The organism is Haliea sp. E17, from assembly GCF_048323675.1.
GTDB lineage: Bacteria > Pseudomonadota > Gammaproteobacteria > Pseudomonadales > Halieaceae > Mangrovimicrobium.
In genome coordinates, this window is the sequence record NZ_JBLWFK010000002.1 from 226,236 (window position 1) to 339,864 (window position 113,629).

General features: G+C 63.2%; 101 protein-coding genes and 1 tRNA gene (2 of these 102 only partly in view). 60 read left to right on the top strand and 42 right to left on the bottom strand.

Annotated elements, in window-relative coordinates:
* On the top strand, positions 1–619 hold the 3' portion of the coding sequence (locus tag ACNKU3_RS04165; RefSeq protein ID WP_418258155.1) for a PQQ-dependent sugar dehydrogenase. It extends 566 nt beyond the left edge of the window; the window shows 619 of its 1,185 coding nt (coding positions 567–1,185); its start codon lies beyond the left edge, outside the window; its stop codon occupies positions 617–619.
* Positions 620–625: 6 nt separating this feature from the next.
* Here the strand turns inward: ACNKU3_RS04165 and ACNKU3_RS04170 are convergent, their stop codons facing one another.
* The 5 genes from ACNKU3_RS04170 to glgB form a co-directional block, all read right to left on the bottom strand.
* The gene (locus tag ACNKU3_RS04170; RefSeq protein ID WP_418258156.1) at positions 626–1,039 is read right to left on the bottom strand and encodes an EthD domain-containing protein; all 414 of its coding nucleotides are present in this window, start codon (positions 1,037–1,039) and stop codon (positions 626–628) included.
* Between the two features lie 123 nt (positions 1,040–1,162).
* On the bottom strand, positions 1,163–1,633 hold the full coding sequence (locus tag ACNKU3_RS04175; RefSeq protein WP_418258157.1) for a PaaI family thioesterase: 471 nt from the start codon (positions 1,631–1,633) through the stop codon (positions 1,163–1,165).
* A 124-nt stretch (positions 1,634–1,757) separates the two neighbouring features.
* Positions 1,758–4,304 (bottom strand): alpha-glucan family phosphorylase, encoded by a 2,547-nt coding sequence (glgP, locus tag ACNKU3_RS04180; RefSeq protein WP_418258158.1) that lies wholly within the window; start codon positions 4,302–4,304, stop codon positions 1,758–1,760.
* A gap of 4 nt (positions 4,305–4,308) precedes the next feature.
* Positions 4,309–5,763 carry a glycogen synthase GlgA gene (glgA, locus tag ACNKU3_RS04185; protein WP_418258159.1) on the bottom strand — a complete coding sequence of 485 codons (1,455 nt, stop codon included), beginning with the start codon at positions 5,761–5,763 and terminating at the stop codon, positions 4,309–4,311.
* Positions 5,756–7,945 (bottom strand): 1,4-alpha-glucan branching protein GlgB, encoded by a 2,190-nt coding sequence (glgB, locus tag ACNKU3_RS04190; protein ID WP_418258160.1) that lies wholly within the window; start codon positions 7,943–7,945, stop codon positions 5,756–5,758. The genes glgA and glgB overlap by 8 nt, the downstream gene beginning before the upstream one ends.
* 126 nt (positions 7,946–8,071) lie before the next feature.
* Here glgB and glgC point away from each other — a divergent pair, with 126 nt between their 5' ends.
* From glgC to ACNKU3_RS04215, 5 genes are all read left to right on the top strand, one after another.
* Positions 8,072–9,340 (top strand): glucose-1-phosphate adenylyltransferase, encoded by a 1,269-nt coding sequence (glgC, locus tag ACNKU3_RS04195; protein WP_418258161.1) that lies wholly within the window; start codon positions 8,072–8,074, stop codon positions 9,338–9,340.
* Entirely contained in the window at positions 9,330–11,042 is a 1,713-nt protein-coding gene (locus ACNKU3_RS04200; protein WP_418258162.1) for a glycoside hydrolase, read from the top strand. Before glgC ends, ACNKU3_RS04200 begins: the two co-directional genes overlap by 11 nt.
* A 5-nt stretch (positions 11,043–11,047) precedes the next feature.
* On the top strand, positions 11,048–12,526 hold the full coding sequence (gene malQ, locus ACNKU3_RS04205; protein WP_418258163.1) for a 4-alpha-glucanotransferase: 1,479 nt from the start codon (positions 11,048–11,050) through the stop codon (positions 12,524–12,526).
* Between the two features lie 210 nt (positions 12,527–12,736).
* Positions 12,737–13,864, top strand: coding sequence for a porin (locus tag ACNKU3_RS04210; protein WP_418258164.1), 1,128 nt, complete (start codon positions 12,737–12,739; stop codon positions 13,862–13,864).
* A gap of 153 nt (positions 13,865–14,017) precedes the next feature.
* On the top strand, positions 14,018–14,434 hold the full coding sequence (locus tag ACNKU3_RS04215) for a CBS domain-containing protein (protein ID WP_418258165.1): 417 nt from the start codon (positions 14,018–14,020) through the stop codon (positions 14,432–14,434).
* A 36-nt stretch (positions 14,435–14,470) separates the two neighbouring features.
* Here ACNKU3_RS04215 and ACNKU3_RS04220 read toward each other — a convergent pair whose 3' ends face one another.
* Complete coding sequence (locus ACNKU3_RS04220; RefSeq protein WP_418258166.1) at positions 14,471–15,388, bottom strand: hypothetical protein; 918 nt, start codon at positions 15,386–15,388, stop codon at positions 14,471–14,473.
* Positions 15,389–15,953: 565 nt separating this feature from the next.
* On the opposite strand from ACNKU3_RS04220, the gene ACNKU3_RS04225 reads away from it, so the two are divergent.
* Both ACNKU3_RS04225 and ACNKU3_RS04230 read left to right on the top strand, forming a co-directional pair.
* A complete protein-coding gene (locus tag ACNKU3_RS04225; RefSeq protein ID WP_418258167.1) occupies positions 15,954–17,360 on the top strand; it encodes a hypothetical protein in 1,407 nt (468 codons plus the stop codon).
* Positions 17,361–17,624: 264 nt separating this feature from the next.
* Positions 17,625–17,867: a hypothetical protein gene (locus ACNKU3_RS04230; RefSeq protein ID WP_418258168.1), complete on the top strand. Its 243-nt coding sequence runs from the start codon at positions 17,625–17,627 to the stop codon at positions 17,865–17,867.
* Between the two features lie 144 nt (positions 17,868–18,011).
* Here ACNKU3_RS04230 and ACNKU3_RS04235 read toward each other — a convergent pair whose 3' ends face one another.
* Positions 18,012–18,557: a hypothetical protein gene (locus ACNKU3_RS04235; protein WP_418258169.1), complete on the bottom strand. Its 546-nt coding sequence runs from the start codon at positions 18,555–18,557 to the stop codon at positions 18,012–18,014.
* Between the two features lie 612 nt (positions 18,558–19,169).
* Here ACNKU3_RS04235 and ACNKU3_RS04240 point away from each other — a divergent pair.
* Positions 19,170–20,321, top strand: coding sequence for a hypothetical protein (locus tag ACNKU3_RS04240; protein ID WP_418258170.1), 1,152 nt, complete (start codon positions 19,170–19,172; stop codon positions 20,319–20,321).
* Positions 20,322–20,530: 209 nt separating this feature from the next.
* Here the strand turns inward: ACNKU3_RS04240 and ACNKU3_RS04245 are convergent, their stop codons facing one another.
* Together ACNKU3_RS04245 and ACNKU3_RS04250 are read right to left on the bottom strand one after the other, a co-directional pair.
* Positions 20,531–21,544, bottom strand: coding sequence for a DUF1214 domain-containing protein (locus ACNKU3_RS04245; RefSeq protein WP_418258171.1), 1,014 nt, complete (start codon positions 21,542–21,544; stop codon positions 20,531–20,533).
* Between the two features lie 1,522 nt (positions 21,545–23,066).
* Positions 23,067–23,152, bottom strand: a tRNA-Leu gene (locus ACNKU3_RS04250).
* 250 nt (positions 23,153–23,402) lie between these two features.
* On the opposite strand from ACNKU3_RS04250, the gene ACNKU3_RS04255 reads away from it, so the two are divergent.
* The 7 genes from ACNKU3_RS04255 to ACNKU3_RS04285 all read left to right on the top strand — a co-directional run bounded on the left by ACNKU3_RS04255 (position 23,403) and on the right by ACNKU3_RS04285 (position 27,613).
* Entirely contained in the window at positions 23,403–23,654 is a 252-nt protein-coding gene (locus ACNKU3_RS04255) for a hypothetical protein (RefSeq protein WP_418258172.1), read from the top strand.
* A gap of 113 nt (positions 23,655–23,767) precedes the next feature.
* Entirely contained in the window at positions 23,768–24,826 is a 1,059-nt protein-coding gene (gene queA, locus ACNKU3_RS04260) for a tRNA preQ1(34) S-adenosylmethionine ribosyltransferase-isomerase QueA (RefSeq protein ID WP_418258173.1), read from the top strand.
* The gene (gene tgt / locus ACNKU3_RS04265; protein WP_418258174.1) at positions 24,823–25,944 is read left to right on the top strand and encodes a tRNA guanosine(34) transglycosylase Tgt; all 1,122 of its coding nucleotides are present in this window, start codon (positions 24,823–24,825) and stop codon (positions 25,942–25,944) included. The genes queA and tgt overlap by 4 nt, the downstream gene beginning before the upstream one ends.
* Positions 25,937–26,293, top strand: a complete 357-nt coding sequence (locus tag ACNKU3_RS04270) for an NGG1p interacting factor NIF3 (protein WP_418258175.1) — start codon at positions 25,937–25,939, stop codon at positions 26,291–26,293. The genes tgt and ACNKU3_RS04270 overlap by 8 nt, the downstream gene beginning before the upstream one ends.
* Positions 26,290–26,886, top strand: a complete 597-nt coding sequence (locus ACNKU3_RS04275; RefSeq protein ID WP_418258176.1) for an NUDIX hydrolase — start codon at positions 26,290–26,292, stop codon at positions 26,884–26,886. Before ACNKU3_RS04270 ends, ACNKU3_RS04275 begins: the two co-directional genes overlap by 4 nt.
* Positions 26,883–27,407, top strand: coding sequence for a gamma carbonic anhydrase family protein (locus ACNKU3_RS04280; protein WP_418258177.1), 525 nt, complete (start codon positions 26,883–26,885; stop codon positions 27,405–27,407). The genes ACNKU3_RS04275 and ACNKU3_RS04280 overlap by 4 nt, the downstream gene beginning before the upstream one ends.
* A gap of 14 nt (positions 27,408–27,421) precedes the next feature.
* Positions 27,422–27,613, top strand: a complete 192-nt coding sequence (locus ACNKU3_RS04285) for a DUF1289 domain-containing protein (protein ID WP_418258178.1) — start codon at positions 27,422–27,424, stop codon at positions 27,611–27,613.
* A gap of 96 nt (positions 27,614–27,709) precedes the next feature.
* Here the strand turns inward: ACNKU3_RS04285 and ACNKU3_RS04290 are convergent, their stop codons facing one another.
* Positions 27,710–28,972 carry an HlyC/CorC family transporter gene (locus ACNKU3_RS04290; RefSeq protein WP_418258179.1) on the bottom strand — a complete coding sequence of 421 codons (1,263 nt, stop codon included), beginning with the start codon at positions 28,970–28,972 and terminating at the stop codon, positions 27,710–27,712.
* 320 nt (positions 28,973–29,292) lie between these two features.
* Complete coding sequence (locus ACNKU3_RS04295) at positions 29,293–30,096, bottom strand: cytochrome C assembly family protein (RefSeq protein ID WP_418258180.1); 804 nt, start codon at positions 30,094–30,096, stop codon at positions 29,293–29,295.
* A 97-nt stretch (positions 30,097–30,193) separates the two neighbouring features.
* Between ACNKU3_RS04295 and ffh the strand changes: the two genes are divergently transcribed.
* The 11 genes from ffh to recJ all read left to right on the top strand — a co-directional run bounded on the left by ffh (position 30,194) and on the right by recJ (position 42,366).
* Complete coding sequence (gene ffh, locus ACNKU3_RS04300) at positions 30,194–31,579, top strand: signal recognition particle protein (protein WP_418258181.1); 1,386 nt, start codon at positions 30,194–30,196, stop codon at positions 31,577–31,579.
* A gap of 459 nt (positions 31,580–32,038) precedes the next feature.
* Positions 32,039–32,287: a 30S ribosomal protein S16 gene (gene rpsP, locus ACNKU3_RS04305; protein WP_418258182.1), complete on the top strand. Its 249-nt coding sequence runs from the start codon at positions 32,039–32,041 to the stop codon at positions 32,285–32,287.
* 41 nt (positions 32,288–32,328) lie between these two features.
* On the top strand, positions 32,329–32,856 hold the full coding sequence (gene rimM, locus ACNKU3_RS04310; RefSeq protein WP_418258183.1) for a ribosome maturation factor RimM: 528 nt from the start codon (positions 32,329–32,331) through the stop codon (positions 32,854–32,856).
* Positions 32,857–32,910: 54 nt separating this feature from the next.
* A complete protein-coding gene (gene trmD / locus ACNKU3_RS04315; protein ID WP_418258184.1) occupies positions 32,911–33,663 on the top strand; it encodes a tRNA (guanosine(37)-N1)-methyltransferase TrmD in 753 nt (250 codons plus the stop codon).
* A 40-nt stretch (positions 33,664–33,703) separates the two neighbouring features.
* Positions 33,704–34,057, top strand: coding sequence for a 50S ribosomal protein L19 (rplS, locus tag ACNKU3_RS04320; RefSeq protein WP_418258185.1), 354 nt, complete (start codon positions 33,704–33,706; stop codon positions 34,055–34,057).
* Positions 34,058–34,731: 674 nt separating this feature from the next.
* Positions 34,732–35,637: a site-specific tyrosine recombinase XerD gene (xerD, locus tag ACNKU3_RS04325; protein ID WP_418258186.1), complete on the top strand. Its 906-nt coding sequence runs from the start codon at positions 34,732–34,734 to the stop codon at positions 35,635–35,637.
* Positions 35,638–35,792: 155 nt separating this feature from the next.
* Complete coding sequence (locus ACNKU3_RS04330) at positions 35,793–36,530, top strand: thioredoxin fold domain-containing protein (RefSeq protein ID WP_418258187.1); 738 nt, start codon at positions 35,793–35,795, stop codon at positions 36,528–36,530.
* Positions 36,531–36,633: 103 nt separating this feature from the next.
* A complete protein-coding gene (gene alaC / locus ACNKU3_RS04335; protein WP_418258188.1) occupies positions 36,634–37,824 on the top strand; it encodes an alanine transaminase in 1,191 nt (396 codons plus the stop codon).
* A gap of 41 nt (positions 37,825–37,865) precedes the next feature.
* On the top strand, positions 37,866–39,179 hold the full coding sequence (locus ACNKU3_RS04340) for a homoserine dehydrogenase (RefSeq protein ID WP_418258189.1): 1,314 nt from the start codon (positions 37,866–37,868) through the stop codon (positions 39,177–39,179).
* 41 nt (positions 39,180–39,220) lie between these two features.
* Positions 39,221–40,618, top strand: a complete 1,398-nt coding sequence (thrC, locus tag ACNKU3_RS04345) for a threonine synthase (protein WP_418258190.1) — start codon at positions 39,221–39,223, stop codon at positions 40,616–40,618.
* Positions 40,619–40,632: 14 nt separating this feature from the next.
* Positions 40,633–42,366 carry a single-stranded-DNA-specific exonuclease RecJ gene (gene recJ / locus ACNKU3_RS04350; RefSeq protein ID WP_418258191.1) on the top strand — a complete coding sequence of 578 codons (1,734 nt, stop codon included), beginning with the start codon at positions 40,633–40,635 and terminating at the stop codon, positions 42,364–42,366.
* A 53-nt stretch (positions 42,367–42,419) separates the two neighbouring features.
* On the opposite strand, the gene ACNKU3_RS04355 is transcribed toward recJ, so the two are convergent.
* Positions 42,420–43,769, bottom strand: a complete 1,350-nt coding sequence (locus tag ACNKU3_RS04355) for a sigma 54-interacting transcriptional regulator (protein WP_418258192.1) — start codon at positions 43,767–43,769, stop codon at positions 42,420–42,422.
* A gap of 401 nt (positions 43,770–44,170) precedes the next feature.
* Here ACNKU3_RS04355 and ACNKU3_RS04360 point away from each other — a divergent pair, with 401 nt between their 5' ends.
* Positions 44,171–44,701, top strand: coding sequence for a glycine zipper 2TM domain-containing protein (locus ACNKU3_RS04360; RefSeq protein ID WP_418258193.1), 531 nt, complete (start codon positions 44,171–44,173; stop codon positions 44,699–44,701).
* A gap of 100 nt (positions 44,702–44,801) precedes the next feature.
* On the opposite strand, the gene ACNKU3_RS04365 is transcribed toward ACNKU3_RS04360, so the two are convergent.
* The 3 genes from ACNKU3_RS04365 to ACNKU3_RS04375 all read right to left on the bottom strand — a co-directional run bounded on the left by ACNKU3_RS04365 (position 44,802) and on the right by ACNKU3_RS04375 (position 48,186).
* Positions 44,802–45,671 carry an SDR family NAD(P)-dependent oxidoreductase gene (locus ACNKU3_RS04365; RefSeq protein ID WP_418258194.1) on the bottom strand — a complete coding sequence of 290 codons (870 nt, stop codon included), beginning with the start codon at positions 45,669–45,671 and terminating at the stop codon, positions 44,802–44,804.
* 19 nt (positions 45,672–45,690) lie between these two features.
* Positions 45,691–46,950, bottom strand: coding sequence for a cytochrome P450 (locus tag ACNKU3_RS04370; RefSeq protein ID WP_418258195.1), 1,260 nt, complete (start codon positions 46,948–46,950; stop codon positions 45,691–45,693).
* Positions 46,951–47,145: 195 nt separating this feature from the next.
* Positions 47,146–48,186, bottom strand: a complete 1,041-nt coding sequence (locus ACNKU3_RS04375; protein ID WP_418258196.1) for an AraC family transcriptional regulator ligand-binding domain-containing protein — start codon at positions 48,184–48,186, stop codon at positions 47,146–47,148.
* 241 nt (positions 48,187–48,427) lie between these two features.
* Between ACNKU3_RS04375 and ACNKU3_RS04380 the strand changes: the two genes are divergently transcribed.
* The 11 genes from ACNKU3_RS04380 (at position 48,428) to ACNKU3_RS04430 (ending at position 60,399) form a co-directional block, all read left to right on the top strand.
* Positions 48,428–49,306 (top strand): SDR family NAD(P)-dependent oxidoreductase, encoded by an 879-nt coding sequence (locus ACNKU3_RS04380; RefSeq protein ID WP_418258197.1) that lies wholly within the window; start codon positions 48,428–48,430, stop codon positions 49,304–49,306.
* Entirely contained in the window at positions 49,299–49,844 is a 546-nt protein-coding gene (locus ACNKU3_RS04385; protein WP_418258198.1) for a nuclear transport factor 2 family protein, read from the top strand. The genes ACNKU3_RS04380 and ACNKU3_RS04385 overlap by 8 nt, the downstream gene beginning before the upstream one ends.
* A gap of 16 nt (positions 49,845–49,860) precedes the next feature.
* Entirely contained in the window at positions 49,861–50,715 is an 855-nt protein-coding gene (locus ACNKU3_RS04390; RefSeq protein ID WP_418258199.1) for an SDR family NAD(P)-dependent oxidoreductase, read from the top strand.
* A gap of 101 nt (positions 50,716–50,816) precedes the next feature.
* Entirely contained in the window at positions 50,817–51,887 is a 1,071-nt protein-coding gene (locus ACNKU3_RS04395; protein ID WP_418258200.1) for a phosphotransferase family protein, read from the top strand.
* Between the two features lie 242 nt (positions 51,888–52,129).
* Positions 52,130–53,428: an acyl-CoA dehydrogenase family protein gene (locus ACNKU3_RS04400; protein WP_418258201.1), complete on the top strand. Its 1,299-nt coding sequence runs from the start codon at positions 52,130–52,132 to the stop codon at positions 53,426–53,428.
* A 2-nt stretch (positions 53,429–53,430) separates the two neighbouring features.
* Positions 53,431–54,174, top strand: a complete 744-nt coding sequence (locus tag ACNKU3_RS04405) for an SDR family NAD(P)-dependent oxidoreductase (protein WP_418258202.1) — start codon at positions 53,431–53,433, stop codon at positions 54,172–54,174.
* A 55-nt stretch (positions 54,175–54,229) separates the two neighbouring features.
* Positions 54,230–55,144 (top strand): 5'-methylthioadenosine/S-adenosylhomocysteine nucleosidase, encoded by a 915-nt coding sequence (locus tag ACNKU3_RS04410; protein WP_418258203.1) that lies wholly within the window; start codon positions 54,230–54,232, stop codon positions 55,142–55,144.
* 17 nt (positions 55,145–55,161) lie between these two features.
* Entirely contained in the window at positions 55,162–56,724 is a 1,563-nt protein-coding gene (locus tag ACNKU3_RS04415) for an AMP-binding protein (RefSeq protein ID WP_418258204.1), read from the top strand.
* A 61-nt stretch (positions 56,725–56,785) separates the two neighbouring features.
* Entirely contained in the window at positions 56,786–57,778 is a 993-nt protein-coding gene (gene surE, locus ACNKU3_RS04420) for a 5'/3'-nucleotidase SurE (protein ID WP_418258205.1), read from the top strand.
* 119 nt (positions 57,779–57,897) lie between these two features.
* Positions 57,898–58,227, top strand: a complete 330-nt coding sequence (locus ACNKU3_RS04425; protein ID WP_418258206.1) for an EF-hand domain-containing protein — start codon at positions 57,898–57,900, stop codon at positions 58,225–58,227.
* Positions 58,228–58,473: 246 nt separating this feature from the next.
* On the top strand, positions 58,474–60,399 hold the full coding sequence (locus ACNKU3_RS04430) for a DUF3604 domain-containing protein (RefSeq protein WP_418258207.1): 1,926 nt from the start codon (positions 58,474–58,476) through the stop codon (positions 60,397–60,399).
* A gap of 40 nt (positions 60,400–60,439) precedes the next feature.
* On the opposite strand, the gene ACNKU3_RS04435 is transcribed toward ACNKU3_RS04430, so the two are convergent.
* From ACNKU3_RS04435 to ACNKU3_RS04465, 7 genes are all read right to left on the bottom strand, one after another.
* Positions 60,440–61,576, bottom strand: a complete 1,137-nt coding sequence (locus ACNKU3_RS04435) for a sulfotransferase family protein (RefSeq protein WP_418258208.1) — start codon at positions 61,574–61,576, stop codon at positions 60,440–60,442.
* A gap of 70 nt (positions 61,577–61,646) precedes the next feature.
* Positions 61,647–62,216: a TetR/AcrR family transcriptional regulator gene (locus ACNKU3_RS04440; protein ID WP_418258209.1), complete on the bottom strand. Its 570-nt coding sequence runs from the start codon at positions 62,214–62,216 to the stop codon at positions 61,647–61,649.
* Between the two features lie 19 nt (positions 62,217–62,235).
* Positions 62,236–62,790 carry an SDR family NAD(P)-dependent oxidoreductase gene (locus ACNKU3_RS04445; RefSeq protein WP_418258210.1) on the bottom strand — a complete coding sequence of 185 codons (555 nt, stop codon included), beginning with the start codon at positions 62,788–62,790 and terminating at the stop codon, positions 62,236–62,238.
* Positions 62,780–63,169: a hypothetical protein gene (locus tag ACNKU3_RS04450; RefSeq protein WP_418258211.1), complete on the bottom strand. Its 390-nt coding sequence runs from the start codon at positions 63,167–63,169 to the stop codon at positions 62,780–62,782. The genes ACNKU3_RS04445 and ACNKU3_RS04450 overlap by 11 nt, the downstream gene beginning before the upstream one ends.
* Entirely contained in the window at positions 63,166–64,374 is a 1,209-nt protein-coding gene (locus ACNKU3_RS04455; RefSeq protein WP_418258212.1) for an aromatic ring-hydroxylating oxygenase subunit alpha, read from the bottom strand. Before ACNKU3_RS04455 ends, ACNKU3_RS04450 begins: the two co-directional genes overlap by 4 nt.
* Before the next feature lie 114 nt (positions 64,375–64,488).
* Positions 64,489–65,421: a TIGR03619 family F420-dependent LLM class oxidoreductase gene (locus ACNKU3_RS04460; RefSeq protein WP_418258213.1), complete on the bottom strand. Its 933-nt coding sequence runs from the start codon at positions 65,419–65,421 to the stop codon at positions 64,489–64,491.
* A gap of 77 nt (positions 65,422–65,498) precedes the next feature.
* The gene (locus ACNKU3_RS04465) at positions 65,499–66,314 is read right to left on the bottom strand and encodes an SDR family NAD(P)-dependent oxidoreductase (RefSeq protein WP_418258214.1); all 816 of its coding nucleotides are present in this window, start codon (positions 66,312–66,314) and stop codon (positions 65,499–65,501) included.
* Positions 66,315–66,675: 361 nt separating this feature from the next.
* Between ACNKU3_RS04465 and ACNKU3_RS04470 the strand changes: the two genes are divergently transcribed.
* Positions 66,676–67,515 carry a TauD/TfdA dioxygenase family protein gene (locus ACNKU3_RS04470; protein ID WP_418258215.1) on the top strand — a complete coding sequence of 280 codons (840 nt, stop codon included), beginning with the start codon at positions 66,676–66,678 and terminating at the stop codon, positions 67,513–67,515.
* A gap of 291 nt (positions 67,516–67,806) precedes the next feature.
* On the opposite strand, the gene ACNKU3_RS04475 is transcribed toward ACNKU3_RS04470, so the two are convergent.
* Both ACNKU3_RS04475 and ACNKU3_RS04480 read right to left on the bottom strand, forming a co-directional pair.
* Positions 67,807–69,732 carry an autotransporter assembly complex protein TamA gene (locus ACNKU3_RS04475; RefSeq protein ID WP_418258216.1) on the bottom strand — a complete coding sequence of 642 codons (1,926 nt, stop codon included), beginning with the start codon at positions 69,730–69,732 and terminating at the stop codon, positions 67,807–67,809.
* Entirely contained in the window at positions 69,722–73,645 is a 3,924-nt protein-coding gene (locus ACNKU3_RS04480; protein WP_418258217.1) for a translocation/assembly module TamB domain-containing protein, read from the bottom strand. The genes ACNKU3_RS04475 and ACNKU3_RS04480 overlap by 11 nt, the downstream gene beginning before the upstream one ends.
* A gap of 109 nt (positions 73,646–73,754) precedes the next feature.
* On the opposite strand from ACNKU3_RS04480, the gene ACNKU3_RS04485 reads away from it, so the two are divergent.
* The gene (locus ACNKU3_RS04485) at positions 73,755–74,267 is read left to right on the top strand and encodes a ricin-type beta-trefoil lectin domain protein (RefSeq protein ID WP_418258218.1); all 513 of its coding nucleotides are present in this window, start codon (positions 73,755–73,757) and stop codon (positions 74,265–74,267) included.
* A 42-nt stretch (positions 74,268–74,309) separates the two neighbouring features.
* Here ACNKU3_RS04485 and ACNKU3_RS04490 read toward each other — a convergent pair whose 3' ends face one another.
* Positions 74,310–75,209 carry an oxidoreductase gene (locus tag ACNKU3_RS04490; RefSeq protein WP_418258219.1) on the bottom strand — a complete coding sequence of 300 codons (900 nt, stop codon included), beginning with the start codon at positions 75,207–75,209 and terminating at the stop codon, positions 74,310–74,312.
* A gap of 177 nt (positions 75,210–75,386) precedes the next feature.
* On the opposite strand from ACNKU3_RS04490, the gene ACNKU3_RS04495 reads away from it, so the two are divergent.
* Positions 75,387–76,136: an SDR family NAD(P)-dependent oxidoreductase gene (locus tag ACNKU3_RS04495; RefSeq protein WP_418258220.1), complete on the top strand. Its 750-nt coding sequence runs from the start codon at positions 75,387–75,389 to the stop codon at positions 76,134–76,136.
* 18 nt (positions 76,137–76,154) lie between these two features.
* Here the strand turns inward: ACNKU3_RS04495 and ACNKU3_RS04500 are convergent, their stop codons facing one another.
* The 4 genes from ACNKU3_RS04500 to ACNKU3_RS04515 form a co-directional block, all read right to left on the bottom strand.
* Positions 76,155–76,907, bottom strand: a complete 753-nt coding sequence (locus tag ACNKU3_RS04500) for an SDR family oxidoreductase (protein WP_418258221.1) — start codon at positions 76,905–76,907, stop codon at positions 76,155–76,157.
* Entirely contained in the window at positions 76,904–79,165 is a 2,262-nt protein-coding gene (locus ACNKU3_RS04505; RefSeq protein WP_418258222.1) for a hypothetical protein, read from the bottom strand. Before ACNKU3_RS04505 ends, ACNKU3_RS04500 begins: the two co-directional genes overlap by 4 nt.
* Positions 79,166–79,245: 80 nt before the next feature.
* On the bottom strand, positions 79,246–80,478 hold the full coding sequence (locus ACNKU3_RS04510) for a cytochrome P450 (protein ID WP_418258223.1): 1,233 nt from the start codon (positions 80,476–80,478) through the stop codon (positions 79,246–79,248).
* Between the two features lie 8 nt (positions 80,479–80,486).
* Positions 80,487–80,810 carry a 2Fe-2S iron-sulfur cluster-binding protein gene (locus ACNKU3_RS04515; protein ID WP_418258224.1) on the bottom strand — a complete coding sequence of 108 codons (324 nt, stop codon included), beginning with the start codon at positions 80,808–80,810 and terminating at the stop codon, positions 80,487–80,489.
* A gap of 299 nt (positions 80,811–81,109) precedes the next feature.
* Here ACNKU3_RS04515 and ACNKU3_RS04520 point away from each other — a divergent pair, with 299 nt between their 5' ends.
* Genes ACNKU3_RS04520 through ACNKU3_RS04530 form a run of 3 tightly spaced genes read left to right on the top strand, consistent with a single transcriptional unit; the run spans position 81,110 to position 83,787 of the window.
* A complete protein-coding gene (locus tag ACNKU3_RS04520; RefSeq protein WP_418258225.1) occupies positions 81,110–81,862 on the top strand; it encodes an SDR family NAD(P)-dependent oxidoreductase in 753 nt (250 codons plus the stop codon).
* Between the two features lie 46 nt (positions 81,863–81,908).
* Positions 81,909–82,649, top strand: a complete 741-nt coding sequence (locus tag ACNKU3_RS04525) for an SDR family oxidoreductase (RefSeq protein WP_418259020.1) — start codon at positions 81,909–81,911, stop codon at positions 82,647–82,649.
* A gap of 55 nt (positions 82,650–82,704) precedes the next feature.
* Entirely contained in the window at positions 82,705–83,787 is a 1,083-nt protein-coding gene (locus ACNKU3_RS04530; protein WP_418258226.1) for a hypothetical protein, read from the top strand.
* A gap of 81 nt (positions 83,788–83,868) precedes the next feature.
* Here ACNKU3_RS04530 and ACNKU3_RS04535 read toward each other — a convergent pair whose 3' ends face one another.
* From ACNKU3_RS04535 to ACNKU3_RS04545, 3 genes are read right to left on the bottom strand one after another with little or no spacing between them, the layout of a single operon-like run.
* On the bottom strand, positions 83,869–84,714 hold the full coding sequence (locus ACNKU3_RS04535) for a TauD/TfdA dioxygenase family protein (protein ID WP_418258227.1): 846 nt from the start codon (positions 84,712–84,714) through the stop codon (positions 83,869–83,871).
* A gap of 12 nt (positions 84,715–84,726) precedes the next feature.
* On the bottom strand, positions 84,727–85,875 hold the full coding sequence (locus tag ACNKU3_RS04540; RefSeq protein WP_418258228.1) for a hypothetical protein: 1,149 nt from the start codon (positions 85,873–85,875) through the stop codon (positions 84,727–84,729).
* Positions 85,872–86,438 carry a hypothetical protein gene (locus tag ACNKU3_RS04545; RefSeq protein WP_418258229.1) on the bottom strand — a complete coding sequence of 189 codons (567 nt, stop codon included), beginning with the start codon at positions 86,436–86,438 and terminating at the stop codon, positions 85,872–85,874. The genes ACNKU3_RS04540 and ACNKU3_RS04545 overlap by 4 nt, the downstream gene beginning before the upstream one ends.
* A gap of 127 nt (positions 86,439–86,565) precedes the next feature.
* Between ACNKU3_RS04545 and ACNKU3_RS04550 the strand changes: the two genes are divergently transcribed.
* Positions 86,566–87,306, top strand: a complete 741-nt coding sequence (locus tag ACNKU3_RS04550) for an IclR family transcriptional regulator (protein WP_418258230.1) — start codon at positions 86,566–86,568, stop codon at positions 87,304–87,306.
* A 102-nt stretch (positions 87,307–87,408) separates the two neighbouring features.
* On the opposite strand, the gene ACNKU3_RS04555 is transcribed toward ACNKU3_RS04550, so the two are convergent.
* Positions 87,409–88,152, bottom strand: a complete 744-nt coding sequence (locus ACNKU3_RS04555; RefSeq protein ID WP_418258231.1) for an SDR family NAD(P)-dependent oxidoreductase — start codon at positions 88,150–88,152, stop codon at positions 87,409–87,411.
* 317 nt (positions 88,153–88,469) lie between these two features.
* Here ACNKU3_RS04555 and ACNKU3_RS04560 point away from each other — a divergent pair, with 317 nt between their 5' ends.
* Both ACNKU3_RS04560 and ACNKU3_RS04565 read left to right on the top strand, forming a co-directional pair.
* Positions 88,470–89,045 (top strand): TetR/AcrR family transcriptional regulator, encoded by a 576-nt coding sequence (locus tag ACNKU3_RS04560; protein ID WP_418258232.1) that lies wholly within the window; start codon positions 88,470–88,472, stop codon positions 89,043–89,045.
* Between the two features lie 111 nt (positions 89,046–89,156).
* Positions 89,157–90,029, top strand: coding sequence for a TauD/TfdA dioxygenase family protein (locus tag ACNKU3_RS04565; RefSeq protein ID WP_418258233.1), 873 nt, complete (start codon positions 89,157–89,159; stop codon positions 90,027–90,029).
* A 74-nt stretch (positions 90,030–90,103) separates the two neighbouring features.
* On the opposite strand, the gene ACNKU3_RS04570 is transcribed toward ACNKU3_RS04565, so the two are convergent.
* Positions 90,104–91,480 carry an MFS transporter gene (locus tag ACNKU3_RS04570; protein ID WP_418258234.1) on the bottom strand — a complete coding sequence of 459 codons (1,377 nt, stop codon included), beginning with the start codon at positions 91,478–91,480 and terminating at the stop codon, positions 90,104–90,106.
* 342 nt (positions 91,481–91,822) lie between these two features.
* Here ACNKU3_RS04570 and ACNKU3_RS04575 point away from each other — a divergent pair, with 342 nt between their 5' ends.
* Genes ACNKU3_RS04575 through ACNKU3_RS04585 form a run of 3 tightly spaced genes read left to right on the top strand, consistent with a single transcriptional unit; the run spans position 91,823 to position 93,675 of the window.
* Positions 91,823–92,203, top strand: coding sequence for a VOC family protein (locus ACNKU3_RS04575; protein ID WP_418258235.1), 381 nt, complete (start codon positions 91,823–91,825; stop codon positions 92,201–92,203).
* A 43-nt stretch (positions 92,204–92,246) separates the two neighbouring features.
* The gene (locus tag ACNKU3_RS04580) at positions 92,247–93,110 is read left to right on the top strand and encodes an SDR family NAD(P)-dependent oxidoreductase (protein WP_418258236.1); all 864 of its coding nucleotides are present in this window, start codon (positions 92,247–92,249) and stop codon (positions 93,108–93,110) included.
* A 10-nt stretch (positions 93,111–93,120) separates the two neighbouring features.
* The gene (locus tag ACNKU3_RS04585; RefSeq protein ID WP_418258237.1) at positions 93,121–93,675 is read left to right on the top strand and encodes a nuclear transport factor 2 family protein; all 555 of its coding nucleotides are present in this window, start codon (positions 93,121–93,123) and stop codon (positions 93,673–93,675) included.
* Between the two features lie 44 nt (positions 93,676–93,719).
* On the opposite strand, the gene ACNKU3_RS04590 is transcribed toward ACNKU3_RS04585, so the two are convergent.
* The gene (locus tag ACNKU3_RS04590) at positions 93,720–95,060 is read right to left on the bottom strand and encodes an amidohydrolase family protein (RefSeq protein ID WP_418258238.1); all 1,341 of its coding nucleotides are present in this window, start codon (positions 95,058–95,060) and stop codon (positions 93,720–93,722) included.
* A gap of 183 nt (positions 95,061–95,243) precedes the next feature.
* Between ACNKU3_RS04590 and ACNKU3_RS04595 the strand changes: the two genes are divergently transcribed.
* Together ACNKU3_RS04595 and ACNKU3_RS04600 are read left to right on the top strand one after the other, a co-directional pair.
* Complete coding sequence (locus tag ACNKU3_RS04595; protein WP_418258239.1) at positions 95,244–96,080, top strand: helix-turn-helix domain-containing protein; 837 nt, start codon at positions 95,244–95,246, stop codon at positions 96,078–96,080.
* A gap of 178 nt (positions 96,081–96,258) precedes the next feature.
* The gene (locus tag ACNKU3_RS04600; protein WP_418258240.1) at positions 96,259–97,395 is read left to right on the top strand and encodes an alpha/beta hydrolase; all 1,137 of its coding nucleotides are present in this window, start codon (positions 96,259–96,261) and stop codon (positions 97,393–97,395) included.
* On the opposite strand, the gene ACNKU3_RS04605 is transcribed toward ACNKU3_RS04600, so the two are convergent.
* On the bottom strand, positions 97,396–99,069 hold the full coding sequence (locus ACNKU3_RS04605; protein WP_418258241.1) for a mechanosensitive ion channel family protein: 1,674 nt from the start codon (positions 99,067–99,069) through the stop codon (positions 97,396–97,398).
* Between the two features lie 308 nt (positions 99,070–99,377).
* Between ACNKU3_RS04605 and ACNKU3_RS04610 the strand changes: the two genes are divergently transcribed.
* Complete coding sequence (locus tag ACNKU3_RS04610) at positions 99,378–100,457, top strand: LLM class flavin-dependent oxidoreductase (protein WP_418258242.1); 1,080 nt, start codon at positions 99,378–99,380, stop codon at positions 100,455–100,457.
* A 479-nt stretch (positions 100,458–100,936) separates the two neighbouring features.
* Entirely contained in the window at positions 100,937–101,548 is a 612-nt protein-coding gene (locus ACNKU3_RS04615) for a VPLPA-CTERM sorting domain-containing protein (RefSeq protein WP_418258243.1), read from the top strand.
* A gap of 120 nt (positions 101,549–101,668) precedes the next feature.
* Here ACNKU3_RS04615 and ACNKU3_RS04620 read toward each other — a convergent pair whose 3' ends face one another.
* The 3 genes from ACNKU3_RS04620 to ACNKU3_RS04630 form a co-directional block, all read right to left on the bottom strand.
* Positions 101,669–103,222: an acyl-CoA synthetase gene (locus tag ACNKU3_RS04620; protein ID WP_418258244.1), complete on the bottom strand. Its 1,554-nt coding sequence runs from the start codon at positions 103,220–103,222 to the stop codon at positions 101,669–101,671.
* 198 nt (positions 103,223–103,420) lie between these two features.
* Positions 103,421–104,176, bottom strand: coding sequence for a slipin family protein (locus ACNKU3_RS04625; RefSeq protein ID WP_418258245.1), 756 nt, complete (start codon positions 104,174–104,176; stop codon positions 103,421–103,423).
* Between the two features lie 4 nt (positions 104,177–104,180).
* Positions 104,181–105,521 (bottom strand): NfeD family protein, encoded by a 1,341-nt coding sequence (locus ACNKU3_RS04630; protein WP_418258246.1) that lies wholly within the window; start codon positions 105,519–105,521, stop codon positions 104,181–104,183.
* Positions 105,522–105,693: 172 nt separating this feature from the next.
* Here ACNKU3_RS04630 and ACNKU3_RS04635 point away from each other — a divergent pair, with 172 nt between their 5' ends.
* From ACNKU3_RS04635 to ACNKU3_RS04650, 4 genes are all read left to right on the top strand, one after another.
* A complete protein-coding gene (locus ACNKU3_RS04635; RefSeq protein ID WP_418258247.1) occupies positions 105,694–106,548 on the top strand; it encodes an SDR family NAD(P)-dependent oxidoreductase in 855 nt (284 codons plus the stop codon).
* Between the two features lie 4 nt (positions 106,549–106,552).
* Positions 106,553–107,035, top strand: coding sequence for a GFA family protein (locus ACNKU3_RS04640; protein WP_418258248.1), 483 nt, complete (start codon positions 106,553–106,555; stop codon positions 107,033–107,035).
* Between the two features lie 68 nt (positions 107,036–107,103).
* Positions 107,104–107,631 (top strand): glutathione peroxidase, encoded by a 528-nt coding sequence (locus ACNKU3_RS04645; RefSeq protein WP_418258249.1) that lies wholly within the window; start codon positions 107,104–107,106, stop codon positions 107,629–107,631.
* Between the two features lie 115 nt (positions 107,632–107,746).
* Positions 107,747–108,013, top strand: coding sequence for a hypothetical protein (locus ACNKU3_RS04650; protein WP_418258250.1), 267 nt, complete (start codon positions 107,747–107,749; stop codon positions 108,011–108,013).
* A gap of 13 nt (positions 108,014–108,026) precedes the next feature.
* Here the strand turns inward: ACNKU3_RS04650 and ACNKU3_RS04655 are convergent, their stop codons facing one another.
* Positions 108,027–108,905 carry a LysR family transcriptional regulator gene (locus tag ACNKU3_RS04655; RefSeq protein WP_418258251.1) on the bottom strand — a complete coding sequence of 293 codons (879 nt, stop codon included), beginning with the start codon at positions 108,903–108,905 and terminating at the stop codon, positions 108,027–108,029.
* Positions 108,906–109,002: 97 nt separating this feature from the next.
* On the opposite strand from ACNKU3_RS04655, the gene ACNKU3_RS04660 reads away from it, so the two are divergent.
* A complete protein-coding gene (locus ACNKU3_RS04660) occupies positions 109,003–109,851 on the top strand; it encodes a sterol desaturase family protein (RefSeq protein WP_418258252.1) in 849 nt (282 codons plus the stop codon).
* Positions 109,852–109,853: 2 nt separating this feature from the next.
* Here the strand turns inward: ACNKU3_RS04660 and ACNKU3_RS04665 are convergent, their stop codons facing one another.
* Positions 109,854–113,042, bottom strand: a complete 3,189-nt coding sequence (locus ACNKU3_RS04665; protein WP_418258253.1) for an efflux RND transporter permease subunit — start codon at positions 113,040–113,042, stop codon at positions 109,854–109,856.
* Between the two features lie 5 nt (positions 113,043–113,047).
* Positions 113,048–113,629, bottom strand: partial view of an efflux RND transporter periplasmic adaptor subunit gene (locus ACNKU3_RS04670; protein WP_418258254.1) — the 3' portion only. The gene runs 513 nt beyond the window's last position; the window shows 582 of its 1,095 coding nt (coding positions 514–1,095); the start codon falls outside the window, past its right edge; the stop codon is at positions 113,048–113,050.

The window sequence follows — 113,629 nt, forward strand, 5'->3', positions numbered from 1 at the left end:
GCAGAAATTCGATCCAGCCCAGGATATGGGCGCAAACCTCGGCAAGATTATCCGACTCAACGACGACGGCAGCCTGCCCGGGGACAATCCCTTCGCCAACCGGGGTGGAGTCGCCGCCCAGGTCTGGACGCTGGGTCACCGCAATCCCCTTGGCCTCGCCTTCGATGGCAGCGGCCAGCTCTGGGAAGTGGAGATGGGACCGTCCGGCGGCGACGAGCTGAACCGTATCGTCCGCGGGGAAAACTACGGTTACCCCATCGTGTCCGAGGGGCGGCACTATTCTGGCATCGACATTCCCGACCACGACACGCGTCCGGAATTCGCGGCACCGATAATCGCCTGGTCACCGGTGATTTCACCTTCCAGCCTGATCTTCTATGACGGCGAGGAATTTCCCCAATGGCGCGGAAACGCCTTCATCGGCGGGCTTTCGTCGAAATCCCTGGTGCGTATCCAGTTTGCGGGTGACAGCGCCAGGGAAGCGGAGCGCTTCGCTATGGGCGCGCGCATCCGCGAGGTGGAGCAGGCGCCCGACGGCAGCCTCTGGCTGCTGGAAGACGGGTCCAAGGGTTCTGAAGGGCGTTTGTTGCGCCTCGCCAAGCCCGCGCAAGGCGACTGATCGCACTCAGTCCCGGTAACTCAACTCGACATGGGTGGCCTCGCCATTGGGGCCCATCGGCGAGTCGTATTCGACGACACTGCATACCGGGTTGGCGTGGGATGCGAACAGCCTGGCTTCGTCGTCCTTGACCGCCTGCAGGCGATCCGGGCTGCCGATGATCTTCTGCGAGTTCTCGAAATCCTCGCGGCTGTTCCACCAGATTTCCATGATGCAGTCGTAGCCCGGGTCGTGGACCTCGCCGGTCACCGGGTTCTTTTCCGCGTGCAGGTACCGGCGCACGTAGCGCACGGCGTTGGGGATGGAAGGGGAGCGCCCCATACGTTTGGACAGCTGCGAGTGCTGGTTCTCGTAGTAGTCCATGAATTCCTCGGCAGTCATGTCCGGGCGCTTTTTGAAAAAACAGATTTGCTTGAACATCGCTGGGCCTTGCTGGTTATTTATTAGTCTTTCACTGCATCTTCGATGAATCGATTGCGTTTGTACAGTCGCTCGTCCGGGCATCCATCGCCCCCGGTGGATTGGCGCGCAGTATCCCGGGGCTTACTCGAACCAGGCGCCGCCAACCCTGACCGCGATGACCAGGCCCTGGGCGCAGAGTACGCCCCCGGAACTGAGCTGGCAGTCGAGGCTTATCTTGTTTTCCCGCGCCTCGGTGACCGTCGCCTTCAGCGATGCCCCGGCGGCGATTTCCACCGGCGCGCGGTAGGAAACGTCCAGTTTGCCGGTGACAAACCAGATAGTCTCGCCCGCGCCGATTTCCCGGCCCTCCATCTGGTAGGCCTTGGCGATGGCGGTGCCCACGCAGTGGCAGTCAATCACGGTGGCGATAATGCCGCCGTTCAGGTAACGCTCCGGTCCGGCCGAGTGAAAGCTGGCGGGGCTGAAGTGGCAGACCGATTCGTCTTCTCCGGACCAGTAACTCTTGATCCTCAGGCCGTTGTGGTTATCGGGTCCGCAGCCGAAACAGTGGTTGTTGGGAATCAGGTCCTGGAAAGCGGGGTTGCCTTGCATCGTGGTCTCCGGCGACTGGTACCGAGGGTACAAGTGTAGCCGGAAATTACCGACGCGGAGCAAGCGCTACAGCAACACCGCTGGAGTGCCCGGTGCCCCGGCACACCAGCCGGTGCCGGCCGGATCAGATCCAGATCATCGCGCCCAGTTCGAAGGGGTGGCTCTGCGCGGGATTGTAGGGATACATGCGAAGCTGGTAGTACTGCAGGCCCGCCAGCTGGGGATCCATATCCAGCCCGAATATCTGGTAGTCGCCCTCCTTTTCCAGGGGAGAGAGCTCACTGGTGAGCTCGACGGAGAATGCACCGGATTCGTCCTGGCGGCCCAGCAGGCACTCCAGCCGCACGTCATCGGCGGCAAGCCCGTCGAGCAGGGCGCGCACCCGCAGCATGATCTGGCCGTCGGTGTGGACGACCAGCGGCGGCTGGACCAGCAGTTCCATACTCACCTGGGGCCAGGCGGCGCGCACCTTGAGCTTCCACGCGGCCAGTTCCTTCGCAAGGGCGGCGTCATTGGCTTCGAGTTTCTGCCGCTGGTCGCGGGCAGCGGTGTAGAACTGGGTCACGTAGTCGCGCAGCATGCGCTGGGCGTTGAAGCGCGGAATGGTCGATTTCATCGAGGATTTCGACAGGGCAACCCACTCGGAGGAATAGCCGCCGCTGTTGCCGTCGTAGTAGGTGGGAAACACCTCGTGTTCCATGATGTCGAGCAGGTCCCGGGCTTCCTCGAGGAAGCGATGGTGTTCGTCAAACTGGCCGCCGCGGGGCGTAATGCCCCAGCCATTGGTGCCGTCGTAACCCTCGCCCCACCAGCCGTCCAGTACGCTGAGATTGACCGCGCCGTTGAGGCCGGCTTTCTGGCCGGAGGTGCCGCTGGCTTCCAGGGGGTATTCCGGGGTGTTCAGCCACACGTCCACACCGGCGACCATCTGCCGGGCGAGCGCCAGGTCGTAGCCTTCGAGGAGGAATATCTTGCCGATGAATTCCGGCCGCATGGAGAATTCGTGGATCTGCCTGATCAGCGCCTGGCCCGGCTGGTCCTTGGGATGGGCCTTGCCGGCGAAGATGATGATGGCCGGTCGCTCGGGGTTGCCCAGCAACTGCGCCAGGCGCCCGGGGTCCGCGAACAGCATGCCGGCGCGCTTGTAGGTGGCGAAGCGGCGGGCGAAGCCCATCACCAGGAGGTCCGATTCCGGCTCCACCAGGTAGCGCAGCATGTGCTTGATGACCGCGTCGGAAGTGCCATTGCGGCGCTGCTGCTTTTCCACGCTGGCGGCAACCCGTTCCAGCAGTTCGGATTTCAGCGCCTTGTGGATGCTCCAGTAATGGTGGTTGGGAACGTCGTCGAGGCGCTGCCAGTAATCCTCGTTGAGCAGTTCGTTGCGCCAGTCGTCCAGGCGCAGGTCGAACAGGCTGATCCAGTCGGGGGCGAGGAAGGTCTGCAGGTGAACACCGTTGGTCACGTAGCCGATGGGGTTCTCCTCCGGGGGAATCTGCGGCCAGATCTGGCGCTCCATGTCCGAGGCGACGCCGCCGTGTATCCGGCTGACGCCGTTGTGGAAGCGGGTACAGCGCAGTGCCAGGGTGGTCATGTTGAAGCCGTCCCCGCTGGTGACGCCGAGCGCGAACAGCTGCTCGAGCGTCATGCCCAGGGCGTGGGCCATCGGCGTCAGGTAGCGGGCGACGAGTTCGTGATCGAAGATGTCGTGGCCGGCCGGCACCGGGGTGTGGGTAGTAAATACCGTGCCGGCGGCGACCAGTTCCATCGCACTGAGGAAGTCCAGCCCCTCGCGCATGCGGAAAGCGCAGCGTTCAAGCAGCTGGAAGGCTGCGTGGCCCTCGTTGATGTGCCAGGCCGTCGGCCGCAGCCCCAGTGCGCGCAGTGCGCGCACCCCGCACACGCCGAGCACCAGTTCCTGCTGGATGCGCATCTCCCGATCCCCGCCGTACAACTGGTGGGTGATGTGCCGGTCGGCCTCGCTGTTGCCCGGCAGGTTGGTGTCCAGCAGGTAGAGGTTGATATGGCCCACCCGCGCGGTCCACACCGCGACTTTCAGCATGCGACCGGGAAACTCGATGTCCAGGGTCAGCTGCTGGCCGGATTCGGTGAGAGTCGGTACCACGGGGAGATCGTGGGGATGCGAGGGGGTATTGATGACCTGCTGCTGGCCCTGGCCGTCGATGATCTGGGTGAAGTAACCCGCCTGGTAGAGCAGGCCCACCGCGACGAAGGGCAGGCCGAGGTCGCTGGCGGCCTTGCAGTGGTCGCCGGCGAGAATGCCGAGGCCCCCGGAATAGATCGGGAAACTCTCGTGGAGGCCGAACTCCAGGCAGAAGTAGGCGATCAGGTCCTTCTTCGGGTCGAACGCCCTGGTCAACTCGGGATGGCCGCGGTGTTCGCGGTAGGAATCGTAGGCCGCCATCACCCGGCGGTAGTCCTCGAGGTAGGAGCGATCCTGGGCCGCCTCGTCGAGGTTCTGCTGGGACACGCGGCGCAGGAAAACCTTGGGATTGTGGCCGCATTCCTCCCACAGTACCTTGTCCAGCCGTTCGTAGAGCTGGCGGATGGAGCGCTCCCAGCTGTAAACGAGGTCGTTGGCGAGGTCGGCCAGGCGTTCGAGCGCCTCGGGGATGATGGGTTGTACTTCAAGGGGAAACCGGGTGCCTGCCATGGTGTTAACTCTCCGGAGAGAAACCGTACAAATCCAGGTACTGGTGCGCACTGCGCTCCCAGGAAAAATCGCCGCTCATGGCCCGCTGTTGCAGGGCCATCCAGTGTGCGGGCTGACGCCACAGGAGCAGGGCTCGATCCAGCGCTGTGCGCAGGGCGCTGGAATCCGCTTCCGTAAATGCAAAACCGTTGGCCGTACCCGCGGCGATAGTCGCCTCGCTGGCATCGGTGACGGTATCCGCCAGCCCGCCCACCGCGCGCACCAGGGGCAGTGTGCCGTAGCGCAGGCTGTACATCTGGTTCAGGCCGCAGGGCTCGAACAGTGAGGGCATCAGGAAGACATCGGCCCCGGCTTCGATGCGATGGGCCAGACGCTCATTATAGGCCAGCCGCAAGGCCACCGCGTCGGGATGCTGCGCCGCGAATTCGCCCAGCGCCTGTTCCAGGCGTGCCTCGCCGGTGCCCAGGATCGCCAACTGCGCCCGCGCCGCCACTAACTCATCCAGTACCGGCAACAGCAGGTCGATGCCTTTCTGTTCCGCGAGCCGGCCGACGAAGCCGAACAGCGGCAGGTCGTCGCGTGGGGGGAGCCCCAGTTCATCCTGCAAGGCCCGCTTGTTCAGCGCTTTGCGTTCCAGTTGGGTGGCGTCGTAGTTGGCCGCGAGCAGGGGGTCGGTCGCCGGGTTCCAGATGTCCGTGTCAATCCCGTTGAGGATGCCCACTAGGTGCTGCCGGCGGTGGCTCAGCAGGCCCTCCAGGCCCATCCCGCCGGGGGCGCTGCAGATTTCCCGGGCGTAGGTGGGGCTGACCGTGGTAATCCAGTCGGCGAAGGCCAGGCCGCCCTTCATGAAGCAGAACTGCCCGTGAAATTCCATAGCCTCGGGGGACCACCATGCCCAGGGCAGTGACAGGCGCTCGAAGGTAGCGCGGTCGAACAGCCCCAGGTGGGCGAGGTTGTGGATGGTGAAGACGGTTTTCGGCCGCTCCTCGCGTTCGGCCAGCAGGGCGATGGCAGGTGCCGTGTGCCAGTCGTGGCAGTGCAGGGCATCCGCGCGCCAGTCCAGTGCGGTCTCGCCCAGGGCGAGTGCAGCCGCGGCCTGTGACAGCAACATGAAGCGCTCCGCGTTGTCGCTCCAGGGCTGGCCGCTCGCGTCCTGGTAGGGGTTGCCGTCGCGCCCAGAGAACGCGGGGTGCTCCAGCAGCCATACCGGGACACCCGAATCCGGCATGTGGGTTTCCAGCAGAGCAACGTTCCCTCCCGGCAACTGCAGCCGCGCGACTTCTTTGGACGTTTCAAGTTTTGCAAGGAGCGTGCCGTAAGCCGGCAGGAGAATCCGCACATCCACGCCGAGCCGGTGCAGGACCGCCGGCAGGCTGCCGGCGACGTCGGCCAGGCCGCCGGTTTTTACCAGAGGAAAAGCTTCACTGACCGCGAACAGCAGCCGCTGTGGTTCAGCCATGGTGATCCCCGAGTTGCAGCACGATGCCTGCCAGCGGGGGCAGGACCAGGGACAGGGAATAAGGATGGCCCATCCAGGGCTGTGCCTCGGCGGTAATCAGGCTGCCGTTACTGACGTCGCTGCCGCCGTAGTGGTGCGAGTCGGAGTTGTGCACTTCCCGGTAACGACCCGCGGCGGGTACGCCGACGCGGTAGCCTTCGCGCACCACCGGGGTGAAATTGAGCACCACCACGACGAAGTCCGCACCGTCCCGGCGCAGGTAGGCGAGTACCGACTGGGTGATGTCGCTGCAGTCGATCCAGTCGAATCCGGCTGGCTCGAAACTGTGCCGGAACAGCGCCGGGGTGCCGCGGTAAAGGCGGTTGAGGTCTCCGACCAGTTGCTGGACGCCGGCGTGGGCGGGCTGCTGCAGCAGTTCCCAGCTCAATTGGCCGAGGTGCGACCACTCCCCGGGCTCGGCGAGTTCGGCGCCCATGAACAGCAGCTTGCTGCCGGGGTAGGTGTACATATAGGTGTACAGCAGGCGCAGGTTGGCGAAGCGCTGCCAGGCATCGCCAGGCATGCGCCCGAGCAGGGAGCGCTTTTCATGGACCACTTCGTCGTGGGAAAAGGGCAGGACGAAGTTCTCGCTGAAGGCGTACATCAGGCCGAAGGTCAGCTGGTCGTGATGGTAGTGGCGGAAAATTGGCTCCAGCCCCATATAGCTGAGGGTGTCGTGCATCCAGCCCATGTTCCACTTCATGCTGAAGCCCAGTCCGCCCACCCAGGTCGGCCGGGTGACCTGGGGCCAGGCGGTGGATTCCTCGGCGATGGTCACGACCCCGGGGTGGCGGCCGAGAACCCGCGCGTTGAGATCACGCAGGAAGTCGATCGCCTCGAGATTCTCGTTGCCCCCGTAGGCGTTGGGCTCCCATTCGCCCTCACCGCGCGAATAGTCGAGGTAGAGCATGGATGCCACTGCATCCACCCGCAGGCCGTCCAGGTGAAATTCCTCGATCCAGTAATTGGCGCTGGCGAGGAGGAAGTTGCGTACCTCGGGGCGGCCGTAATTGAAAATCAGCGTGCCCCAGTCGCGGTGTTCGCCGCGCCGGGGGTTCTCATGCTCGTAGAGCGCGCTGCCATCGAAACGCGCCAGCCCGTGGGCATCGCGGGGAAAGTGGGCGGGCACCCAGTCGAGGATCACGCCGATACCGCGCTGGTGCAGGTAGTCGATGAAGTAGCGGAAATCGTCCGGCGTGCCGAAGCGCGAGGTGGGCGCGAAATAGCCGGTCGCCTGGTAGCCCCAGGAGTCCTCAAAGGGGAACTCGGTGACCGGCAGCAACTCGATATGGGTGAAGCCCAGCCCTTCTACGTAATCGGCGAGGCGTCGGGCGAGTTCGCGGTAGCCGAGGAATTCCCCGTTTGCATCCTGTTGCCAGGAGCCCAGGTGTACTTCGTAGATCGAGAGCGCGGCGTGCTGCCAGTCCCAGCCAGCGCGGCGCTGTAGCCAGTCGGCGTCCCCCCAGCGGTAATCGCCGGGTGTATCCACGATAGATGCCGTGGCCGGGCGCACTTCGAAGCGGTTGCCGAAGGGGTCCGATTTCAGGTGCAGGCCGCCCTGGGCGTCGACCAACTCGAACTTGTAATGACAGGGGGTGACAATGCCTGGAATGAACAGTTCCCAGACTCCACTCTGGCCCCGCACCCGCATGGGGTGGGCGAGGCCGTGCCAGCCGTTGAAATCGCCGACCACGCTGACCCGCTGGGCGTTGGGAGCCCAGGTGGCGAAGCGCACCCCGCTGACCCCCTGGTGTTCACAGCAGTGGGCGCCGAGGACCCGGTAGAGGTGTTCGTGGCGGCCCTCCCCAAAAAGGTGCAAGTCGAGGTCGCCGAGCACCGGAGTGAAGCAGTAGGGATCGTCGAACTCGAATTCCTGCCCCTGGCCATCCCGGCCCCGCAGTCGATAGCGCGGCAGGGTGTCGCCGGGCAACGAGGCGCTGAACAGGTCAGTGCCCGGCAGGCGCTGCATGGAAATCGCCTCGGCGCCGCTCAGCACCTGCATTTCCGCCGCGCCCGGGAGCAGTGCCTTGATATGCCAGAGGCGCCCGCGGCGGTGGCAGCCGAGGATTTCAAAGGGGTCGTGGTGGCGCCCCGCAAGTATTCGCCGCACGCCATCGCTGGTAGGCCTGGAAATTGCTGCCATATTACATTCTCGTTGTGCGTGAAGGCGGCCAGGTCGGCAGGAAAAATTCCCGGCTATCGACCACAATGAAAACAGATGGTAAGAAATTTAGTGTCGCCAGCCAATTAGATAAATGGTGAACCCTGCATGTTCGTGACAGATTCTCCCCGCTATGTCAGTTTGATGACCCGCGACACGCTTGCCCTGGTGCTCGCAGGTGGCCGCGGCTCGCGCCTCAAGCAGCTGACCATGTGGCGGGCCAAACCCGCGGTTCCCTTCGGCGGCAAGTTCCGGATTATCGATTTCCCGCTGTCGAACTGTGTCAATTCCGGTATCCGCCGGGTGGGCATTCTCACCCAGTACAAGTCGCACAGCCTCAACCAGCACGTCCAGCGCGGTTGGGGGTTCATGCGCGGCGAACTGGATGAATTCGTCGAGTTGCTGCCCGCCCAGCAGCGCCTGGAGACCTCCTGGTACGAGGGCACTGCCGACGCCATCTACCAGAACATCGATATCATCCGTATGCACCGGCCGGAGTACGTGCTGATCCTCGCCGGCGACCACGTCTACAAGATGGATTACGGCACCATGCTGGCGGCGCACGTGGAGTCGGGCTCGGACATTACCGTCGGCTGCATCGAGGTGCCCCTCGCCCAGGCATCCTCCTTCGGCGTGATGGCGGTGGACGGGGAGCAGCGAATCACCGATTTTACGGAAAAGCCGCCGCAACCCACCCCGATGAATGATGCGCCGGACAAGGCGCTGGCCTCCATGGGCATCTATGTGTTCAAGGCCGATGTGCTGATCGAGGAACTGATCCGCGACGCCAATACCCCGGGTTCGGCCCGGGACTTCGGCCAGAACATCATCCCGGACAACATTCACCGGCGCAAGGTGACCGCGTTTCCCTTCCGCAGCGGGGCGGCGGGAGGCGCCGCCTACTGGCGCGACGTGGGCACCGTGGACGCCTTCTGGGAGGCCAACCTGGAACTCATCGGTATCAGTCCAGAGCTCAATCTCTATGATCGTGACTGGCCTATCTGGACCTACCAGGAGCAGGCCCCGCCGGCCAAGTTCGTGTTCGACGACGACGAGCGCCGCGGCATGGCGGTCGATTCGATGATCGCCGGGGGCTGTATTGTCTCCGGCTCGGAGGTCCGCCACTCCCTGTTGTTCTCGCACGTTCACGTGCATTCCTACAGCCAGATCGAGGATGCGGTGGTGTTCCCCAGCGTCGACATCGGCCGCCACTGCGTGATTCGCAAGGCGGTCATCGACAAGGGCTGCAAGATTCCGCCCGGTACGCGTATCGGCGTCGACCGGGAGGAGGACGAAAAGCGCTTTTACGTTTCCGAGAACGGGGTCGTGCTGGTGACGCCGGAGATGCTCGGCCAGAGGTTGCACTATGCCCTCTGAAAAACCAGAAACCGACCAGCCGATGCGCGTCATGCTGTGCTGGCACATGCACCAGCCGGAATACCGCAACCTGCGTACCGGCACCATCAGCCTGCCCTGGACCTACCTCCACGCGATCAAGGACTATGTCGACATGGCCGCGCACATCGAGGCGGTGCCGAACGCCCGCGCGGTGGTCAATTTCGCGCCGATCCTGCTCGAGCAGATCCAGTTTTACGTCGATCAGTTGCAGGACTTCCTCGAGGGTCGCGGCGCGCTGGGCGACCCGCTGCTGGCTGCGCTGGGTGAGGCCGTATTGCCGGTGGAACCCCACGCCCAGCTGGAGCTGGTCAAGGCCTGCCTGCGGGCAAACCGGGAGCGCATGATAGACCGCTTCCCCGCGTTCGCGCGGCTGGCGGCGCTGGCGGACCACTACGTGGAGCATCCGGAGGGGCTGATCTACGCCTCCAGCCAGTTCCTCGTCGACCTGCTGGTCTGGTACAACCTCAGCTGGCTGGGCGAGTCGGTCCGCCGCAGCGACCCGCGGGTCGCGGAACTGGAAAACAAGGCCAGCAACTTCAGCGTGCACGACCGGCGCGTCCTGCTGCAACTGATGCTGGAGTTGATGGCGTCGATCGTTCCCCGCTACCGGGCGCTGGCGGAGGAGGGCAAGGTCGAACTCACCATGAGCCCCTATGCCCACCCGATCGTACCCCTGCTGCTGGACATGGAGAGCGCGCGCGAAGCCATGCCCGACGCGCCCCTGCCGCTGCACACGGAATATCCCGGCGGCCCCGAACGCACCCGCTGGCACCTGGCGAAAGGGCTGGAGGTTTTCGACAAATATTTCGGCAGGCGGCCGATCGGCCTGTGGCCCTCGGAGGGCGGGGTCAGCCAGGATTCCCTGGGCTATTTCGCGGAGGCCGGATTCCGCTGGATCGCCAGCGGTGAAGGGGTGTTGAACAACAGCCACGAAAACAAGGACCTCGGTTGCCGGCATCGCCTCTACCGCTTCGGCGATGCGGATATCCTCTGCGCCTTTCGCGATGATGGCTTGTCCGACCTTATCGGCTTCAACTATTCCGATTGGCACGGCGAGGATGCGGTGGCCAACCTGGTGGGCCACATGGAAAATATCGCCGAGCTGTGCCGGGACCACAAGGACTGCATGATCAGCATCATTCTCGACGGCGAAAACGCCTGGGAGTACTACCCGGAGAACGGTTACTACTTCCTCGGCCATCTCTACGAAGCGCTGGCTGAGCATCCCCGATTGTCACTGACGACGATGCAGGACTTCCTCGACGAATGTGAACCGCAACCCACACACGAGGCGCACCTTACCGCGGGCAGCTGGGTCTACGGCAGTTTCTCGACCTGGATCGGTTCCGCGGAAAAGAACCACGGCTGGGACCTGCTGGTGGAGGCCAAGCGCTGCTTTGACCAGCAGGTCGCGAGCGGCGCCCTGGGGCCGGAGGAGGTGGCCGTTGCGGAACAGCAACTGGCGATCTGCGAGGGTTCGGACTGGTTCTGGTGGTTCGGCGATTACAACCCGGCGGATTCGGTCAGCCTCTTCGACCAGCTCTACCGCCTGCAACTGGCCAACCTCTACCACGCGCTGCGTGTCGAACCGCCGGGGAACCTGGCGGAAATCATTTCCCGCGGCGGCGGCAAGCCCAGCCGCGGTGGCGTCATGCGCCATCACGATGAGCATCACCATTGAAGTCCATGAAAGCAGCGCGCACTGCGGGGGTATTGCTGCACCCCACCAGTTTGCCGACCGCCGGCTACACCGGCGACTTTGGCGCGGCGGCCTACCATTTCATCGATGTCATGGCCGAGGCAGGCCTGTCCATCTGGCAGGTGCTGCCGCTCGGGCCGACCCATCTCGATGGCTGCCCCTACCTGTCATCGTCGGTACATGCGGGCAACCCGGACCTGATCGACCTCGACTGGCTGGTCCAGCACGGCCTGCTGGACCTGGTGCAGGCGGCCGACGGCCGCGAGGACCGGGTGGCGAAGCGCCGGGCCCTGGATATCGCCGCCGATAACTTTTTCGACAATACCTACCCCGCCGGATACTCGCCGCTGGTGGCAGAGTACAGCCGCTTCCTTGAAAGCTCGCCCTGGCTTGAATCCTATGTGCGCTTCCAGGCCTTTCGCGATGCCGAACAGTACCGTCCCTGGAGCACCTGGCCGGAGGGCCTGCGCAATCTCGATCCCGTTGCCTGTGACCGCCGCGCCGGTGAACTCGCGCTGAAGATCTCCCACCTGCGCTTTCGCCAGTTCGTCTTCCACCTGCAGTGGCAGGCGCTGAAACGCTATGCCAACCAGCATGGCGTCCTGTTGTTCGGCGACATGCCCATTTACGTCGACCTGGAAAGCGCCGATGTGTGGGCCAACCAGGCGCAGTTCGACCTCGACGCCGAAGGCCGGCCGCGCACGGTGACCGGGGTGCCACCGGACTATTTTTCCGCGGAGGGACAGTTGTGGGGCAATCCGCAGTACGACTGGCAGCAGATGCGCGGGCAGGGCTTTGGCTGGTGGCTGCAGCGTTTCGCCACCGCGGCGAAGATGTACGACATCATCCGGATCGACCACTTTCGCGCCCTGCAGGCCTACTGGGAAATCCAGGCCGGCGCGACAACGGCGATAGAGGGGCGCTGGGTGGAAACCCCTGGCCGCGAACTGCTGGCCCTGGTGCGCGAGCGCTTCCCGGGCCTGCACCTGGTGGCGGAAAACCTCGGCATCATCGGGGAGGATGTCGAGCAGTTGCGGCGGGATTTTGATCTCCCCGGCATGCTGATCCTGCAGTTTGCCTTCGACGGCAGCCCGGACAATCCGTACCTGCTGGAGAACCACTTGCCGAATGAAGTGGTGTACACCGGCACCCACGACAACAATACCTCGCTGGGCTGGTTCCAGAGCCTGGATGAGTCGCTCCAGCAGAGCGTTTGCGCGTATTTCAAATGTGCCGGGAAAGACATGCCCTGGGCGATGATCAGTGCCGCGATGCAGTCGCCTGCCGAGACGGCGGTCATTCCCTGGCAGGATTTCCTCGGCCTGGATGGGCGCCATCGGATGAATACCCCCGGCACGGTCGAAGGCAACTGGCGCTGGCGTTTCCGCTGGGACCAGGTGGAACTGGACCTGCCGGGGCGCATCCGGGCCTTGCTGGAACAGGCGGGGCGTTTGCAGCCGGACTGAGTCCCGGGGGGGCGGCTAAGCGGGTCGCCCCGGATGCCGGTTCCAACAGGGACCTGCAAGATAACGTCCGTGCCCTTGCGCCAAAAACCGGCCTGGGAACGTGACGTTCACGTGGCCATGCCGCCAGATGCAGCCTGTCCGGCGGATCGGATACACTTCCCTTTCTGTGAGAGCTGTCCTCGTGAGATCGCGGTGTCCGGGAGGGTTAATATGCGTACCGTGCCCCTGTGCCAGAGCCTGTCTCGTCCAACCCGCGTTGTCCTGCTCGCCGCATTGGCCAGCCAGCCCGGGAAGGCAGATGAACCGGCCTTCCAACAGGTCTGGTCGCATGCCAGTCTTTACCAGTCCGATGAGGGCTGGCTACGCAGTGTTGATCTCAGTGGCAGGCTCCAGTTCGAATACGCCTGGTTTGATGCGGACCAGGGGGACTACGACGACTACGTCTGGCGTCGCTTTCGCTTCGGATTCAAATCCGGGCTGGCCCGCAACCTCGTGGTGCACATCGAAGGTGACTTTGACCTCAATGAACCGGTTGGCGACTGGTATACGCGCCTGACGGAAGCCTACGTCGGCTGGAAGCCAAATGGGGCATTCGATCTGAAGGTGCTGAAGCACTCTGCCGGTTTCACGCTTGACGGCGCAACCTCGTCAAAACGTTTACTGACACTGCAGCGCAACAACCTCACCAATAATCTCTGGTTTACCGAGGAGTACTTCACCGGCGTGAGTGCCGCCGGCCAGGTCAACGGGAAACTGCAGTATCGCGCCGGTGTGTTTTCCGGCGATGGGGAACCGGAGGTCGGGGTCAGTGAGGGTGGAATTTTCTACCTGGCGTCAATCGGGTTCGACTGGGCTGGAACGCTTGCTGTCGATGAGGCGCTGGTCCGGTTCGACTATGTCAGCAACCAGGCACACCGGGACAGCAATACCCGTGAATTTTCCGACGCACTGAGCCTGTCGAGCCAGTGGCAGGCCAACCGGCTTGGCCTGCGTACCGACTTGGGCTGGGGCAAGGGTTACTTCGAACAAAGCGATATCTGGGGTTTCGTTGTAATGCCTTTCTACGACCTGGACGAGCGCTGGCAAATCCTGGCCCGCTATACCTGCCTGTCGAGTGCAGACGACAACGGGTTGCGCCTCGGCCGCTATGAAAATGCCATCGTCAGTGGTCGTGGGGACGAATACACCGAGTACTACCTGGGGTTGAACCTGTTTTTTTACGGCCAGAAATTCAAGTGGCAAACAGGGCTTCAATACACGGAAATGGAAGACGCTGCCGACGATGGCGGCGATTACCGGGGCTGGGGCCTGACCAGCGGTATCAGGATTTACTGGTAGCGTCCGGCCGATCCAGTCCCGATGGCCAGCACTTTTCTTCCCTGGCCACACCGGGCGCAATGGAACCACCATAGTTGGCACGTTTCACGCTTGTTGTTTGACAAACGATAAGCGGTATTCCGACAACTTTCTGAATCATCGAGAGGTGACGCCATGGACTCCCTTTCCATCCAGGACCTGATGAGCAAGGATTTTGCGACTATCCGGCCGGATATGCCGGTGGTGGAGGCGTCCAGTTACCTGGTCCGGCAGGGTTTGCTGGGGAGCCCGGTCACTGATGAGTCCGGCATCATGCTCGGCTGGATCAGTGAACACGAGTGCCTCCAGGCGGCCCTGCAGGTGGTCTATTACAATCAGCGGGTGGCGTCGGTTGCGGACCTGATGCGCACCGATGTGCTGGCGGTTTCGCTGCAGGACGATGTACTGACCCTGGCGCGCCAGATGCTCGAGGCAAAGCCCAAGATCTACCCGGTGGTGGACGCGAACAACAAGGTGCTCGGTGTCATCAGCCGTTGCCATATGCTCAAAATGCTCGATGAGCGGCTTCAGCAGCTGGCGAAAAAGCCCTGACGTCGCGCCACTTTCCGGCGGGTGTTCGGCCCGGTATCAGAACTCGAATTTCACCACGGCCTTGAGAACGCCGTCGATGACGAAGGGGAAATAGATACAACCCGTCCCGCCAAGGGTTGCCGAAGACTCGGCAACCGGGCGGCCGTTGAGCCAGACCCGGCCGATCGTCGATTCATTCCTCGCGTAACCGATACCGCGATATTCTGCTTTCAGGTCCGTGCCGTCGGCGCAGTAACCGTCACTGAACAGGAGGTAGCGGCGTGCTTCATCGGGACACCACACTTCAAAGCGCCGGACGACCGGGGTGGCATCGGTCGACAGCAGGGCGACAACCTGGACATCCCTGTTGGTGTAGAAGAATGGAATGGCGAGGCCCGTGGTGATGCCGTATTCGGCGGCATTGCGCGCCCGTAAAAAACTCGACGAGTTGGCGAGGTCGTCCATGATCACCGGGCTTTCCCGCAGCCAGGCGGTGCCGGGCAGCCCGCGTCCGTGCATGATGCTGAGCCGGTGGGAGACAAATTCCAGCTTTTCGAGTTCGCCGTAGTAACCGTCCATAAGCCGCAGTTCCTGGTCGTAATAGTCGCGGTTGTGCCAGACTTCGACGGCACCGGAGACCTGGTCGCTGGCGGCGAAGTAGATGACCATGACGGACAACAGGAATTCGCCGGCAAACACCGGTATGGACAAGGCACATTCCAGGCCGGTATCCGGGAGCAGTTCCTTGCGCTTGAAATGCATGATACTCAGGTCGGTCCAGATCAGCGGCCGCCGCGCGGCCCAGGTAATGCCGGGCAGACCCTCGTTGATCGCAAACTGCATGGATTCACTGGCGCTTCGGAACTCCTCCAGGCTCGTCGCGTATTCGCTGCCGAAATAGGCAGAACTCAATACCAGTGCCCGGCCGGACAAATCCGGGACCCAGACTTCGGCTGCCTTTGCGAGATATGCCATCGGTTGATCCTTTGCCAGCATGACGGGCTGGAAAAATGACTGGATAGTCTTGTCACAAATTCCATGCAAAAGATCAGCCATCATCAGGGGCGCCCGGATCGCCGGGGACTCCCGCAGTGACGGCCTGCGGGCAAGGTGGCTGTTGCAAGCAGTCGCGTCTGGCATGGGTATATTTGGCGCCCGGCACCAGAATGGCGCGTCAGGTGCACAACAATGAGCAGCGGAACACGGGAAAATATCCCGGTAGTTGGTCTGCCGTTTCTACTGCAACAGACGCGATGCCCTGAACAGGCAGCAGAGTTGCTGGCCTGGCCGCTACCAATGCCGTCCTCGACAAGTTTTTATGTATGCATAAAAAGCATCGAACAAGGTATAAACGAGCATTATTCTGCATTTATAGAGTGTGTTAGCGTGTGTGACCCCTGTCCGCCCTGCGGGGGTCGGGCGAGAAATAATCAGTTCAAAACCTCGAGGGTCCCACTTTATGTTTCCACGTCTCTTGCCTGTGTTAATGCTCACGGTTGCATTTTCTGGAGAAAGCTTCGCCAGCCCCGAAGAGGACGTCATGGCCTCGACAGCGGGCAAGCCGCGGGAAGCGCCATCTACCACGGTGCAACAACGCATCATTGCGGATTACGAGGATGCGGTGGTCGCGGCAAAGCCCTTGCCGCCGCTGCCCATGCCCGCCCATCCCTACCAGAACAATGACGGCTATGCGGGCGCCCATGGCGATAGTTACAACAGCGGCACCATTCCCGCGGCGGGCCCGCTGAGGAGTGATATGCAGGTGCATGCATATCGTTCCAAGCAGAAACCCGCCTATTGCTCTACACAGCATTTCGACCCCAGGGGCCGCGTGATAAGTGTCTGTGTCGGTCGCCAGACACCGTCTTCGCTGGTACTGCTCGATGCCGCCAGCATGGATGTCCTGGCCCAGTATGAATTGCCGCCCATGGCCGGCTTCTACTTTCGCATGGACCAGCAGGGGCGGGTGGTAGTGCCGGCCGGTGATATGTCCATCCAGACCTTCGAGATCGTCGATGGGGAGGGCGGCCCCGCCTGGCGCCGGGTTGAGCGGCGTGACGTGAGTTCAGCCGTTCCCGAGGACAAGCGCGGACCCATGACCATACCCCTGGACCTGGTCGCTGACTGGCAGGGCAACTGGTGGTTTTCGATCCTGAAACCGGCCTCTGTGGGTTACATCACCACCGACGGCCAGGTTCGCAGCCATCTTTTCGAAGGCGAGTCCATCGTCAATGGCCTGGCGTCGGATCCGGGCGGTGTTTCCTTCGTGACCGACCAAAACCTCTACACCATGCGTACCAGCGACAATGGCCCGGAAGTCACGCTGCGCTTCCCCTACGAGGTGGGCGACGAAGCGGCGAAGCAATCCTTCGGTTCCGGCTCGGGAACGACGCCGGTACTGTTTGGTAACAACCTCATCGCGTTCGGTGATAACGCGGACCCGCGCCCCAACGTACTGGTGTATCGCCTTGACGATATCCCCGACGACGAGCGGCTGGTATGCAAGGTTCCCGTGTTCAAGCCCGGTCGCAGCGTGCTGGAGAATTCGTTTATCGGCTATGGCAATTCGCTGGTGATCGAGAACAACAAGGGCTTCAAGATGGCCGGCAGTTCAGCTGGCGCCGAGCCGGGATTTGTCCGCATCGATGTGCGCGACGACCTCTCCGGCTGTGACATCGTCTGGGAAAACTATGAAGTTCGCGCAGGAACCGGCGCCAAGCTTTCCCTGGGCAGTGGCCTGGTTTACGTTCACGAGCTCCTGATGGGGACCGATGACGCCTGGTATATCACTGCGATCGACTTCGAGACGGGGAAAACCGTGCTGCGCCATTTCCTCGGCTACGGCGAGGATTGGGACAATGCCCTACTGACCATTTCGATCAGTCCCGACGGGTTACTCACATCCGGCATGTACGCCGGGATACTGGGTGCGAAAGATCCCGAATAGGGCAGGGTATCGGGGTCAATTCCCGCCGGGAGAGAAGTGAACCCGGCAGCAGGCCCGCAGCCGCTATTGCCCATCGGCGCTGGATTTCGATCCAGATTGCGGGCCATGCAGGCGGCGGGCCGGCTTTTCCCGGTCAAGGTGCACCGGATGGCTGTGCCTGCGGCAACCCAGGGGCGGCATGCGACTGGCCTGGTTGCCCAGATCAGCTAGAATTATCAGGAATTTCGGCCGTAACGTGTTTCCTCACGACGCGAGGTGGCTGTTATGCACCCAGCTGATTTTTTCTCCCTGGTCATCGAAACCAGCATCACCATAGCGGGTTTCTCGGGCATCGTCATTGTGCTCGGGCGCCGGGTGGATGGCGTCTGGTCTGCGCGGGACCGCATCCAACTCCGGGCGCTGCTGCTGTCCAGCATGACGCCAATCGCCATATCCGGGTTGGGGCTTCTGCTGTTGACGACTGATATCCAGTTGCTCTGGCGAGCGAGCGTTGAGGGTCTTGCCTGAACGGGGGCGTGAATCTGGTTGTTGCAGCTTCAGTAATGCGCGAGAGCGCCCCGCTGGAGGGTTCTGCCTGCTGCAGTGAGACCGCCTGGTCATCTACCGGTGAGGACGATGCGTGTTCTCTGCTCGGATGTCCGTCAGCCGGCCTCACGGGGCCAGCCCCAGCCTCTGGTTTTCACGCTGGAACATTTCCCGGATCCTGGTGCCGTCAGAAGGCTCCTCTGCAAGTGTTTCCGGGTTCCACTGGCTGCGTGCCGTATTAAAAAAATCGCCACCGTAGATGTGAATGCCCCCAGTGAACCGTTGTAATGGATTGGTGACCGAGTGCAATGCCTCTTCAGGCAACATGGCCGTGTCCTTTTCGAACAGCGCATCCGCCCCATAGGCCCTGATTCCATCCGGAGTCCTCTGCCAGAACAGGTTGTCCTCGCGACCCGTGTAAATGCCGATGTTGGCCCACATCAGGTGATTATGGGGCATCAGGTTCATCTGCGGGGTCCAGGTCGCGGAAAAAATGGTCAGTGTAGGGGATTCCAGCAATATGGTTAGTCCCGCTTTTTCGGGCGCGCCAAGCGCCGCAAGTACCGCCCCGGGTGTCGACACCGCGCGGGCCAGCACCTCGTTGACTGCGGCCTGGGCGTTAGCCTCTGCATTTGCGGCGACGCAGTCAGCAACAAAACGCTCTATATCCATGATGTTTCTCCCCATTGAAGTTGGTTGCTTGGTGGCGGCAACCGTCGCCGGTGGAGAAAGTAGCAGGGCTGATGCCGCGGCCGCTCGGGCCAGGAATGAGCGACGCCGAAAGCAGCCTGGCGACCCGTAAAGTTTCGACATCAGTCGCTCCTCGAAAGTGGTTGAGAACATCACCGTCAGCCGGCGATAGGGGAAGTGCCCGAACGCATGCGGTGAGGGCAGGTGTTGGGAATCCGCCATGAGCCAGGGCGGGGGACCCTTCTCCAGTCTAGACCAAATACCGCGCTCCAGACGCAGCAGAATCCCGAATGGTATCCGTGGGTAGGGTGATCGGGGCGGACGCTTCCCCATTGAAGCATGCGCCGAAACGTCGATAGCGCCAGGCCTGGATTCAGCCGCCGAATTCCCGGCCTGCAAAAACCTGCCTTGCAATAGCGCTTGCTGCACCGGTTTGGTGCGCGCGATTGCGTTAATGTCACAGGCTGCAGGTTCGAAATCCAATCAATTCAGAGAGTTACCTGATGGCTCGTTAATTGCTGCTCTAAGCGGTCGGTTATTTTTATCCTCCGGTGCGGTCCACGTTCTAAATTAAAAACTATGAGAGGCACAACCATGTCATACAAAGCAGTATTCGATTTTTTGAAGGCAACATCCGAGGACAGCTCCCTGCAGGGCGAACTTGCAGAAGTCATCGGAGTGGGTGACGGCAATATCAGCTCGGTTGAAGAACTGGATGATGAGGAGGCGCAGGCTCTCCTGGGCAAGCGGGGGGTTCTGGTAACCGCTCTCGCAGAAAAACGCGATTATGTTTTCACCCTGGCGGAGCTGAGTGCAGTGATCAGCGCCTATCGCCAGTATCAAACCGGTGTGATCTCCGAGGCGGATTTCTTCAAGGTTATGGGGTTGGACGAACCGGCCGGGCAAGAGGCCGAGCCTGTAGGCGTGCTCGGTAAAACTGTCAGCATGGTGTTCAAGGGCATCAAGTACAACTCCAAAATGAACGATACCCGTGTGCACGACGTGCTCGAATTCATGAAGAAAACCTCGGAGAACGCGGAATTCAAGGACGCCCTCAAGAGCATCCTGCATGTGGGCGACGGGGATATCAGTGATTTTTCCCACCTGGACGAGGAAGAGAAGCTGGCTCTGGCAAGCGAGCGGGGCGCACTGGTTGCCGAATTTGCCGCTAAAAACGGTTTCAACTTTACGCTGTCGGACCTGCTTGCCGTCACCGACGCGTTTGGCCGGGTAAAGGCAGGCGAGTTGACCGATGAGGAATTCGACCGCTTCCTCAACCTGCAGGTGAAATCGAGAGATTTTTTCCCGTTTATCGAAAACGTCATTTCGATGTCATTCAAGGGAACCCACTACTCCCTGCCTGTGATATCCAAATCCGGCGATAACACCTTGTCGGTGGTCCGCTTCATGGAACGCTCGGGTACTGACGCGGAATTGAGTGGGCTGCTGGCGGCCATTGTCGGCGGTGATGGGAATATCAGCAGCCCCGACGAAGTCGATGCAGACGAGGCGTCGGCCCTGGCCAGTGAAAAGGGCAACCAGGTTATCTCTCTGGGAGCAGACTTCGGTTACCGATTTACGGTTTCCGATCTCGCCGCAGTTCTCGGCGCGTTCAAGCTGGTCAACGACGGGGAACTATCCCTGGAGAGCTGCAACCGTATCCTGGGGTTGGGAAAACCGAACGAGGGCGCGCTTACCAACGTCAAAAAGACAGCGGGCTTGATATACCGCGGCGTCAGGTATTAGGCGCTGAGATCCTTGAGCGTATTGCCAGGTGCTGTAATCGGCTTGTTCGCGAAAGGCAACCGACCAGGATTCGCTCGCCGGTAAGGGGGCAGGAGAACTGTGATGGCCAAAGGTGGTAGCGGCCCGATCCGCTTCCACCTGCCTGGCGGTCACAGTTTGGGAGGTTCGCCAGTTTGCGACGGGCCAACCAGTTCCGGTGGTACCCAGGGTCACTTCGCTGGTTTGGCGGCCGGAGGGTTCCAGTTACCCTCCAGAATCTGCCAGCCGGGAAGGTAAAGGCGCACAATGTAGTTCCATCCCTCAGTGATTGGCAGGTAGTTCGGCTGCTTGGGATCGCCCCCGAAGTGAATAGTGATACTGCCGTCCCTGTTGGCTTTCCCCGTGATATTGTTCAGCGAGTAAGCATTGTATTTGTTGGGCGCAAAGAAACCCTCCTTGTCATAGACGGACACAGACCAAAAGGCCTGAACCGGGACATCTTTTGGCATGGTTAGAACGTAGGGCGTCTTGCCATCGTTCTGATCGGGCACGACATTGACGTAGGTCGCTCCCCGCGCCGGGTTGCCTCCCCAGCCCAGGGCGGTCGCCCCCAGGTGGCTTATCGGGTCGACTTCCCCCCGCTTGCCGAAACCGGCGGAGAAATCGCTCACCTGAATTGCGAGTGCATTGATGGCATTCCGGGTTTTCTTCAGTGAATCCTCATCCCAGTCGGGCAGCTCCAGACTTCCAGGAGAAGCCTGGCTGACCTTGATGGCGTCCTGGAGTGCATGGGCTGCCTTCATGTCTTCTGGGCTGTCGGGATTCACAAAAGTGCGGAACAGGACTATGGCGTACCGGGTTCCTACATTATCCATGGTAAGCGTAACTTCACCCGGGCCATTCTTGAGTACCGGATTGTAGTTGTCCTGGTCAATGACAAGCATTGACTGGAAACGCTTCGCGGAGTCTGGCTTGGTAATGGTGACCGGAGAAATAAGGTCGAACACACCCATCGAATAAAGAGTGTCGCGATTACCGCGGATGGTGGTCTGGTTGTCTACCGGATACACCTCTCGCAAGTGGAGCATTTTACCTACCCCACCTGCTTTGGCAGCGTATTCCTTGAACTGGAAATCACTCTCTGCACGGACGTAATTCCCGATATTGACGGGGACAGGTTGGGCATGGATCGATAGTGGTAGCAGAGAGAGCGCCACGGTCAGAGCAAGAAAGGCTTTCTTCATTGTTTTGGCTTCCCGTTTATAGCTCGATCGTACGAGTTTAGTTTACAAGCGCGTTTTCACAACATGCCGGACACGTTATCGAAAGAACCGGACGTTGTAGAACGTACGGTGTCTTATTCGAGCAAGGGAAATTGGGGCAAAACCCGTTATCTGAAACCAGGGAATAGTAGGAGAGGGTATTCCTTACAGGGTATTCACCAGCCAAAACTGGCTGGGTAAGTGTGGTGATCAAATATGGCCAAAAAGGGCTCTGACCCTTTTATCATAGGTCCGTTTTCACCACATGCCAGGCAAGTCGCAAAGTCCAGGATGATGTGTAGATAGCTGCAGGATCTATTCAGGTTTGGGAAAGCGAGGCAAAGCCCCTTTTCTCCAGATTGGAGGCCAGAAAGGGAAGATATCGCTTACTCGTCCTTCACCAGCCATAACCGGCTGAGCGGTTGGTGTCATAAAATGTAGCCAGAAAGGATCGTAACCTGTTTGCTACGGCAAAAAATTTTCAAAGGTACGAGGATCGCCACATGGACAGGAGAAAGAAGCCATTTTCCCCCGGGCCGGTTGACGCAGAGCAGATTTAAAAGTCGTTAGGCGATGAAATTGTTTTATTGGTTTTTCGCCACACAAAGCCGTCTGAGTAAATGTGGTGATCAAAAAGAGCCAAAAAAGGCTCTGCTCACATTATCTTAAAACGGTGCTTCGCCTCAGGTGCCATGCAGCAGCCCCAACCAGTCCCATGATTGACAGGAACAAGCCTGCCAACGGCACTGTCGGTACCGGGAGTACTTCAGTGATGGGAGGGAGCGGTGCTCCTACGCCAGAGCTACGCACTTCAAACGTCAGCGAGTCGGTTCCGTAGTCAAACAGGTAACTACCTGCTGTCAGCTGTAATGAGGAGAACGTGGCCCCGGTCCACGTGGCAGTGGCATTGATCGGGTCGTTGGAAACATAGCCGGCGGGTACCAACACCCTTGGTCCGGCAGTGAAAAGGGGGCTATCAAGCACCCCTACAGGACCACCTGTGCTGGAATCAGCAGACGCAACGGGAATTGGCGTCGTGTGAAGCGTCTGTGCGGGGCTGTAGGGGGCCGTAAAGGTAAGACCGCCTCCGGTGCCGACTTCGTAAAGCCACTGGTCGGGGGCACCGTAAAACAAGGCACCGACCGCTGTAGTACCAAAAGATGCTCCCAGGCCACTGGTGTCCAATGATCCAGTAGCCGTAGCCACGACATCGCTGCCGACCTCTTCAAATACAATTGTCACTGCCGAGTTTGCGCTCGCAGAGAACATAACGAAAAGAACCTGCGAATATACAGCGGTAAGTAACTTTTTCATTAATTCCTGCTTCTATGTTGGGAATCGTAAAGAATATCGAATATAGCCTAAACGGGCGAGCGGATACCAGTCCTCACCATCTGTCGAACTCACCAGAAATTCAGCTACTTGGTAGAGGCGGTTGCGTTACCCCGGCCCAAAAAGGATCAGGAGCAACAGCCGGTTTTTAGACGAGCAGGATTGAGAATTTTGGTACCGGAGGCCGGACTTGAACCGGCACACGCTCTCGCGCAACGGATTTTGAATCCGTCGTGTCTACCATTCCACCACTCCGGCATCGAGCAGTCAGGCGGCAGGCTTGAAGAAGGGCCGCCCGGGAAGAGCGCGCGATTATAGCAACCGCCTGCCAAACTGCAATAAGCCACTTAACCCGCGGGTTGATTCGCTGTAAACTTCGCCCCCGCGGTCGGGGTCTCCCGGTCGCCTTTCCCGCCGGGCACTGCAACTTAGCGCAGGATCACCTCGGTGGGGGATCTGAGTATCTGTCAATTCAACCGCCCCCCGGGGCCCGGAAGGAGAAAGGACCATGTCCATGAAACTGGTTAAGAAAACTGCCGAATACAGCATCTACAAGCGTCGCGACGAGCGTTTCGCGGTCAAGGATGCCAGGAAGAACGCCGTTAACGGCGAAGAGAAAGTGAAAATCCTCGTGGCTGAAGGCCTGGTTGAGATCAAGCTGCCCGCCCCGGTAGAAGAAGCGCCTGAAGAAGAGGCCGCTGCCGAGGAAGTGACTGCTGAAGCCGAAGAAGGCGCGGCGGAAGAGGCTGCGGACGAGTAATTCCGGCCTGTTTGCCCTTGAAAGCCGGCCCAGTGCCGGCTTTTTACATACAGGACCCACCGTTTACCGCTGGAGGCACGCTGCGGTCCCGCGCTCCGGGAGCGGCACTATCGATGAAGCGCACTGACTTTTACTACGATTTACCACCGGAACTGATCGCCCAGCACCCGCTTGCGGAACGCAGCGCCAGTCGCCTGCTATGCCTGGACGGTCGCGACGGCCGCCTGGTCCACCGCCAGTTCAGTGACTTGCCGGGCCTGTTGGGCGCGGACGACTTGCTGGTATTCAACGATACCCGGGTTATTCCGGCGCGCCTGTGGGGCCGCAAGGAAACCGGGGGCCGGGTAGAAATCCTTATCGAGCGCGTTACCGGCGCGCACACGGCGCTGGCCCATATCCGCTCCAGCAAGTCGCCCAGGCCCGGTACCCGTTTGCTGCTCAGTGCAGACGAACACAGCGAGCCCGGCGAATTTTCCCTGCAGCTCACCGGCCGCGAGGACGCCCTGTTTGCGCTGTCCAGCGAGGGCGGCCCCTCGATCACCGCGATCATGCAGGCCATCGGCCATATGCCGCTGCCGCCCTATATCGAGCGCGAAGATGAAATTGAGGACCGCGAGCGCTACCAGACGGTCTACGCCCGCCGCGAGGGGGCGGTCGCGGCGCCCACCGCGGGCCTGCATTTTACCGAGGCACTGTTGCAGCAGATCGAGGCCGGCGGGGTGCGCCGGGCCACGGTGACCCTGCACGTGGGCGCGGGCACCTTCCAGCCGGTGCGCGCCGACGACATCGCCGACCATGTCATGCACGCCGAGTTTGTCGAAGTCGGCGAGGAAGTGTGCGCCGCGGTGCGGGAGACCCGGGCGCGCGGCGGCCGGGTCATTGCGGTGGGTACCACGGCGGTGCGCTCGCTGGAGGCCGCCAGCGCGGCGGGTGACATCCAGCCGTTCACCGGGGATACCCAAATTTTTATCTATCCCGGCTACGAGTTTCGCTCGGTGGATGCCATGGTCACCAACTTCCACCTGCCGGAATCCACGCTGCTGATGCTGGTCAGCGCCTTTGCCGGCCGCGAGGCTATAATGGCGGCCTACGCGGCGGCCGTGGAGCAGCGCTACCGCTTTTTCAGTTACGGAGACGCCATGTTTATCAGCCACCGGAGGGGTGCCCAGTGAGTCGCGAATGTCACATGCGTTTCGAGCGCCTGGGCGGGGATGGCAAGGCCCGCCGCGGCCGCCTGCATTTCCCGCGCGGCACCGTCGAGACCCCGGCCTTCATGCCGGTGGGCACCTACGGCACGGTCAAGGGCATGCTGCCGCGGGATATCCGCGAGATCGGCGCCGAGATCATCCTCGGCAACACCTTCCACCTGTGGCTGCGCCCGGGTACCGAGATCATCGAGCAGCACGGCGACCTGCACGACTTCATGGCCTGGGACGGCCCCATACTCACCGATTCCGGCGGCTTCCAGGTGTTCAGCCTGGGCAAGATGCGCAAGATTTCCGAGGAGGGCGTGCGCTTCCAGTCCCCGGTGGACGGCTCGAAAGTGTTCCTCGATCCGGAAACCTCCATGGCCATCCAGCGTTCACTGGGCTCGGACATCGTGATGATCTTCGACGAGTGCACGCCATACCCGGCGACCGAGCAGCAGGCCCGGGATTCGATGGAACTGTCCCTGCGCTGGGCGGCGCGCAGCAAGGCCGCCCACGGGCAGAACCCCGCGGCCCTGTTCGGCATTGTCCAGGGCGGCATGTTCGAGGAACTGCGCGCGCGTTCGCTGCAGGGGCTCACAGAGATCGGCTTTGACGGCTACGCCATCGGCGGGTTGTCGGTGGGCGAGCCCAAGGACGAGATGCTCAAGGTGCTGGACGTGATGCAGCCCCTGCTGCCGGAAGACAAGCCCCGCTACCTGATGGGCGTGGGCACGCCGGCGGACCTGCTGGAAGGGGTGCGCCGCGGCGTCGACATGTTCGACTGCGTGATGCCGACCCGCAATGCCCGCAACGGCCACCTGTTTACCTCCAGCGGTGTGATCAAGTTGCGCAACGCCCGCCACAAGCGCAGCACCCTGCCGCTGGATGAAAAATGCGATTGCTACACCTGCAGCAATTTCAGCCGCGCCTACCTGCACCACCTCGACAAGTGCAACGAGATTCTCGGCTCCCAGCTCAACACCATCCACAACCTGCGCTACTACCAGCGGCACATGGCGGCTATCCGCCAGGCAGTCGAGGAGGGCCGGCTGGAGGGCTTCGCGGAGCAGTTCTACGCGGAACAGGCCGGCGATGTTTAAGCTGGGTTTCTACGTCCCCGAATCGCACCTCGAGGCGGTGAAACTGGCCTGCTTCGAGGCCGGCGCCGGGCGTATCGGCGATTACCAGCACTGCTGCTGGCAGACGGCCGGCCAGGGCCAGTTCCAGCCGATGGCGGGCAGCCAACCCTTCATCGGCAGTCACGGTGAGCTCGAACGGGTGCCCGAATACCGGGTGGAAATGGTCTGCGACGACAGCGCCGTGCGCGCGGTGGTGGCGGCCCTGTGTGCCGCCCATCCCTACGAGGAACCCGCCTGGGATCTCGTCGAGATCATCGCCTCGCTCGAGGAGCTGGAGGCGCGCAGCGGCGACCGGGGGCCTGGGTCATGAGCGCTGTCTTTGAGCTTATTTCACAGGGTCTGCCGCTGGACGGCCTGCAATGGGACAGCAGCCAGCGCCCGCAGGCCGCGGTGCTGGTGGCGCTGTCGGACGAGGAAAGCCCCCGGGTCATGCTCGGGCGCCGCACCCGCCACCTGCGCCATCACCCGGGTGAGATCGCGTTTCCCGGCGGCAAGCGCGAGGAAACCGACCCGACGCCCTGGGCAACCGCCCTGCGCGAAGCCGCGGAGGAGGTGGGCATGCCCGTCGATACACCGCGGCCGCTGGGCGAGCTGAGCCCGCTGGTCACGCGCACCGGCTTTGAAGTGCATCCCTGCGTGGCGGTGGTGCCGCCGGGTTTCGACCCGCTGGTGGATGTGCGGGAATTTGAATCGGTATTCACCCAGCCGCTGCAGCGCTTTGCCGCCCGCGACCTGTTCCGGCTGGAATCCATCGAAATCGAGGGGCGCCTGCGTATGGTCCCCCATTACGATATCGACGGCGACAATATCTGGGGCGTCACTGCCGCGGTACTGGCCCTGCTGGCCAATATTGCCTACGATGCCCGGCTGGAATTACACCGCGACTGGAGCGTAGCACCGTGAAATATGCACTTGGCGACAAACAGGTTCAGCTGATCGGCGATGGCCACTTTATCGCCCCTGGCGCGGCGGTCATCGGCGACGTGATCCTGCACGAGGAAGTCAGCATCTGGTTTTGCACGGTCCTGCGCGGCGACGTCGACCAGATCGAGATCGGCCCCGGCAGCAATATCCAGGACGGCACCGTGGTCCACGCGGACCCCGGCAGCCCGGTGCGGATCGGCCGCAATGTCACGGTGGGCCACAACGCGATGATCCACGGCTGCGAGATCGGCGACGGGAGCCTGATCGGCATCAATGCCGTGGTGCTCAACGGCGCGAAAATCGGCAAGGGCTGCCTGATCGGCGCTAACGCGCTGGTTACCGAAGGTAGCGTTATTCCCGATGGCTCGATGGTGCTGGGTTCGCCCGGCAAGGTCGTGCGGCAACTCGACGAGGCCGCGCGCGAGCAGCTGCTGCTGGGCGCCGAGGGTTACCGCGGCAAGGCCCGGCGCTACAATTCCGAATTCCGCGAACAACCCTGAAGCTGGTACAGGCGATGACCGAGCAGGTACCCAAGTCACCGTGTATATCCGTCTGCGTCCTCAACGAGGAGGACGTCTGCATCGGTTGTTACCGCAGCGCCAACGAAATCACCGACTGGTTCATGGCGACCCCGGGGCAGAAGCGGGAGATACTCGCGCGGGCCCGCGAGCGGCAGGCTGCTGCGAATCCTGTGCGGCTTTCCTGACACGCACGGCGCATGGCCCCCGCCGGCGCCAATTGCACGCCGGTCCCGGGCTAATCAGGTCTGGGGGAGAGGTGTAGCAGGAGCTTCCGGGAGCCTTCAGTGCGCCTTGGCCGGACAGGCCCGCACCGCCTGCACGACGTTGCTCTGCAGTTCGAGAATTTCCAGGTGGTAACCGGCGATGGAAAGCCCGGCATTGCCCGCGGGAAAACTCTCCAGTGTTTCCAGGATCAGTCCGCTGAGGGTTTTCGGTCCGTCGGTGGGCAGGTGCCACTTCAGTGCCTTGTTGACCTCGCGGATGTTGGCGCTGCCGGCGATGATGAAGCTGCCGTCGCGCTGCGGGAAAATATTGTCCTGGCTGCCCTGCAGGTTGGAGGTGAATTCCCCGACGATTTCCTCGAGGATGTCCTCGAGCGCCACCAGCCCCATCACCTCGCCGTATTCGTCCACCACAATGCCCAGGCGGTGCTTGTTCTTCTGGAAATTCATCAGCTGCGTGTGCAGCGGCGTGCTCTCCGGCACGAAGTAGGGCGCGTCCATTTCCCGTTCCAGCGCCACCCGGTCGAGGCCGCCGCTGTCGATGACCCGGGTGAGGTTGCGGGTGTGCAACACGCCGACGATGTCGTTGATGTCCTCCCGCCACACCGGCAGGCGGGTGTGGGAGCTGGCCTGGATGCGGCGCAGGATATCGTCGTCGGAGGTGTTGAGGTCGATGCCGAAGACCTCATTGCGCGGCACCATGATGTCGTCGACCGTGACGTATTCCAGGTTGAGGATATTCAGCAGCATGCCGCGGTGGCGGGCCGGGATCAGGCGCCCGGCATCGGTCACGATAGTGCGCAGTTCTTCCGATGAAACGCTCTCGTCCAGCTCCTGCTTCGGGTCGAAGCCGAGCATGTGCAGCAGGCCGTTGGTAATCCAGTTGAGCGCGGCGACCACCGGGAACATCAGCTTCATCAGCGGCAGCAGGATCAGGCTCGCCGGAAAGGCGACCCGTTCCGGGTGCAGCGCGGCAATGGTTTTCGGCGTGACCTCGGCGAAAATCAGGATCACCAGGGTCAACCCCAGGGTCGCGATGGCGATACCCGCATCGCCCCACAGGCGAATGGCGATCACCGTCGCGATGGCGGAGGCGAGAATATTCACCAGGTTATTGCCGATCAGGATCAGGCCGATCAGGCGGTCGGTGCGGTCCAGCAACTTCCCGGCGCGGATGGCGCCCCGGTGGTGATCCTTCTGCAGGTGGCGCAACCGGTAGCGGTTCAGCGACATCATGCCCGTCTCCGAGCTGGAGAAGAATGCGGAGAAGAGGATCAGGGCTGCGAGAATGGAAAAAAGGATGCCTAGCGGTGCATCGTCCAAGGCGGTAAACAACCTTCAATATGGGCGAGGGGCTATCTTGAAGAAAAAGCGGGTTTCGGGCAAGCCTTTTGAGATGGGAGCGCCCGGTCGAATTTTTTCGCAACAGGTCGAATTTTCCACTGGGGGAGCGGGCGTGTGGGACAAGTGGTTCCCACTGGAACCGTGAGGCGACAGGACGTCGCCGACCGAGCCTGCACAGGGATGTGCGCTTTTTTGGCGTGTTCCAGTGGGAACCACTTGTCCCGCGCGACTGCGGCTTCAATGCGCTGGCACTGGGTGCCATCCCGGTGCCCCGGTCGCCTTGAATAGCGCGGTATTCACTAGCCTCGATGCAGAACCAGCTCCAGCACCATTTTCGAGCCGAAATACGCCAGCATCAGCGCCGCGAAGCCCGCCAGGGTAAAACGCACCGCAGTCTGGCTGCGCCAGCCCAGTTGCCGGTGGCCCCACAGCAGCGTGGAGAACAGCAGCCAGGCGAGCATGGTCAGCACGGTTTTGTGTACCAGGTGCTGGGCAAAGATATCGTCGACGAACAGGAAACCCGTGACGATGGAAAGCGTCAGCAGGATGACCCCGATCCACAGCAGCTCGAAGAGCATTTTTTCCATCAGCTGCAGCGGCGGCAGTATCTGCACGATCCCCCGGGTGTGGCGGTGGTGCAGCTGGTAGTCCTGGGTGGCCACCAGCGCGGCCTGTGCCGCGGCCAGGGTCAGGAACGCGTAGGCGACGATGGAACTGCCGATGTGCAGCATCATGCCCGGCGGCTGGTGGCGCGAGAGTACCTCGGTGTCCGGAGCGAAGGCGGATACCAGCACGGAAAGCGCAGATAGGGGGAACAGGATCACCAGCAGGTTCTGCAGTGGCCGGCGTAGCATCAGCAGCACGCAGGTGAGGTTGATCACCAGGAAAATCAGTGCGGAGATGGTATAGAACCCCAGGTGCAGGCCGCCGCTGCCGGCGACGCTGCTGAACGCGACAATCGCATGGCAGGCCAGCGCGGCGGCGCCGAGCACCTTGACGCCGCGGCCCAACCGCTGGTGGCGCTGCGCCAGGTTGAACAGGTGCAGGCCGGTGGCGGTGAGGTAGAGCAGCGCCGCGAGAGGCGCAAATATTGTTATGGACATGGGTTTGGGGTTGGTCCGGCGGGTGGCGTATACTTCGCCACTTTGTACAGAACTGCCCCGGCGGAATCAATAGCCGTCCTGCTGTGAGAGTATTTTCATGTTCCAGAGTCTGAGCGACCGTCTTTCCAACAGCCTGCGCAATATCACCGGCAAGGCCAAACTGACCGAGGATAACATCCAGGACACCTTGCGCGAGGTGCGCATGGCCCTGCTCGAGGCCGACGTGGCGCTGCCCGTGGTCAAGGAGTTCGTCGAATCGGTCAAGCTGCGGGCGCTCGGCCAGGAGGTCATGAAGAGCCTGAGCCCCGGCCAGGCCTTCCTGAAGATCGTCCAGGCGGAGCTGCAGCGGGTGATGGGGGAGGCCAACCAGGGCCTGAACCTCGCCACCCAGCCACCGGCGGTGATCCTGCTGGCCGGCCTGCAGGGCGCCGGTAAGACCACCTCCGCCGCCAAGCTGGCGAAACTGCTGATCGAGCGGGACAAGAAGAAGGTCACCGTGGTGTCCGCGGACGTCTACCGGCCTGCCGCGATCAAGCAGCTGGAAACCCTGGCCGGGGAAGTGGGGGCTGATTTCTTCCCCTCCGAAGCCAGCCAGAAGCCCGTGGATATCGCCCGGGCCGCCATCGACCACGCGAAAATCCGTTTCAGCGATGTGCTGATTGTCGACACCGCCGGCCGGCTCGCCATCGACGAGGCGATGATGGCGGAAATCGCCGAACTGCATAAGGCGGTCAACCCGGTCGAGACCCTGTTCGTGGTGGATGCCATGACCGGCCAGGACGCCGCCAATACCGCCCGCGCCTTCGGCGACGCGCTGCCGCTGACCGGTGTCATCCTCACCAAGGTGGATGCCGACGCCCGCGGCGGTGCCGCGCTGTCCGTGCGCTCGGTGACCGGCAAGCCGATCAAGTTCCTCGGCGTGGGCGAGAAAACCGCCGCCCTCGATCCCTTCCACCCGGACCGCCTTGCCTCGCGCATCCTCGGCATGGGCGACGTGCTCTCGCTGATCGAGGAAGCCGAACAGAAAGTCGACCGCGAGAAGGCCGAGAAACTCGCCCGCAAGGTCAAAAAAGGCCAGCGGTTCGACCTCGAGGACTTCCGCGACCAGCTGCAGCAGATGAACAACATGGGCGGCATCACCGGCCTGCTCGACAAGCTGCCCGGCATGGGCGGCATGGCGCAGATGGCCCAGCAGAACATCGACATGAAGCAGTTCGCCCGCATGGAAGCCATGATCAACTCCATGACCCCCGCTGAGCGGCGCAAGCCCGAACTCATCCAGGGCTCCCGCAAGCGCCGCATCACCCTGGGTTCAGGCACCCAGGTGCAGGACCTGAACCGCCTGCTGAAACAGCACAAGCAGATGCAGAAGATGATGAAGAAAATGAAGGGCGGCGGCATGCAGAAGATGATGCGCGGCCTCGGCGGCATGATGGGGCAGGGCGGCATGGGTGGCCCCGGCGGGATGCCGCCGATGCGTTGAACTGGGCTTCGAGCGATCCCGAGGGCTGGTCGTTGGCAGTTCCTCCGCCGGGCCAGCTCACGGTATGTAGCGCCCCGAAAACCGCAACAGCGGCGTCCTGCCAGCTTGGCTTCGGCCATCCATGGCCTCGGACATTTTCGTGGCGCTTCATACCGCAATCTATCCCTCCCCGGTAGCCATTTGATTCGCTGTGGAGCGATGGACCCAGTGGCTCAAATGAAGGCTCTGAACACGGCACCCGGTCGAATCTCGATGACTAGAGAGTGGTTCCGGCCCCAGTGCCGCACTCTGGCTCCATAACCCCCCGTAATCCATGAAAAAATCCCGTTTTCAGGGTTTCATTTCCAGCCGCTTTTCCGTATGATACGCCACCTTTCCGGCCCGGGTGCCGGGTATTTGTCGTGGGTGACCGCATACTTGAACGCGGTGGGCCCGGAATTTCCAGGGAATGTAGAGAACATGGTAACTATTCGACTTGCACGTGGCGGCTCCAAGAAGCGTCCCTTCTATCACCTGACCGTGGCGGATCACCGCACCGCGCGTAACGGCCGTTTCATCGAGCGCGTGGGTTTCTTCAACCCGGTTGCCCGTGGCCAGGAAGAGCGCCTGCGCGTTGACTCCGACCGCGTCGCCTACTGGCAGGGCCAGGGCGCACAGCTGTCCGAGCGTGTCGCCAAGCTGGTGAAGGAAGCAGCCGCAGCCGCGTAAGCACTGCGCACCGGTCTTTGATGGGTGGGTCCGGAACCAGCGTGCTGACAGTCGGTAAGATCACCGGCTGTTACGGCATCAAGGGCTGGGTAAAAATACACTCATACACCTCGCCGGAGGAGAACCTGTTCGACTTCGGCGAGTGGAAGCTGAAACGCAGGGGCAGTGAAGAGCCCGTCCACTTCGACGAGTGGAAGCGTCACGGCAAGAGCATGATTGCCCATATCCGCGGAGTGGATGATCGCGACATCGCAGAATCCTTCCGCGGCCTTGAGATCCTGGTGGGGGCTGAATATCTCCCGGAGTTATCTGAAGGCGATTACTACTGGCACCAGCTCGAGGGTCTCGAGGTCTGGGCCAGGGAGCCGGAAAGCAGTGCGGACCGCGTATTGCTGGGCAGGGTGGACTACCTGCTGGAAACCGGCGCCAACGATGTACTGGTGGTGAAGGCCTGCGAAGGCAGTGTCGACGACAGGGAACGCCTGATTCCCTACCTGCCCGACGATGTCGTGGCCAGCGTCGATCTGCAGCAGGGCCGCATGGAAGTCGACTGGTACATCGACGACTGAACTGCAGGAGCGCGCTCCGCGTGCCATTGGCGGAGTAGAGGGCAGGTAAACGCAATGCACATCGCTGTCGTGAGCCTGTTTCCGGAAATGTTCGCCGCAGTCAGCGAGCACGGCGTGACCGGCAGGGCGGTAAGCCAGGGGCTGGTGGCCATCAGCCACAGCAACCCGCGGGATTACGCCACTGACCGGCACCGCACGGTGGACGACCGACCCTACGGCGGCGGCCCCGGGATGCTGATGAAGATTGATACCTTGCGCCAGGCTATCGCCGACGCAAGGGCGGCCGCGGGCGAGGGTGCAAAGGTCATCTACCTCTCGCCGCAGGGCCGCAGGCTGGATCACGCGAAAGCGGCCAGCCTGGCCACGGAAGCCGGCCTGGTTCTGGTGGCGGGTCGCTACGAGGGCGTCGATGAACGACTGATCGACGCCGAGGTGGATGAAGAACTGTCCATCGGCGACTATGTATTGAGCGGCGGCGAACTGGCTGCCATGGTGGTCATCGACACGGTGACGCGCCAATTGCCCGGGGTGCTGGGCCACGAGGCGTCCGCGCAGGAAGATTCCTTCGCCGACGGCCTGCTGGATTGCCCGCACTACACCCGGCCCGAGGTTTACGAGGGGCGGGCGGTACCGGAAGTGTTACTCAGCGGCAACCACGAATGGATTCGCCGCTGGCGCCTGAAACAGGCACTGGGCCGGACCTACGAACGCCGCCCCGACCTGCTGCAGGACAGGGCCATGACGGCCGAGGAAAATGAGTTGTTGGCGGAATACCTCCGCGAACGTGAGACAAACGAGACTGAATAGCCAGCTGTGAAGCTGCATTGAATTCCAACAGGAGCGCGCCATGAGCACCAACAAGATTATCTCCCAGCTTGACGCTGAACAGATGGAAAGGGAACTGCCTGAGTTCGCCCCGGGTGATACCGTGGTCGTTCAGGTTAAAGTAAAGGAAGGCAACCGCGAGCGTCTGCAGGCCTTCGAAGGCGTTGTTATCGGCAAGCGTAACCGCGGCCTGAACTCTGCCTTCACCGTCCGCAAGATCTCCCACGGTGTGGGCGTCGAGCGTACCTTCCAGGCCTACAGCCCGCTGGTCGACAGCGTCACTGTCAAGCGTCGCGGCGACGTGCGCCAGGCCAAGCTGTACTACCTGCGCGAGCTGTCCGGCAAGGCTGCCCGCATCAAGGAAAAGCTCGGCTGATCGCCTTTTCCGGCTTGTATTCGAAAGCGGCCCCTGTGGCCGCTTTTTTGTGCCTGTTCGATTTGGCTCAGGATTTAGGCAAGGGTTCAGGTCTGGGATTGAGTTCGGGTTGGGTGGCAAAGGAGCTTCGTAGGCCGGCCCGCGTACGGCCATTCCACGCCCGAAAAACGCAAAAGCGCCATCCATGGCAGCTCGGCTTCGGCCATCCATGGCCTCAGACGTTTTCGTGCGTGGAATGGCCGCACACGGTCCTCGTTCACGAGATAACCTGATAATCCCGCAAGTTATTTCACGTTGGTCGAAGCAACTTCGTGGTATTTCCTCTGGTTTTTTCCGTTCAGGGCTACAGAGTGGTCATCGTGCGAGCGTGAGCTGCTGAAATTATAAGCAGCATATGTTTCTGGCTTGGCGCAAGATGAAACGACTATCAGCGTACATGGGTAGGAGTGAAGATCGGCGTGTCTCTCCAGAAAACGTCTGAGGCCATGGATGGCCGAGGCCGAGCCTGCACATGGATGTGCGCTTTTTGGCGGTTTTCTGGAGAGACACGCCGATCTTCGATCCGGGAAAACGGCACCACTGAGAGTTGTATAGAAGACCCCAGCCATCAGGAAACTCGAGAATCAACCAACAGTCATCACGAAGTCACATAATTCCGTGCTACTGTACCGGGCATGCCCAGCAGCCAACCCGACAACCCCGAGATCGAGCGCTTCATCGACGCCATGTGGATGGAGAAAGGCCTCAGCGACAATACCCTGGGGAGCTACCGTCGGGACCTGCGCCAGTACGACCAGTGGCTGCAGAAACACCGCGCCGGGACGATACGCAGTGCCGATCGCGCCGACCTGCAGGCCTACCTCGGGGCGCGGCTGCAAAAGGGCAGTTCGCAGCGCTCGACTGCGCGGATGCTGTCCTGCCTGCGCGGGTTCTACAAGTACCTGCTGCGTGAGGGCCGGGTGAATCGCGATCCCACCCTGGATGTCGAGAGTCCCCGCCTGGGCCGGCCACTGCCAAAGACCCTGTCGGAAGCCCAGGTCGACCGCCTGCTGGAAGAGCCGGACCTCGACAATCCCATTGAATTCCGCGACCGGGCCATGCTCGAACTGCTCTACGCCAGCGGGCTGCGGGTCAGCGAACTGACCAGCCTGCAACTCAACCAGGTCAGCCTCAACCAGGGCGTGGTGCGAGTGTTCGGCAAGGGCAGCAAGGAGCGGCTGGTGCCGATGGGGGAGGAGGCGCTGGCCTGGCTGCAGCGCTACATGGCGGGTCCGCGGCGCGAATTGATGCGGGGTAATCTCTCGGATGTGCTGTTTCCCAGCAAGCAGGGGCGGCAGATGACTCGCCAGACCTTCTGGCATCGTATTAAAATCTACGCGCGCCGTGCCGGGATCACGCAGCCCTTGTCGCCGCATACGCTGCGGCATGCGTTTGCCACCCACTTGCTCAACCACGGCGCGGATTTGCGGGTCGTACAGATGTTGCTGGGGCATAGCGATCTCAGTACGACACAGATTTACACCCACGTGGCGCGCCAGCGTATGCAGGAACTGCATGCGCAGCATCACCCGCGTGGTTGAGGAACTACCGGGAAGCTGAGGGTTCAAAGGGACACGGCTTTGCAGTTATACAAACTGCCGCCAGCCCCGGGTTCTGCGCGGCTTTTATACAGACAGGAGGTCACCACGGATGATGAGTGGCCCAGAAACTTAGAGGACAGACTATGATTTCCCGCATGTTCAAAACGGTCACGGCTGGTCTGCTGCTGGCATCGGCGTCAGTGGTGCTGGCGGCCGACGGTGTGGACGAGGCCGTCGAGGCGCATCTCAGGAAGGCGCTGACCAACCCGGGGATGAACCTCACGGTGGAGTCCGTGGCCGCCAGTGAAGTGCCGGGCATGTATGCCGTGCAGTTCGAGAACGGCCCGCTGGTCTATGCGACGGAAGACGGCAACTACCTGATTCACGGCGACCTGTTCCGGGTGACCGGTGGCCAGTATGTCAACCTGTCCGAGAAGCAGCGCGACCTGGAGCGCAAGGAACTGATGGACGCGGTCAATACCGACGACATGATCGTGTTTGCGGCCGAAGGCGAGACCCGAGCCTACATCAACGTGTTTACCGACGTGACCTGTTTCTACTGCCAGAAACTGCACAAGGAGGTTCCGGAGCTGAACAAGCGCGGTGTCGAAGTGCGCTACCTGGCCTTCCCGCGCGCGGGTCTGGGGTCCGCGTCCTACGACCTGCTGGTCACTGCCTGGTGCTCCGACGACCAGCAGTCCGCCCTGACCAAGCTTAAGAACAAGGAAAATGTGCCCTCGGTCACCTGTGACAACAATCCGGTGAAAACCGACTACGAACTCGGCCAGCGCGTCGGGGTGCGCGGCACGCCTGCGCTGGTGACGGCTGAAGGCCGCCTGATCCCCGGTTACCAGACTGTCGACCAGTTGATGGCAACCCTCGGGCTGGACTGATTCCAGCCCCTGCTCATTGACATAAATCCTTAGAAACCTTACTGTTTCCGACCTTTTATATGTGCCCCGGAAGCCTCCGGGGCGCCCTGGCAGAGAAACGTAAGTGGACGAGCAATTCCTGCGCATATCGCGCCTCCCTCCCTATGTGTTCAATATCATTGGCGAGCTCAAGCAGAAGGCGCGAGCGGCCGGGGAGGACATCATTGATTTCGGCATGGGCAACCCGGACCAGCCCACGCCCCAGCACATCGTCGACAAGATGGTGGAAACCGCCCAGCGCGGCGATACCCACCGCTACTCCCAGTCCAAGGGCATCCCGCGCCTGCGCAAGGCGATCTGCGACTGGTACAAGCGCCGCTACGACGTCACCCTGGACCCGGAGACGGAAGCCATTGTCACCCTGGGTTCCAAGGAGGGGCTGGCGCACCTGGCACTGGCAACTACCGGTCCCGGCGACGCCGTACTGGTGCCGAACCCCTCGTACCCGATCCACCCCTACGGCTTTGTGATTTCCGGCGCGGATATCCGCCACGTGCCGATGGGCGAGAACGAGAACGTCTTCTTCGAAGAACTGGAAAAGGGCATCCACAACAGCTGGCCGCGGCCCAAGATGCTGGTGCTGAATTTTCCCTCCAACCCGACCGCGCACTGCGTGGAACTGGATTTCTACGAGAAAGTCGTGGCGATTGCCCGCGAACACAATATCTGGGTGGTGCAGGACCTGGCCTATGCGGACCTGTGCTACGACGGCTATGTCGCGCCTTCGATCCTGCAGGTAGAGGGCGCCCGCGATGTGGCGGTCGAGTTCTTCAGCATGTCCAAAAGCTACAACATGCCCGGCTGGCGGGTGGGTTTCTGCTGCGGCAACAAGACCCTGGTCGGCGCCCTGGCACGGATGAAGTCCTACCTCGACTACGGCATGTTTACCCCGATCCAGGTGGCGGCGATCAAGGCCCTGGAAGGCGACCAGAGCTGCGTGGATGAAATCCGCGAGATGTACCAGTCGCGCCGCGATGTCCTCTGTAGCGGCCTCAATGCCGCCGGCTGGCCGGTGACGCCGCCGCGGGCAACCATGTTTGTCTGGGCAAAAATTCCCGATTTCTACGCCGAAATGGGCTCCATTGAGTTCAGCAAAAAGTTGCTTACGGAGGCCAAGGTGGCGGTGTCCCCGGGTATCGGCTTCGGTGAATACGGCGAGGGCTATGTGCGTTTCGGCCTGATCGAGAACGAACACCGCACGCGCCAGGCGATCCGCAATATCCGTAAGATGATCAAGGCCGACGGCTTCGCCTGAGGCGCGGCTCCCGGCAACAGTAAAACAACAAGCAGGCAGTTATGAGTGCGCAAACAGTAAAAGTGGGTATCTGTGGTCTCGGTACCGTGGGCAGTGGCACCTTCAACGTGCTGAGTCGCAACAGCGCGGAAATCGCCGCCCGCGCGCGCTGTGCGGTAGAGGTCGTGCATGTCGGCGCGCGGCGCGACAATCCGGCCTGTGAACTGGGCAATACCCGTGTCAGCCGGGATATCTTCGCGGTCGCCAATGACCCCGAGGTACAGGTACTGGTCGAACTGATCGGCGGCACCACCGTTGCCAGGGAACTGGTGGAAACCGCGCTGCGCAACGGCAAGCACGTGGTGACCGCCAACAAGGCGCTGATCGCGGAATTTGGCAACGAACTGTTTGCGCTGGCCGAGGAGTACGGCGTGACCATCCGCTACGAAGCGGCGGTGGCCGGCGGTATCCCGATTATCAAGGCCCTGCGCGAGGGCCTGGCCGGCAACCGCATCGAGTGGCTGGCGGGCATCATCAACGGCACCGGCAACTTTATCCTCAGTGAAATGCGCGACAAGGGCCGCGATTTTGCCGACGTGCTGGCGGAAGCCCAGGCCCTCGGTTACGCGGAAGCGGACCCCACCTTTGACGTGGAAGGCATCGACGCCGCACACAAGCTGGTGATCCTCGCCTCGCTCGCCTTCGGCATGCCGCTGCAGTTTTCCTCGGTATTTACCGAGGGCATTACCAAACTGACCACCCAGGACATGGAATACGCGGAGCAACTGGGCTATCGCATCAAGCACCTCGGCATCGCCAAGCAGACCGGCGGCGGGGTGGAACTGCGGGTGCACCCGACCCTGATTCCCGAGAAGCGCCTGATCGCCAACGTGAACGGCGTCAAGAACGCCGTGCTGGTGGAGGGCGACGCTGTCGGCCCCACCATGTACTACGGCGCCGGTGCCGGCGCGGAGCCGACCGCTTCCGCGGTGGTGGCGGATATCGTCGACCTGGCCCGCGCGCTCTCCGGCGGCCAGGACTGCCGGGTGCCCTCGCTGGGCTTCGACAGCCACAACCTGCGCGACGTGCGTATTGTGCCGATGTCCGAGGTGGTGACCCCCTGGTACCTGCGCATGGTCGCCGAGGACAAACCCGGCGTCCTGTCGCGTATCGCCACCATTTTCAGCGACCAGGGTATCAGCATCGAGGCCCTGATCCAGAAGGCGCCCGCGGAAGGGGAGACACTGGTGCCGCTGATCGTGCTGACCAACAAGGCAGCCCAGGGCAGTATGGACCAGGCGGTGGCGGCTATTCAGGCGCTGGATTCGATCTCCAGCGAAGTCGTGCGTATCCGCGTAGAATCACTGGACGGCTGAGCGTCAGCACGGCAGTCACAGCAAGCAAAACAGGTAAGACAGTGAAATATATCAGTACCCGCGGGAAGGCCCCCGCACTCAACTTCGAGGACGTGCTCCTCACCGGCCTGGCGTCCGATGGCGGCCTCTATGTGCCGGAAACGCTGCCGACTTTCAGCGCCGCCGAGATCGGGGCGATGGCCGCGATGGATTACCCGTCGTTAGCGCAGAAAATCATTACACCCTTCGTCGACGGCTGTATCCCGGACAGTGATCTCGCGGCGATTATCGCCGACACCTACGCCGAGTTCCGCCATTCCGCGGTGGCCCCGCTGGTGCAGCTCGATCACAACCAGTGGGTGCTGGAACTGTTCCACGGCCCGACCCTGGCGTTCAAGGATTTCGCCCTGCAACTGCTCGGCCGCCTGCTCGATTACGTACTGGAACGACGCCAGCAGAAAGTGGTGATTATGGGCGCGACTTCCGGGGACACCGGTTCCGCGGCCATCGAGGGCTGCAAGCGCTGCAGCAACATCGATATCTTCATCCTGCACCCGCACCAGCGGGTCTCGGAAGTGCAGCGCCGGCAGATGACCACCGTCGTCGGTGACAACATCCACAACCTGGCCATCGAAGGCAACTTCGACGACTGCCAGGCCATGGTCAAGGCCAGCTTCGCCAACCGCGCCTTCCTGCCCGAAGACCGCGGCCTGGTGGCGGTGAACTCCATCAACTGGGCGCGCATCATGGCCCAGATCGTCTATTACTTCTACGCGGCGGTGGCCCTCGGCGCGCCGGCGCGCAAGACGGCATTTTCCGTTCCCACCGGTAACTTCGGCGACATTTTTGCCGGTTACCTGGCCCACAACATGGGTCTGCCGGTCGAGCGCCTGGTGATTGCCACCAATCGCAACGACGTGCTGCACCGGGTGCTGACCACCAGCAGCATGCGCCGCCAGCCGCTGCAACACACGCTGTCGCCGAGCATGGACATCACCGTGTCGTCCAACTTCGAGCGCCTGCTGTTCGACCTCTACGACCGCGACGGCGCGGCGATTGCCGACCTGCTGGCGCGCTTCGACGAGGGCGAGATCGCCTTCTCCGAAACTGCCATGGCCCGCGCCCGCAGCCTGTTCTCCAGCGCCTGCGTGGACGACGAGCAGACCTGCGCGCAGATCGCCGCGACCTGGGAAAACTGCGAGTACCTGCTCGACCCGCACAGCGCGATTGGCGTGCGTGCGGCGATGACCGCGGGTATCGCGGCGGACATTCCCGTGGTAACCCTGGCGACCGCCCACCCGGCGAAATTCCCGGACGCGGTGAAAGGCGCCGGGCTCAACGAGGAGGTTGGCCTGCCGCTGCATTTGCGCGACCTGTTCGAGCGCCCCGAGCGCTGTTCGGTCCTGCCCAACGATCTCGCCGCCGTGCAGTCCTTCATGGCGAGCAACATTCGCGCCTGAGCCTGTAGCTGTCGATGCCGAAACTGATTCGCCGGCGCCAGGCCGCAGCATCCGCGGCCCTGGCGCAGGCGAATCTTTCTCCCCTGCTGGCGCGGGTCTATGCCGGCAGGGGAGTTGAATCCCCGGACCAGCTGGAACTCGACTTCCGCCACCTGTTGCCGCCCTCGGCCCTGCTGGGCGTGGAGCGCGGCGCGCAATTGCTGGCGGATACGATTGCCGCGGGGCAACACATCCTGATCGTCGGCGACTACGACGCCGACGGCGCCACCAGCACCGCGTTGGCCCTGCACGCGCTGCGCCTGATGGGCGCGGAGCGGGTCAGCTATCTCGTGCCCAACCGCTTCGAGTACGGTTACGGGCTGACCCCGGAGATCGTGGCGCTCGCCCTGCGCGGGGAGCGGCCGGACCTGCTGCTCACGGTGGATAACGGGATTTCCAGTATCGAGGGCGTGGCCGCGGCCCGACAGGCGGGTATCGCCACCCTGATTACCGATCATCACCTGGCCGGTGCGGAGCTGCCGGACGCCGATGTCATCGTCAACCCCAACCAGCCGGGCTGCGGCTTTCCGAGCAAGGTGCTGGCCGGCGTCGGCGTGATCTTCTACCTGATGCTGGCCCTGCGCGCGGAACTGCGCCAGCGCGGGGTGTTCGACAGTCGCAGCCAGCCCAACCTGGGCGAACTCACCGACCTCGTCGCGCTCGGTACAGTGGCCGATGTGGTACCCCTGGACCACAACAACCGGATCCTGGTCGATGCCGGCCTGCAGCGAATCCGTGCGGGCAGGGCACGCCCGGGCATCGCCGCCTTGCTGGAAGTGGCCGGGCGCAACTATCGCAGTACCGTGGCCTCCGATCTCGGTTTTGCGGTGGGACCCCGGGTCAACGCGGCGGGCCGGCTGGACGACATGTCCGTGGGCATTGAATGCCTGCTGGCCAGCGACACTGCCCGCGCTCGCGAGCTCGCCGCGCAACTGCACCAGATCAACCGGGACCGGCGCGACATCGAGCAGGATATGCAGGCGCAGGCGCTCAAGCTGCTGGCGGATATCGATCTCGCGGCGGAGGCTGCACCGGTAGCGATCACCCTCTACGAGGCCGACTGGCACCAGGGCGTGATCGGTATTCTCGCCTCGCGGATCAAGGATCGGCTGCACCGTCCGACCATCGTGTTCGCCGATGGCGATAGCGGGGCGATCAAGGGCTCGGCGCGCTCGATTCCCGGTATCCATATCCGCGACGTACTCGATGCGGTCGCCACCCGGCACCCGGGCCTGATCCAGAAGTTCGGCGGCCACGCGATGGCCGCCGGGCTATCCCTCGCACGGGAGGCTTACCCGCAGTTTGCCGCAGCCTTCCTCGATGAGGTCGAGCGGCACGCGGAGGACGTGCACCTGCAGGCAGTGCTGGAGTCCGATGGCGACCTGCCCGCGGAAGCCTTCAGCCTGGAAACGGCAAGTGAACTGCGCTATGCCGGCCCCTGGGGCCAGCATTTCCCGGAACCCCTGTTCGACGGGGAGTTCAGCATCGTCAGCCAGCGTATCGTCGGGGAAAAACACCTGAAACTGGTGCTCGGCCTGCCCGGCGACTCACGCATCATCGACGCCATTGCCTTCAATGTCGACACCGGCATCTGGCCGGACCAGGACGCTGACCGGGTGCGCGTCGCTTATCGCCTCGACGTCAACGAGTATCGCGGGCGCCAGAGTGTGCAATTGATGATCGAGGAACTGGAAATCCTCGGCGCGTAATCCGCCTTGCTGCGGCTACACCACACACCCCGTCGGGGGACGCTCCGCCAGGTTCAGTGTGAAAGTTTCCGCGGAGCGATATCCAGTTTATCCATCAGGCGGTAGAGTGTGGTGCGCGATACACCCAGGTCCCGGGCCGCCCGCGACATATTGTTGGCATTGTGGGCCAGCGCGTGTTCAATACAGCGGCGGTCACTTTCCGCGCGGCTGAACTCCAGGGTGGCAGCATTGGCCGGGGAGGCCCCCGGCCTGGCCAGCCCCAGGTCCTGGACGGACAGCAGGTTGTGATCGGTCCGTACCAGTGCACTGCGCACCCGGCTTAACAGCTCGCGGACGTTGCCCGGCCAGGGGTAGGAGTGCATTGCGGCCAGAGCCTGCCAGTCAAATCCCCTGACCAGCTGGAATTCACTGTCCTCCCGGTGACGGAACAACAGGTAGTGCGCCAGCAGTTCGACATCGTCACCGCGCTCGCGCAGGGCGGGAATGTCGACTTTCAGCACGCACAGGTGGTAGTAGAGGTCTTCGCGAAAGCGGCCCTCGCTGATTGCCGCCAGCAGGTCCTCATGGGTCGACGCTATGATGCGCAGGTCCGGCGCGCCGTGCAGCCTGTCGCCCACGAATTCCGCATCGTTGTCATCCAGCAGGCGCAACAGCCGGGCCTGCTGTTCAGCTGGCAGGTAGCCGACTTCGTCGAGAAACAGGACGCCGCCTTGCGCCGCTTCGATCAGGCTGGCGGCAGTGCGATCCGTGTCAGTCGATGGCTTGCGCCGGTCGCCAAACAGTTCTGACTGCAGCTGTGCCGGTGTGAGCGCCGCACAATTCACCGCGACAAAGGGGCCCGCGGCGCGCTCGGACATCCGGTGAATGGCGTGTGCCGCCATCTCCTTGCCGCTTCCGGTTTCCCCCCGCAACAGGACCGGCGCGTCGGAACGCGCCACCTTGCTCAGGAGCCGGTAGAGCCGCCGCATCGGCTGGCTTTGCCCGACCATGCCGTGAAATGTGCTCGGGCGCCCGCGATAAGTGAAGCTGCGGTGGCGTATCCGGGACAGGCCCGCGCTGTGGCCGATGGTCTCGACCATGCGCCGTATGTCGTAGGGTGGCGTGAAGAAATCGTTACAGCAGGTGGCCACCAGGTTGCAGACTTCATCGCTCATCCGCTGGCGGTCGCTAAGCAGGGCCAGCCACAAGGTATCCGCACAGCTGTTTACCACGGCGTAGGTGGCCTGGATCGCCGCTTCGCTCATTTCACCTTCGAGAAACAGCAGGCCAACGGGTATGCCCAGTTGCGCACCGAGTGATTCGGCCTGTTCAGCGGATTCGGCGGTATACAGTTCCCAGCCACCCTTGCGCAGGGCCTCGGTGAGACTGTTTTCGAAAGACCCACCGGCGCAGAAACAGAGCAATCTGTTTTCCAGGGGCGGAGGTGCAAAGGGGGGAGGGTCCGCCCCCGGGTACGCAGTGTAGGACGACCAGTTGCCAGCCATGCTGTAGCCCTCTGCCCGCGGCGTTTAAAGGCCCCTTTCTGACACCTCGAGAGGGCCCACGGTGCGGCGGGCAAAGACGTATGTCGCTCTTCAGCGTAGCAGAAAATCACGATTTGGCCATTTTTTGAACAATCGAGGGAACGATTGCGGGGCCGGCTTATTCCCGATGAATAGTGGTAAAAATGCGCGGATTTCACCGGCGTCAATGGGGTCATAGTGGCAGAATGTTCCGTTTTCCCGGGAATTGCACAACTGGAAAGGTGCTTGCGGGGGACGGAAATCCACGCAAACCACACTACAAAGATGAATGGAGAATCACTATGAACAAGTCCATGCTCACCGGAACCGTCCTCGGCGTCGCAGTCGCCACTGCGGCTGGGAGTATCGCCGGATACCGTATGGTATCCGGGCCGGACTACGCTGATGTTGTGTCGGTAGCGCCGGTCACTGAACGCATATCGAATCCCCGTGAAGAGTGCGAGAATGTTGTCGTCACCCGCCAGAAGCCGGTGCAGGACCAGCACCGCATCGCCGGTACGCTGATCGGCGCCGTGGGCGGAGCACTGGCGGGTGATGCGCTTGGCGGCGGTGGCAAGAACACGGGCGCCAAGGTGGCCGGTGCGGTCGTCGGCGGCTACACCGGCAACAAGGTGCAGGAGAACATGCAGGCCGGCGACACCTACCAGACCACCGAACGCCGTTGCAACACGGTCCAGGATGTCAGCGAGCGGACTGTGGCCTACAACGTAACCTACGAACTCAATGGCGAAACCGGCAAGGTACAGATGGATTACGATCCAGGAGCGACCATTCCCGTGCGCGATGGCAAACTGGTTCTGGCGCGCGACTGAGCGGCGCTGTACTCAAATCCCAACAGGTCCAGTTGCGGTTGATTCGGGCGGTGCGCAAGCACCGCCTTTTTTATGCCCGCCGGAAATATCAGCGCAGGGACTACCAACCCGCGACCAGTTTCTCGCTCTCTTCCCACAATTTTTCCGCCGCCGCAGCATCCTGGGCTGCGGCGCTGGTGGGAATGCTTTCCCGCAGGTAGAAATATTCGCCAGCACGGGTGCCGGGTTCCGCGGCACTGGCCAGCCAGATCAGCGTGTCGGCCGCGACCTCGGGGGTCTCGCCGTCCAGGGTTTTCATGTATTCCTGCATGCCCGGTTCCGCATGGCTGGCGAAATTGCTGTGTACCACGCCCGGGTGCATGACCAGCGCAGTAATGCCCTCGGGCCCGTGTCGCCTGGCCAGTTCCCGCGTGAACAGGATGTTCGCCAGCTTGGCGCGGCAGTAGGCCACACCGGAGACAAATTCACGCATGGTCTGCAGGTCGTCCCAGTCCAGCCCTTCGGTATGTTCGTGGCCGGTGGAAGATACGCTGACCACCCGTGTGGTGCCCGGTGCTGTCTGGGCGGCGGAGTTGCGCAACAGCGGCAACAACTTCTGCGTCAGCAGGAAGTGACCCAGGTGGTTGCTGGCAAACGTGTTTTCATTGCCTTCCGCGGTAATGTGTCGTTCCGCGGTAACGCCGCCGGCATTGTTGAGCAGGGCGTCCACCCGGTCGGTACTGGCGAGAATCTGTTCCGCGGCCCTGGCGGTTTCCGCCAGCAGCGCGAGGTCCGCGCAGATCATGGTGACCCTGCCGGCATCTGCGGCCGCAGCGCTGATCTCTGCCTCCGCCTGTGCGCAGCGTTTGGGATTGCGGCCGATGGCGAATACCCGCCAGCCATCGCGCGCGAGTGCCTTGGCGGCTTCTCGGCCGATGCCGGAACTGGCGCCGGTGATTACCGCCACCCGCGATTCTGTAGCGTTGCCCATGTGTCGTATCCCCCCGGATTCAGTTACCGGTCTGCCACTGCAGCGGGACATGCTCCGGCCCGATGACACCGCCCGGGCGGTACTCGATCCGGGTATCCGGCTTGAGCTCGAACTCCGGAATACGGCGCAGCCACTCCTGCAGGGCGACCTTGACTTCCAGCCGCGCGAGGTGGGCACCCATGCAGCTGTGGGGGCCGCCGGCAAAGGCGAGAATTGGCTTGCGGCGACGGCTGAAGTCCACTTCCTGGGGGTTGGGGAAGACCTCCGGGTCGTAGTTGCAGGCGGGCAGTACCGAGGTGATGCGGTCGCCTTTTTTCATCTTCACGCCGCGGAATTCGTAGTCCTCCTTGAGCATGCGGCCGGAGAAGGTCACCGACCACACCCGCAGTAGTTCTTCCACCTGGGCGTCGATCTGCTCCGGGTGGGCGATCATTTCCTTCACCCGCTCGGGATGTTCCGCCATCCACAGCCAGATCAGGTTGAGGGTGGCGAATACGGTGTCGAGACCGCCGATAAACAGGAACACCACGAAGCCGAAAATCTCCGGCGGGGTCATGGCCCGGCCGTCCACCTGGGTGTGGATGATCTGGCTGATCACCTTGCCATCGGGGTTGCGGGTTTTTTCCTCGATCTCCTGCTTCAGGTAGCCGGTGATCGAGATCATTGCCTGGCCCATGACCTGCGGATTGTTGGAGTGCAGCAGGTCCATCGCCCACTCGACGAAGGTGTCGCGCTTTTCCTGCGGCAGACCCATCAGGTCGAGAAACACGGAGACCGGCAGCGGGCGGCCAAAGGCCGTGGTGTATTCGCATTCGCCCGCGTCGATGAATTCGTCGATCAGGTCGTTGGCCAGCTGGCGGATGTTGTCCTCCAGTGCCTTGACCCCCTTGGGAGAAAATGTCGGATCGAGGATCGCGCGGTACTTTCGGTGATCCGGCGGGTCGATTTCGATGGGGATGAAGTAGTAGTAATCCGCGGGGTCCCGGGGAAACGGTGTGGCGCCTTCATTGGAAAAAATCTCGTGGTGGCGCAGCATGAAGAAGGCGTCTTCGTGGCGGATCAGGTTCCACTGGTTGCCGTAGTCGCTCACGTTGTAGAAAACCGGCGGCATGGTCTCGTGCAGTTGCGCCATGTAGTCGTGGGGTGCGGCGAGGAATTTGGGCGACCAGGGAATACCCACGTCGTAAATCAGGTTGGGGTCCACATGGTCGGGAACGTTGTCCCTGCCAGCTATGCGGGGAAACTGGGGCGGTACGGGATGGGTTGGATCGATGGCCATTGTCTGGTCTCTCGTAATAGTTTTTTTAATCGTGCGAAGCGAGGCCAGCTATCCTAGAAGGTCCGGGACGAGTTTGCCAGTGCTGCGGCCCAGCGGGACATGGACTGGTCACGCGGAGTGGGTACCGCATGCAGGCTGGATCAGTGGTAGTCCCGTGAACAAACCCGGCCAGTGTCCGGTCCGGGAAACGCGGACTCAGTGCTGCCCGGATTGCCTGATCTGGGTCGGCGAGGCCGCAAACCACATGCGGCACTTGCGCGTCATCACCGCCTGTTCGGAGAAGCCCAGCTGCTCCGAAATGCGTGAAAACGGCAGGCTGGTCTGCTCCAGGCAGTAGAGCAGTATGTCGCGACGCACCTCGTCCTTCACTTTCTGGAAGGTGGTGCCCTCGGCGCGCAGGCGCCGATGCAGGGTGCGCAGGTTCAGGTGCAGGTCCTCCGCGACACGCTGGTTGTCGCACAGCCCGGTACCCAGCAGGCGCATGATGGCCCCGCGCACCTCGGCGTGGATCGGCGGCCGGCGCAGGGTAAAGTGCTGTTCGATTTTCGCCACCAGCGCTTCGTGCGCCTGGCGATCCGGGTGGGTGATCGGTTGCGCCAGGTCAGTATCGAAGTAGGCGACGCCATCGGCGTTCTGGCCGAAGCGGACCTCGCAGCCGAAGTAGCGCTGGTAGCTGCGCGGGTCGGAGATCGGCTGGTGCCGGAAATAGACCTGCCGCACCCGGGCGCGGCCGCTGGTCAGGGCGACGGCGTTGAGGTGTCCGACCAGCAGCAATTGTTCGATCGCCTGGGTACGGCTCGCCATACTTTCCATCAGCAGGTCATGCCCGACAAATACTGTGCCGGGGGCCAGCCGGTGCAGCCATATCCGCGAGGCCAGGCTGTGGGCGTAGTTGTGGGTTATGACGAAATTCAGCGCGTCGCCGAAAGTGGCCGCGGTGCGCATGACCCTGCCTATGGGGCTGGCGTCCTCGACCAGGTGTTGCAGCTGTGCCAGGCGCATGCCGAAGTCCGGGCAGGCCAGTTCCCTTGCCGACAGTTCCAGCAGGCCGGCGAGCTGGCGGTAGGTGGGTTCCAGGCGCTTCGCCGCGTCGGGGCGGCACTGCAGTCCCGCCCGGGACATCAGTGCCCGGGGGTCGCCGCCCAGCGAGCGAACGAGTTCTGGGTAATCACTGAGCAGGGTCGCGTGGACGGTATCGAAATCTTCCGCCGGCGGCGTTTTCTGTGCGTTCGCCATGACTGTTATCGTTCTGCACTGGTAGTGCCAAGAAATCATTCCTGTCCGAATTAGTCAAGCGCGCGGGTTGCCCGGCAGGTAGTCTGCGTTACCGTACACACTGCGTGTGGAGCGCCTGATCCCAGCCCGGCCCCCATCATGGGGCGTAAAGGTCTACACTGGATCGGCAGCACGCAGGGCGCTTCGCTTGCCCCTGGGCAATGTGCGCACAACAATAACGACTGATTCGAGAGGTACAACCATGGGGGCTCTGACAGGCAAGGTCGCTGTCGTCACCGGCGCCAGCCGCGGCATCGGCAAGGGCATAGCCCTGGCGCTCGCGGAACAGGGCGCCACGGTGTATGTCTCCGGCAGGACGCTCCATCCCGACAGCTACGAACTGCCCGGCACGGTGGGCGAAACCGCCGTCCAGTGCCGGAAACGCGGCGGTCGCGGTATCGCCGTCGCGGTGGACCACAGCGATGACAACCAGGTCGCCGCCCTGTTTGAACAGGTGAAACGCGAAGCCGGTCGGCTGGACATCCTGGTCAACAATGCCTTCGCATTGCCGGAGGATCTCACCGATCCCGGTGGCTTCTGGGAAAAACCGCTGTCCAACCTACAGATGTTCGATGTCGGCGTGCGCTCCAATTTCGTCGCCGCCTGGCACGCCGCGAAACTGATGGTGCCACAGGGTTCCGGCCTGATCGTGGCGATCTCCGGTTATACCGGTGTCAGCTACACCTATGGCACGATCTTCGGCACCTGCAAGTCCGCTGTCGACCGCATGGCCCGGGATATGGCGGTGGAACTCGCGCCGCACCATGTGTGCTCGCTGTCGCTGTGGCAGGGCCTGACCCTGACCGAGCGCGCGGAGCGCAACCTGGCCAGTATTCCCGGTCTTTCAGGGCGCGATGCGACGCGTCCCCAGGACGCCTGCAGCCCGGAACACCCGGGCCGGGTGATCGCGGCGCTGGCGGCGGACCCCGAGGTCATGCGGCATTCCGGCGGCACCTTTATCACCGCTGAAATGGCCCGGGTGTACGGCGTGACCGATATCGACGGCCGGGAGATCCCCTCGCTGCGGGAGTCCCGCGGCGCACCGATCTGGCAGCCCATCGGGGAGGCCGCCAATGGCTGAGAATCCCCTCGACCGCTTGCAGGAGCTGCTGGACAAGCAGGACATCCACGAGTGCCTGATGCGCTTCAGCCGGGGCATGGATCGCTTCGATCGCGCGCTGTTCCTCTCCGCCTTCCACCCGGATGCAACCATCGCCGCGGGGCCCTTCGTCGGCAGCCCCGCAGACTGCTACGACTGGGCGGTGCCGATGCACGAGGCCGGGCAGTTCGCGACCCAGCACAGCCTGCTGAATGTCAGCATCGACCTGGACGGCGACAACGCCCACAGCGAGACGTACTACCTGTTTGTCGGCCGCAATCGCGATAACAGCAACTGGCTGGCTGGCGGGCGCTATGTCGATCGCCTGGCGCGTCGCGACGGTGCCTGGCGCATCGCCGTGCGCACCAATGTCATCGAGTGGTCGGGAACAGCACCGAGCATGGAAATTCCGTTCGCGGACATTGCCGACATCGCCATCAACGGCGTTGCCGCGCGCAGCCCGGAGGACATTTCCTATCGGCGCCCGCTGGAAAACCTGCGCAACAAATGCATCCCCTGAAGGAGGTGGCCGAACCATGACTGCCCTGGCCGGAAAAGTTGCGGTGATTACCGGTGCCAGCCGCGGCATCGGCAAGGGCATCGCGCTGGCGCTCGGGGAGCAGGGCGCCACGGTCTATGTCACCGGGCGTACCCTGGCGACCGATGGCCAGGCGCTGCCCGGATCCCTGGAAGAAACTGTCGCCGCCGTGGCTGCGCGCGGTGGCCGCGCCATCGCGGTGCAACTGGATATCACCTCTGATGGGCAGCTGGCAGCACTGTTCGATCGTATCGAAAAAGAACAGGGCCGGCTGGATATCCTGGTCAACAACGCCATGGCGATCCCCGACGAGATGACCGAGCGCAAGGGCTTCTGGGAAAAGTCCCTGGACAACTGGGCCATCTTCGATACCGGCGTGCGCGCGGCGTACGTCGCTGCGCACCACGCGGCGAAGCTGATGGTCCGGCAGAACAGCGGCCTGATCGTGGCGCTCTCCGGTTATGTGGGCGTGACCTACACCTACGATGTGATCTTCGGTACCACCAAGACCGCCACCGACCGCATGGCGCGGGACATGGCCATTGAACTGAAACCCCACGGCGTTGCCTCCGTATCGCTATGGCAGGGCTTTACCTACACCGAGCGGGCGGTGAAAAACCTCGAGGCGGTGCCGGGTATGGCGGCGCAACTCAACAGCGCCGCCGGCAGTTCGCCGGAATTCCCCGGCCGGGTGATCGCCGCGCTGGCCGCCGATCCTGCGCTCATGGCCCGCAGCGGTGGCACCTTCATCAATGCCGAACTCGCCCGGGAATACGGCGTCACCGATATCGATGGCAGGGAGATCGTATCCCTGCGGGAAGAGCGCGGTGCCCCCCTGTGGCACCCCGTCTGAACCGGCACCGAGACTCCGGCAGTAATGACAGCTTTGATTGATCGATTTGAAGCAGGATGGCTCGCGCCAGCCCACAACGATAACGACAAGGTGGTAGCGACATGGGACTGCAACACAAGCTGGAAGAACTGGTAGATGTTCCCCGGCTGAGCCGCTGGCTCGACGACAACCTGCCGCAACTGGGCGACGGCCCGCTCCAGGTCGAGTTGATCCACGGCGGTTATTCCAACGTGGTCATCAACCTGGACCGGGGCGCCGGCAGCATGGTGATGCGGCGTCCGCCGAAGGTGCCCCCGCCGGGCAGCGAACGCACCGTGCTGCGCGAGGCGCGGGTACTGAAGGCGCTGGCCGGCACGGACGTGCCCCATCCGCACTGCTATGCCAGCTGCGAGGACGAAACGGTCGTCGGCGCGCCGTTCTACGTGATGGAGAAGGTCGAGGGCTGGTCCGGGCAGGTGATCAACCAGAAAGTGGTGCACCCGGCACCCTTCGACGCGATGCCCTGGGAATACCGTATTCCCTATGCGGTCGTGGATGCGCTCACCGCACTGGCCAACGTGGATTACCTGGCGGTGGGGCTGGAGGGCTTCGGCAAGCCGGACAACTTCCTCGAACGGCAGGTGGACCGCTGGTCCGGCCAGCTGGCGTCCTACAAGGAAAAATACGGCTATCCGGGGCGCAAGTTACCCGGCTATGAACTGGTCGAGCAGTGGCTGCGCGAGCACATTCCCCCGGCACAGAAACCCGGCATCATCCACAGCGACCTCGGTACGCCGAACATGCTGTTCGCCCACGAGCCGCCAGCGAAGCTCAATGCGCTGATCGACTGGGAGCTGTCCACCATTGGCGACCCGATGGTGGACATCGGCGGGTTTTTCAGCGGCCTGCGCGATGAGCGCATGCCGGACGTGGCACCGACATCCCTGCACGATACCAGCAACTGGCCCACCCGGCAGGAACTCGCCCGCTACTATGCGGCGGGCACCGGGCGCGATGTCAGCCACCTGGATTACTACCTGGTACTAGCGCGTTTCAAGGCGGGCTGCATCATGGAGTACAAGGTGGCGCAGGCGGCGATTGGCAAGATCGACTCGAAGGTCGGTGACTGGTTCGCGGATATTGTCGCGGAGTGTTTTTCCTCTGCGGCGGAGCATATTCGGCGTTGTTGCTGATTGTTGTTTCGAGCGTCATTCAGCGCCTACAGCGGTATTCCGTTTGCAGAAACACGCCAAAAAGCGCACGTCCGTGTGCAGGCTCGGTCGGCGACGTCCTGTCGCCTCACGGTTTCTGCAAACGGAATACCGCTGTATGCGCGCCCGGTGCGGCATCAAGGTTTGGCAATGACCTCGTTCGGTAATCCGGAGTGCGGCGAACCACTGCCAAACCAATAACATAAATTTACGAGGTAACCCCAATGATCGATTTCAGCGTCGAACCCGAGTTCCAGGAAAAACTCGACTGGATGTACACCTTCGTGCGCGAGGAGTGCGAGCTGGTCGACCTGCTGTTTCCCAGCGCGGCCGACATGTACGACGTGAAGAACAGCAGGGCGCGCCGTATCGTACGGCCCTTGCAGGACAGGGTCAGGGAGCAGGGCCTGTGGGCTTGCCATCTCGGACCGGACCTCGGTGGTCCGGGTTACGGCCAGTTGAAGCTGGCGCTGATGAACGAGATTATCGGCCGCTCCAACTGGGCGCCAACCATCTTCGGCACCCAGGCGCCGGATACCGGCAACGCGGAGATTCTTGCCATGTTCGGTACCGAGGAGCAGAAGCGGCGCTACCTCGACCCGCTGATGGCGGGGGATATCGTCTCCTGCTTTTCGATGACCGAGCCCCAGGCCGGGGCGGACCCGCTGGAGTTCGAGTGCAAGGCCTGGCGGGAGGGCGACGAGTGGGTGCTCGACGGCTACAAGTGGTTCTCCTCCAATGCCCGCTACGCCGAGTTCCTGATCGTGATGGCGGTAACCAACCCGGAGAACCAGCCCCATGAACGCATGTCGATGTTCCTGGTGGACGCCAGTACGCCAGGTATCGAGATCATACGCAATACCAAGATCATGTCCGACTCGGCGGATGCGTCGATCGATGACGGTATTCACGCGTTCATTCGCTATGACAAGGTGCGTGTGCCGGCGGACGCCATGCTCGGCGAGCCGGGGGGCGCCTTCCGGGTGGCCCAGGCGCGGCTCGGCGGCGGGCGCATCCACCACTGCATGCGCACCGTGGGGTTGCTGCAGCGTGCACTGGACATGATGCTGGAACGCGCGCTGTCGCGGCAGACCAAAGGCAAGCGGCTGGCGGACCACCAGTTCGTCCAGGGCATGATCGCGGATTCCGCGGTGGAGTTGGAGCAGTTCCGCCTGCTGGTGCTGAAAACCGCCTGGATGATCGATACCCAGCCGCACGGCGCGGCCCGCACGCACATCGGCATGTGCAAGATCCAGTTGGGCAAGGTGTTCTACGAGGTGGCCAAACGCGCGGTACACTTGCACGGCTCACTCGGTGTCTCCCTGGAGACGCCGCTGGCCAAGTTGTGGGCGGGGGCCCCCACCCTGGCCGTGGCGGATGGTCCCACCGAGGTACACCAGGTGCAGGTGGCCAAAGCGCTGCTGAAACAGGCGAAGCCCGCGGAGGGCCTGTTTCCCACGGACCACATCCCGACACGGCTGGAGCAGGCGAAGCAGAAATGGGCGCACATGCTGGAGGATTGACGATGGACCCCCTGCTGGATTTCACGGGCAAGGTGGCGCTGGTGACCGGTGGGTCCCGGGGCCTTGGCCGGGAAATGGTGCTGGCGCTGGCCGCGCGCGGTGCCGATGTGGTTATCGCCAGCCGCAAGCTGGAAAACTGCGAGGCCGTGGCAGAAGAAGCGCGGCAGTCCGGCGTAAGGGCACTGGCTGTCGCCGCCCACCTCGGCCGCTGGGAGCAGTGCGACGCGCTGGTCGAGGCCGTCTACGCGGCCTTCGGTCGGCTGGACATTCTCATCAACAATGCCGGTATGTCACCGGCCTGTCCCAGTGCCGAGGTCAGCGAGAAGCTGTTCGACGCGGTGATGAACCTCAATTTCAAGGGCCCGTTTCGCCTGGCGAGCCTGGTGGGCCAGCGCATGCGCGAGGATGGGGGCGGCAGTATCATCAACATCAGTTCCACCGGGGCGCTGATGGCGCTGCCCGGGGCGGTGCCCTATGGCGGCGCCAAGGCCGCCCTCAACGCCATGACGGTGTCCCTCGCCCGGGAGTTTGCGCCCGCGGTGCGCGTCAACGCGATCTCCGCGGGTCCGTTCATGACCGGCGCCCACGAGGACTGGACCGAGGAGGTCATAGCCGGCTTCAACAATGCGGCGCAACGTCCCGGACAGCCGCTGGAAATCATTCCCGCTGTACTAATGCTCGCCAGCAGCGCGTCTTCCTTCACCACAGGTGCTATCCTGCGCGTCGACGGCGGGCAAAGGGGCTGAGGCCGGCTCCGCATCCTGTTTGCCAAAGCACGATATCAACCACGGGAGCGCATGAATGCGATATTTGAAGCACATTGTAATGGTCCTGCTGCTGAGCCAGCTACTCGCCTGTGCGGCGCTGGAGCAGGGCGGGGAGCCGCACTACATCGCCCTGGTCGCGGCCTACCAGGGCGAGTTTGACAATATCCTCGCCGGCCTCGACGGCGAGGTTATCGACCGCGTCGAGACCCACAACGGCGTGGAGTTCCATATCGGCCGGGTGCACGGGCAGGACATCGTGGTGTTCAAGACCGGGATCGGCCTCACCAACGCGGCGATGACTACGCAGCTTGCCTTCGATCACTACCCGATCCGCCACCTGCTGTTTTCCGGCGTGGCGGGGGGGCTCGACCCGAGCCTGCATAAAGGCGATCTCAGCGTGCCGCTCAAGTGGCACTACTACGAATACGGCGGGCGCTTCAGTCGGGACGCCGGCACCAGTGAAGGCTACCGGATTCCACCCTTCATGCGGGCGCGTATTTCCGCGGTGCACTACGGCGGTTTCTTTCCCTACGCCATGCGCACCCTGCGCGAGGGCGAGACGCAACCGGTCGAGCAGGATTTCTACCTGATGGACGCGGACCTGGTCGCCCTGGTCGGCGACAGCGCCGAAGGGCTGGGACTGGTCAACGCAGAGGGCGCCTCCGCGAAGGTGCTGGTCGGCAGTGTCGGTACCTCGGGCATGGCCTTCAACGACGACGCCGACCTGGCCGCGTTCATTCGAGACACCTGGGGCAGCGCCTCGGTGGACATGGAGAGCGCAGCCATCGCCCAGGTCTGCTGGGCCAACCGCGCCTCCTGCGCCCAGATCCGCGCGATCAGCGATGTGGTCGGCAACGACAACCCCAATGAGTTTTACGAATTCAAGGCGGCCGCGGAAATGAATGCCGGCAAGCTGCTGAATGCCGTGCTGGCCTCCGGCCGCCTGTAAACCGGGAGAAGCCCTGTATGCACCCCTGCAAGCATGCCCTCAGCCACCCCGATCGCGCGGCCTTCGTGATTGCCGATACCGGTGAAGTGCTGAGCTACCGCGAGCTGGACGAGGACTCCAACCGTCTGGCGCAGCTGTTCCGGTACCACGGCCTGCGCCCGGGCGACCGGATTGCGGTGATGCTCAGGAACAGCCTGGATTTCCCCCGGGTCTACTGGGCTGCGCAGCGTTCGGGCCTGTTCATGGCCCTGCTGTCGTCCCACCTGAAACCGGAGGAGGCCGCCTATATCATCAATGACAGCGGCGCGCGCCTGTTTATCAGCTGTGCCGAGGTGGGGGATACCCCGCTGGCACTGGCTGCCGGGAGGGCGGAGCTGATCCCGCGGGTGGAACAGGTATTCTCGGTGGGGGCGGGCAACCTGCACGGATCAGAGGTCCTCTGGGAGGCCGCGGCTGCGATGCCCTGTAAGCCGGTGGCCGATGAAATCGCCGGCTATCACTTCCTTTATTCGAGCGGCAGCACCGGCAGGCCCAAGGGCATCATGCACAAGTTCCAGCCCGGGCCGATCGACGAACTGTCGCCCTCGGACAGCGGCACCGGGCTGTACCAGCACTTCGACCCGCTGGTGACCTTCAACGCCGGGCCGGTCTATCACGGCGCACCGCTGGCGAACATGCTGGTCACCCATCGACTGGGGGGCACCTTCGTGACCCTGCGCAAGTTCGATGCCTCGGCCGCGCTGCAGGCCATCGGCAGGTATGGGGTGGTCGCCGCCCAGTTCGTGCCCACCATGTTCGTGCGCCTGCTGGCGCTGCCGCAGGCGGAACGCGACGCGGCAGACCTCTCTTCGCTGAAATTTGTCCTGCATGCGGCCGCGCCCTGTCCGGTGGGGATCAAGCAGCAGATGATCGACTGGTGGGGGCCGATCATCGACGAGTATTACGGTGCCACCGAGAACATCGGTTCCACCTACATCCGCGCCGAGGAATGGCTGCGCAAACCGGGTTCGGTGGGCAAGTCGATCCAGGGAACCATTCACATCTGCGATGAAAGCGGAGCCGAGCTGGCGGTGGGGGAGGACGGCCTGGTGTACTTCGAAGTGGCGGCCGGCAGAGGTTTCGATTACCTCAACGACGCCGCCAAAACCGACGCCGCCCGGCACCCGCAGCATTCCCAGTGGTTTACCGTCGGCGATATCGGCCACGTCGATGCCGAGGGTTACCTGTTCCTCACCGACCGCAAGGATTTCATGATCATTTCCGGTGGCGTGAATATCTACCCGCAGATGATCGAGGACGCCTTGATCCTGCATCCCGGCGTGATCGACGTTGCGGTTATCGGCATCCCCAACCCCGAATACGGCGAGGAGGTCAAAGCCATCGTTCAACCGCGCGACTGGGACGACGCTGGCGAGGGAATGCGGGAGAGCCTCGACAGCTGGTGCCGGGAGCGAATTTCCGCGGTTACCTGTCCGCGCAGCTACCAGTTCGTTCGTGAGTTGCCGCGCCTGCCTTCCGGTAAACTGGCTAAAAAGGAATTGCGCAGGTTGTTCGGCGCCGAACGGCCGTGGGAGCAATGACATTTGCAAGTGCCGGGCGCACCAGATGCCCGGTTGTTTTACTACCAACCGAGAAAAATCGATGAAAAAAATTGCACCCCTGACGGTATTACTGGGATCACTGGCCAGTGTGGCCAGTAACGCCTCCCCCGGCCTGAACATCGCCCTGACCAACGACGATGGCTGGTCGACCTACGGCATCCATGCGCTGTTCAATGCACTGGGCAAGGCCGGGCACACGGTGACGCTGGCCGGTCCCTACAGTGGCGAAAGCGGCAGCAGTGCCTCGATCAACATGGACCCGCTGGTGATCAAAAAGCACGGCGAGGGTATCTATTCGGTGGCCACGGAGAAGGGCAGTGCGGAACCGGCGACCTCCGGCATGATTGCGCTGGATATCGCCGGCCAGCGGGGCAAGGGCGCGCCGGACCTGTTGATCTCCGGTATCAACGACGGCGCCAACATCGGCCCGGCCACCCAGGTGTCCGGCACGGTGGGTGCCGCGATTGTCGCCATGGGCCGGATGCTCGGGGATTCCGTGCCCGCTATCGCCATCAGCACCGACAAGCGCTGCCGCTTCAAGGAAGCCGAATCCCCCGAGGACGCGGTCATTCCGGATCCCAATGACATTCCCGCAGCCTGCAGCGAAATTGCCGACTACGTGGTCGCCCTGGTCGACAAGCTGGCGGCGGCGCCGGCCTTTGCCAAGGGTGAGGCACCATTGCTGCCTGCCGGCCTGGGCCTGAATATCAACTATCCCCCGGTCGAACCCAGGGGTGAGCGCATCGCCAGCCAGGGTCGCCTGCTCTACATCGGGCAACTGGGCGGCAGCATCAGTCTTTCGCTGGCCTGCGAGGGCGACTGCGTCAACATGCCGGTAGGCGCTACGGCGAGTTCCACGCGCGTCAATGGTGGCCTGGTCAAGGAGGCGGACGTGGCGAACTCCGACAGCACCCTGTATGCAGAGGGCTATATCACGATCGTGCCCATCGAGGCGGACTACACAGCGCGCCCCGCGGCATCGGCAGGCCTGGTCGAGCAACTGCAACAGCTTATCGCGGCGCCCGCTCGCTAGCGCGCCGCCGACCCTGTCCACAGGGGGCCGCTCACCCATGTTGATGGATGCAGGTCCCCCGTTGGCAGTCCCAATACGATAACCTTTCCCGGGAGACGATAATAAAAACAACATCCCTGATGACTTCACTGCTGCTGATGGGCGCTGCCATACCCGGCCTGTCCCTCGAACCCGATCCGCAGCGGGTGCAACCGGCATGGGAGGCGCTCGACAGGGATGGTGACGGCAGGGTCGCCCTGGCCGAGTTGCATCCCATGCAGGCGGCGGTCATGCAGTTGCATGACAGTAACGCAGACGGGCTGATTTCCCTGGACGAATACGTCGCTTACGATCTCGATCCCGGCGCCGCCGCGCGCATCCCGATTCCGGCCAGTGTGCAATTCAGGGATGAAGGGCCTGGAGAAGTGGGTATACAGTGTCTGTGCATGGTGGACTCCGCATTTTATTAATTATCGTCGTGGTCCGACCGATCGAAATTCACTCAACTGGTCAGGCCAGTGTAGTCTGCATTAAGGCTTTGTCATTTTGCTTGATATTTTCGGACATTAAGACATATGTCCGATTATATTTGTCTGGCGCCGCAGGGTGTCCGGATTGGTCAAGTCTGCGAGGCAATGCCGGACTAGCATCGGGCTTCGGGGGAATGGATCGCTCCCATCAATAATCCAGAATAACCGGGTGGAGAGCTGATCGAGATGAGCGCTATACACGAAGAATTACCGACAAGGACCGCACTGCGCAGGGCCATGAAGCAGCTCATTCATCACGGTCGCACGCTGGTCGCTGTGCTGGTTGTGGGTATTCCCGCCGCCAGTAGCTGGGCCTTGGCCGCCGGTGAGGAGAGGGCTGACTATTCGCCCTACGTCGGGCGCAACTACCCCGACAATCTCTACTGGGGTGACGCCCACGTGCACACGGCGCTGTCATTCGATGCGAGCCTCAACGGTACCTCGCGGGTGGGCCCGGAGGAGACCTACCGGCTCGCCCGCGGCGAGACCATCACCGGCAATCTCGGTGAGCCGGTCAGGCTGGGCCGGGCGCTGGACTTCCTCGTCGTTGCGGACCACGCCGAGTTCCTCGGTGTCTACCCGGCGGTATTCAACGAGGACCCGCGGATCATGTCACAGCCCGATGGTTCGCGCTGGCTGTCGATCCTCCGGCAGGTGCGTGAAAACTTCGCCAACGCCCAGAAATTGCTGGTCCAGCTGTACCGGCCGCCGGCAGGGGTGCCGCCTCTGGACCAGTCCGGAATCATGGCGGATGCCTGGCGCCAGACCATGGAGGCCGCGGAGCGTTTCAATGAGCCCGGCAAGTTTACGGCCTTTATCGGTTACGAATGGACAGGTATGGCCAGGGGCGACAACCTGCACCGGATTGTCGTTTTCCGCGACGCCCAGGAGACCGTGTCCCGGGTCCGTCCCTTTACCATGGCGGACAGCGCCAGGCCGGAAGACCTGTGGCAGTATCTGCAGGGCTACGAGGACAGCACCGGCGGCGAGGTGCTGGCAATTCCCCACAACGGCAACCTGTCCAACGGCAGGATGTTTGCCAGTGCGGACTCCGATGGCAATCCCTTCAGCCCGGAGTACGCAAGGACGCGCGCCAGGTGGGAGCCCCTTTACGAGGCGACCCAGATCAAGGGCGATGCGGAAACCCACCCGCTGTTGTCCCCGGACGATCCTTACGCCGATTTCGAGACCATGGATTTCGGCAACCTGCAGAACATGCCCAAACAGCCGGAAATGCTGCAGTACGAATACGCCCGCTCCGCGCTGAAGCAGGGGCTGGTGCATGCGGGGCAGCTCGGCACCAATCCCTTCAAACTCGGATTGATCGGCAGCAGCGATACCCACACCGGGATGCCGGCGGTGCGCGAGAACAATTTCATGGGCAAGTTCGGTGACGACGAGCCCTCCGCGCAACGGGCGCAGGCGATGTGGGATATCTTCGGCATTTCCAAGGCGAATTTTTCCGCCTCGGGCTATACCGGCGTCTGGGCGAGGGAGAATACCCGCGAGGCGATATTCGCCGCCATGGAGCGGCGCGAGGTCTATGCCACGACCGGTTCGCGCATGGCGGTGCGCTTCTTCGGCGGCTGGTCTTTTGCGCCCGGCGATGAACTGAGCCCGGATTTCGCGGCAAACGGCTATGCGCGGGGCGTTCCCATGGGTGGTGATTTGCACGACGCGCCGGCGGGCAGTGCACCCGCGTTCCTGATCGTCGCGGGCAAGGACCCTGACGGCGCCAACCTGGAGCGGCTCCAGGTGGTCAAGGGCTGGCTGGACGACAGTGGCCAGCCACAGGAGCGGGTCTACGACGTTGCGCTGTCTGGCCAGCGCGCGGTGGTTGAGGGCAAGATAGCACCGGCGGTGGCCTCGACGGTGGACACCAGGACCGCTACCTGGAGCAACAGCGTGGGCAGCGTACAACTGGGCGCGGTCTGGCGGGACCCGGATTTCGACCCGGGCCAGCGCGCGTTCTACTACACCCGCGTGCTGGAAATTCCGACGCCGCGCTGGACTACCTACGACAGTGCCTTCTACGGGACGCCGTTACCGACAGACGTGCCCGCCGTCATCCAGGAGCGGGCCTATACCTCGCCGATCTGGTACACCCCCTGAATGGCATCGGGCCGCTGTTGCGGCCCGATGATTTCCTGCATTACGCGTCCGCGGCCTGCGGGTAGCGCTCGAGGTACTCCTCGAAATGGTGGGCGAGACCCTCCCGGGTCCAGCCGAAATCCTCCAGCGAGTAACCCGGCCGCGCCGACTGCCGTTCGGCGTCACCCGCCAGCCAGTCGCGCATCGATTGTTCTACCGCGGGGCCGATGTCCTCGCCCAGCCAGCTGTAGACCTTGTGCATGCCCGCCAGCGGGTCGCGCATGAACTCGGCGCAGTAGACGTCGAGGATCTTGTCCTCGGGCAGGCTGGCGCGCAGGCGCATGGGACGGTTCACGTGTTCGGCGATCTGTTTGGGATAGGTGTCGTGGATGAACTGCGTATCGACCTTGCCCATACCCGACAGGTGCGCGGTGGAGATGGTGTTGCCGAGTGAGGCCAGAGCCTTGTAGGGGTTGCGGTGGGTCCAGATGAATTTCGCATCCGGGAAGGCGCGCAGCGCCCAGGTGAAGTGCAGGGAGTGGGAGGGCATCTTCAGCACCCAGCGCCCCGGCGCCTGTGACTGCAGCACCCGCATGACCTTCTTCTGGTACTCGTAGGCGGACTCCATGTCGCAGTGCAGCATGTAGTCGGCGTAGTCGCGGTGGGCGACCCGGGATTCCCAGCTCAGCGCCTTGAAGTCCTGGGCGTGGACGAAAATGCACTCGGTGGGGCCATCGGCCCACTCCCAGTGGGGCACGGCAAAGGGTATCTGCGCCAGGATGGCTTCCTGCATCTGTTTCTTGCCGACACAGCGCGGATCGCTGCGCAGCGTCTCGGTGGTGGGCGGCGGCACCGAGTCCATCGCCTCCCAGTTGAGCAGGGAGCGCCAGCGCGGGTCGCAGTCGAGCAGGTAGCTCATCGCGGTGGTACCGGTGCGCGGCATACCCATGACGATGATCGGCGCCTTGATCTCCGCGTCGGCGATTTCCGGGTGCTGGCGCAGGTAGTCGCTGACCCGCAGGCGGTTGCCCAGTGACTGCATGATTTCGTTGTTCAGGGCCTTGAGGATGCCTTCGGCCTCGGGGCGGTCGTCAATGCATTTGAGCATGAACTCGAAGGGCTCGATGAAAGATTCGCAGTCGAAGCCGGTCAGCCCGGTTTCCTTCTCGGCGGCGGCTATATACTCGCTTGCGCGCATGGTTGATCTCCTGTGGTTTCTAATGGTTGGAGTAGCGGTAGGCTAGCGACAAAACACGATGTGCATGCGCTCATAAAAGGTTGCGTTTGTGCTCGGCGGCAAAACGCGCGGCAATCTCTGCCACGCCGGCCTGCGGCGCCACGCTGCTGCGGAACACGCCGGGGGCGATGAAGGCGCTGATCAGCATGTTGAGGCAGTAGACTTCCGGGTCGGCCAGCCTGCCGCCGCCGGGTGGGCTGTAGGACGTCGCCATCACCTCCACGAACTCGTCCCAGGCCGGGTAGCACTGGCGGATGTCCGCGCCGGAAAGCAGGTCGCCGATCCACAGCTTGATCAACTCGTTGTTGTCCAGCACGAAACGGGTGAGAAACTCGATCCGCTCCTGCTCGGACAGTTTCAGGTCGAGGCCGACGGTGAGTTGCTGCGAGGCCCACTGCTTGACCTCGCTGATCAGCTGTTCGCGGTTCTTGAAATGGTAGTAAATCGTGGTGCGGTTGACCTCGAGCTCCCGCGCCAGTTCCGCCAGCGACAGGGCGTCCGCGCCTTTTTCCGCGATCAGGCGGGTAGCCGCCTCGATCATCTGCTGGTGGGTCTGCAGGAAACCGTTGTTGCGCTCGCGGCTTTGCGCCTTTGTCTTCACACCTTTTGCCGTCATCGTTTCAGCCGCGCAGCATGTTGCGACCACCGTTGACACAGATGATCTGACCGTTGATAAAGCGCGAGGCATCGGAGGCGAGAAAGACCATTACCGGCGCCATATCCCGATCAACGTCACCCATGCTGCCACCGAGTGGTACCTGGCGTTTCTCGGAAGCCAGGTGCTGCGCCAGTGCTTCTGCGTCCAGGCTGTCGAGGTACTGCTGGTACATGGGCGTCTTGATAGTCGGGTTTACGCAATTGCAGCGAATGTTGTATTTGCTCGCCCATTCGTAGGCGATGGTGCGGGTCCAGGACAGCACATCGATGCCGCCCATTGCCCTTGCTGCCGCGTCGAAAGCGCTGAAAACCTGTTCCGGTGCGCTGATGTCACAGTGCCTGTAGTGCGCTCTGCCAGGCCTCTCTGCGTTGGCCTCGGCAACGATCTTTTCGCCGGCCTGGTCAGCGATATCCAGACCCGTCACCGTGGCGCCCTCGCGCACGTAGGCTCGCAGGGTGCCGGCGCCGATACCGCTGGCGACGCCGGTGACGATGATACGTTTGCCTTCAAGTTGCATGGGGTTCTTCCTTCGCTGTGGCGCAGGCCGCGGGTTCGTCGGCGGGTGCGCGGGTGATGCGCAGGAAATGCCGGTCCCGGGCGTGTTTCGGTTCTTCCTCCCGGTGCAGTTCCACCGCCATGGCGAGGTGGGCAAAGCTCAGCACAAGTTTCATCAGGCGTTGCTCACTGTCATCCAGCGCGGACAGCTGTTGGCTGTCGAGGTAATCGAGCGCTGTGGCAACGAGTGGGCTGGCGGCGGCGTAAAATGCCTGTCGGCCTTCCTCGTCACTGCGCTGGCGGCAGTCGGCGCGTCCCGCGGCGCAGTCCACGGCCCAGAATTCGACGAAGGGGGCGAGGCTCTCGAAGCCCTCGGGCAGGGCATTGTCGCGCATGGTCATTGTCTGTCTCCCGCGAGTTCAGCCCGGTAGGCCTCGACCTTTTCGTTGACGTGGTACATCAGGTGGCGCAGCAGGACCTCCTGTTCCTGGAAGTGGATGTACTCCAGTGCGCCGCTGTTGAGACCCCGCTGTCCAGCTTCGATGACTGCCCGGTCCTCGGAGTGGACGTCGCGCAGGTTGGCCATCGAGAACTCCCGTCCAAAGCGCTCGCTGGCATTGCTGTCCGCGCCCACCCAGTAAATGCGGAACACCCCGCGGGATTTGCGCGCGCTGATCGGCATCACAGTGTGGGAAAAGTGCTGCACCGGGTTGCCGATAAGGAAGAAGTTGGGGAAGAGGGCGTAGTACTCGCGACCATGGGGAGAGTTCATCAGGCCCTTTTCCATCAGCTTCGGCACCAGCCGGCCGAATGCCAGCTGCTGGGTGGCGCTGAGAATCGGGCTGGGGTTGCTCCAGATGGTCTGGGTGCGGTGCTCGCCGTGGAAACCATAGCGCTCCGGATAACCGAAGGGGTTGAGTGGCCCCACCGCACCGCCGCCGCCCGAACGCGGGTGGATGAAGCGCAGGTGGTAGTTTTCCTGGAAGTTGTCGTAAGTCAGCTTCCAGTTGGCGTCGATCTCGTAGACGTATTCGGTAAAGGTGGTCGCCCGCGCTACCGGCAGGGTCTCCAGTTGTTCGGCCAGTTCACCAAGGGATTCGCGCAGGCCCTGCGCCGGCTGTTTATCGAGGTTGATGAAGATCAGGCCCGCGCAGATTTCCAGCGCCACCGGGGCGAGGTTGCAGTGGGATTTGTCCACGTAGAAGCGCTCGAAGTCCGGCGCCGAGCGCAGCTTGCCGTCGCTGTTGAAGGTCCAGGCGTGATAGGGGCAGGTGAAGGAGGCGCGCCTGCCCTCAGTGGCTTCCGCGACCAGTTGGGTACCCCGGTGCGGGCAGGCATTGTGGAAGGCGCGGATCGCGCCGTCCTGGTCCCGGGTAACCAGGATCGAGGCATCCGCCACGTCCAGCTGGCGCACGATGTAGCTGCCGGGGGCGGGTAATTCACAGACGTGACCGATCTGCAGCCAGCTGCGTTTGAAAACCGCTTCCCGTTCCAGCTCGAAATAGTCTTCCCGGTAGTAGGGGCCGGCAGGAACCGGGCCGGTACCCAGGTAGGCGGCTGCTTCGGTCGAAGGCGGGCTGTAGGTGAGGCTGTTGTCGTTATTCATTACCGGTTCCTGTACAGGGCGCACAATTTTCGGGCGGTCTATTTATACGACACCACTGTAGTAAATACAACAGGTGTGTCGAAAATGTGCAATGCGCCACATGACTGGGGCTTATCAGGTATTGCCTTGGCGGACAACGGGCATGATCTCTTCGGCCACCCACTGCGTATAGTCGTAGTACTCCTCGAGGTGCCTGAGTTGCGGAATCGGTACCGAACTCCAGGTGACCCCGAGCCCGGCGAGCCAGTTGAGGCCGTCGATCAATTCCTCCCTGCCCATGCCCGGCCGTGCGTTGGGGTCGTCCTGTACCACGTGACCTTCACCGACCCGGCCGGTGCCGAGGCCGTAGTACACATCCGCCAGTTTGCCGTTGTAGTCCGGCCGCGACCTGATGTAATCGAGCTTCTCCGGTATCTGCTCGGGCCTGGTCAGGAAGGGCCACCAGCCGCAAGCGTAGCGCGCGGTGCGTTGCAATACCGCTTCGGCGTCGCCGCCAAACCAGACCGGAATGTGCGGCCGCTGCACGCACTTCGGTTCAAAGGCAACATCACGGAAGGACACATACTTGCCCTCGAATTCCGGATTCTCGCTGGTCCACAGTGCGATGATGGCCTGGATGTACTCTTCGCTCATCGCCCCGCGTTTGTGGAAATCGACGCCGAGCAGGTCGAACTCCTCCTTCAGCCAGCCCACGCCGAAGGTCACCGTCACCCGCCCGCTGGAGAACCAGTCGATGGTCGAGAGCGCCTTCGCCGTGACAATCGGGTTCTGGGCGGGAAGAATGGAGATACAGCTGTTGACGCGAATTTTCTCCGTGGCTCCTGCGACATAAGCCATCGCCGGGTAGGCGGCAAAGTAATGCGGGCCAGAGAGATCCACGTGCTGGCGGGGGATGATGTGGTGCTCCGGGATGGCAACCATCTCATAACCGAACTGTTCTGCCCATTTCACCATTTTCGTCTGGTCCGCGCCGGTAACTGCAGCTTCCCAGGGCTGGCTGGCGGCCTTGAGCCGCATCATGTGGGGCAGGGCGAATCCGAGTTTCATCTTATTCTCCTCGTCAGCTGTGGCTTGTTGTGCTGCCCGGAAGTATACAGGCGGGAACAGCGCCGCCCGGTTGAGTATCAGAGCAGGCTGCCGCCATCGACAGCCCAGACCTGCCCGGTGACGTAACTGGCGCGGTCCGAGGCGAGGTAGGCCACCAGACCGGACACTTCCTCGGGGATGGCGAAAGGTCGCCCGACAAGGGGCTGCCGCATCCGCATCGCCTGGTCGTAGTCGCTGATGTCTTTCGCGAATTCGGTAAAGAATCCGATATTGTCCGGGTGAAAACGGCTGCCCTTGCTCAGCGCATCCGGGTCCCGGCTCATGGTCGCATAGGGGGCGACGGCGTTGACCCGGATGCCGTGCTGGCCGACTTCCCTGGCCAGGACCCGGGTGAAACTGTGCACCGCACCCTTCATCGCCGAATACACCGGCAGCATGTAGTCACCTACCAGCCCGGCAGTGGAGCCGACATTGACGATGCTGCCCGCAGCCTGTTCGATCATGCCCGGCAGGATCGCCCGGGTCATGCGCAATACGGTGCCGAAATTGAGATCGATATCGCCCTGCCATTTGGCGGGGTCGGATTCGGCAAAGAACCCCTGGTCCACGTTGCCGCCGACACCGTTCACCAGTACCGCCACGGGTCCTAAGGGCGCTGCCGCCTCGAGCACCGCGGCCGGGGCGTCCGGGTCGAGCAGGTCTGCCGCGACGAACACGGCGTCTTCTGCGCCCGCGGCGCGCGCCGCCTGGACGAGCTGTTTCCCGGCTTCCCTGTCGCGCCCGACAGCAACGAGATAAACGCCCTCGGCCGACAGTTCAAGGGCGATCGCGCGGCCGATATTGGCGGTCGCACCGGTGACGATGGCGACCTTGTTTTTGAGGTTCAGGTTCATGGTCTGTGTCAGTCCGTTTCAGCGATACCCGGGTAGCGGAATCAGCGGGCGGGGATCAGGAACCGCCCATCCCGGCCCAGGTCTCGGGTGTCATCCAGGTGAATTCGAGGTAGTGGCTTCCCTGGAGCATGGCGATCCTCTCGTTATTTGTAGTGTTCGGCTCAGGCGAAGAAACCGGCCCAAGTATCCGTTACTTCGGGCTTGGGTGGATTGACCATACCGGACACGGCCCGCATTGCCGAATTACAATTTTGTAGCCTAAACCGGTGAATGCGCCGTATAATGAAACGAATCGGGTGACATAAATACAACACGCCGGCGCCGGGAACAGGTGGCGCCGGGCTCGAACAGGAGTCATTGCATGGCCATCGCAGCGAAAACCCTCAGCCCCCTCGTGGGTTCCCAAATCGACATCGACCTGGAGACCCTGCTGGAGGGAAGCCTGCGCGAGGAAATCCGCGCCCTGCTGGTCGAGCGCGGCGTACTCATCGCTCGCGACCTGGAGATGACGGATGCGCAACAGCGGGCGTTTACCGCGACCCTCGGCGAACTGCGCCTGGGGACCGTATCGCAGGAGGGCGACGCGGGCCTGATGAAGGTGACGCTCGACAAGGAAAGGAACCCCGAATACGCGGATTTCTTTCCCGGCACCATGTTCTGGCACATGGATGGCACCTACGACGCCACGCCGCCCTTCGCCACGGTGCTGCGTCCCATCGTGATCGCACCCGAGGGCGGGCAGACCGAGTTCGCCAATACTTACGCCGCCTACGAGGCATTGCCGGAAGACTATCGCGCCTGGCTCGACACCCTGCAGGTGGTGCACAGCATGCAGGCGGCGATGTTCCACGCCTGCCCGGAAGCCGACCTGGAGCAGATCGCCCGCTGGTGCTCCTACCCCACGCGTACCCAGCCGCTGGTCTGGCAGCACAAGTCGGGGCGCAAATCCCTGGCGCTCAGTACTTCCTGCTCGCATATCGTCGGCCTGCACCCCGCGGAGAGCCACGCGTTGCTGCAGGAATTGCTGCGACACGCGACCCAGCCGCAGTTCGTCTACTCGCACCAGTGGCAGCCGAACGACCTGCTGATGTGGGACAACACCGGCACCATGCACCGCGGCCGGCCCTACGACCCGGCCAGCGGCCGCCTGATGCACCGGTTTACCCTCAACGGCGAGGAGCCGATGCGGGCGGTAGCCTGAAGTGGTACTCCGTCGCCGCAGCTGCAGGCCAATGTCCCGTGCTTGTTCGAGAGCGCTTTAACTCACCGCACGGGACATTGTCCTGCAGCTGCTTGCCGGCAGCGTAATTCACGTTGGTGTTGCTCCCCGGGAAATACGCTGGTGAGAGAGATTCAAACCCGCAGGACGTCCGCTGCGACTAAAAGCGCCCTGGAGCAAGCGGGCGTCCTGCGGGTTTGAAGCTCGGCTAAAATTTTCCGAACCCGAACCCGAACCCGAACCCGAACCCGAACCCGAAATCCCGGATCGGCGCTAGAATTCCGGACCCACCGTGATATAGATCTCGAAGGCATCGTCCGCCTTGTCCAGCGGGATGCCGATGTCCAGTCGCGCCACGCCCACCGGGGAGCGCCAGCGGACGCCGAGGCCGGTACCGTACTTGGGGTCGATATTGTCGAAGTCGTTGAAGGCGTTACCGCCGTCGAGAAACACCGCTAGGCTCCAGTTGGGGATGACCTGGTGCTCGTACTCGATGCTGCCGACCGCGAGGTGTTTGCCGCCGGTTATCGAGCTCTCCGGCACCAGGCTTTCCCAGCCGTAGCCGCGGATACTGCGCACCCCGCCAGCGCGGTATTCGTAGTATTCCGGCATCAAATTGAAATTGACGTCGAGCACTTCGCGACTCTCCGCGTCGGAGTAGCCGGCGGCTGCGCGCAGGAGGAGCCTGTCGTCCGTGAACAGGGGGCGGATGAACCAGCTTTCCAGGGTGGCCTGCCAGAAGGTGATGTTCGAACCGAGGCTGTCGTTGGCGCCGAGCAGTTCCAGTCCCAGGTATTCGCCGTCGCGGATAAACAATCCGTTGTCGGCGCGCGACAGTTGCAGGTTGAGGCTGGCAACCACCGCCTCGAAATCTGGCGCCAGGGTGTCGTAGGCCTGCGGGCCGATGGAATCGATGATGAACTGCTGCTCTTCCTTCGAGAAGTAGCCGAACAGGACCTCGAAGACGTCATAGGTTTCGGTAACCAGGCTGATGCCGGGCACGCTGGAGAACCGGTATTGCCCCCATTGCCGCAACGCCGGATGCCAGAAGGCGGAGAGCAGGTTGGTGCTGATCCGGGTATCGCCGCCGACCTCCAGGCCGACATCCTCGTAGGAGAGGTCCTTGCTCTCGTGGCGCGCGGCCAGTTCGATTTCACTGCCGTCCAGCGGTTGCAGGGGAATGGTGTAGTTGATGTCGCCGGCGAGCCGCTGGCGGTCTTCCACTGCCGCAAGGCCAACGTTGAAGCGCTGCCCGCGACCGCCGACGTAGCGGCGGGTCCAGTCCAGCTGGACGCCGAAGCCGGTGTCGGTACCCCAGCCGAGGCTGCCCCGGTAGCGATTGGGCTGGTATTCGTCCAGCACGATCTTCAGGGGAACGACTGTCTGGTCGCCTTCCAGTGGTTGCAGCTCCACGATCTCGACTTCGCGAAAATAGCCGCTGCGCCCCAGTACCCGGCGCTGCTGCGCCAGTGCTTCGCCGGTAAACGCCTGGCCGGGTTGCAGCACCAGATAGCGCTGCAACCAGGCGTCATCGAAGCGCCGCTGCTCGAAGCTGATCTGGCCGATGACAAAGCGCGGTCCGGTCCTCAGGCTGAGCTGGATGGTCGCCTGGTAGCGCACGAGGTCGACCTCCACCCGGTGCTCCTGCCAGCGGGCGTGGCGGTAGCCCAGGGCGCGGACTTGCTGCAGCAGGTCGCGCTTGGCTTCCTCGTAATGCCGGTGATCGAGGGGGGTGCCAGGCTGCAGCGGGAATTGCGCCGCCAGCGTGTCCAGGTCCGGGTCCCTGGTGTCGCCGAAATCAAGTTGCAGCGCGGCCACGGCAATCAGCGGGCCGGGATCGACCTGGTAGGTCGCGTGCCAGGGACCGGTGGCGTCCGCCGGGGCTTGCAGTTGCGCTTCGATCTGCGGCTGGTAATAGCCAAATGGCTGCAGTGCGCGCCGGATATCGCCCTCGGCTTTCTCATGGAGTTCGCGTATTCGGGTAGCGTCGAGTCCCGCCTGGTCGCGGTGGCGTTCGATCTCCAGGGAGGCCTGTGCGTTCTCCAGCGCCTCACCCTCGAGTCCGAGGACGCTGACCTCCACAATGCTGTTGGCAGCGTGGCAGGACAGCGCTGGCACCAACCAGGCGGCGGGCCAGAGCAGCAGCCAGAGGCAGAACAGGCGGCGGGTCAGCAGCCCGCTGTTGCGTCTAGCGCTCATGGGTGAACGTCAGGTTGACCCGGTTGTCGGCTTCGCCGGCGGTGGCCTCGATGCCGTAGCGGGGGGTGATGGTGAACAGGGCGTCGAACTCGCTGGTCTCGGCAATCAGGTTGTAGCCATAGCCGACGTAGAGGCGCGGGTGCAGGTAGGTGCCGATACCGAGTACGCTGTCGTCGGACCCCGCGGAGTGGCCGGTCAGGAGATAGGACTGGATTTCCGACGCGTCGAGTTGCGGGCGCGAGAACAGCTCCAGCAAGGGCTGGTCGAGGGGGCCGCTTACCTGCACCCCGGCGGCGCTGACCAGCGGGTCGTTATCGATCCAGCGCACCGCACGCAGCGCCAGTTCCGGGCGGTCTGCCGGCACCCGGTCGAAGATTACCTGGCCGGTCTCGATTTCGAGGTCCTGGCCGAAGGCGCGGAAGGTGCCTTCCTCGATGCTGTACCGGCCTTCGGCAATGGGGATCAGCTCGCGGCGCCGCGGCCGGTTGGTGAAGGTCGCGGTGCCGGCGATCCTGCCCTTGAGCCCGAGGGCGTTGACCCGCACCCTGTCGCCGAGGGCGATTTCGACCTTGCTGTCGAGGCGGAACGGAGCCTTCAGGGTATTGCCTTCCAGGGCTTCGCCATCCGCACCGAGGATGACCACGTCCGCCGAGGTGGCGATGACCTGGGCCTGCGGCGTGTCAGTCGCCTCTGCCTCGGTGGAGGCCATCGCCGGGCTGATCGCCAGCTTGGGGGTAATGTCGGCGCTGGGTATTTCCAGGCGGCCGCGCACCGTCGCCGTCTCGCCATCCCACTGCAGCTGCAGGTCGGGGGAGAGCAGGGCGCGTCCGTCGCGGGTATCCCAGACCTCGAAACGGTTGCCGCCCAGGGCGAGGTCCAGGGCGCGGTCGGCGACATCCACCTGCGCGTCGAGGCTGAGTTTGCCGGGGCCGGAGCTGGCGCCGCCGGTGAGGAACAGGTAACCCGGGCGCTCTGGGTCGCTGGCCAGTTGCAGGTTCACGTCGCGCAGTTGCAAGCCCGCCGAGCTGACATCTGCCGCGGCGTTGCTCAGGGACAGCGTGCCCTGCAACTGCGGTTCGCCGAGATCGCCCGCCAACTGGAGGTCGGAGAACAGCCGCCCGGAGACGTTTGAGAGTGCCGGTACCAGGACGCTGATGCCGCTGAGGTCGCTGATGTCTGCGTTCACCTGCCCTGCCAGAGGCTGGGGCCCGGTGAGCGGCAGGCGCCTCAGCTGCGGGAGTTGCAGCTTTGCGTCCAGCAGTTGCTGGCGCTCGCCGTCAAAATTGAAGGTCGCAGCGAGCCCGCTGGAGGGATCGAGGTCAAATTCCAGGGCGCCGCCGCGGTGGCGGAACGCCTTGCGGCCGTCCCCCTCACTGAGGAGGACGTCACCGGGACTGAGGCTGAAGTCGCCACTTCCCTCCAGTTCGCCATTGCTGCCCACGCCAGCCCTGACTGTACCCTCCAGGTTCCCTCCCAGGGTCGGCACAAAACGCGCCACGGGCATTTCTTCAAGTTGCGCAGAAAATTGCATAGCACCATCGGCAAGGTGTTGAGCGCTGGCGCAGAGCCTTGGCGGGGCCGCGCTGTCGTTTGCGTCGGTGGTGAGGCAGGCATCCTCCAACCGCTGGCTTTGCGCGCTCAGTTGCAGAGGTGAAGGTGATTGCAGGCGCCAGGTGCCAAGGCTGGCGGAGTCGGCCAGCAGTTCACTGAGGTAGCCGGTCCACGCCATGGCTTGCCGGTCGAGCCCTCCGGTGAGTTGCATGTGCAGCTGATCCGTGGGGGTATCCAGCGCGAGGTCGAGGGAGTGTTCGGCGATGGTACCCGCAGCGTGGATTGCCGCGGTTTCCAGCAGGCGCTGGTCGCCGTTGCTGACGCCGCTGACTCGCAGCTCGATAGCCAGCGGCGCGTCGGGCGCCAGGCCGGCCCGGATATCGGCGCGCAGCTGCTCCAGCGACTGGCCGTCGAAGGCGAGCGCGTCGCCGTTCAGCTGCATTTCCAGCTGCGGGTTCTGTGGTGTTCCCGAGAGCGTACCGTGACCTGACAGGGAGCCCTCGGCCCCGGGCAGCAGGCCGCCCGGCTGGGGGGCATCCAGCTGCCACTGCAGCTTGAGCAGGGAGGGGCTATACAGCCCGCTGGCGCTGAGCTGGTTGTCGCCGCTGTGCAGGCTGAGTCCAGCGAGGTCCACTGCGTCGCCGCGGACTGAGGCCTGGGCGGTCAGCGCGAAGTCCTGGGCGGCCAACTGCCCCCTGAGATAGGCAAGGTCGACACTGGCATCGGGACCGCTTTGCGGGTCGATGCTGCCCGTGGTTCGCAGGGCGAGAGCCAGCTGTCCGGGATAGTCGGCCAGCCACTGCCCCGGATCGAGCTTTTCCCCCTCGGCATCGAGCTGCCAGCGCAGCGTGGGCGCCCATGCGATGTCGCCGTGCAGGCGTACCTGGCCGTCCAGCAGGCGCGCTTTCAGTGTTTCAACTTGCAGGCTGGAAAGGTTGCCGCGGCCCTGCAGCTGCCAGTCTGCCGGGGGAGCCTGGCTGCCCGCGCTGCTGGCCACCAGCGCTACCCGGTAATCTTCGCTTGTGCCGCTGAGGTTGAGGTGGCCGGCGGGGCTGCTGAAGGCAGGCGGGGTGGCGCTGTCGTCCCCCGGGAGTTGCGCCAGCGGCCAGGCGAGCCCGGTCCACTGCAGGCTGGCCTGGAACACCGGGACGCCGCCGGCGGGAAACTGTGCATCGCCGCTCAGGGCCAGGCGCAATGGTGAATCGGCCAGGGCGAGGTCGAACCGGGTCAGCTGCGCACTGCTATCCACATAGCGGCCATTGATACGGCCGCTGGCTTCGAGCTGTGGCGGCAGGGAGGGGCTGTAGACATCGAGCGACAGGCCCTGTGCGCGATAGTCGAGGGTCGCGCTGACCGGGCCTTCCCAGCCAATGTCACCGCTCAGCTCGAGGGAGCCGGGTGTGCTCTGCAGGCGTAGCAGGGTGAGATGCAAGCCGCTGATGCTGCCCTTGTCCGCCTGCAGTGACCAGTGCAGTGTTTCCGGTGTCGCGCCGCTGACCGCGCCTTCACCACTCAGGCTAAATAGATCGATGGAACCCCTGCTGGCCAGTGTGCCGGGGCCGATCACCAGCGCCCGTTCGCCGGTAGCGAGCGGCAGGGCCGGCCAGTCGAGGTTTATCGTCCAGGCCGGCTGGTCCAGCAGGGACTGCAGCTCACCGTGCAGGTTGACCGGTAAATCGCCGCTGCCGCTGTGGCTTACCTGTAAATTCCCGGCGTTTCCGCGCGCCAGCAGGTGACCGCCGATACTGCGCTGGTCCGGCAGTTGCCAGTGCCAGGTGGCGTCCAGGTCCAGCGGCAGGTGCGCGTCGAGGCCGATGCTGCCACTGGCTTCCAGCCCCCCCTCCGGTGCGGCCACGCGCAGGTCCCGCAGGACGAGTGAATCCCCCGCGCTGATCGCAGCGCTGATCCGCTCTATGACGACGGGCGGGGAGTCGCCGCTGGTAACTGAAATCCTGTCGATCTGCAGTTGCTGCAGGCGAATATCCAGCGGCGCGCGCAGGGACGCGGGGTCGAACGGTGCCGTAGTTTCCGCCGGGGTATCGGCAGGTGACAGCACCACATCGAGGCCGTCCACCTGCAGCCGTTCGATTTCGACCTGGCCGCGCAACAGCGCCAGGGGGAGCCAGGCGAAGTCCAGGGATTCGACCCGGACATCGGTGCCCGGCAGCGTGATCGCCAGCCCGTCGATATGCAGGGAACCGAGCAGCCGGCCGCGCAGTTCGCGCCAGCCGAGCGCGCCGCCGGCCGCGTCACGGGCGAGCCCGGCCAGTACCCGGGTGCCGGTCTCGCTGCCCCCGGCGGTTAGCAGGGCAATGCACAGCAGCACTGGCAGGGCGAGGAACAGCAGGATTCGTTTTGCCAAGTGCTGCACTTCTCCGGTGATTTGTGGTCTCATCAATGCTGGCTGAAAAACCCTCACCATTCCGGGAGGTCGCGCCAGCCAAAACAATACTAGTTAAAGGTGCATCGCAATGAAACTCACCGTTTGCCTAAGCTCGCTTTTTGTCTTCGTCGCCAGCGGCGCGATGGCCATCGACCTCAATACCGACGCCCTGAAAACCATGCAGCAGCAGGGGCAGGAGATTGTCGCCCAGGCCCAGCAGGCGCAGTGGCGCAGCTTCGCGCTCGACGGGGACATGTGCCTGCAGATGGCCGGCACTCCGGACAAGGTCGGCGCCAGCATGGTGGTGCGCAAGTGTAATGCCAGCGCCAAAAACCAGCAGTTCAGTTTCGATGACCAGGGTCGCCTGGCGACTCAGGGTGGCGTTTGTGTCGGCGTGGCCGGCGATGCCAGCAAACCCGGCGCCAACGCGCTCACCCAGGCCTGTGGCGGCCAGGCATTCCAGAAGTGGCGTATCGACGAAGCCGGACGCCTGCACAACAACGCCAACAAGTGCCTGCTGGCGGTCGGCAAGCCCGGCGAGCCCACCGGCAATGTGGTCAGCAGCAACTGCAATGCCTCACCCAACCAGGTCTGGAAATAGTCCGGGCCGGCCAACTGCGTAAGAATGGAGCCGCGTGAGCGCTCAGTAGCTCACGCCGGTCAACTCCTCGGACAGGCGCCACAGGGTTTCCGCAGCGCTGCGCTCCCGGGCGCGCTCGCTGCGGCCCGCGGCGGCGGGCGGTCCACGCATTTCCTTTTTCCCCGAAGGGCCGTAGTAGTCCACCGGCAGGGCATCCGGGTCGGTCGCCGCGCGCAGGGTCGGTAGCGCCCCCATCGCGCTGTCCTGGCCCATGAACAGGCCGAGGAAGCGGTATTTCCAGACATGGCGCTGCAGGTCGGTTCGGGTCCAGCCCGGGTGTGCCGCGGTGACCATGGGGTTGTCTCCGCTGGCTTCCATTTTTTGCGCCAGCTGCAGGGTGAACAGCAGGTTGGCCAGTTTGCTGTCACAGTAGGCCTGGCTGCTGTCGTAGGCGCGTCGTTGCCAGTTGATATCGTCGAAGTCCAGGTTGCCGCGCCAGTGGGCGAGGCTCGAGACGTTCACTACGCGCGAGTCCCCGGTGGCCCGCAGGAGGGGCAGCAGGTGGCCGGTCAGGGCGAAGTGACCGAGGTGATTGGTGCCGAACTGGATTTCAAAGCCATCCCTGGTGGTGGCGAAGGGGCACATCATCACACCGGCATTGTTGATGAGCAGGTCGAGCCGCCGGTGTTCCCCCTGGAAGGTGTCGGCGAAGGCTCTCACCGAGGCGAGGTCGGCCAGGTCGAGATGCTGAACGGCTACCTGGGCGCCGGGATGGCTGGCCCGGATGGCGTCGGCGGCACGGTTGCCTTTTTCGCGGTCGCGCACGCCCAGGGTAACGCCCGCGCCCTTGCCGGCGAGGGCGCGGGCGGTTTCCAGGCCGATACCGCTGCTGGCGCCGGTTACGATTGCGACGCGACCGTCCTGGGCTGGCATGTCCTCGATGCTCCAGCTGGCTGCTTGCATGGTTTTATCCTTATTGTTTTGCGGTCCGCTGGCATCGTGACGCCAGTCCCGAGCGATAGTCAAGGTTGACCCGCAGCGCTGTGCGCCCTACATTCTACGCCCTCGATTGAGCTGGTAGTCACCACTGATGGTTATAACCAGCCCGAACCGGTATACCCGTCAACCAGGAGATTCGACATGACCAAGAAAACCGCATTGGTAACCGGCGCCGCGGCCGGTATCGGCCGCGCCTGCGCACTGCGCCTGGCAAAGGATGGCATCCGTATCGGCGTACTCGACCTCAACCTCGATGGTGTGGAGAAGGTCGCCCAGGAGATCCGCGACGCCGGTGGCGAGGCGATTGCCCTGGAAGGCAGCATCGCCGATCGCGGCCAGATGGAAGCCGCCGTGGCGAAACTGCGCGATGCCTTTGGCCCGGTAACCATCGTGGTCAATAACGCCGGCATCTCCAACTTCATCCCCTTCGAGGAACTCACCGACAGTGACTGGGACCGGATGTTCGAGATCAACACCAAGGGCACTTTCATCGTTACCCAGATCGTGGTGCCGGACATGAAAGAGGCGGGCTGGGGCCGGGTCATCAACATTTCCTCCTCCAGCGCCCAGTCCGGCTCCGTGGAGCAGGTTCACTATTCCGCCTCCAAGGGCGCGGTGATCTCCATGACCCGTTCCCTGGCGCAGGCCCTCGGCCCCTACGGTATTACCGTGAACAACGTACCGCCGGGGGCGGTCATGGGTACCATCATGTCCGAGGAGAACAAGGACCGCTTCAAGATGCCGATGGAGACCCTCAAGCGGATGATCCCGGTGGGCCGCACCGGCGTCGCCGACGACATCGCCAACGCCGTGGCCTGGCTGGCGGACGAGGCCACCAGCTACGTGACCGGCCAGACTATCGGCGTCAACGGCGGCCGCGTTCCCTCCTGATCATTCCCCCGGGCTGCGCTAATAGGCAATGTCGCGCGTCGCCCGCACGAATACCTCCGACAGATTCACGTTCTCCGGCGCCGTGGCGATATATACCACGGTGTCGGCGATCTGTGCCGGCTGTATCGCCCCCTCCTGGTTGAGAAACTCGCGCATGCCCGCACTGTGTGCCGGGTCGCTCAGCTGTTCCCAGATTTCCGTGCTGACCGTGCCGGGATTGACCAGGCTGACCCGGATGCCTTCCGGGCCGAGTTCCTGGCGCATGCCGTCGGTCATCGCGAACAGCGCCTGTTTGCTGGTGGCGTAGGCGTTGTAGACAGGCGTCGTGGTGTGGCAGGCGAGGGAGCCGATATTGATGATGGTGCCGCTGCCCTGGGCCCGCATGGGAGCCACCGCCGCATGGCAGGTATACAGGCTGGCGAGCAGGTTGGTGTTGATCACCGACCGCCATTGGCTGAAGTCGGCCTCGCCGATATTGGTGGCCTGGATGGTGCCGGCGGCGTTGACCAGGATATCCAGGCGACCGAAGCGGGACAGCGTGTCCGCCACGGTGGAGAGGGCGAAGGCCTCGTCGCTGATGTCGCCCGCCAGGGTGAGGACTGCGCTGCCACTGGACTCGATCTGCTCCGCCAGTGCGACCAGCCGTTGTGCCCGGCGGGCCGTGATGGCCACCGAGGCGCCGGATTTTGCCAGGGCAAGGGCGCAGGCCGCGCCGATGCCAGCGGAGGCGCCGGTGACCAGCGCGACTTTTCCCTCGAGTAATCGTGTCATTCTTCCTGCTCCGGTGGGGCGGGGATTTCACCGCTCGCTTCCATAGTCGTCATTGCCTGCCTGGCGGCGTCGCGGCGGGCGACATAATCCCTGCGCCAGCGCTCGAACTGCTGATTGCCTGCAAGGCGCGAGACCAGGTGGCCGCGGTCCAGAGCTTGCTCATAGCTGTCCCAGCGCATATAGCCCTTGTCATCGATCAGGGTGCCACCCAGGGCCAGGGCGGCCTCGTCCTCGCGGCCGAGCAGGATCAGCGCTTCGATATCCAGGGTGCCCTTGTTCCTGCCTGCCGCCACCCGGGGCAGCGGGCTAACCCTGTCCAGCAGCCCTTGTGCGGCGTCCGGTGATCCGCTGCCAGTGAGCTCGGCCAGTTCCGCCGTGAACAGGAGCAGGGTGTCTCGGGTGAGCGTGAATTCATCCGCCTTGCGCTCTGCCAGCGCGGTCGCGAGTTCTTCGCTGGCTTCTCGCGCGCAGTCCACATTGCCTGTCAGCAGGCACAGGCGGGTCTGGGACAGCAGGCCAGCGATACTGCTGTCGTCGCCAGCAGCACGCAGGGAGTCGAAATATTCCGCGGCCGCCGACGGGCCCTGGGTCTGCTGGGTGGTGAACAGGCGAAGTTCGTCGAGCATGTCATTGCCCGGCCAGCGCGCTTCGGCGGCATCGAGCCAGCGCTGGCTGCGCTGGTGGTCGCCCACCGCATTCCACGCGCGGACCATCCCGGTATAGCCGGACAGGCTGTCCGGGGCGAGACCCAGCAGGCGTGCGGTCCAGCGCACCGAGATATCTGGCCGGCCGCGAAACACGTAGGTGACTTCAGCCAAATCGCTCAGTAGGAGTTCGGAATGTTCATCGTCCTGCAGATTGGCCTCCAGGGTTGAGATCGCTTCATCGACGCGCCCAAGGCGCAGCAGCGCGATGTACCTGGGCCGGTGAAAGGTGGCCTCCGGGTCCAGCGCGTCGCGCCGGTCCATTTCCAGCAGTGCCTTTGCGGGGTCATCGAGCAGGAGATTGACGGCGTAACTGAGGTGGGCCGAGGCATCGTTGGGGTTGAGTTCTAGCGCCCTGACCAGCGATATTCTCGCCGCCTCATCTTCGCCACTGCGATGTTCATAGCGGGCCTTGATGCTCCAGCTGGCGGAATAGCCCGGGGCCAGGGCCATGGCACGTTCCGTAAGCGGAGGCATTTTTTCCAGGCAGTAGTCGAAGAGGTCCCGGCTACCGGCGTGGAAGGCACAGTCATCGTAGATATCGGCCAGCTGGATCATGGCGTTGACGTAATCCGGGTCGATGGCCAGGGCTGCCCGCAGCATTTGTACCGCGGGAAAATTCTCGATGCTGTCGATAGTGTTGATCAGGCTGGGGGTGAGATGTTCTTCCGCGTAGCTCCGGGCGCGCAGGAAAAGATCGTAGGCCTCCGTCTGCCCGGTGCCTCCCTGGTCGAGCATGCGCGCCTGTTCCGGCAGCAGGGATACTCTCAGTTGGTCCACTACCGCAGCGGATATCGCATCATGCAGGGCGAAAATATCCTTCATCGCATAATCGTAACGCTCTGACCAGATATGGCTGCCGTCGCTGGTGCTGACCAACTGGGCAATTACCCTGACCTGCTCGCCGTAGCGCTGGACGCTGCCCTCAAGCACGCTGGAGACACCGAGCTGTCTGCCGATTTCCCGTACATCGAGATTGGTGCCCTTGTACTGAAAGCTGGAATTGCGCGCGATGACCGTCAGCCCGGATACCTGGGCGAGGTGGTGCAGCAGGGTATCCGCCAGCCCGTCCGAGAAATACTCGTCTTCGCTGGCGCCGGAAAAATTCTCGAAGGGCAGTACTGCGATGGAGGGTTGGGCGCCGGATGCCGTACCGTCGACCTGGGCAGGCGCTTCTCCCGCGCTGCCCGTTGCCTCAACCCGGTCAGCTCCGGGCAATACCCGGTCGAGTACCAGGGCGCCAACGGCAAGCAGTAACAAGCCGATAATAAGCAGGTTCATCCGCCGTCCGGTCACCAGTGCCATCGAGGTTTCGGGCGCGATGTCTGCATCGCGCTTCAGTCCCTCCGGCGTGAGCTCGTAAACCCAGGAAAAAATGAGTACTGGCACGAAACCCACCAGCAGGACGATGACAACCGTCGAGCCGACGGCGGCAGGCAGCGACAGCAGGGACGACAGGACATCGGTAACCTGCAGCAGCAGCCAGCTGGCGACCAGGTACAGCGTCGCCACCTTGACCACGTTGCGACGCTTGAGTTCGGCAAACAGCGACATCGGCTGACCTGATACCCCCGGGAGATTGTCCCAATGATGGTTGAGGATACAGGCTTTGTCGATGCTTGCCGCGGCGGGGTTCAGGCCGCGCCGCGAACCGGGCCGGCCTGGTCGAACTGGATCGGCAGGCTGCGCAGGCCCCAGGCGCCGAGAAAGGGGCGCCAGCTGATCTCGCCATTGCGCTGCGGGTTGAGCAGGCGCTGGGCGATCAGGTGCAGGCCCTCTTCCAGTTGCGCCCGGGCGAGAAACTGGCCGAGGCAGATGTGCTCGCCGCGGCCGAAGGCCAGATGGCGATTTTCGAACCTGCGTTCCGGGTCGAAGGCCAGGGGATCCGGGAAGGCCTGTGGGTCGCGGTTGGCCAGCGGCATGGCAAAGGCGACCATGGCGCCCCGGGGAAAGGTGTGGCCCTCGTAGTCGAAGTCCTGCGTCACATTGCGAAATACCGTGGCGATGCTGGAATGGCGCAGCATTTCCTCGATGACCCGGGCGCAGAATTCGGGATCTTCGGCGCAGCGCTGCCAGTCCCCGGGGCGTTCCAGCAGCCGGTAGAGGGTAAAGGTCAGCATGTTTTTGGAGGTGTCATAGCCGGCGATCAACAGCACCAGAACCATGTCGCGCAACTCGACATCACTGAGCTTGCCCGCATTGCGTGTCGCGATCAGCGCGTCGAGGAGGGCGTTTACATCGCCGGCGCCGGCCTGTTCGCGTGCGGCGATCAACTCGTCGACGTAGTCGGTCAGCAGGGCGTAGGCGTCGACAAAACCGGGATAACAGGCGCTGTCCATGGTCAGCGAGGCCATGTGGGTCTCGATGGCATTGCGGATGCGCGGAATGCCTTCCGTGGAGGCGCCGAGGACGCCGAGCAGAACTGCTATCGGGAAGTAGGAGGCAAACTCGGCGAAGTCAAAACTGCCGCGGGGCGCCCAGTCATCCAGCAGCTCGCTGATCACCCGGCGCATCACCGGGCGCACCTGGTTGGCGCGGCGCGGGGTAAAGGCCTGGGCGACACTGGCGCGCAGGCGCGCGTGTTCGGCGCCGGTGTGCGACTGCAGCATCTCCAGCATGAACCGCGCCCAGGGCGTGCCCTGAACCTGGTAGAAATCCACCACGTGCCCCAGCCCCATCTCCAGTTTGTCATCCATGAAGGCCAGGTCCTTCACCGCCTGGTAGCCGTGGACGATATAACCCTGGCTGAAACGCGCCAGCCACGGGTGTTGCTGCCGGGCCTGTTCTACAAAAGGCATGGGATCGGACTGGAATTCCGGGCGCTCTACCGGCAATAGCGGCAGGTCCATCTCAGTGATAGAAGTCATGATCCACCTCAATACTGGCTTACGGGCAGGTGGACCACCAGCCCGTCGAGTTCCGGGGTGGCCTTGATCTGGCAGCTCAGGCGTTTTCCGGCGTTGGGATTGTCCGCGTGCAACTCGAGGGTGGCTTCTTCCATGTCGCCCGGTTCCCCGGTCTGGGTCCGCCAGACTGCATCGACATAGACCAGGCAGGTGCCGCAAGCCATCTGCCCGCCACACTCGCCAATGATACTGGGGACGCCGTTGTCCACCGCGGCCTGCATGAGTGACATGCCTTCGGGCACATCTAGCACATGTTCAATGCCGTCGGCTTCCTTGTAGATGATCTTGACCATGGTTACCGCCTTTTATTGTGATAGTCCGGCTTGCGGGTCGGCTACTGGATTTGTGAGCCTGAGATTTGTATTTTGCTGTCATTGCAAGGTTATATTAACGCCCCGGGCGTTTCAATAACGGCAGCCCTGGAGTAGATTGTCTGAAGCCGCAACACCCGGTCGTTTCCGCTGCGAGCAGATTGCAGCGTTGCGCGCCGCGTGTACGCCCCGGCTCATCGCCATCGGGAAAACGGCAGGGGCGTCTTTCGGGCGGCCATTGAATAGCAATCCATACCGCAAAATAATGAAAGGAAATGAGTATGACGACAACGCGAACGGCTTTGGTCACTGGTGCCGGCGGCGGCATGGGAGAGGCCTGCGCCCGCCGGCTGGCGCGCAATGGCATGCGCGTGGGCGTGCTGGATATCGACGGGCAGAATGCGGAGCGGGTTGCCGCGCAAATCAATGCCGAGGGCGGGCAAGCCCTCTCCCTGGTTGTCGATATTACCGACCGCGCGCAGGTCGAGCAGGGCGTGACCGCGTTGCGCAGCGCCTTTGGTCCGCTTGGCGTGCTGGTCAACAACGCCGGGGTGGAGGACTTTACCCTGTTCGCGGAGATCGGACCGGAGGTCTGGTCGCGCATGCTGGATGTCAACCTGACCGGCACCTATCACGTTACCCAGGCAGTGTTGCCCGATATGGAGGCGCAGGGCTGGGGGCGCATCATTAATTTTTCGTCATTCGCGGCGCAGTCCGGCGGGCCGAAAATGGTGCATTATGCTGCGTCAAAAGGCGGAATTATCGCCATGACCCGTTCCCTGGCGCTGGAGGTCGGGCGCAAGGGGATCACGGTCAACGCGGTGGCCCCGGGCCTGATCGATACGCCGATGGCCCGACGCGCCATCGACGGGGGACAATTTCCGGTGCCGCTGGAACAGATGGTCGCGAGCTATCCCATACCCCGCATTGGCAGGGCGGAGGAAGTGGCCGCGGCAGTGGCATTTTTCGCGTCTGAAGACGCCGGCTACATCACCGCCCAGTTGTTGGGGATCAACGGTGGAACAGCGGTGTAGGATCGATTCTGTTGGCCCGCGCGAAGGAGGAGACACCGGCGTGAACATGCAAAGACTGGAGGGCGCAGTGGCGCTGGTCACTGGCGCGTCGGCGGGAATTGGCAGGGCAACCGCGTTGATGCTCGGCGCCGCCGGTGCGCGCGTTGCGCTGGTGGCACGTCGCCAGGAACGCCTCGACGCATTGTGCGATGAAATCAACACTGCCGGTGGTGCAGCCGCCGCGTTTGCAGCGGACGTGGCCAGCGAGGTACAGGCAGGGGCGGTGGTCGCCGCGGTGATCGAACACTTCGGCAGGATCGATATCCTGGTGAACAACGCCGGTATCATTCGGCCAGGCGGCATCGCTGGCGGCGACGCGCAGGACTGGCGCGATACCTTCGATGTCAACGTACTCGCCCCGATGTACTGGAGCCGGGCGGTGCTGGCGGATATGCTGGCCCGCGAATCCGGTCATATCGTCACGGTAAGCTCCAATGCGGCAAAGGGCGGCGGTGCGCCCACCAACAACGCCTATGCCGCCAGCAAGCACGCGATTACCGCGTTTTGTGGCGGCCTGCGCAAGGAGGTCGGTTCCCGGGGCATCCGCGTCACCATCGTCGAACCCGGCGCTACGGCAACGGAAATTGCCGAGACCATCACCGACGAAACCGCGCGCGCGGCCATGCGGTCACATCTCCACAACGAGACTGTGATGCAGGCATCGGACATCGCCGCCGCCATCTGCTACGCGCTGAGCCAGCATCCGCGGGTGAATGTCGACGAGGTCTGGTTGACGCCCACCCGCTAGCAGCAGGCTGACCCGCACGATTCCGCTATCAACAATAACACCAGGAGCCCTGAACATGAGCAGTACCACGAATTCCCTCGCCCGGCCGCAGCCCGGTAAACGCTACCGGGTGGTGCAGTGGTCCGCCGGCCGTGTGGGTACCAGCAGTGCCCGTGCGATCATCGACCACCCCGACATGGACCTCGTGGGCATGTGGGTCCATTCAGCGGCAAAAGAGGGCAGGGATATCGGTGAACTCTGTGGCGTCGAGTCACTGGGAATCACTACAACGCGCAGCGTCGACGACATCATTGCGCTGCAGCCGGACTGCGTCATGTACATGCAGGAAGGCTATGACGCAGATGACATCTGCGCCCTGCTCGAAGCCGGCATCAACATCGTCACGTCCCGCGGCGAGTTCCACTTTCCGCCGCGGATGGACCAGGAGCTGCGCCAGCGGGTAGAGGCTGCCTGCGAGCGGGGCGGCGCGACCATCCACAGCTCCGGCGTCAGTCCCGGGTTTATCACCGAAGCGTTTCCGCTGGTGCTGACCTCGCTCTCGCGCCGCCTCGACTGCCTGACCATCGACGAGTTCGCGGACATGACCGCGAGCTGTTCCGATGAAATGCTGCTCGATGTACTGCGCTACGGCGGAACGCCCGAAGAGGCATCCAATCCCCACCTGGTACACCACATGACGGCCAATTTCGGCCAGTCGCTGGGCGTGGTGGCCGATGCCCTGGGCCTGCAACTCGACGACATCCAGACCACCGCGGAAAATGCCGTGGCAAAACAGAGGATTCCCCTGATGGGTGGGCGCGCGATCGAGGCGGGTACTGTGGCGGCAATGCGTTTCACCGTTGCCGGGATGCGCAATGGGCAGCCGCTGGTGCGTTTCCGCGCCAACTGGTTCTGCACCACCGATCTCGACAGCGACTGGAATATTCGTGAGAACGGCTGGCGCGTACAGCTGCAGGGCGACACCCCGCTGGATATCTATATCGGTATGCCGGTGGATTGCAGCGCCGAGGAAATGCCGCTGGTGATGGCGGGGTATACGGCGCAACGCTGTGTCAACTGCGTGCCTTACGTCTGCGCTGCCGCGCCGGGTATCCGCACCTCGGCGGAAATGCCACAGATTGTTTCACGGCTGGGTTGAGTTCGCAGGAAAGGGGTCAGAGTCATGACTCTGACCCCGGACGGAGGGAACCCCTGACCCGGAGGCGGGCTGCCGGCAGGCTCAGGCGATCGCCTCGGCGCCCTTGATAGTGGTGCGGTGCATCAAGCGCCCGGAGTCTTCGGTATAGGGCTGCGAGCGGTGCAGCAGGCCGGGGTTGTTCCAGATCACGAGGTCGCCCTTTTGCCACGTGTGGCTGTAGGTAAACTCGTCGCCGGTGCAGTAGTCGACCAGCTCCTCCAGCAGAGCCTTGCCCTCGTCCTCGCCCAGTTCACGGATGCCCCAGGCGGTGGAACCGATGACCAGCGAGGTGCGGCCGCTCTTCTGGTGCCAGACCAGCGGGTGCTCGGTTTTCGGGAACACCTTGTCCCAGCGCGCGAGATCGTCCGCGTCGGGGGTTGGGTTCATCCTGCGCCCGACCGCCTCCAGGCAGTGCACCACGTGCAGGCCCTCGAGCTGCGCCTGTTTCTCCGCAGGCATGGCTTCCCAGGCCGCGAACAGATGGGCGAACTCGGTATTGCCGCCGGCCGAGGGCGGCTGCTCGCACTTCAGCAGGGTGGCCTTGCCGGGGACCTCGTAGGAGGTGCCGTCCATGTGCCACCAGTTGTTGCCCACCACGTATTCGCGCTGGCTCTTGTCGGTCTTGTCCAGGGCGATGCGGTAGATGCCCTTGGTGCTCGGCGCCGAACCGTCGGCGGTGGCCACCGGGGTCTCGATGTCGCCGAGTTGGCTGGTGAGGGCGACCATCAGCTCGTCGCTGAGGTTGAGCCGGGGGAACACCAGCACGCCGTACTCGGTCAGGGCGTCGAGGATGCGGTCCGGAATGCCGTCGGCCACGACATCTTCCGGCGCGACGTAGACATACGCGCCGAGGTTTTCAGAGATTTTTTCAAAACGAATGTCTGCCATTTTCCTTACCTTTTATTCAGTCGCCGCATCGGGGCCGGGCACCAGTGCCCTGGTCTGGGTGAGGCAGCTGCCGAAGCTGTGGAAGCCGGTGGCGTGCAGCCCGCCGGTGCCGCCGCAGACTACAACGAGAACGTCCTTGGGTTCCACCGAGATATAGGCGCGGCCGTTGATGATCCGGTCCTGGGCTTCCAGTTGCTGGCGGTGCTTGGGGGTCAGGTAATCGGCATCGGTGCTGGCGAATTTCCACAGCACTTCCTGAATGTCTTCCATGCTGGGAATCTTCGCGTGAATCAGCTCCGCCCATACCGGGTTGATGGCGATCATCATCTCTGCGAAGGGCATCGCCGGGGAGAGGCCGTTGGCGCCGATATAGCCCATGGACTTGCCAGTCATCTCGAGGAACTCCAGCGGGTCCTGGGAGGTGGTGTCGAGCACGTTCATGGTGCCCATGGTGCCGTAGACCGAGACAGCGTCGCCCTTCACGCCGCGGCGCTCCGCCAGTGGCGCCCAGGGCGAGCGCTCTTCCCACTCGCCGAACAGCATGCCACTGATACGGCCGGGAGAACCGAAGGTTGTCTGGGAGGTGACGTTCGCCTCCTGCCCCGCGACGTTACGGATGATCAGGCGGATTGCGCGGCCGATGGCGGTGGCGTCGGTGCGCGCGCCGCCGAGGCAGCCGTGGCGGTAGGGAATATCCAGTTTGTTGCGGATGGGGCCGTTGACCAGCACCAGCGGGTACACCGGCGCAGTGGTGGTGTTCTGGCCGAACAGTTCGAAGTCCGGTTCCGCCATCGCTTCCAGCGCCGCGATGATCAGCGGCAGGGATTCGGCGCGGGCGCCGGCCATCACCGCGTTGATGGCGATTTTCTCCACCGTGCATTCACCGTCCGCGGGGGGCAGGGTACAGATCACCTCGTCCGCGTAGCGGTTGTTCTTGCCGAGGAATTCGTGCACCCGGGCCTCGGTTGGCGGGATCAGGGGCAGACCGTCACCCCAGCCCTGCTCCAGGGCGAAGCGGGTGAACTCCATGACGTCGTCGATCTCGGTTTCCACCTTCTGGCTGGAGAGCCAGTCGATGTCGCAACCCTCGGGGCCGCAATCGCGGAGGTTGACGACTTTTTCGCTGGTGGCGCTGGCGCTGCTGCGGATGGTGCGGCTCATTGCGCTGCCTCCTTCGGCATGGTGAGGGCAACGCCCATGGTGTCCATCAGCCCTTGGAGGTGCTCGTGGGCCACCTGGTCCACTTCCTCGCGCTCTTTTTCGTTGAGCGGGTAGGGCAGGACGTGCAGGCGCAGGCCAGAGCGACCGCCGCGGCGGGCGAGGTTTTGCGCAAGTTCCAGGAACACCTCGGTGCAGACCGCGGTGGTGGGAATGCCGGTATTGGCCGCGACCAGGGAATCGCGGATGGTCCAGCCGGTGCAGGAGCCGCAGTTGGCGAGACCGACCACCGCGATGTCGATGGATGCGAGGAACTCGTTGAGTTCCGCGGCGATTTTCTCGCCCGCCTCACCGGTACGTCCCTGGTGGGAGCGCCAGAATTTCACCTCGGCGCCGAGTTTCCTGAACTCGTCCGCCCAGTATTCCGTCATCCAGTCCCAGGCACGCCAGATCTCGTCCAGGCGGAAACCGATGGTCTTGCCCGCCAGGGGGCCGGCGTCCGGGCCGGGGGAGGTGATGTCTTCGCGTTGTAGCGCAGTGGGGTCGAGGACCGTGCCGATGGCCATGCTGTACTCCTTATACTTATTTGCGAGCCGCGCTTGCCAGCGGGCTCCAGTTGGAATAAAGTCCAAAATATTGGACATTTAAATTTCTAATACTGGACTATAGTGATCCTGTTTCAGGGAGGTGTCAATGCAGGTCAAGCAGATAGCCAACCTCTTCCGCCTGATGGAATACTTCGCGGAGGTGGGCCGTCCGCTCTCCGTGCGGGAGATCGTCGAGGCCATGGGCTGGCCCCGCTCCAGCGTGTTCAATATCGTCGCGACCATGGTGGACGAGGGCTATCTCTACCAGCCAGCGGCGCGCGGCGGCTACTACCCGACAACCCGATGGATGGACCTCGCCCGTGTCGTTGCCGATTCCCAGCCCCTGCCGCCCTCCCTCCACGAGTTACTCGAGGACCTGGCCCACGCAACCGGCGAGACGGCCTGCCTCGCGGCCGCGGAAGGCAGTTCCGTGGTATTCCTCGACGTCGTGGAGTCCTCCGCGGACATTCGCTTTATCGCCAACATTGGCCAGCGCCTGCCGATTCACGTCGCCTCCGCCGGCAAGGCCATCCTCGCCCAGTATTCCCCCGAGGAACTGCGCGCAATCCTCGGCCGCATCGATTATCAGCACTACGAGGAGCAGAGCTTCATGTCAGCCGAGGAAGTACAGGCCGACCTGCAGGCACAGGCGGCGCAGGGCTGGTATCTGAACCTTGGTATGTTTGCGCCGGGTGTGGCGGGGATTGCCGTGCCCTTTGCGTATGGCGGCCGGCGCTACTCCATTGCCCTGGGCGGGCCGGTGACGCGAATCGAGGGGCGCGCGGATGTGTTGGGGAAACTGCTGAGGGAGCGGGTAAGGGACTTCCTGAATAGCACTGCCGCATAAAAACCCCCGGATATTTTCCCCTACCTGCAGTTTCGCACGGCAGAGGACTGGGAATGGAGGGGTCGGAGTCACGACTCTGACCCCGGTCAGTGCGGGTCCCGCTCAGTTGCAGTAACGCCCGCCATTCACCCCGAGCGTATGCCCGGTGATGTAGTCGGCGTCATCCGAAGCCAGGAACGCCACCGCCGCGGCAATGTTGCGCGGCTTGCCGGTGCGCTTCATCGGCGCACTGTTCTGGGCGAAGGCCTCCACATCCACCGGTGCCTCGCGCAGCCCCTCCGTGTTGATGAAGTTCGGCGGTACGTTGTTCACCGTGATGCCGCGGGTGGCATATTCGAGCGCCAGTGCCTTGGTAAAACCGATCACCCCGCCCTTGGATGCCGCGTAGTGCGCCATGCTGCTGGCGCCGGTCTGGGCGGAGGACGAGGAGATGTTGACGATCCGCCCCCAGCCCGCTTCCTTCATGTCCTCGATCACAGCCTTGGTGCACAGGAAGGGGCCCTTCAGGTTGATCGCCATCAGGCTGTCCCAGGCCTCTTCGGTCAATTCCTCGAACTTGCAGAAGGGAGAGAGGGCGGCGTTGTTCACCAGGATGCTAACCTTGCCCAGGGCATCGTGGGTTTTCTGTACTGCGGCGGCAATATCCGCTGCAGATGACGTGTCCACCTTGCAGGCAACGGTTTTCACGCCCATCTCCGCGACCATCTTCGCGGTTTCCTCGGCGCCCTCGAGGTTGAGGTCCCACACCGCGATATCGATGTCGTCCTCGGCGAGGCGTTGGCTGATGGCGCGGCCGAGACCACGGGCGGCGCCGGTAACGACGGCGACTTTGCGGGGTGTTGGCATAGTAATACTCCTGGAATGGCAGATTGAAAATGAATGACCGCGAATATTGTTGACTGTTTGCGGTGACGGTCTTGTATTAAACTATACATGTGTTCAGTAATTTGCGGATCATACTGGTTATGCTGCCTTCTGTACAAGCCTGTTCATAAGTGGGGCTTGTGTTGCGCACCTCGGGAGTGATTTCATCCGGGTACATTAAACGAGCGTGCCTGCGGGCCTGATAGCCAGTTAACGTGAGAAGGACAGTGAGTAAAAAATCCAGTTTAGCGCCAGCGCCCAAACCTGCCAGAAACACCGCGCCGAAGGCGGCCACTGCCGTGCAGCCGCAAAAAAAGGGCGATATTTCCCGCAAGTTGATTCTCGATGCCACCGAAAAACTGATGCTGGATGAGGGTTACGGTGCGGTCAGCACCCGGCGGGTCGCCACCGAGGCAGGGCTCAAGGCCCCGCTGGTGCATTACTACTTTCCCACTACCGACGATCTCTTCGTCGCCCTGTTCAAGCGCTCGGTTGCCAGCCAGCTGGAACGACTCGATGCCGCCGGCGACGCGCCGGATTCCCTGCTCTCGCTGTGGGCTTCCTACAAGAACAGCCAGGCGACCGCGATGGCGGTGGAGTTCATGGCGCTGGCGAACCACCGGGAGGCCGTGCGCAAGGAATTCGCCCGCTTTACCCGGCAGGCAAGGAAAAAGCGCGTCGAACTGTTCGAGCGACTGTGCGGCGAACAGTTGGGTGACGGCGACCAGCCCACGGCGGAAGCACTGGCAGTGGTGATCATCGGCATTGCGAGAACGATCGTGATGGAAGAGCGTCTCGGTATTTCCAGCGGCCACTCGCAGGCCAATGCCTTCGTCGAGCGCTGGCTGGCATCTCTGCAGGAGGCAAAGGCCTGAGCAATTGCGGCCATGTTGACGGCGCCCGGGTCTCCAGCATAAACTGAACGGATGTTCAGTAAATAATCCCCATTCATTTCCCGGCAGCAGAACCGGGAGGAGGCACCGCAGATGGAATCCCAGGCCACGGCTCGCGACGACAGCCGCACGACAAGCATTCATTACGAGGAGGCCAAGCCCCTGATCGGCGCGCGCGTGCAGGCCACCCGTGCCGATATGGCAGACCCGGATTTTGTGCGCGAATGCCTCAACCTGCTCGATGAGCGGATTGTCCTGGTGTTCCCGGAAATCGGCCTCAGCGAAGCGGAACAGCTCACGTTCACCGACCTGCTGGGGGAGCGCTACAACTTCGTCAAGCAACTGGTCGCAGAAGAAAATTCGGATATCTACAAGATCACCCTCGATCCGAACCTCAACACTTCACCGGAATACGTCCTCGGCACTTTCTTCTGGCACATGGACGGGGTGATGGAGGAATTTCCGCCTTCCAAGGCCTCATTGCTGTCCTGTATTCGCCCCTCCGCGAAGGGCGGGCAAACCGAGTTCTCCAACCTCTTTGCGGCCTACGAGCACCTGCCCGAAGAGGAAAAGGCCGCGCTGGAAGGGCTCACTGTTCTGCACAGTGTGTACTCGGCGGTGCGGCCGGTACTGGAACTCGACGTAACGCCGGAGAGTTTCCAGGGTATCAAGAAACAGCAGGAGCACCCCCTGGTGTGGAATCACGCCAATGGCCGCAAGTCGCTGCTCGTCGGCACCCATGCGGACCGCGTAACGCAACTGTCTCTCGCCGAAGGGCGCGCCCTGTTGCTGCGCCTGCTCGAGTGGGCGGGGCAGAGGGAATTCACCTATCGCCACGACTGGTCGCAGGGGGACTTCGTGGTCTGGAACAACTGCGGATCACTTCACCGCGTCGTGCCCTATGACAGGAACTCCGGTCGCATGATGCACCGCACCTCCGTGGCGGGGAACGATCCCATCCAGTAAGCGCTGCGGGCGCTGCTTTCGCGCGGTGATCGTTTGGAAACTATAAAATCGGCGGCGCGGGAGCGCTGCCGGCCTTAATCCTCACTCCATTGTTCCGCCGCGGTGACGGCATCGTGCATCGCACGGCGTCCCCACCAGAGAAAGCCCGCCGCTAGCGGGCAGGCAATCGCCGCTACGCTGCCGATACCGTAACCGATCGCATTGCCGCCGTAGACGTAGTCAGAAAACAGGGCGATGACGATCGGGCCCAGCGACAGCGCGATCAAGCCCACTGTTGCCGCGAAAAAGGCGACGCCGGCGCCGCGCAATTCGTTCGGCGTCACCAGGTTGAGCGAGGACACGTAGATGGCGGTGAACGGCGATAGCAGGAACATGAACAGGCAGATCGCCACCAGGAACACCCAGGGGTTGTCGCTGGTGGTGGCGATGACGGCGAGCGGGGTCGCCAGGACCAGGCACAAGGCAAACCAGCGGAACTGGGCGTCCTTGTAGCCGCGGGCGAAGAGGGCGTTGACGCTGAAGCCGCAGACGAACTTGCCGGCAAAGCCACCGATGATCATCGCCAGGCCAAGACCCAGCCCGATCTCCCCAGGACTCCAGCCGAAGGTGCGCGCCATGTGTGCGGCGTACCAGGCCTGGCCGCCGGTAAACCCGATCGAGGCCAGGCCGAAGCCCAGGTAGTGGCAGAGGAAAAACCTGCCGCGCGACCGGATAAAGCGGATGAGGTCGGGGTAGCCGGAAAATACGCTTTGCAGCAGTGACCGGTCGGTGGCGGCTTCGCGCACTCCGCGCCGCTTCGGTTCGGGCATGCTGAACGCGAGCACCGAAATAAAGATTCCGGGTACGCCGATGATGTAGAACACCGCCTGCCAGGGACGCACCTCACCGACCAGCGGCAGGGTAATCGCGTCGAGGGTGGACACCGCTTCGATCAGCATGCCGCCGAAGAGGAAGGAGCAGCCGACGCCGGCGGAGGCGCCGAGGGCGTAGATCGCCAGCGCCAGGGTGAGTTTTTTGGCAGGGAACATGTCGGTAATCATCGAGGTAGCACAGGGGTTCAGGCCGGCTTCCCCGGCGCCGACGCCAACCCGTGCCAGCAGCAGGTGGCTGAAGTTCTTGGCGGCGCCACAGGCCGCGGTGGCCAGCGACCAGACCGCGACGCTGACGAAAATGATAAAGCGGCGGCTGAAGCGGTCCGCGAGAGTGCCCGCTAGCAGGCCGAAGACGGAAAACGTAATCGCGAAGGCCAGTCCGTGCAGCATGCCGAACTGCACATCGCTGATACCGATGTCGTTCTTGATCGGGTCCACCATGAGGGAAATGATCGAACGGTCCAGCAGTGACAACCAGTAGAGCAGGGCGAGCAGTATGGTGGAGTACCAGCCGATTGCCGTGGAGGGGTAGGGGATTGCTGTCCTGGCGCCTGCGGGTGCGCTCGAATGGTCTTGCATGTTTACCTCGAATTATTATTGTGCCGCAGCTATCCCCGCGGCGGACTAGCCAGCCGCGTAACCTGTAGCAGGTGGGGGCTGAGGGGTGGTAGTGATAGTACCGTGCTTTTGTTATGTACACCATTGTTGTCTATTCGCAGCATGTGGGTGTCATGATTTCGCGGGAATGGCCCAGCAGGCTGGATAATCTGCCCGGTCCACTTGAATGCCGGCGGTTTCTACTGAATAATTCGTCAGTTTGTTAGCATAATTGCTGCTTGCCCGGGGCGCATTTGCGGGAAAGAATGTACTTGCAATAAAACCCGAATCGCCCCAACCACCGGCATCAGGAGGCCTCCCACCATGTTCAGCCACATCTGTCTCGGCGCCAACGATATTCCCGCTGCAAAAACCTTTTACGACGCCGTCCTCGGCGCTCTCGGCTATAAACCCGGAGCCGAGTCTCCCGACAGTTCCAGTGTTTTTTATATCACTGAAACCGGCATGCTGCTGATCATGACGCCGCGCAATGGCGAACCGGCCACCTTTGCCAACGGCGGCACCATCGGCTTGACTGCGCCCTCGCCGGAAGCGGTGGATGCCTTCCACGCGGCCGGGCTGGCGGCGGGCGGCAGCGACGAAGGCGCCCCCGGTCCGCGCGACGCGCTGCCGGGCAGTTATGCCGCCTACCTGCGCGATCCCACCGGCAACAAGCTCGTTGCCTGGCATATGCAGGCGAGCTAGCAAGGGTCCGCAATACCAACCCCAAAATAACAAGGTAATGCCTATGAACAGTCCCGCCCCCGTCGCGGTGGTCACCGGCGCCAGCCGCGGCGCCGGCCGCGGCATCGCCATCGCCCTCGGCAGCCACGGCTGCACGGTGTACGTCACCGGTCGTTCGGAAAAAGCCGGCGACGCGCCGCTTCCCGGCACCATCTACGCAACCGCCGAGGCGGTCACAGCAGCGGGCGGCAAGGGCATAGCCGTACGCGTCGACCACAGCGACTTCGGCCAGATCGAGGCCCTGTTCCAACAGGTCGAATCAGAGCAGGGGCGACTGGATATCCTGGTCAACAACGCCTTTGCGGTGCACGACGAAATGATGCTGCCCGTGCCCTTCTGGGAGAAACGCCTAGACCAGGTCGGCATGCTCGACGTCGGCCTCTACGGGACCTATGCCGCCTGCTGGTACGCGGCGCCCCTGTTGACCCGCACCCCGGGCAGCCTGGTCGCGTTCACCTCGGCCTCCGGCGCCGCGCACTACGTGTTCGGGCCGGTCTACGGGGTACACAAGGCGGGGCTCGACAAACTGGCGGCTGACATGGCAGTGGATTTTCGCGACTACGACGTGGCTACCGTCTCTATCTGGATGGGCACCGTGCTCACCGAGCGGGTGCAGGTACTGGCGGATATCGATCCGGAGCGCTTCAACGCCCTGCGCGAAAACATGGAGACGCCAGAGTTTAGCGGTCACATCATCTGGGCCATGCACCAGGACCCGGAGCGCATGGCCAACAGCGGCAAGGCGGTCATCGGAGCGGAACTGGCACTGAAGTACGGGATCAGGGACGAGGGCGACCGGCAACCGGTGTCCTACCGCGACCTGCACGGGGTGTGGCCCATCGAGCAATTCGACAGAATCATTCGCTGAGGGGCTGGCCATGAACCTCGAACAGGAATTGCGCGCCCTCCGGGCGCAGGTGCAGCGCTTGCAGGACCGCCAGGACATCCTCGACTGTATCCAGCGCGAAAGCCGCGCCAGGGATCGCCAGGACGTGGCACAGATCAACAGTTGCTGGTGGGAGGACGGTGTCGACGAGCACGGCCCGATCATCACCGCCGTGCCGGACTACGCGGAGCGCGCCAACGCCGGCCATCGGGGAGGTTTCCTGATGACCAGCCACAACATCACCAACCACCTCTGCGAGATCGACGGCGATACCGCCCACTGCGAGTCCTATGTCATCGGCGGCCTGTTCTGGAAGGACGGCGAGAAAACCAGCATGGCCTGCGGCCGCTACCTCGACCGGTTGGAAAGGCGCAACGGCGAGTGGCGCATGCACACTCGCAAGTGCACCATCGAGATGACACTCGACGGCAGTGCGCAGTGGGTGTATTCAGATCCGGTGAAGGGCTTTCTGAAAGCCCGCTGGGATGGGAAGGATCCCTCCTACGAACGGCCTTTCGTTGCAAATCAAAAAGGGGAGCGCTGGTAGGCGACTCCCCTTTTTTCTCGCAAGCCTTACGGCAGGCCTGATACTCAGGCCTCCGCAGCAGCCTTGTCCGCTTCCACCGCTTCCGCGTCGTCAGTCTGGCGCTGCATCATCTTCATGATGTCGCCGGAAGTGATGCGGCGTGGGGCTTCACCTTCAGCCAGCGGTTTGTTGCCGCCGGTGGAGATCGGCGTGGTGTCCACGTCGGTTGCCCTGGCGCGCAGGGCGCCCACGGTCAGTTCTTCGCGCTTGTAGGTCTTGAACAGGTCGTGGCGCAGCCAGCGGCAGGCGTTGAGGTGGGTCACCTTGTCGATCTGCGCGTCGGAGAGGCCGGTGAGGGATTTCACCAGGTGCTCAGGTACGTCCGGCCACAGCGCATCGGAGTGCGGGTAGTCGGTCTCGAAGGCGACCATATCCTCGCCCACATCCTCCAGGCTCTTCAGGCCGAAGGCGTCGTCGATGAAGCAGGTCATGAAGTGGCGTTTGAACACTTCGCTGGGCTTCATGCCGTTGTAGTTGCTGTGGGTCCAGGCGGTATGGCGGGAGTGGGCAAAGTCGGCACGTTCCATGAAGTAGGGCACCCAGCCGATACCGCTCTCGGACAGGAATACGCGCAGCTCCGGGTACTTCAGCAGGGCCTCCAGTTGCAGCCAGTCGGAAGCACCGACGGCGATCGACATGGGCATGGTGGTGATCCAGGCCTCGATCGGGGTGTCCATGGAGGCGATGGGCGTCGGGTTGCCGGAGCCGATGTGCAGGCAGCTGGTAATTTCGTTGTCGACCAGGGCTTTCCACATGGGGTTCCAGTATTCGTCGTGAATGCTGGGCAGGCCGATCTTGGTCGGGTTCTCGGTGATGGAAATCGCGTGGCAGCCCAGGTCGGCCAGGCGCTTGAGTTCGGCGACGGTGGCGTCCATGTCCCAGGTCGGCAGGATACCCAGCGGGATGAAACGGCTCGGGTCGGTGGCGCACCACTCGTGAATGTGCCAGTCGTTGTAGGCACGCAGGTGCTTGAGGGCGAGGGCCTTGTCAGGCGCCGCGTGGAAGCAGACGCTGCCGTCGAAGCCGCCGATGCTGCCGAAGTTCATGGAGGCGGCGACACCGCTGATATTCATGTCATCGAGGCGCGCTTTCGCGTCCCAGCAGCCTTTGCGCATCTGCGCCAGGGAGGTGGGCTCCATGCCGTACTCTTCGGGCACCCGGCCTACAACCGCGTTGAGGCCCGCATTGGCCATGGTTTTGCCCTGGTAGGTCCAGTGGTTGGTGCCGGTGGCGGTGGTGTGAAACTGGGGGGCGCTTTCGAGATCGGCGCCGCTCAGGTGGCCCTTGAACAGGTCCGGCGGCTCGACAAGGTGGTCATCGACACTGACCAGTACCAAATCGTTCATGTCCATTGTTATTACTCCTCAACAAGTTTGACTGTAGCCCCCGGCCTTGCGGCCCGGAACAGGGGTGTTGCTGGCAGTGGCTAAGGTATCCAACCAGTAAGGGTTTAGTCTAGGTCGAATCGGATTTGGCAGTCTTGTGCTTAAAGGCCATAATTTGTTCCTGATCGGCCAAAAGCAGGCACCATGATGAATCTTATTTCTCTCGACCAGTCCGGCCTCGACCTCGTTGGCGGCTCCCACCTCAGCAGCGGGCTGGAAATGGACACCGGCTGGCATGTCCACGACATGCACCAGTTCCAGTATGCCTTTGAAGGCTACATCGAGGTGGAGGATGAAAACGCCCGCTACCTGGTGCCGCACCAGTACGGGGTGTGGATACCTGCGGGCACCGAGCACCGCACCTGGCTCAAGGGCGGTGGTTCCGGCTCGGTGTTCCTGCGCGATGGCATGGTCGAGGCCAGTACCGATCGCCTCAGCATCATTCATGTCCCGCCACTGATGCGGGAAATGATCCTCGAGTCGATGCGCTGGCCGATCCTCGAAGGCTACGAGGACCCCACCGGCCGGTCGTTCTTCACCACCTTTGCCCTGCTGTGCAAGGACTGGCTGGCGCAGCACGCCGAGCTCGTCCTGCCGGTATCCGACGACCCGCGCATCAAGCGCATCATGGAATTCACCGTCGATCACCTGGCCTCGGTGACCCTGGAGGAGGTCTGCGGCGTCGTCGGCATGTCCACGCGCACCCTGCGGCGCAGGTTCGCGGAGAAAATGGGCATGAGCTGGGAGGAGTTCCGCCTGCGCTGCCGCCTGTTCAAGGCGATCGAGTTGCTGGAGGATGATACCGTGCCGATCGTCGAGATCGCCATGGCGGTGGGGTACAGGAGCCAGTCCGCCTTCGCCAAGTCCTTCAGGGCCCTACTGCATGACTCGCCGAGCGCCTACCGCAAACGCCTGTTGCTGGAGCGGGGGGGCGAGCCTCTCGATGCCGGCAATGGGCACTTGCAGCGCCTGCCGCAATAACAAACCGGCCTGTATCAGGGCCTGAGCCCCGACGCGCAGCAGTGGTTTCCCGGATTGGCTTGATCAGGGGGCGCTCAGTGGGCAGAATTGCGCAATTTTTACGGGGGCCAGAATGCGGTCTGGGAACGTTAAGCCGGGTATTGGCCGGAGTGTGGTCTGGGGTCTGGTCGCAGTGGGGATGCTGGACCTGCTCGGTGGCTGTACGACGACGCAACCGGAAGTGACAAGCCCGGCGGCGCTGGCGCCGGTGAACGCCCGGGTATTCGATCCGCTGGCCTATGTGGCCAGCGAATTGCGCCCGGCGGCCGATGCCCTGCTGCTCGAGCGCACCGACGACCAGGTGTTGAATGACAGCAGCCTGGTGCAGCTGCGTGCCGGGGTCGCGGCTTTCGCCGCCGAACCGCTGGCCTTTCCCGAAGTCCGCGAGGCCACGGTACCCGGCGAGGGCGGCGCCCCGGACGTCAGGGTGTATATGATCGGTACCCGGCCCGGCGCCTCGAAACCCGCGATCCTGCATTTTCACGGCGGAGGTTATGTCGCCGGTTCCGCGCTCGCCGGCATGCGCAGCCTGCAGGAACTGGCGCTCAGGCACGATTGCGTGGTGGTATCGGTGGACTACCGGCTGGCCCCCGAGACCCCGTTCCCCGGGGCCCTCGAAGACAACTACAGCGCGCTGCGCTGGCTGCACCGCAATGCCGCCGAATTGGGCGTCAATCCGGATCTCATCATGCTGATGGGGGAGAGCTCCGGCGGAGGCCATGCGGCGATGCTGGCGATCGCCGCCCGGGATCGCGGTGAACTGCCGGTCCACAAGCAGATCCTGGTCTACCCGATGCTCGATGACCGCACCGGCAGCGCAGTCCCGGTTCCCCCCTGGGTCGGCCGCTACCTGTGGAATGCCGAATCCAACCGCTTCGCCTGGAGCGCGCTGCTCGGTGTGCCGGCGGGGTCGGAGGTGGTTCCGGCAGGTGCCGTCCCGGCGCGGGTGAGCGACCTGCGGGAATTGCCCCCGACCTTTATCGCGGTAGGCAGTGTCGACCTGTTCGCCGACGAAAATATTGCCTTTGCCCGGCGCCTCGTGGCCGCCGGCATACCCACCGAATTGCTGGTGGTTCCCGGTGCGTTCCACGGCTTCGACGTGGTTGCGCCCGAAACCGCCCTGGCGGCGCAGTTCCGGCAGGCGATCGATCGCGCAATATCCAGTGCGTTGCCCGCCAGGTCAGCCCCGGGCGCCAGCCGACCGCTCGAGCCGGCCGGCGAGGTTGTCGAAGACGTTGACCTGATTCCTTCCGATGAAGGGGTGATCAGTTTCTGATCAGCCCTTGTCTTCGGCCGCTGCATCCGGTGCCTGTGCCGGCGCCGGATACCAGTTCTCCCTGGCGACGATTTTGGCGTCCTGCGGGTCCGCCTCGTAGTTGGGCGACATGATCTGCACCCCGTATTCGTTGAACACGTCCTGGATATTGGCGTGCAGCGCGCTGTACAGGCGCGGCATGCTGGTCGGGTCCTTGCAGAACGCGTTCAACTGGTAGACCACGGTAAAATCCCCCATGGCGGTTTGCAGCACGAAGGGCGGCGGCTCCTGTTCCAGCCCCGGGGTGCGCCCGGCCGCCATCAATAGCATCGCCTCCACCTGTCGCCAGGGCGTGTCGTAACCGATGCCCACGTCGGTGTGCAGGATGATGCCCTGCTGCCGGGAAAAGGTGCTGTAGTTGACCACCGCGGAGGCCAGCACTTCGGAGTTGGGAATGTTGACGTCCTCGTTCTTCATGGAGCGCAACTGGGTGCTCAGGGAGCGCACATTTACCACCTCGCCGACGAACTCGCCGATGCGCACCCGGTCGCCCTCGCGAAATGCCCCGCGGTAGGTGAGGCTGTAGCCGGCGATCATGTTGGCAATGAACGATGACGAACCGATCGAGAAGACGACACCGAGGAAAATGCTCACACCCTTGAAGGCATCCGACTGGGAGCCGGGAATATAGGGGTAGGCGACCACCAGCGCGAAGGCCACGATCAGTATCCTGAGAATCCGGTAGGTCGGCAGCGCCCAGTCGCGATCGAAATTGGACAGCCGTATCCAGCCGCGGTCGACGCGCACGAAGAAGGTTTTGGTCGCCTTGAGAATAAAGCGCACAACAAAGGTGAGAATCACCAGGAAGGCGAGGTCCGGCAGTGAATCGAGTATGCCGGTGCCGATTTCCTTCAAGGGGTTGAGCACCAGGTGGAAGATGCTGGTGGCGAAGGGGCGCGTCCACGGATACAGGCCGAGTGCGGAGTTCATCCAGGTCAGGGCGATCGCTACCAGGGCGAGCGCGCGCACGCCGCGCAGGAGGCTGGCCACGAACTCCCACAACTGGGCGGCGTCGATCACGCGGTGGGAGGCGCGCTCGATATTCTCGATGCGCTGCTTGACCGACCTTTCCACCAGTTTCAGCAACCAGCGGAACAGCAGGATGACCGCGTAGCCAAGCAGCAGGCCGGCCAGCGTCATTGCCAGCAGTACACCGGTGGCGACCATCAGGCGCCGGGGGCTGCGCGCCTCGCGGTAATCGCTGATCGCCTGGCCGGTACGCTGCAGGATGGCCTCGGCGAGAATATCCAGTGGCACCTCTTCCAGCGCAGCGTCCGCTGGGAACAGATAGGTAATGAACTGGGTGCCGATGTACAGGCTGGTGCGCCCGTCCTTCTGTTCCACATGACCCGCACTGGGGTCAATGGCGGAGTCGTCGGCAGCGGCGATAATATTGGCGGTCACCCGCGACACGCGGGTACTGGCCGGCACCGCGGAGATGCCGCGAAGACGGAACAGGGTTGCGCCATCCAGTTTGACCGACGCGACGTGCACCGCGTCGTCCAGGCCCGGATCGAGATTCTGCAGTTCCGGGTTGATGTCGACGGCGCCCCGGGCGGTACTGGCGGACTCGGAAGATTGGGCGTGCAGCGAGGCGGAAACGGAGAGAATCAGTGCCAGTAGTATCAGGCGCATCGGTATCCCTGTTGAGCGATTTATGGTTTGCAGGGGAATAGTTCCCGCCCGTCAATTTATCACCCAGAGACTGTGAAAAGTCTAGAAAAGAATGGGTGGCCGTGGAGCGTCGCGACGCCGAAAACGCCCTTCTGACAGGCGCGCTTTGCCACCGGGTGATTTTCCGCCATCCCCGGTTGCGCGTTCGATGACTCAACGCCTGCCGGTTATTCAAGGACCCATTGCATCTGGGTTATGCTGGGCGCTCGACATGTGCCGGCAGGCGACGGCATTGCGCCCAATAAATATAAACGTGACGGCAGGTAGCAATGATTGAATTCTGGTGTGCAGGGGGTTCCGTCCAGGGGACCAGTGCGGATCTGGCCCGGCAGCGGGAAGCCGAAGGCTGGGATGGGCAGATGTTCATGGACTCGCAGTCGCTGAGCGCCGATCCCTGGGCCTTGATGGGGGCGTGGGCCATCGCCACGGAGCGCCTGCAGCTCTCCACCGGCGTGACCAACCCGCTGACCCGCCACCCCGCGGTAACTGCTGCCTGCGCGGCCACTATCCAGTCGATAGCCGGAGGGCGCGCGGTGCTGGGTATCGGCCGCGGGGATTCGGCGCTCGCCTACCTGGGGCGGGCCCCCTCGCCGTTGTCGACCTTCGAATCCACCCTGTGCGATCTGCAGACATTGCTGTCCGGCGGGGCGGTGGATTTCACCGCGGCCGGTGATCTGCAGGCGGCGGGCTCCGTGGAAACCCTGTCGCTGGGCCATCGCCCGGAACAGGCCCGGCTTAAATGGTTGCCGGGGGACTTGCCCAAGGTGCCTCTCGACGTTGCCGCCACCGGCCCCAAGGTCATTCGCATGGCCGCATGCATAGCTGAGCGTGTGACGTTCAGCGTGGGAGCCATCCCGGAGCGTGTGCAGTGGGCCCTGGAGACCGCGCGGCGGGCGCGCGCCGAGGCGGGTATGCCGGCGGACGGCGTCAGCTATGGCATCCAGGTGATCGTCGTCTGCCACCCGGACCTCGAGGCTGTGCGCGAAGCCGCAACCAGCTTTGTCGCGCCGCTGGCGCGCTTCCAGATCATGCTGGGGGAAGCGGCGGGCCCGCGCAGCGAAAATGACGCGGAGAACCTGGCAAAGATTCGCGCGGGCTATGACATGACCGTCCACGGTGACGTGGAAGCCCATGACCGTCTCGGCGGCGCGCAACTGGATTTTGATTTCGTGCGCCGCTTTGCCATTGTCGGCTCACCCGAGCACTGTGTCGAACGCCTGCTGCAACTCCACCGTCTGGGTATCGAGCGCTTCGTCGTCGTCGGCCCTGGGTTTCACCCGGAACTCGAGCGACAGGGCCCAGGGCTGTTCGTGCGGGAAGTGCTGGCGGCGGTACGCAATAGCGTTTGAGGCCTGACCCGGCGGTGAGCGGTATGCCGTCAACTTCGTTTACACAGTGATTCCCCCGTCACCGTGTCCCGGGCCAGCGTGCCTGTTTCGCTTTCGGATTTCAAAATCTCAGGCAGTCGGATTGTGTGTGTTTCCCGAGCTTTTGCGGGGAACCGCGGCTGGCGTTGCCGGGCACCTAGTGCCAGGGGCATTCTCCAGCCTGCTCGATTTTTGTCCAACCCCGGTGTCACTGGGCTTTACATTTTCAGGGATTTTGCTGAACCGGTTCACACTAAGTACTTGATTTTACACACTTGGCACACCTATTGCTTTTTATGTGATGTCGCCTGGACCTGGTTGCTTTTGTGCAAGGTCCAGAGTGGTAACCGGCTGGTTTCGTTACTCCCGCCATGGAAGGTGGGGCGACACATGGATGTTCCGGCAGTTGATGGTCCTGTACGCCAGAAAAACAAAAATTGAAAAATCGAGGGTGGTCTAGAGTGATTAATAAGAATCTGAAAGCGCTGGTGGCGGCAGTGGCTCTGCTGGTAGGCCAGTCGGCGATTGGTGCGGATTTCAATTTTGGTGGACTGGGTGGCGTTTCGACGTCCGGCTACTCCACCAGCTCCGGTGGCATCGGGGTCACGATTCAGGATGCCAATGGTAGCAACCTTGGGTACTACAACTATGGTGCGGCGCCATCTGCGACCTATGGAATCGGTGTCGGCCCCTGCGGCCTGTTCTGTAACGCGGGGATCAACGGTGGGGAATCCCTTGCCATTACCTTTACCCAGAGTGTGGTACTGAACTCCCTTACATTTGGCGCATGGGATGCTGCTGATTACAGCGCCACCGCAGTTAGCGGCAGTGGTTCAAAGACGTTCAATACCGGCTCCTCGGCGTTGAGTTCAACCACATTCAACGCCTTGAACCTCAATGTCCTGGCCGGTGATACCCTCTATATCAATGGCATAGCTGGCGGTTCGGTATTTACCCTGCGAGGCCTGTCGGTCACTGGCATTACGCCGGTCCCGGTACCCGCCGCGGCGTGGCTGTTCATCTCCGCTATCGGTGGCCTGGTGGGTGCTCGTCGCCTGCGCCGCGCTGCCTGAACAAACCGGCGATAAACAAAGGCCCGCCAGATGGCGGGCTTTTTTGTGCCTGTAAATCAAGGCCTTTACAGGTACCGCCGAATGGCGATACGGCGTCCTGATACTGCGAGCGCAGGCACCTCAATTCACATTGCGCCCACGTCCCTCCCACCAGGGTTTGCGCAGTTCGGTTTTCAACACCTTGCCGGCCCCCGACAGCGGCAGGGGTTCCTCGCGGAAGGTGATCCCCTTGGGCAGCTTGTAGCCGGCTATCTGCTTGCGGCAGTGGGCGATCAGGTCGCCTTCGGCAGCCCCGGTGCCCGGACGTAATATCACGATGGCGTGAACTGCCTCGCCCCATTCCTCGTGGGGTATGCCGATCACGGCGCAGTCCTGTACCGCTGGGTGGGTCATCAGGGCGTTTTCGACTTCCGTGGTGTACACGTTCTCGCCGCCCGACACGATCATGTCCTTGACCCGGTCGACGATAAACAGGTAACCGTGCTCGTCGACAAAACCGGCATCGCCGGTAAACACCCAGCCATCCTGCAGCGCCTCGGCGGTCTGCTCCGGCTTGTTCCAGTAGCCGAGCATGGCCTGGGGGCCGCGGACCACCACCTCGCCGGATTCCCCGCGGGGGCAGTCATTGCCGTCCTCGCCGACGATGCGCAATTCGGAGACCGCACTGGGCCGGCCGGCGGAGCGCAGTCGCTCGCCGCCAGCCCGGTGATCCTCGACCGAGAGCAGGGTGGCAATCGGCGCCAGTTCGGTCTGTCCGTAGGCCTGTACCAGGCCCACCGAGGGCCACAAATCCATACAGCGTTCCAGGGTCGCCGCGGGCATGGGGGAGGCGCCGTAGATGATTCTCTGTACCGAGCTGATGTCCGTGCTGGACGCGGCAGGGTGGGCGAGCAGCATCTTGATCATGGAGGGCACCATCAGGGTGTGGGTGATACCATCGCCGGCAAAGGCGCCCAGTGCCGCCTCGGCGCTGAAGCTGGGGAGCATGATATGGCCCGCGCCCTGCAGGGTGGCGCCCATCGAGCCGGCGAAATCCGCGATATGGAACATCGGCGCGGCGTGCAGGTACACCGACTCGGGCTGCATGCCGAATTGCTGGGTCGCGCCGATGGCGCTGGCCCAGAGGCCGCGGTGGGACTGCATCACGCCTTTGGGAAAGCCGGTGGTACCGCCGGTGTAGAAAATCCCGGCCATGGCCTCGCCGCCGCGTCGCGAGGGTGCCAGCGGGGCCTGTGCGGCAATGGTCTCTTCGTAGTCCGTGGCCCAGTCCGGGGTCGCGCCGTCATCCATGTGGATCGCGGCGCGCAGGCTGGGACAGTGGGCTTGCAGGTGCCTGGCCTGCTCGCTGAAGCTGTCGTCAAACAGCAGGACCAGCGGGGCGCTGTCGTTCAGTGCATAGGCGTTCTCCGCCTCGACCCAGCGGGTGTTCAGGGGTACGACGCAGCCACCGGCCCAGCAGGTGGCGAAGACGCTTTCGTAGTAGCGGTCGCTGTTGAGGCTGAGGAGCGCCACGCGTTCCCCGTCCTCGATACCCGTGGCGCGCAATGCCGCGGCCAGCTTCGCGACCCGCTGCAGCAGCGACTCCCAGGTCTGTTCCCTTCCCCTGCAACGGGTTGCCATGCCCTGTGGATTGAGGCGCGCGGCGCGCTCGATCAAACCCTGCATACTGATCATCGGTTTTCCCCCCGGAATGACCGTGCCAGCGACAGTGTCCTGTCGCGGCTCATTGGCTGAAGCGTGTACCCGCCCGGCGGGCGGTTTTGGCATGTGCGCCGCAACGCGAGAGCGGGTTCGGCGCAAAAGTCCCCTGTGCTGAAAATACCGCGGCGCGCAGCTGTTGGCTACTGTCTTGCTGGCATATACCCCGCTTGGTCAGCTGTTCGCCTTGGTGAAGCGCTCCAGGATATCCACCGGGATCGGGAAGACGATGGTGGAACTCTTGTCCCCGGCGATCTCGGTCAGCGTCTGCAGGTAGCGCAGCTGGATTGCCTGCTCCTGGTGGGAGAGCACCCGTGCCGCCTCGGCGAGTTTCTCCGCGGCCTCGGCCTCGCCCATGGCGTGGATAACCTTGGCGCGCCGCTCCCGTTCCGCCTCGGCCTGCTTGGCGATGGCCCGGACCATGGTTTCGTTCAGGTCGACGTGCTTGAGTTCGACGTTGGCCACCTTGATGCCCCAGGCGGCGGTCTGCTTGTCGAGGATCTCCTGGATATCGGCGTTGAGCCGCTCACGCTCGGCGAGCATGTCGTCCAGTTCGTGCTGGCCCAGCACCGAGCGCAGGGTGGTCTGGGACAGCTGGCTGGTGGCTTCCAGGTAGTTTTCCACCTGGATAATCGCCTTTTCCGGATCGAGTACGCGGAAGTACAGCACCGCATTCACCTGTACCGACACGTTGTCCCGGGAGATCACATCCTGGGTCGGCACGTCCATGACGATGGTGCGCAGGTCCACCCGCACCATTTGCTGCAGCACCGGGACGATGATGATCAGCCCCGGGCCTTTCACCTTGTAGAAGCGGCCGAGCATGAAGATCACGCCGCGTTCATACTCGCGCAGTACGCGAAACATGGAAAAGAGCAGGGCGATGGCGAACACCAGGACCACGCCGCCAAACATGCTGAAATCTAACATGGGTCTATTCTCCGCGAGTTTTGTGAACCGAGACGACGAGGTTGTCGAAGGCGTCCACGCTGACTTTGTCCCTTGCCTGCAGGGGTTCGTCGCTGGCGGCGCGCCACAACTCGCCATCCAGCCTGATATAGGGTTGCCCCGCGCGCATGACTTCCACTTCGACCACGCTGCCCAGCAGGTGTTCGAGCCCGCTGACCAGCGCGCGGCGCCGCGCGCGGATGACCAGGCCGAGGGCCACGCAGAACAGTGCGGCGCTGCAGGCGGCCACGGCGAGGATCAGGGGCAACGCAATCTGGTAGGCGGGCAGTTGCGTATCCATGAGCATGACCGAGCCCATGACAAAGGCGACGATGCCGCCGAGCCCCAGCACCCCGAAACTCGGCATGCTGGCCTCGGCGATCATCAGGCCGATACCGAGGCCGATCAGGCCCAGCCCGACATAGCTCACCGGCAGTACCTGGAACGCGTAGAGTGCCAGCAGGAGGCAGACCGCGCCGACGACCCCGGGCACACCGACGCCGGGGTTGTAGAACTCCAGCACCAGGCCGTAAAAGCCGACGAGCATCAGCAGGTAGGCGACATTGGGATTGGTGATGACCGCCAGGAACTCGCTGCGCCAGTCCATCTCCTGCAGGTGTACCGCGAGGCCCGAGGTAGCCAGGGTGACGCTGTGATCGTTGACCTGGACCTCGCGACCGTCGAGGGCGGCGAGCAGTTCGGCCCGGGAGGCGGCAATCAGGTCGATCACGTTCGCTTCCAGGGCGTCGCTGGCGGAGAGACTGGCCCCCTGGCGCACCGCGGTCTCGGCCCAGTCGCCGTTGCGGCCGCGCAACTGGGCCAGGCTGCGGATATAGGCGACTGCGTCATTGACGATTTTCTTTTCCATGGCGCTGGCCGGCGCCGCGGCGTCTTCATCGCCGGCGGATTTGTCGCCGCCCGGCAACCCCGGCGAGCCGATCTGCACCGGTGTTGCCGCGCCCAGGTTGGTGCCGGGGGCCATGGCCGCGACATGCGCCGCGTACATCAGGTAGGTTCCCGCGCTCGCGGCGCGCGCCCCGGACGGTGCTACCCAGGCAACCACGGGTACTTCCGATGCAAGGATCGACTGGATCATCTCGCGCATCGCCGAGTCCAGTCCGCCGGGGGTGTCGATGCGCAGCAGGACCAGTTCCGCGTCGGCAGCCGCCGCGGCTTCGAGCGCGCGGATGCTGTAGTCGGCAATGGCGGGGCCGATGGGGCCGTCGATCTCAATCTGCCAGACATCCGCCCGGGCAGAGGCGCACAGGAGGCATGCAAGCAGGGGCAGGAGCAGGCGTAACAACAATGTTTTCACGGTGTCTTGCATCTTGTTCCTGAGTATAGTCCAGTCTGTGTAACTGCCCGGGAAAGCGCGACTTTTTCGCTGGGGCTTATCAGGTTGTGCCGGCCTGCGGTATGCTCAGCGGCGGCGGGTCGCCCGGCCCGCGGAGCACGCGCCCGGGTGTCGCGGCGCGAAATAACGACAGGTGCAGGACAGGGTGGGAAGCGAAGCTTACGAATTTGCAGGGCAGGGCGCGCTGGTCTTCGGTGGCGGCAAGGGCATCGGTCGCGCCGTGGCCACGGAGTTTGCCCGCCGCGGTGCGCGGCTGGTGGTTGCGGACATCGACCTGGAGGCCGCACACGCCTGCGCCGAGGCGATTTCCGCGACCGGCGGCAGCGCCCAGGCGATGTCCTGTGATGTAACCAGTATCGAGTCGGTGCACGATGCCGCCGGCGCGGCCCGGGAGTGGCTCGGCGAGGTCGATCTCGTGGTCAATAATGTCGGGGCGATCATCTCGGGTCACCCCGAGGACATACCCCTTGCCGAGTGGCGGCGGATTCTCGATCTCAACCTGTTCTCGGTCATACACAGCAACGAGGTCTTTCTGCCCGCCATGCTGGCGCGCGGCAGCGGCTATATCGTCAATACGGCATCCTTTGCCGGGCTCTACCCCTACGCGACCAACCGCATGCCCTACGTCGCGTCCAAGGCCGCGTTGGTTGCCCTCAGCGAGTCCCTGGCGCTGTACCTGCTGCCCCGGGGCATCCGGGTCTCCTGCTTTTGTCCCGGACCGGTAATGACCGGGGTGATGCAGGGAATGAAGAGCTGGTCGGAAAACGCCGTGATGAGCGGCCCCGGCTCGCAGTTTGAACTGATCACCGCGGAACAGGCAGCGGCGACACTGGCGGACGGCATGCAGGCGGGCCGCATTTTCATCCCGACGCACGAATCGGTGATCGCCGAAATGCGCGCACGGGCTGAATCCCCGGACCAGTTTATCCGCGATCGAATCGCGGCGTTTGAGCGCGGTGAACTCGGCCTGCCGAGTGTCCCGGAACATTTCAGGAGGTAGATCCATGAGCGATACAACCAGTTACCCGGCGACCGGGCGCTGCAATTGTGGCGATATCCAGTATCGCCTGTTGCGCGAGCCGCTGTTCGTCCACTGCTGCCATTGCACCTGGTGCCAGCGCGAAACAGGCTCGGCCTTTGTCCTCAACGCGATGGTAGAAACCGCCAGTGTGGAGCTGACCTCGGGCACGCCGGCGCGCTCGGAGCGCCCCTCGGCGAGCGGAATCGGCCAGCAGGTGTACAGCTGCCCGCGCTGCGAAGTGCCCCTGTGGAGTCACTTCGGCGGGCGCGAACAGATAGCCTTTGTGCGTGTGGCTACGCTGGAAAATCCCGCGTTGTGTCCGCCGGACATCCACATATTCACTACCACGCGCCAACCCTGGGTGAAGCTCGACGACAGTGTGCCGGTGATGGATGAATTCTACCGGCGCAGTGAATTCTGGCCCGAGGCGGCCTACCAGCGCTACCAGCAGGCGCTGGAGTCCTGATCCAACGCGGCCCCTGGCGCCGTATAATCCATCAACAATTTTCGCGGTTTGTCGCAGGAGTAGATACGATGTTGAAGAAAACTTTACTTGCCAGCCTGGTGCTGCCTTCCCTCGCCTGGGCCAGCTGCCCGGAATACCTGGACCAGACCATGCGGAAACTGCACTCCCAGGAGTCGGTCAACCTGTGTGCCGTGCAGGACGGCAAACCGATGCTGATCATCAACACCGCCAGCCACTGCGGTTTCACTTCCCAGTTCAAGGGGCTGGAGGCCCTGCACGAAAAATACGCCGGGCAGGGGCTGGTGGTGGTGGGCTTCGCCAGCGACGACTTCCGACAGGAAGCCGACACCGAAGCGGAGGCCGCCGACATCTGTTTTGTCAATTACGGCGTGACCTTCACCATGCTGGCCCCCACTGCAGTAAAGGGCGATGATGCCAACCCGGTGTTCCACGAACTGGCCGAGCAGACTGAAGCGCCCGGCTGGAACTTCAACAAGTACCTCGTCGACCGCGATGGCAAGGTGGTGGCACATTTCGGCAGCCGTACCACGCCGGACGACGCGGAACTCGTGGATGCGATCGAAAAACTGCTGTAAGCGCAGCGGAATGATTGCATCTGGCTGATCGGGACGCTTGTTGCGCGGCCCCTATCAGTCCTAGCATCAGCCAGGCTACCCGGTTTTGCCTGAAGTCACACAGGGAGGTGTGAAGATGCGAAACGCTATTTCAGTCATCAAAAAAGCGGGGTTGTGCTGGCTGCTGGCCGGCCTTCCCGCGAGCGCCAGCCTGGCCGGGGAGGACGAGACCCTGCGCCAGTGCCGCAAACTGCAACAGCAGATGGAACAGTACCAAGCCCTGCGCCGGGATGGCGGCAGCGGCCCGCAGATGGACGGCTGGAAGCGGCAGCTGCGCAGGGCCCAGGCGGAATTTCGTGACCTCGGTTGCCACTACCGCCACCGTGAACTCGACGCGCGCTGAGCAGCCGCCAGCATCAGCCAGCGCTCAGGTAGCCCTGGACATAGTCGCGGAGGGCGGCAGCGGCGGGGGAGAGTTGCTCACCCGTGCGGCTGACCATGTAGACCGGGACCCGCTCGGGCAGCGTACTGTCGATCCTTTGCAAGGGCACCAGGTTCCCCTGCGCCAATTCTTTTTCGACCAATCGGTTTGAGGATATCCAGATGCCATCGCTTGCCAGGGTCATCTGGCGCAGCACCTCGTAGTTGTCACAGATAAAACTGCCGCTGTCGCGCAGCGGCAGTGCCGACTGCACCTCGGCACCGGTCAGTAGCGGGTAACCCGCAATTTCTTCGGGCGTCGCCCTGCCGGTTGCAGCCAGAGGGTGACCGGCCCGTACTATCGTGGATATCGCAATCTCCCCGAGAGCGGTTTCCTCGATATCGGGGAAACCGTCGAGTTGCCGCGCAGAGCAAAACAGCAATTCGATCCCGTCTTCCATCAATTCCCGGTAGAGCAGGGTGGGAGGGCGTGTGACCACCTGGACGGCGAGTTTCGGTCGTTCCCGCAGGCAGCGCAGGCCAACTATCGGCAGGGCAAGGCTGGCGATGAGCGGACCCATACCGACCGCGATACGCCCGGATTCACCGGCACTGAACAGTCGCAGGTTGTGGTCGGCCGCGCGGGCACTGCGCAGCACGGATTCTGCCTCCCGGGCCACCTGCCGGCCGACGGCTGTGAGTACCGCCCCGCCGCGGCCGCGTTCAAAGATGCGCAGGCCATAGCGCTCTTCCAGCACACCGATACTGCGGCTGAGCGCGGGCTGGGTGATGTGGAGTTCTTCTGCAGCCCGGGAAAAACTGCCGGTGCGCGCTACCACGAGGACCTGTTCCAGGCGCTTCAGCTCAATATCCATAATTAAAAAGCATCCAATAGAATATAAATATGCATTTTAACTATGAATCGATTCCATGCACACTGCGCTCTGAATTCAATTTGAGGTATCTGCTCCCATGCCTGACATGCAAGGTTTCATGCTGCAGACGTTCATCTGGGTCGGGGTCGCAACCGCAGTGATTCTTCTGCTGGAAGTGATTACCGGCCGGCACCGCGGTGTTTACGCCAAGGGTGATTTCATCGTGATGCTGGGTAGTGTTGTCTTGGGTCGGGGTGTTATGGGCCCGCTGGCCGCGGGCCTGATTGCGCTGCTCTACGGACTGGTATTACCGGGCCAGTTGCGGGGAATCCTGTCCGGCATGTCGGTCTGGGTACAGGTGCCGCTGGTATTGCTGGTCGGCGAGTTTTTCTTCTACTGGGTGCACCGCTGGGCCCACCAGCCGCTGCAACACCCGATACTGTGGAAAATCCACCGGACCCATCACGCGGCGCGGCACATGAATGTACTGCTCAATTTCCGGCTCAACCTCAGCTGGTTCCTGATCATTCCCTCGGCCTGGATCAGTGGCCTGGCACTTTACCTCGGGCTTTATGAGGGTGTGCTCGGTTACATCGTGGCGCTGCAGATCTGGAACACGGTAACCCATTCCCACTTCCGCTGGGACGACACTGTCCGCAGTCACCGCTATGCGGGACCGCTGTTCCGGGCCCTTGAGCACGTGTTGGTGTCTCCCGGTATCCACCACACCCACCACGGCTTTGGGCGGGACGGAAAGAACTACCGCAACTTCGGTACTGTCGTCTCCGTGTACGACTGGATGTTCGGCACCCTGCATATCCCCGACGGGCGTCCCGCCAACTACGGGCTGCCAATCCGCGATCCCCACTGGCTGGAACAGCTGTTCTACCCGCTGGTGCGGATGCCGGCCCCGCAAAAGGCGCCGCAGGCGGACCCGCAAGGCTGATTTCAGCTCCCGGCCGCCCCACTGGCGGCCGACCGTTTTTCCACCGCGCTGAGTACCAGCGCGGTCAGCGCAGGCAGCATGGTCAGGGTGACGACCGTGGCCCCGATAATGCCGAACATCACGATGGCGCCGACGCCGCGGTAGAGCTCGGTGCCCGCGCCGGGAATCAGCACCAGCGGCGCCAGGCCGAAAATCGTGGTTATCGTGGACATCGCGATGGGGCGCAAGCGCGCCTCCACCGCTTCTGCGACCGCTGCCACCGCGTGCATGTTTTCCTCGTTGAAATTGCCTACCGCCCGGTGAACGATCAGGATCGGGTTGTTGACCACCGTACCCATCAGGATCAGGAAACCCAGCATGGAAATCATGTCGAAGGGCTGGACCACCGCGTTGGCGCCAACCAGCGGCAGCAGGCTGCCGACGCCGTTGAGCACGCTGAGGCCGATGATGCCCCCGGCAATGCCCAGGGGTATCGAGGTCATGATCAGCAGGGGATAGCCCCAGTGGCCGAAGATCGCCACCAGCAGGAGGTAGATGATCAACAGGGCCACGGCGTAGTTGCTGAGCAGCGCATGGCGGGTGGCATCCAGCTGGTCCGCGGCGCCGGAAATGGACAGCGCCACGCCCGCGGGGACCTGGCCGCGCTGGCGCAGGTATTCGACGACTTCGGTACGCACGGTTTCCACGCCGCTCTCCAGGGCGACGCTGCGCGGCGGGATGATGTTCAGGGTCACCGTGCGGTTGCCGTTCACCCGGCGCACGCTGGTGCTGTCCATGGTCTCGCTGATAGTGCTGATCGAGCCGAGCGGCAACACGCTGCCGCTCGGCGTGTAGATAGGCAGCTGCGCGAGGCTGTCCGGTGAGGCCCCCTGTCCCGATGCGCTGTACAGGTAGATGTCGATCTTGTCATCGGCGAGGAAAAACTCGTCGACGTAGCTGCCGTCGGTGAGCGCCGCCACGGTGAAGCCGAGCTCGTCGCCGGAGAGGCCGATCTCCGCAGCGCGCTGCCAGTCCGGCCGGATTTCCAGCATCGGCTGGGCGAGGGTCAGCGAGGAGGGTTGCGACTGGATGCGCGGGTTGTCGAAGACTTCCTCCGCGCGCAGGTAGGCTGCCTCGGCCACCTTGTAGATACTGCCGAGGTCGGGGCCGGAGATGTCGAGATTGATACTGCGGGTGCCGCCGTCGTTGCTGGTGATGATCGAGCCGCGGGTGGCGAAAGCGCGCATGCCGGGATATTCGCGGTACTTGGCGCTGAGCGCGTTCATCAGGTATTCGATATCCGCCGGGTCGGTCGCCTCGGCGATTATCCGCATGGAATCCGGGTTCACCCGCATGTTCATGTAGCTTACCGAGGGCACCGGCGATGCGCCGCTGTGGAAGGCCTCCGGGTCCGTGCCCACATACTGCAGCAGCCAGTCCTGGATTTCCTGCGAGATCGCCCTCATCGTCGACAGGTTGTAGCCCGGCGGCGCGCTCATGGCGGCAAAGACCTTGGGCTCCTCGCCCTCGGGCAGGTATTCCGCAGGCGGCGTCAGGAATTCGATGATAGCCGCGCTGATCAGCACGGTGACCGCGATACAGCCGAACTGGCGCCGGCGGGTGGCGAGAATCCAGTTGACGCTGCCCAGCGTGGCGTTGCGCATGCGTTCGCCCCAGTGGCGCGCGCTGAGCTTGTCGCCGGCCGGGTTGCCATCCGCGCTCCCGGCATCGAGACGCAGGCGCGCGGTGGCCGTCGGCAGCACCGTGATCGCCACCAGCATGGAGGCGAGGATCGCGGCGGAGATCGCGATGGCGATGTCCGAGTAGAGCTGGCCCGCTTCCTCCTTGACGAAGGCCACCGGCAGGAACACCAGTACCGTGGTCATGGTCGATGCCAGCACCGCGGGCCAGACTCTCTGCACGCCGAGAATGGCCGAGGCGCGCCGCGATGCCCCGCGCCGGCGCTCCAGTTCGATGCTCTCCAGTACCACGATACTGTTGTCGAGGGTCATGCCGATGGCGAAGGCGATCCCGGCCAGTGAGATCACGTTGATGGTCCTGCCGCTGACCAGCAGTCCGAGGAAAGCGACGATGATGCAGATCGGGATGCCCATCACGCCGACCGCCGTAGCCCGCGCCGAGCGCAGGAACAGGTACATGACCCCGAGGGCCAGCAGGCTGCCGAGGATGAGGTTTTTCCAGACGTTGCTGATCGACTCCTGCACGTAGCGCACATCGTCAGTAATGATTTCCACCCCGAGTCCCGCCGGGTTGAGGACGTCGCGGTTGAGTGGCTCGATCAGGGCGAGGACCTCGCGCTTGATGTCGATGACGTTGGACCCGGCCTCGCGACGGATCGCCATGAACAGGTTTTCCGAACCGTTGAAGGAGGTCAGGCTGCGCTGCTCGAAATGGTCCAGGCGCACCTCGGCGACGTCCGCGAGACGGATGATCGCGTCGCCGCGGCGGGCGAGGATCAGCTGGCGCATGTCGTCGAGGTCCTCGAAGCGGCCGATGGTGCGCAACAGGTACTGGCGTTTGCCGGATTCCAGCTCGCCGCCCGAGCGGTCGCGGTTGCGGCTGCGAATGGCGTTGCGCACGTCGTTGAGGCTGAGCTGGCGCTGGGCGAGCCGGGCCGGGTCGATGAGGACCTGGATCTGGCGTTCCGCACCGCCGAAGACACTCACCTCGGAGACACCGCGCACCTGCGAGAGCACCGGCTTGACGTTGTCCTCGACAAAGTCCAGCTGCAGGTTGATGTCCAGCTGCCGCGGATTTCCCGGCAGCGGCGAGATACTGAAGAACATGAAGGAGTTGGCGGAAAACGAATTGGCGTAGATCCGCGGCTCGTCCGCGCTCTCCGGATAGGAGGGCACCTGGGAGAGCGCGTTGTTTACCCGGATCATCATGTCGGTGATGTCGGTGCCAAAGGGAAATTCCAGTTCGATTTCTGCACTGCCGCTGCGTGCGGTGGCGAGGATGCGCGACAGGTTGGGCAGGTTGCGCAGGTATTCCTCCTGCTCGATCAGGATTTCCTTTTCGACATCCTGTGGGGTGGCGCCGGGCCAGTTGGTGCGCACGCTGATCACCCGGACATCGAGGTCGGGAATCATCTGTACCGGAATCCGGGTGGCGGCGACGATGCCGAGCACGCAAATGATCAGCGTAACGACTGTGGTCAGGATGCCGCGCTGGACAATGGCTTCGAACACGCCGCCTACCTCCCGCCTACCACGCGTACCCGCTGGCCGTCGGCCAGCGCCTCGTTGCCCTGCACGACAACCTGCGCCCCGGCCTGCAGGCCGCCGAGAATCTCGACGCGGCCATCGAAACTGGCGCCGGTCTGGACCACATTTTCGCGCGCCACCTGTCCGTCGCTGCCGGTTTCCACGGTCCACACCAGGACCCGGCCATCGGGGTAGTTCAGGGTGGCGTCGCGGGGGACGGTCAGGCCGTCCTCGCGCTCGGGAATTCGCAGGCTGGCGTACGCGGCCATCCCGGGTATCAGCAGGGCATCGGTAGCGCCGGGCGCCACGCGCAGGAGGAACGTGCGGGCTCCGGGGTCGGTCACCGGGACAATGGTCTGTACCTTGCCGGCAAAGCGCTCGCCGGGGTGCGCCTGCAGGCTGAACTCCACGGGCGCATCGGGTGTCAGTGCGGCGAGATACTCGCCGGCAACCGCGAAGTCCAGGCGCAGGCCTTCGGTGGCTACCAGTTCCAGCACTCCCTGACCCTGGTTGATCCATTCCCCGGGGTCGGTGAGCTTGCTGCTGATGACACCTGCGAAGGGGGCTCGCAG

What these genes read in the sequence shown, in the direction of transcription:
- ACNKU3_RS04170 (WP_418258156.1), bottom strand. Translation starts at nt 1,039, where the DNA reads ATGTTCAAGCAAATCTGTTTTTTCAAAAAGCGCCCGGACATGACTGCC.
- ACNKU3_RS04175 (WP_418258157.1), bottom strand. Translation starts at nt 1,633, where the DNA reads ATGCAAGGCAACCCCGCTTTCCAGGACCTGATTCCCAACAACCACTGT.
- glgP (WP_418258158.1), bottom strand. Translation starts at nt 4,304, where the DNA reads ATGGCAGGCACCCGGTTTCCCCTTGAAGTACAACCCATCATCCCCGAG.
- glgA (WP_418258159.1), bottom strand. Translation starts at nt 5,763, where the DNA reads ATGGCTGAACCACAGCGGCTGCTGTTCGCGGTCAGTGAAGCTTTTCCT.
- glgB (WP_418258160.1), bottom strand. Translation starts at nt 7,945, where the DNA reads ATGGCAGCAATTTCCAGGCCTACCAGCGATGGCGTGCGGCGAATACTT.
- glgC (WP_418258161.1), top strand. Translation starts at nt 8,072, where the DNA reads ATGTTCGTGACAGATTCTCCCCGCTATGTCAGTTTGATGACCCGCGAC.
- ACNKU3_RS04200 (WP_418258162.1), top strand. Translation starts at nt 9,330, where the DNA reads ATGCCCTCTGAAAAACCAGAAACCGACCAGCCGATGCGCGTCATGCTG.
- malQ (WP_418258163.1), top strand. Translation starts at nt 11,048, where the DNA reads ATGAAAGCAGCGCGCACTGCGGGGGTATTGCTGCACCCCACCAGTTTG.
- ACNKU3_RS04210 (WP_418258164.1), top strand. Translation starts at nt 12,737, where the DNA reads ATGCGTACCGTGCCCCTGTGCCAGAGCCTGTCTCGTCCAACCCGCGTT.
- ACNKU3_RS04215 (WP_418258165.1), top strand. Translation starts at nt 14,018, where the DNA reads ATGGACTCCCTTTCCATCCAGGACCTGATGAGCAAGGATTTTGCGACT.
- ACNKU3_RS04220 (WP_418258166.1), bottom strand. Translation starts at nt 15,388, where the DNA reads ATGGCATATCTCGCAAAGGCAGCCGAAGTCTGGGTCCCGGATTTGTCC.
- ACNKU3_RS04225 (WP_418258167.1), top strand. Translation starts at nt 15,954, where the DNA reads ATGGCCTCGACAGCGGGCAAGCCGCGGGAAGCGCCATCTACCACGGTG.
- ACNKU3_RS04230 (WP_418258168.1), top strand. Translation starts at nt 17,625, where the DNA reads ATGCACCCAGCTGATTTTTTCTCCCTGGTCATCGAAACCAGCATCACC.
- ACNKU3_RS04235 (WP_418258169.1), bottom strand. Translation starts at nt 18,557, where the DNA reads ATGGATATAGAGCGTTTTGTTGCTGACTGCGTCGCCGCAAATGCAGAG.
- ACNKU3_RS04240 (WP_418258170.1), top strand. Translation starts at nt 19,170, where the DNA reads ATGTCATACAAAGCAGTATTCGATTTTTTGAAGGCAACATCCGAGGAC.
- ACNKU3_RS04245 (WP_418258171.1), bottom strand. Translation starts at nt 21,544, where the DNA reads ATGAAGAAAGCCTTTCTTGCTCTGACCGTGGCGCTCTCTCTGCTACCA.
- ACNKU3_RS04255 (WP_418258172.1), top strand. Translation starts at nt 23,403, where the DNA reads ATGTCCATGAAACTGGTTAAGAAAACTGCCGAATACAGCATCTACAAG.
- queA (WP_418258173.1), top strand. Translation starts at nt 23,768, where the DNA reads ATGAAGCGCACTGACTTTTACTACGATTTACCACCGGAACTGATCGCC.
- ACNKU3_RS04270 (WP_418258175.1), top strand. Translation starts at nt 25,937, where the DNA reads ATGTTTAAGCTGGGTTTCTACGTCCCCGAATCGCACCTCGAGGCGGTG.
- ACNKU3_RS04275 (WP_418258176.1), top strand. Translation starts at nt 26,290, where the DNA reads ATGAGCGCTGTCTTTGAGCTTATTTCACAGGGTCTGCCGCTGGACGGC.
- ACNKU3_RS04285 (WP_418258178.1), top strand. Translation starts at nt 27,422, where the DNA reads ATGACCGAGCAGGTACCCAAGTCACCGTGTATATCCGTCTGCGTCCTC.
- ACNKU3_RS04295 (WP_418258180.1), bottom strand. Translation starts at nt 30,096, where the DNA reads ATGTCCATAACAATATTTGCGCCTCTCGCGGCGCTGCTCTACCTCACC.
- ffh (WP_418258181.1), top strand. Translation starts at nt 30,194, where the DNA reads ATGTTCCAGAGTCTGAGCGACCGTCTTTCCAACAGCCTGCGCAATATC.
- rpsP (WP_418258182.1), top strand. Translation starts at nt 32,039, where the DNA reads ATGGTAACTATTCGACTTGCACGTGGCGGCTCCAAGAAGCGTCCCTTC.
- trmD (WP_418258184.1), top strand. Translation starts at nt 32,911, where the DNA reads ATGCACATCGCTGTCGTGAGCCTGTTTCCGGAAATGTTCGCCGCAGTC.
- rplS (WP_418258185.1), top strand. Translation starts at nt 33,704, where the DNA reads ATGAGCACCAACAAGATTATCTCCCAGCTTGACGCTGAACAGATGGAA.
- xerD (WP_418258186.1), top strand. Translation starts at nt 34,732, where the DNA reads ATGCCCAGCAGCCAACCCGACAACCCCGAGATCGAGCGCTTCATCGAC.
- ACNKU3_RS04330 (WP_418258187.1), top strand. Translation starts at nt 35,793, where the DNA reads ATGTTCAAAACGGTCACGGCTGGTCTGCTGCTGGCATCGGCGTCAGTG.
- ACNKU3_RS04340 (WP_418258189.1), top strand. Translation starts at nt 37,866, where the DNA reads ATGAGTGCGCAAACAGTAAAAGTGGGTATCTGTGGTCTCGGTACCGTG.
- recJ (WP_418258191.1), top strand. Translation starts at nt 40,633, where the DNA reads ATGCCGAAACTGATTCGCCGGCGCCAGGCCGCAGCATCCGCGGCCCTG.
- ACNKU3_RS04360 (WP_418258193.1), top strand. Translation starts at nt 44,171, where the DNA reads ATGAACAAGTCCATGCTCACCGGAACCGTCCTCGGCGTCGCAGTCGCC.
- ACNKU3_RS04365 (WP_418258194.1), bottom strand. Translation starts at nt 45,671, where the DNA reads ATGGGCAACGCTACAGAATCGCGGGTGGCGGTAATCACCGGCGCCAGT.
- ACNKU3_RS04370 (WP_418258195.1), bottom strand. Translation starts at nt 46,950, where the DNA reads ATGGCCATCGATCCAACCCATCCCGTACCGCCCCAGTTTCCCCGCATA.
- ACNKU3_RS04375 (WP_418258196.1), bottom strand. Translation starts at nt 48,186, where the DNA reads ATGGCGAACGCACAGAAAACGCCGCCGGCGGAAGATTTCGATACCGTC.
- ACNKU3_RS04380 (WP_418258197.1), top strand. Translation starts at nt 48,428, where the DNA reads ATGGGGGCTCTGACAGGCAAGGTCGCTGTCGTCACCGGCGCCAGCCGC.
- ACNKU3_RS04385 (WP_418258198.1), top strand. Translation starts at nt 49,299, where the DNA reads ATGGCTGAGAATCCCCTCGACCGCTTGCAGGAGCTGCTGGACAAGCAG.
- ACNKU3_RS04390 (WP_418258199.1), top strand. Translation starts at nt 49,861, where the DNA reads ATGACTGCCCTGGCCGGAAAAGTTGCGGTGATTACCGGTGCCAGCCGC.
- ACNKU3_RS04395 (WP_418258200.1), top strand. Translation starts at nt 50,817, where the DNA reads ATGGGACTGCAACACAAGCTGGAAGAACTGGTAGATGTTCCCCGGCTG.
- ACNKU3_RS04400 (WP_418258201.1), top strand. Translation starts at nt 52,130, where the DNA reads ATGATCGATTTCAGCGTCGAACCCGAGTTCCAGGAAAAACTCGACTGG.
- ACNKU3_RS04405 (WP_418258202.1), top strand. Translation starts at nt 53,431, where the DNA reads ATGGACCCCCTGCTGGATTTCACGGGCAAGGTGGCGCTGGTGACCGGT.
- ACNKU3_RS04410 (WP_418258203.1), top strand. Translation starts at nt 54,230, where the DNA reads ATGCGATATTTGAAGCACATTGTAATGGTCCTGCTGCTGAGCCAGCTA.
- ACNKU3_RS04415 (WP_418258204.1), top strand. Translation starts at nt 55,162, where the DNA reads ATGCACCCCTGCAAGCATGCCCTCAGCCACCCCGATCGCGCGGCCTTC.
- surE (WP_418258205.1), top strand. Translation starts at nt 56,786, where the DNA reads ATGAAAAAAATTGCACCCCTGACGGTATTACTGGGATCACTGGCCAGT.
- ACNKU3_RS04425 (WP_418258206.1), top strand. Translation starts at nt 57,898, where the DNA reads ATGACTTCACTGCTGCTGATGGGCGCTGCCATACCCGGCCTGTCCCTC.
- ACNKU3_RS04430 (WP_418258207.1), top strand. Translation starts at nt 58,474, where the DNA reads ATGAGCGCTATACACGAAGAATTACCGACAAGGACCGCACTGCGCAGG.
- ACNKU3_RS04435 (WP_418258208.1), bottom strand. Translation starts at nt 61,576, where the DNA reads ATGCGCGCAAGCGAGTATATAGCCGCCGCCGAGAAGGAAACCGGGCTG.
- ACNKU3_RS04445 (WP_418258210.1), bottom strand. Translation starts at nt 62,790, where the DNA reads ATGCAACTTGAAGGCAAACGTATCATCGTCACCGGCGTCGCCAGCGGT.
- ACNKU3_RS04450 (WP_418258211.1), bottom strand. Translation starts at nt 63,169, where the DNA reads ATGACCATGCGCGACAATGCCCTGCCCGAGGGCTTCGAGAGCCTCGCC.
- ACNKU3_RS04455 (WP_418258212.1), bottom strand. Translation starts at nt 64,374, where the DNA reads ATGAATAACGACAACAGCCTCACCTACAGCCCGCCTTCGACCGAAGCA.
- ACNKU3_RS04460 (WP_418258213.1), bottom strand. Translation starts at nt 65,421, where the DNA reads ATGAAACTCGGATTCGCCCTGCCCCACATGATGCGGCTCAAGGCCGCC.
- ACNKU3_RS04465 (WP_418258214.1), bottom strand. Translation starts at nt 66,314, where the DNA reads ATGAACCTGAACCTCAAAAACAAGGTCGCCATCGTCACCGGTGCGACC.
- ACNKU3_RS04470 (WP_418258215.1), top strand. Translation starts at nt 66,676, where the DNA reads ATGGCCATCGCAGCGAAAACCCTCAGCCCCCTCGTGGGTTCCCAAATC.
- ACNKU3_RS04475 (WP_418258216.1), bottom strand. Translation starts at nt 69,732, where the DNA reads ATGAGCGCTAGACGCAACAGCGGGCTGCTGACCCGCCGCCTGTTCTGC.
- ACNKU3_RS04485 (WP_418258218.1), top strand. Translation starts at nt 73,755, where the DNA reads ATGAAACTCACCGTTTGCCTAAGCTCGCTTTTTGTCTTCGTCGCCAGC.
- ACNKU3_RS04490 (WP_418258219.1), bottom strand. Translation starts at nt 75,209, where the DNA reads ATGCAAGCAGCCAGCTGGAGCATCGAGGACATGCCAGCCCAGGACGGT.
- ACNKU3_RS04495 (WP_418258220.1), top strand. Translation starts at nt 75,387, where the DNA reads ATGACCAAGAAAACCGCATTGGTAACCGGCGCCGCGGCCGGTATCGGC.
- ACNKU3_RS04500 (WP_418258221.1), bottom strand. Translation starts at nt 76,907, where the DNA reads ATGACACGATTACTCGAGGGAAAAGTCGCGCTGGTCACCGGCGCCTCC.
- ACNKU3_RS04505 (WP_418258222.1), bottom strand. Translation starts at nt 79,165, where the DNA reads ATGTCGCTGTTTGCCGAACTCAAGCGTCGCAACGTGGTCAAGGTGGCG.
- ACNKU3_RS04510 (WP_418258223.1), bottom strand. Translation starts at nt 80,478, where the DNA reads ATGACTTCTATCACTGAGATGGACCTGCCGCTATTGCCGGTAGAGCGC.
- ACNKU3_RS04515 (WP_418258224.1), bottom strand. Translation starts at nt 80,810, where the DNA reads ATGGTCAAGATCATCTACAAGGAAGCCGACGGCATTGAACATGTGCTA.
- ACNKU3_RS04520 (WP_418258225.1), top strand. Translation starts at nt 81,110, where the DNA reads ATGACGACAACGCGAACGGCTTTGGTCACTGGTGCCGGCGGCGGCATG.
- ACNKU3_RS04525 (WP_418259020.1), top strand. Translation starts at nt 81,909, where the DNA reads ATGCAAAGACTGGAGGGCGCAGTGGCGCTGGTCACTGGCGCGTCGGCG.
- ACNKU3_RS04530 (WP_418258226.1), top strand. Translation starts at nt 82,705, where the DNA reads ATGAGCAGTACCACGAATTCCCTCGCCCGGCCGCAGCCCGGTAAACGC.
- ACNKU3_RS04535 (WP_418258227.1), bottom strand. Translation starts at nt 84,714, where the DNA reads ATGGCAGACATTCGTTTTGAAAAAATCTCTGAAAACCTCGGCGCGTAT.
- ACNKU3_RS04540 (WP_418258228.1), bottom strand. Translation starts at nt 85,875, where the DNA reads ATGAGCCGCACCATCCGCAGCAGCGCCAGCGCCACCAGCGAAAAAGTC.
- ACNKU3_RS04545 (WP_418258229.1), bottom strand. Translation starts at nt 86,438, where the DNA reads ATGGCCATCGGCACGGTCCTCGACCCCACTGCGCTACAACGCGAAGAC.
- ACNKU3_RS04550 (WP_418258230.1), top strand. Translation starts at nt 86,566, where the DNA reads ATGCAGGTCAAGCAGATAGCCAACCTCTTCCGCCTGATGGAATACTTC.
- ACNKU3_RS04555 (WP_418258231.1), bottom strand. Translation starts at nt 88,152, where the DNA reads ATGCCAACACCCCGCAAAGTCGCCGTCGTTACCGGCGCCGCCCGTGGT.
- ACNKU3_RS04565 (WP_418258233.1), top strand. Translation starts at nt 89,157, where the DNA reads ATGGAATCCCAGGCCACGGCTCGCGACGACAGCCGCACGACAAGCATT.
- ACNKU3_RS04570 (WP_418258234.1), bottom strand. Translation starts at nt 91,480, where the DNA reads ATGCAAGACCATTCGAGCGCACCCGCAGGCGCCAGGACAGCAATCCCC.
- ACNKU3_RS04575 (WP_418258235.1), top strand. Translation starts at nt 91,823, where the DNA reads ATGTTCAGCCACATCTGTCTCGGCGCCAACGATATTCCCGCTGCAAAA.
- ACNKU3_RS04580 (WP_418258236.1), top strand. Translation starts at nt 92,247, where the DNA reads ATGAACAGTCCCGCCCCCGTCGCGGTGGTCACCGGCGCCAGCCGCGGC.
- ACNKU3_RS04585 (WP_418258237.1), top strand. Translation starts at nt 93,121, where the DNA reads ATGAACCTCGAACAGGAATTGCGCGCCCTCCGGGCGCAGGTGCAGCGC.
- ACNKU3_RS04590 (WP_418258238.1), bottom strand. Translation starts at nt 95,060, where the DNA reads ATGAACGATTTGGTACTGGTCAGTGTCGATGACCACCTTGTCGAGCCG.
- ACNKU3_RS04595 (WP_418258239.1), top strand. Translation starts at nt 95,244, where the DNA reads ATGATGAATCTTATTTCTCTCGACCAGTCCGGCCTCGACCTCGTTGGC.
- ACNKU3_RS04600 (WP_418258240.1), top strand. Translation starts at nt 96,259, where the DNA reads ATGCTGGACCTGCTCGGTGGCTGTACGACGACGCAACCGGAAGTGACA.
- ACNKU3_RS04605 (WP_418258241.1), bottom strand. Translation starts at nt 99,069, where the DNA reads ATGCGCCTGATACTACTGGCACTGATTCTCTCCGTTTCCGCCTCGCTG.
- ACNKU3_RS04610 (WP_418258242.1), top strand. Translation starts at nt 99,378, where the DNA reads ATGATTGAATTCTGGTGTGCAGGGGGTTCCGTCCAGGGGACCAGTGCG.
- ACNKU3_RS04620 (WP_418258244.1), bottom strand. Translation starts at nt 103,222, where the DNA reads ATGATCAGTATGCAGGGTTTGATCGAGCGCGCCGCGCGCCTCAATCCA.
- ACNKU3_RS04625 (WP_418258245.1), bottom strand. Translation starts at nt 104,176, where the DNA reads ATGTTAGATTTCAGCATGTTTGGCGGCGTGGTCCTGGTGTTCGCCATC.
- ACNKU3_RS04630 (WP_418258246.1), bottom strand. Translation starts at nt 105,521, where the DNA reads ATGCAAGACACCGTGAAAACATTGTTGTTACGCCTGCTCCTGCCCCTG.
- ACNKU3_RS04640 (WP_418258248.1), top strand. Translation starts at nt 106,553, where the DNA reads ATGAGCGATACAACCAGTTACCCGGCGACCGGGCGCTGCAATTGTGGC.
- ACNKU3_RS04645 (WP_418258249.1), top strand. Translation starts at nt 107,104, where the DNA reads ATGTTGAAGAAAACTTTACTTGCCAGCCTGGTGCTGCCTTCCCTCGCC.
- ACNKU3_RS04650 (WP_418258250.1), top strand. Translation starts at nt 107,747, where the DNA reads ATGCGAAACGCTATTTCAGTCATCAAAAAAGCGGGGTTGTGCTGGCTG.
- ACNKU3_RS04655 (WP_418258251.1), bottom strand. Translation starts at nt 108,905, where the DNA reads ATGGATATTGAGCTGAAGCGCCTGGAACAGGTCCTCGTGGTAGCGCGC.
- ACNKU3_RS04660 (WP_418258252.1), top strand. Translation starts at nt 109,003, where the DNA reads ATGCCTGACATGCAAGGTTTCATGCTGCAGACGTTCATCTGGGTCGGG.